We start from the raw sequence: 115,343 nt of genomic DNA, 5'->3' as shown, positions 1-115,343 counted from the left end.
GAAATGGCGCAGTTCATCAACCAGGGACGCCAGCCCTTTGTCGCCTGCTGCGCGCACCAGCCCGGCCGGATCATAGGCGCGGTAGAGGGCAACCAGATCCGCAAGGCCGTCGGAGCAGACGATGGCGGTGGCCGGGCCAGTGATCTCGACCGGCTCGATCAGCAGATGGTCGGCGGCCTCCGGCACCATGCCGAAGGTCCAGATCGGACCGCCCGGGGTATTCTGCCGGGCACGCGCCTGGCGCAGGCCCTCCATGGTCACCGGATCGCCGGTGGCGATGCCCGCTGCGCCGATGCCGCCATTGCGTTCGACATGGCGGCGGGCAGCGGCCTGTTCGTTGTCGTAGGCGCCGAGGATCGGGATCAGGACGTGCCCCTCCGTCGCGTCGTCCTCCAGCAGGTAGACTGCGCTGTCGCCGTAGCCAAGAAACTGCAGGCCCTCCGGCGTGGCGCGCAGCATGGACAGTGCGCAGAGCGGCCAGGCATGGCGCGGCTGGTCGCCGGCGACGGCCCGGAAGGCGTCACGTGCCTCGGTGATGATGCCGCGAATCACGGTGCGGACATCGCAGTCCGCTGCCATCAGGGTCTGCAGCCGCGCGGCGGCGAAATCCGCCATCCAGGCGGCGTCCGATCCAAAGCCTTCCATGAACTGCCGGTCGCCGAGCCCGGTGGCGCCGTCCAGCACGAAGGCAAAGCCGTTGCCATGGCCGAACCGGTCCTCGTTGGCGCGCCCCGCCTTGCCGGCAACCGAAATGCTGTCGAGGACGGAAAGCGAAAAAGTCATGGGGGATGATCCGGAAAAAGCGTGATGGACGAGGCGGGAACAGGAAATATGCAATAAGAAAGGTCCGAGGCGGCAACTTACCGCGCAGAACCCGGCAAGACCATGGCCGGAACGCAACAACCCGACGATCAGGACAGGTCCATCGCCGATGACCAAACCCATGCCCAGTGAAACCGGCATTTTGGCCTTTCTCGAAAAATGCGATGCCTTCTATCCTGATAATGCGGTGGAGGCGTCGATCGCCCAGCAACGCGTCTGGTATGACGCGCTCTGCGCCGAATTCTCGCCCCCGCATCCCAAGGGCCTGACCGTGCGCGACGCGGTGGTGGCGGGCCGGGTGCCGGTGCGCCACTACCATCCGGCGGAACGCCGCACCGACGTGCACCTTCTCTACATCCATGGCGGCGGTTTTGTCGTCGGCGGCCTGGAAAGCCATGATTCGATCTGCGCCGAGATCGCCCACGCCGTCGGCGCGGAACTGACCGCCGTCGACTACCGGCTGGCGCCTGAGCATGTCTGGCCGGCGCAGCACGAGGACTGCCGGGCAGTGTTCGACGCGCTGGTGGAGGAGGGCCGGCGGCTGGTGCTGATCGGCGACAGCGCCGGCGGCAATCTGGCGGCGGGGCTTGCGGTCTCGGCCAGGGATGCGGGCAAGGGGGCAGCAGTCGTCGGACAGGCGCTGATCTATCCGGGCCTCGGCGGCGACCTGACGGCGGGCTCCTATGTCGAGATGGCCGAGGCGCCCGGGCTTACCACCGCGGATGTCGCCTATTACCGCGCGGTGCTACAGGCGCCGGCGGACGACGTGACGGCCTTTCCGCTCGGCCTCCAGAGCCTTGCCGGCCTGCCGCCGACCTTCATCACTGCAGCGCATTTCGACCCGCTGCGCGACGACGGCCGCCGCTATGCCGCACGGTTGGCGGACGCGGGCGTCGAGGTCTGGTTCCGGGAGGAGCCGCAGATGGTGCATGCCTGGCTGAGGGCGAGGCACATGAGCGAGGGGGCGCGGACGGGCTTTGCCGCGCTCTGCCGCGCGGTCGCGCATCTGGCGGGGGCGTGAGGCTCAGGCGAACCGGTCGATGATGGTGATGCCCTGTTCGGCGAAACGGTCCATCTGGGTGAGTGCAGGGACGGCCTCGGCCAGCGAGATATGGCGGCCGATCAGCTTTTGCGGTTCGAGCGTGCCGGCCGCGATCATCGACAGCATGGCATCATAGCGCCAGGACTGCATGCCGTGGCTGCCATAGATCTCCAGTTCGTGGGCGATGACGCGGGCCATGGGGATCGGTGGCGTGGCATGGTCGGCGAGCAGCAGGCCGACCTGGACGTGCCGGCCGCGACGGCGCAGGTTGAGGATCGAGTGGCTGCAGGTCGACGGGTGGCCGAGCGCGTCGACGGAGACATGCGCGCCGCCGCCGGTCGCGTCCTTCACCGCGGATGGCAGGTCGTCGATCTCGGTCGAATTCAGCGTGACGCTGGCGCCGAGTTCGCGCGCGAGCGCCAGCTTGTCGCCGGTGATGTCTATGGCGACGACATTGGCACCGAGCGCCTTGCCAATCATGATCGCCGACAGGCCGACGCCGCCGCAGCCGTGCACGGCCAGCCATTCTCCGCCCTTCAGCCGGCCCTGATCGACCACGGCGCGAAAAGCGGTGGCGAACCGGCAGCCGAGGCTTGCGGCGGTGGCATCCGAGACGGTCTCGGGTAGCTTCACCAGATTGTGGTCGGCATAGTCGAGCGCGACATATTCGGTGAACGAGCCCCAATGGGTGAAGCCCGGCTGGAACTGCGCCTCGCAGACCTGGGCATTGCCCGAGCGGCATTCGAAGCAATGGCCGCAGCCGGAGACGAAGGGCACGGTGACCCGCTCGCCGACGGCAAAGCCGCGAATGCCGCGGCCGACGGCGACGATCTCGCCGGCGAATTCATGGCCCGGCACATGCGGCAGGCGGATGTCGCTGTCATGCCCCATCCAGCCATGCCAGTCCGAGCGGCAGAGGCCGGTTGCCGTGACCTTGACGACAACGCCGTCCTCGGGCGGTGCCGGATCGGGGACCTCAACGATCTCAGGCATTGCGCCGAAGCGTTCGTAAAGCATGGCCTTCATCGTCGATCCTCCCTCACTGTTCTCGCCATGGCCGAGCGCGGACCTCAGCCATGGCGTCTTCGAGACTACATGAAATCGCGCGGGATGACGGTTTCCTCGTGGCGTTCGAAGATCAGTTCGTCGCCGTCATAGGCCTCGACCTGAATGGCGATCAGCCAGTCGGTCTCGGTGCAGGACATGGACGTGGTGGCGACCGAGCGGACCTCGAAGCCGGGACGCGCCATGTCGCACGTCCAGGTGGCCGTGCCGGTCATCGACAGCGGGTCATCGGGTGCGATCGACCAGAACTCCTCGCGCACCTGGCGGGTGGAAAGGCCCGTGTCGGGATGCTCGGTGAGGCCGGTATCGTCGAGGATGTGGAAGGTCGTCAGATGGCCGGTCAGGTCGCGGATAACCTCGCGCAGCGTGTCACCCTCGGCATGGGTGACATAGGTCGGCAGCGGATTCGGATCGGTGGGCTCGTCGACGGTGATCTCGCGGTGTTCGCCGAGCAGCGGCAAAGCGAGCGCGAGGCTTGCCGTGTCGATGGTGACACCGGGATCGGTCGGCGGCGGCAGGATCATCGGCCAGTAGCTGGTCGACAGCGCCAGGCGCAGCTTGTGGCCGGCCCGCAGGCGATAGCCGCAGGCATCGAGCGTCAGCGTGACCCGGACCTTCTCGCCGTGCGGCATGGCTTTCGGCTCGGCATTGCCGTCGCGGTGGGCAAGGTTCAGCACGCCGAAGGAGACGCGGGTGCTCACCCCGTCCGGATGGACGTCGACGATGCGGGCGCAGAGATTGGCAATGTCGGCGTCGCAGGCAACCTCAAGCGTCAGTTGCGGCCGACCGAGAAGGTCGATGTCGGCGGTGAGCGGCACCGTCTCGAAGCAGAGCGAGCCGCCGTCGTCGCTGCGCTGGTCGCCCGGCAGTTCAGCGTCCGGCTTCAGGGTGAACCATTCGCCGGAGGCCGTGCCGAGATCGAGCGGCGAGCGGACATAGACGTCGTGCGGCGCGGATGCCGCCGACAGGCCCTGTACCAGCTTGCCGGTATCGTCGACACTGAGGTCGAGATGCTCGGGCGTCGTCCAGGCGTCCTTTGCCACCCAGCGGCCCGCGTCATGGTCGCGGCGCGGGGCGGGGCGGATGGCATCGAGGATATAGGCGCGGACCTGCGGGGTGGCGTCGGTGGCGTTCGCCTCGCCGCGCAGATGCCGGTTCCAGAAGGCGATGGCCTCGCCGATGAAGTCGGCGCGCGGCTTCGGCCAGGCGAAATGCGGGTATTTGTGCACCCAGGGGCCGATCAGCGCCTTGGCATGGGCACCGATGCCCTCGACGGCCTTCAGCGGCGTGTTGCGATAGCCGTCGGCCCAGCCGGCCAGTACCAGGGCCGGCACCTTGAAGGCGGAAAAGTCCTCGGCAATCGAGCCGTGCTGCCAGAAGGCGTCGCGGCGCTGGTGGGAGAGCCAGTCCTCCAGGAAGAAGGGCTCGCTTTCCAGCCGCTCCAGCCACATGTCCCTCCAGCGGTCGCCGACGATTTCAGGATCGGGTGCGCGCGACTGGTAGCCCTGCATGGTGCCGGCCCAGGAGAGCTGGGCATAGAGCTGGCAGCCGTCCTTGTAGTGGATGTCGTCATTGTAGCGGTCGGTGGTGGACGCGATCGAGATGACGGCCTTGAGCGCTGGCGGGTTCATGGCGGCGACCTGCAGGCAGTTGAAGCCGCCCCAGGAGATGCCCATCATGCCGACCGCGCCGTTCGACCAGGGCTGGGCGGCGATCCAGGCGATCAGCTCGCAGGCGTTCGCCAGCTCCAGCGCGGTATATTCGCCGTCGATAACGCCGTCGGATTCGCCCGAGCCGCGGATGTCGACGCGCACGCCGGCAATGCCGGCGGCGGCAAAATGCGGATAGGTGCTCTCGTCGCGCGGGCTGGTGCCATCGCGCTTGCGATAGGGCAGGAATTCGAACACGGCCGGCACCGGATCGGCCTCGGCATTGTCCGGCATCCAGATGCGGGCGGCCAGACGGGTGCCGTCTTTCAGCGTGATCCACTGGTTTTCGATGGTGGTGAAGAGGCGGGTGGTCATGGGCAGGCTTTCAGGTCCGGGATTTGAAAATGCGTGGATGTGGGTTCAGGACGGTAGCTGCTGATAGGGGTCAATGGCAGCCACATCGAAGATTGCAAAATGGCGAAGGTTGCGGGTGACGACTGTCAGATCGTTCAGCCTGGCGGAGGCCGCGATCGCGGCATCTTCGAAGCCGGGTTGCCAGCCGCGACCTTCCGCAAGGGCTAGAAGGCGTCCCGTCTCGATCGCTGCCGGTTGATCGAGCGCGATGAAACGATCGGCATATCGCTCAGCAAGCTCCGAGAACCATTCCGTGAGACTGTCGGCCTTGTTCGCCGATCCCAGCCTTCGTGCACGCTCGATGCCGTATTGGATTTCGGCGCTGGAGACGACGGACAAGAAGGTCCTGTCCGTTTGGGCAAGCAGCCATGTCACGATCGCTTTCGCATTCGTTTCGTGCCGTTCCGGCCGGTTCAACAAGGACAGGATGTTGGTATCGAGAAGAAACATCAGTCCAGGTCTTCACCGAAGACACGGGCCGGCTTTCGCTCCGGCAGATCACCCGCCTCAAGCGGCGAATGGGTTACCAACCAGCCGAAGCTCGGGGCGGCTTTCGACAGGCGCTGGAACGTCTCATAGGAAATCACAACGGCCTGCGGCTTGCCGTCCCGGGTGATGACCGAGCCCTCTCCGTCGAGGGCGCTGTCGATCACCGAAGACAGCCGGGCTGCGGCGTCCTTCAACTGGATTTCCTTCATCGGAGCCACCTCATGACCACATCGGTCACAAGGTGCTCCCGGAGCCTGTCTTCGTCAATGGCCGGCGCTTTCCATCTTGCGGCTTGCAAGCGCCCGTTCCAGCCAGCCGAGTTCCATCTCGGGGACGGATTTCAGCAGGAGGTCGGTGTAGTCGTCGAAGGGCGGTGCCAGCACTTTCGACTTCGGACCGAAGCGCACCAGCTTGCCGCGATGCATGACGGCGACGCTGTCGGCAATGGCGCGGACGATGGCGATGTCGTGGGTGATGAACAGATAGGAAAGCTGGCTTTCCTTCTGCAGCCGCATCAGCAGGTCGAGAATGCCTTCGGCGACCAGTGGATCGAGTGCCGAGGTCGGCTCGTCGCAGAGGATCAGTTCGGGCTTGGCGGCGAGTGCTCTTGCAATCGCCACGCGCTGCTTCTGGCCGCCGGAAAGCTCGGCCGGATAGCGGTCGATGAAGCCTTCGCCCATCTCGATCTGGTCGAGCAGTTCCTTGATCCGTGCCGTCTTTGCAGCCCCGCGCAGGCCGTCGTAGAAGGTGAGCGGCCGGCCGATGATCTGGCGCACCGTCTGGCGCGGGTTCATGGCGGTATCGGCCATCTGGTAGATCAGCTGGATGCGGCGCAGGTCGTCGCGCGAGCGGCTGCTCTGGCCCGATGACAGCGGCTTATCGTCGAACACGACGCGGCCCTCGCGCGGCGGCAGGAGGCCGGTGATGACGCGCGCCAGCGTCGACTTGCCCGAGCCGCTTTCGCCGACGACGGCAAGCGTCTGGCCCTTGGGCAGGTGCAGAGAGACGTCGTGCAGCACGGTGAGGCCGTTAGAATAGCCGGCGGTCACGTGCTCGATCTTCAACAGCGTGTCCGACTGGTCCTCGGCCTCGCTGCTGGCGGCCCGGCGGACATTGACCAAGGCCCGCGTATACTCTTCCTGCGGCGCCTCAATGATCTGCGCGACCGGACCGTATTCGACCATGTGGCCGTGGCGCAGAACCATGATGTCGTCGGAGATCTGGGCGACGACCGCCAGATCATGGGTGATGTAGAGCGCGGCCGTGCCGGTTTCCTCGATCGCATGCTTGATCGCGGCGAGCACGTCGATCTGGGTGGTCACGTCGAGCGCCGTCGTCGGCTCGTCGAAGACGATGAGTTCCGGGTTGGGGCAGAGCGCCATGGCGGTCATGGCGCGCTGCAGCTGGCCGCCGGAGACCTGATGCGGAAAGCGGTCGCCGAAGCTCTGCGGGTCGGGAAGACCCAGCACGCCGAACAGATAGACGGCGCGCTTCTTGGCTTCCTCGCGGCTCATCAGTCTGTGCTGCAGGGAGGCCTCGATCACCTGGTCCATCAGCTTGTGGGCCGGGTTGAAGGCGGCCGCCGCCGACTGGGCGACATAGCAGACCCGGGCGCCGCGGATCTTGCGGATTCCACCCTTGCCGAGCGTCAGGATGTCGGTGCCGTCGAGTTTGACCTCGCCGCCGGTGATCCTCACCCCGCCGCGGCCATAGGCCAGCGCCGAGAGGCCGATGGTCGACTTGCCGGCGCCGGATTCACCGATCAGGCCGAGCACCTTGCCCTTGGCCAGATCGAAGGAGATGCCCTCGACAATGGTGATGTCCTTCGGCGGCTCGCCCGGCGGATAGGCGGTGGCTTCGATCTTCAGATCGCGAACGCTGAGCAGTTCAGGCATCGCCGCGGCCTCCTTTCAGGCTTGAGGTGCGCCGCAGCAGCCAGTCGACCACCAGGTTGACGCAGATGGCGAGGATGGCAATGGCAGAGCCGGGCACGAGGGCCGCGGAAATGCCGAAGATGATGCCGTCCTTGTTGTCCTTGACCATGCCGCCCCAGTCGGCGGCCGGCGGCTGGATGCCGAGGCCGAGGAAGGATAGGGTGGAGAGGAAGAGGATGGAGAAGGCAAACCGCAGGCCGAATTCGGCAAGCAGCGGCGTCAGCGTATTGGGCAGGATCTCGCGGAAGATGATCCAGACCTTGCCTTCGCCGCGCAGCTTCGCCGCCTCGACGAATTCCATCACCGCCACGTCCAGCGCCACGGCGCGACCGAGGCGATAGACGCGGGTCGAGTCGAGCACCGCCATGACGGTGATCAGCACGAAGAGGTTCTGCGGCAGCACGGCGAGCACGACGAGCGCGAAGATCAGCGTCGGGATCGACATCATCAAGTCGTTGATGCGTGACAGGCCGAGATCGATGAAGCCGCGCGACACGGCCGCGGTGAAGCTCAAGAGAATGCCGATCGAGAAGGACAGAATGCTGGCTGCGAGCGCCACCGCAAGGGTGGTGCGGGCGCCGAAGATCATCCGCGAGAGAATGTCGCGGCCGAGATTGTCGAGGCCGAAGATGAACTCGCTGTCGGGCATGCGCCAGACCTCGCCGACGACCTCGGTTTCACCATGCGGGGCGATCCACGGGGCGAACAGTGCACAGAAGCAGGCAAGTACGATGCCGAAGATCCCGACCCAGGCGGTAATGGGAATGTCTCTCAATCTCATCGCGGGTGCCTCAGTCTCGGATTGGCGATGATCGCGAGGATATCGGCCACCATGTTCAGGAAGATGTAGACGGCGGCGAAGATCAGGCCGCAGGCCTGCACCACCGGCATGTCGCGGACCGTGACGGCATCGACCATGTACTGGCCCATGCCCGGATAGACGAAGACCACTTCGACGACGACGACGCCGACCACGAGATAGGCAAGGTTCAGCGCGACGACATTGATGATCGGCGCCAGCGCATTGGGGGCGGCATGCTTGATGATCGCGCGCCAGGAGGAGACGCCCTTCAGCTCCGCCGTCTCCATATAGGCGGACGACATGACCGAGAGGATAGCGGCGCGGGTCATGCGCATCATGTGGGCGAGCACGACCAGCACCAGCGTCGCCGTCGGCAGGGCGATCGCCTTCAGCCGCTCGAGGAAGCCCATGCTGTCATAGACGGTGGAGGGGAAGGTGGCGACGCCGAACTTGACGGCGAAGAACAGGATCAGCAGGTAGCCGATGAAGAATTCCGGCAGCGAGATCGCCGCCAGCGAGACGACATTGATGATCTTGTCGGGCAGTCGGTCGCGGAAGAGCACGGAGACCATGCCGAGGCCGACGGCGAGCGGCACGGCGATCAGCGCCGCAAATCCGCCGAGGAAGAGCGAATTGCCGAGGCGCTTGCCGATCTGCTCGCTGACGGAATTGCGGCTGGCCCAGGAGGTGCCGAAATCCCCCTGCACCGCATTGCCGAGCCATTCGACATAGCGGGTGGTGATCGGTCGGTCGAGGCCGAGATCCTTGCGGATATTGGCGACCGCCTGGGGCGTAGCCGACTGGCCGAGATAGGTGGTGGCGAAATCGCCGGGCAAGGCCTCGAGCCCGCCGAAGATCATCACCGAGACGGCAAACAGCAGGACGAGGCTCAGCAGAAAGCGCTGGCCGATGAGAGTGAGCATGGGGAAGCGCTGCCTGAGGTTCAGGTCTGGCAACGGCCCTGCGGTGGATGGTTCGGACATGGAAATGGCCCCGCGCTGAAATGCCGATCAAGCCGCGGGACGACAATCCCGCGGCCACGATGGTTCCGAGGTCGGAGGCGGATGGCCGCCCCTGACGCGCGATCAGGCCTCGAGCCAGACGCGGGTTGCGACATAGCCGTTCGACATGTCGTTGCCGATGTCGTGAACATAGCCCTTCACCTGCTTTGAGGCGGCGTTCACGAAGTCATTGAACATCGGCAGGATCAGGCCGCCTTCGTCGCGAACCATCATCGCCATCTGGCGATACATGTCCTTGCGCTTGGCTTCGTCCAGCTCGGAGCGGGCCTCGAGCAGGATCTTGTCGAAGTCCGGACGCAGGAAGCGGGTGTCGTTCCAGTCGGCGGTCGAAAGATATGCCGTGGAGTACATCTGGTCCTGGGTCGGACGGCCGCCCCAGTAGGAGGTCGAGAAGGGTTGGACGTTCCAGACATTCGACCAGTAGCCGTCGCCCGGCTCGCGCTTGACCTCGATGTTGATGCCGGCCTTCTTGGCGCTTTCCTGGTAGAGCACGGCCGCATCGACGGCGCCGGGGAAGGCGACTTCGGAGGTGCGCAGCAGCACCGAGCCGTCATGGCCGGACTTCTTGTAGTGGAACTTGGCCTTGTCCGGATCGTAGGCGCGCTGCTCGATGCCTTCCGGGAACAGCGCATAGGTCTCGTTGATCGGGAAGTCGTTGCCGACCTTGCCGTAGCCGCCGAGGATCTTCTCGACCATGGTTTCGCGGTCCATCGCGTATTTCAGCGCCATGCGCAGGTCGTTGTTGTCGAACGGCGCGGTGTTGCAATGCATGATGAAGACATAGTGGCCGCGACCCGAGGTGTTGAGGATCTCGACGGTCGGCGCGCGCTTCAGAAGCGACACGGTCTTCGGATCGACGCGGTTGATGAAGTGGACCTGGCCGGAGGACAGCGCCGCGATACGCGCCGTCGCATCGTTCATGCCGATGACTTCGATCGTGTCGACAAAGCCGCGGTCGTCGCGCCAGTCTTCCTTGTTCTTCTCGAAGGTCGCGCGCACACCCGGCTCGAAGCTTGTCATCTTGTAGGGGCCGGTGCCGATCGAGGCGAGCGGATCGTCGATGCCGCCGTTCGGCTGGATCACCAGGTGGTAGTCGGTGAGAAGCAGCGGCATGTCCGCATTGCCCTCGGTCAGGATGAGAACCAGGTTGTCGCCGTCCTTCTTGATTTCCTTGATCGACTTCAGCACGCCGAGCGCGCCCGACTCCGACTTCTCGTCGGTGTGGCGCTTCAGGGTGGCGACGACGTCGTCGATCGTCAGGTCCTTGCCGTCGTGGAACTTGACGCCCTTGCGGATCTTGAAAGTCCAGGTGGCGGCGTCGGCCGACGGCTCCCAGCTCTCGGCAAGCGCCGGAACGGCGGCACCCGTGTGCGGATCGCTCTCGACCAGCATGTCGCCCCAGCAGCGGCCGACAAGGAACATGAACTGCGACAGGAACTTCGCCGGATCCTTGCTGTCGGTGGCGGCGCCGCCTTCAAGGCCGAGCTTCAGGTGGCCGCCGCGCTTGGGTTCTTCGGCCGATGCGCTCTCGGCATAGAGGGTGGAGGCAGCGGCGATGGTGACGCCGGCAGCGACGGCGCGTCCCATGAATTCGCGACGGCTCATGCCGCCGGTCGAGACGCTGCCTTTGAGGTGCTTGATGAAATCGTTCATTCCAGTGGTTCCTTCTCTGGTTTTTGTTTTGCGTCCGCCGCATTCGGCGTGACGTTATCCTCCGGTGGAAACCGCGCGGGCGCCTGATGGCGCGCCGGCCGGGGCCAGTTCGGTGCTCTGGCTCAATCCTCCCCTGTTCCGGTTGTCGTATAGGCGCTGGTGCCTGCGCGACCAGCCGGGCGAAACGCCCTTGCTATTGCGGCAGGGCGGGACGCCAGGGCGGCGACGGGCAGCGCGTTGCGCCGGGCGGCGCGGTGAAACGACACGGAAACGGGCGGGGCCTGCAAGGGCTTTCCTTCCACTTTTGACCTGTCGGAATTAAGGGGTGTTTCCGTGAGGGCAGGTATCGCCGAGGCGACATTTCTATGTCTTGGCGCGACGTATACCGACCAATGTCGAAAAGGTCCAGCTTTGCCGGAGAGACTTGCCGCATGCGACCTTGCGGCAGACGCATCCGGGGCCGGCGGAGAGCGCCGCCGGCCGGATGATTTCAGGTTGTGATCGGGTATCGACACCCTCACATGCGCTACCTCTTCTGCCCGACATGCCGCCCGGCGGCCTCGGGCCTGGCCAGGGCGGAATGGGCGTCGGCGATCGCCTGCAGGCGGGCGAGCACCGCCGGATCGGCCGGTGCCGCCCGGCCGGCGGCGGCATCGACATGCAGCAGCATCTGCTCGGCGGTTGCCAGCACTTCGTCGCCGTCCGCCCTGTGGATGGCGTGGAAGACATGCAGGCGCTTGTCGTCGGTCGACAGCACCTGGCAGGTGGCATAGAGCGCTTCCCCGACCTTCGCTTCTCCCAGATGCCGGATATGGGTCTCGACCGTGTAATAGCTGTGCCCGGCCTTCACATAGGCATCGTCGACGCCGATCAGCCGCAGCAGCGCGTCGGAGGTGTCGCCGAAGACCTGGAGATAGCGGAACTCGGTCATGTGGCCGTTGTAGTCGGCCCAGGACGGGTTGACCTTGGTCTCGACCAGCCTGAGCGGGGCAGGGGCGGTCGGATCGACATCGGCCTTGCCGGCACCCGCCCAGAGCCGTGCCTCGAAATCGGCGAGCAGCTTGCCGGCGCCCCAGCCCTTGCCGCCATTGGCACCCTTCAGCACCTGCATGATGCCGACGAGGTTCTCGTCGCGGATGCGCTCCAGCTCGCGAATGCCATGCATGCCGGACTGGGCGTCCGACTGGGCGCCGATCTTTTCCACCAGCGCTTCGTCGAGATCGACGACATCGGTAAGCTTGGTCCAGGGCCATTGCAGGCAGGGGCCGAACTGACCGAGGAAATGGCGCATGCCGGCCTCGCCGCCAGCGATGCGATAGGTCTCGAACAGGCCCATCTGCGCCCAGCGCATGCCGAAGGAATAGCGGATGACATTGTCCAGCGTCTCGGTGTCGCAGATGTCGTCATGAACGAGCCACAGCGCCTCGCGCCAGAGCGCCTCCAGCAGGCGGTCGCCGACAAAGGCCTCGATCTCCTTGTTGATGACGACGCCTTCCATGCCGATTTCGGCATAGGCGGCCTTGGCCCGTTCGATCGTCTCCTTGGAGGTCTGATTGCCGCCGACCAGCTCGACCAGCGGCAGCAGGTAGACCGGGTTATAGGGATGGGCGACGAACAGACGATCGGGGTGGGCCATGTCGCGCTGCAGGTCGCTTGGCAGCAGGCCGGAGGTGGACGAGCCGATCAGCGCATCGGGTTTGGCATGGGCGTCGATCTCGTTCAGCACGCCGCGCTTCAGGTCGAGGCGCTCGGGCACGCTTTCCTGAATCCAGTCAACGTCTTGCACGGCATCTTCAACGCTTGGCGCGAAGCGTAACGTGCCGCGCGGCGGCAGCGGCGCCATGGTCAGCATGGCGTAGGCGCGCTCGGCATTGGCCAGCACTTCGCCGACGATGCGCTGCGCTTCCGGGTGCGGGTCGTACATCGCGACATCGATGCCGGCGAGCACGAAACGTGCCGCCCAGGCCCCGCCGATGACGCCGCCGCCGATGCAGGCGGCCTTTGTGATTGTGGTCATAGTCCTTCGCCTTATCCTCGTGGTCTGTGCGGGGGCACCCCCCTCTGTCCCGCCGGACATCTCCCCCTCAACGGGGAGATCGACTCGCTGCACCCTCTCGCTCCATGTTCGGGCCTCTGCGGTCAAAGGGCTGTCTGCATGAACAGAGTGATTGCACCCGGCTGGTCTCCCTTCACGGGAGGAAGTCTACTCGCTGCACCCTCTCGCTCCGTATTCACATCCCGAGCCTACCGGGACGTTCGCATGGGTCGAATGGTCGCTTCCGGCTGATCTCCCCCCTTGAGGGGGAGATGCCCGGCAGGGCAGAGGGGGGTAGATCTCTGCCGCGCCGCCAAGATTCCTATCGTTTCGTCAGCTTCAGCTTTTCCCGCACCTCGGCCGGGCCGATGATGCGGGCGCCCATGCCTTCGACGACCTGCACGGCCTTTTCGACGAGGTCGGCATTGGTGGCAAGCTTGCCCTTGCCGACATAGAGATTGTCTTCCAGACCGACGCGGACATTGCCGCCGGCAAGCACGGCGGCGGCCGGATAGGCCATGGCGTTGCGACCGATCGAAAAGGCCGAGAAGGTCCAGCTGGCCGGCACGTTGTTGACCATGGCCATGAAGGTGTTGAGGTCGTCGGGCGCGCCCCACGGGATCCCCATGCAGAGCTGGATCAGCACCGGATCCTCGATCAGGCCTTCCTCCACCAGCTGCTTGGCGAACCACAGATGGCCGGTGTCGAAGGCCTCGATTTCCGGGCGCACGCCGAGATCGGTCATCCGCTTTGCCATCGCCCGCAGCATGGCCGGTGTGTTGGTCATCACATAGTCGCCGAGCGAGAAATTCATCGTGCCGCAGTCGAGCGTGCAGATCTCCGGCAGGCATTCGGCCACATGGCTCACCCGCTCCTCGGCGCCGGCCATGTCGGTACCGGCGTCGTTCAGCGGCAGGGGCTTGTCGACGCCGCCGAAGACGATGTCGCCGCCCATGCCGGCGGTGAGGTTCAGCACCACGTCGATCTCCGCAGACCGGATGCGGTCGGTGACCTCGCGGTAGAGTTCGTTGCGACGGCTGGCGGCCCCCGTTTCCGGGTCGCGCACATGGCAATGGACGATCGCCGCCCCGGCCTTGGCCGCATCGATCGCCGACTCCGCGATCTGCTGCGGCGTCACGGGCACATGGCTCGATTTCGCGGTCGTGTCGCCGGCGCCGGTGACAGCGCAGGTGATGAAGACGTCGCGGTTCATGGCTAGTGGCACGGGCAACTCCTTGGTTCTTCGATTTCCGCCAATACCAACGCAATTGCCGTTGCCATGCTTTGCATTTTCGGATGAATTCGATACAAATCAGGATCCACTCGGGAGAGACATCATAGAGACCGCATCGCCGATCGAGGTCGATCTGCTGATCGTGCCGGACACCAATCTCATCCTTGTCGCCTCGATGATCGAGCCTCTGCGGGTCGCCAACCGGGTGAGCGGGTTCGAACTCTATCGCTGGCGGATCTTCAGCCTCGACGGCGGGCCGATCGAGACGATGAGCGGCATTGCCGTTCCGGCGCGCGGTGCCTTTCGGGCCGGTGACGAGACCGCGCCGCTGTTCGTGCTCGCCAGCCACAACTGGAAGACCTACGCCACCGCGCAGCTGAAGACGCAGCTGGTGCGGGCCGCCCGCCACCGTCGCTATCTGGCGGGGCTCGAATCCGGCGCATGGCTGCTGGCGGATGCGGCCCTGCTCGACGGTCATGCGGCGACGATCCACTGGGAGGATTTCGACGAATTCGCGCTCGCCTTCTCGCAGGTGCGGGCGCTGCGCGAACGCTTCGTCATCGACAACAGGCGGATCACCACGAGCGGCTCGCTGCCGACGCTCGACCTGGTGCTGGAACTGATCCGCCGGCAGCACGGCTATTCCCTGGCGCTGGAGGTGTCGCGGCAGTTCATCCATGAGCAGGGCGGGGTGGATGCGGCTGTGGCCGCCATGCCGTCGACCGGCAGCATCCGCACCGCCGATGCGCGCGTCGCGCATGCCATGCGGTTGATGGAGGAGCATATCGAGCAGCCACTCACCCTGCCGCGGATCGCCCGGCGCGTCGGCGTCAGCGCCCGGCATCTGACGGCGCTGTTCGCCACGGCAATCGGGGCGCCGCCGCATGTGCACTATCTGGCGCTCAGGCTGAACGCTGCCCGGCGCAAGGTGATCGAAACGCGGCAGACCTTTGCCGACATCTGTGCCGCCACCGGCTTTTCCTCTGCCTCCGCCTTCGCCCGCAGCTACCGCGCCCATTTCCGGGAAAGCCCGTCGGAAACCCGACGACGGCTGCGGTCGGCGGCAGCGGTCGATCCGGGACGGGGATGAGGGCTGTGCCTGCGAGAATGATTCAGCAGACGTGGGGAAGGGGCTGAAAGCGGATTCTTATTAGGGGGCGTGCAAGTGAGGGGCTGAGTTGGTTGGCGGTTGGTGACATTTGAGTGTCCAATACGCTTGCTTTGGGCCCGGAACACCCCCCTCTGTCCTGCCGGACATCTCCCCCTCAAGGGGGGAGATCAGCCGGGCTCAAGCGCTCGGCCAATCCCGCCCTTAAATTTTAGCAATGGCGTCACCTCAATGCCATTGCCGGCTTTGAGAACCGTGCATGCGGCGGAGGCGTATCGAAAGGCCGGCCGAAAGTTTGAGCGGTGGCCACCAGCTGATCTCCCCCCTTGAGGGGGAGATGCCCGGCAGGGCAGAGGGGGGTGTGCCACGATCCGAACACTCAAATTGTCTGACTTGTTTATGACCCGGTGGCGAGCAACGCCGGCGCGCGCACCGATCGCCCGGCGTCTCAGTCGGCCAGCACCAGAGCATGCGATTTGGCGATGCGGATCCTGACCGTTTCACCGACCATGGGCGGCTTGCGGCCGGGCTGGTTGAACATGTCGAAGGAGATCATGTGGCCGGAGACGTTGACGCGGGTGCGGATGACCGAGCCGAGGAACTGGCTGAGCGCCACCTGCCCGTCGAGGCCGACCTCGTCCGGTCCGGGCTCGCCGAGCGCAATCGCCTCGGGCCGGAGCGCTAGGTTGATCGGCTCGTTGGCGGTGCGTCCCGGCAGGGGGCGGTCCAGCGAGACCGTCTCCCGGCCGATGCGGATCGTGCCCGCGGCCGGATCGAGGACGGTCGCCTCCATGGTCGACAGCGTGCCGACGAAGGAGGCGACGAAGCGGGTGGTCGGCTGGTTGTAGATCTCGAACGGGGTGCCGATCTGGTCGGCGCGTCCGGCATTCATCACCACCACACGGTCGGAGATCGACAGCGCCTCCTCCTGGTCATGGGTGACGAAGATTGTGGTGATGCCGAGCTGCTGCTGGATCTGGCGGATTTCCTCGCGCAGCGACACGCGGATCTTGGCGTCGAGGGCAGACAGCGGCTCGTCGAGCAGCAGCACCTGCGGCTTCGGCGCCAAAGCCCGGGCCAGCGCCACGCGTTGCTGCTGGCCGCCGGAGAGCTGATAGGGATAGCGGTCGGCCAGATGCTCCAGATGGATCAGCGCCAGCATGCCCTTCACCCGCTCGGCGATCTCGGCCCGGGGCAGGCGGTCGATCTTCAGCCCGAAGGCGACATTGTCGAACACCGTCATGTTGGGAAACAGCGCATAGGCCTGGAACACCATGCCGATATTGCGCTGGTTGGGGCGCAGGCTCGACTGGTCCTGCCCGTTGATGACGATGCGCCCGCCGGTCGGCGTCTCGAAGCCCGCGACCATCCTGAGGACCGTGGTCTTGCCGCAGCCGGACGGGCCGAGAAAGGAGACGAATTCCCCCTGTTCGATCGCCATGTTGAAGTCATGCACGACCTGCACGGGCCCGAAGGATTTCTGGATATTGGTGAGGGTCAGGAAGGACATATCTTGCAAATCCTCAGGCCGGGCGCTGGGTGGTTTTCTGGAAGCGGGAGACGAGCTGGATCAGCCCGAGACAGGCCCAGGTGATGGCAAAGGCGATGACGGCGAGCGCCGCCGGCTCATAGGCGCGATTGGCACCGAGCAGCTGCATGTAGGGACCGAAGGCCGGGCGGTTCAAAAGGGCGGCCATGGTGAACTCGCCAAGCACGATGGCAAAGGTGATGAAGGCGCCCGACAGCACGGCCACCAGCACATTGGGCAGGATCACCCGAAACAGGATGCGGGTCCAGCCGGCGCCGAGGCTCTGGGCGGCTTCGGTCAGGGTCGCCACATCGATCGCGGCAAGGCCGGTGTCGACGGCGCGGTACATGTAGGGCAGGGACAGCATGGTATAGCCGAACATCAGCAGGATATTGGTGCCGAGCGCCGTTCCGGTGAGCGGCAGGATGCTCGAGGTGTTATAGAGGCGGATATAGCCGAAGACGACGACGATCGCCGGAATGACCAGCGGCAGCAGGGTGAAGAATTCGACATAGGCCCTGAGACGCGGCAGCTTCAGCCGCACCCAATAGGCGGTCGGCACCACGAGCAGCGCGCCGAACACGATGGTGAGCAGTGCCATCATCACCGAAAAGCTGAAGGTCTGCTGGAACTGCGGATCGGAGAGCACCTTGGCATAGGCGTCGAAGGAATAGACGCCGCGGCGCATCTTCAGCGAGAAATTGGTCATGCCCATCAAGGGCAGGATGAAATAGACGAGACCGATGGTCAGTGCGCCCCAGGCCCAGAACTTTCTCACTTGAGCCACCTTTCGCTGCGTGCCCGAAGCACGATGTAGACGGCATTGGCAATGCCGGTGATGACGATCATGCCGAAGGCCAGCGCATAGCCCAGATGCGGATCGCCGAGCACGTCGCCGCGGATCTGGGCAAACAAGAGAATTGGCGCGATCGACAGCGAGGAGCCGGTGAGCGCGATGGCGGTCGCGACCGCACCGAAGGCATTGGCAAACAGCAGCGCGAAGGTGCCGAGGATGGAGGGTGTGAGGATCGGCAGCGCCACCATGCGCCAGTACTGTCCGGTCGTGGCGCCGAGGATCGAGGCGGCTTCGCGCCATTCGCGCTTCAGCCCGTCGATCGCCGGCGTGATGATCAGGATCATCAGCGGGATCTGGAAGAACAGATAGGTGATCGTCAGGCCCCAGAAGGACAGAAGATTGAAGCCGAGCAGGCGCAGGTTGATGCCGAACTCGGTCTTCAGGAACATGGTGACCAGGCCGACGGGGCCGAGCGTCGCCAGGAAGGCGAAGGCGAGCGGCACGCCGGCGAAATTCGAGGCAACGCCGGAAAAGGTCATCAGCGGCCCGCGGATCCATTTCGGCAGGCCGCCGAGGATCACGGCGGTCGCCACGCCAAAGCCGATCAGGCAGCCGAGCAGGGAGGAGGCGACGCTGATCTTGATCGATATCCAGTAGGCGTTGAGGATCGAGGGGGTAAAGAGATTGGCGATGTTGTCGAGGGTGAAGGCGCCGTCCGGACGCTGGAAGGCGCCGATGACGATCTTCATCGTCGGCAGGATCAGGAACAGCAGGATGAACAGGACGAAGGGCAGGATGCCGAGCCAGTGGAGCGGCAATCGTGTGCGCAAGGGCGCCCGGTAGAGGCGCGCGCCGTCGTCGGCCTTCGTCATGTGGTTCCCCGGCCGCTTGATGTCTGCGGCTTTGTCGATTGGCGATCTGAGCATGAAGACCGCCCCGGCGGCAATGGCCGGGGCGGTCTGGCCTGGTCAACTGTTACTGGACGTTGGCGCCGACGACCTGGTCCCAGCCGCCGGTGACGGCAGCCTTGTTGGCGTCGACTTCCTCGAGCGTCGGGAAGTAGGCCTTTTCATAGGAGGCTGCCGGCGGCAGCTTGTCGAGCAGCTCCTGCGGGATCTTGCCGGCCTTGGACATGGCGTTGAAGCGGGCCGGGTGGCAATAGCCGGCAAGCCATGCGGTCTGGCCTTCGTCGGAATAGAGATATTCCATCCACAGCTTGGCGGCGTTCGGGTGCGGCGCATAGGCCGAGATGCCCTGAACATAGACGCCGGCCAGAACGCCGGAGGCGGGGACCACGACCTCGACCGGCGGGTTGCCGGCCAGCGTGTCCTTCCATGACAACGCATTGTAGTCCCAGGCAACGACGATCGGGGTCGAGCCCTGGGCCAGTGTCCCCGACTTGCCGATCACCGGCACGAAGTTGCCGGCCTTGTTGAGGTCGCCGAAATATTTGAGCCCGGCTTCACCGGCATCCTTGCCGGCCTTGGCGCCACCGGCCATGCCGGCGGCGAGCACGCCGAGGATCGCCTGGTTGGACGCGCGCGGATCACCGGCAAGCGCCACCTGGCCGGCATATTCCGGCTTCAGCAGATCCGACCAGTCGGCCGGCGTGTTGTCGACGAGATCCTTGTTCACGATCAGCGACATGACGCCGTAATAGTCGCCGTACCATGCCCCGTCGGCATCCTTGACGCTGTCCGGAATTTCGTCCCAGGTCGAGACCTTGTAGGGCATCAGCAGGCCTTCGGCCTTCATCTGCGGACCGAAGGCGAGACCGACGTCGACGACGTCAGGCGCCTGCGGGCCCTTGTTGTCCTTGTTGGCCTTGACGGCTTCGACCTCGTCGGCCGAGCCGGCATCGGGGTTCAGCTCGTTGACCTTGATCTCCGGATATTTCGCCTTGAAGCCGTCGATCACCTTGCCGTAGCCGCACCAGTCGTGCGGCAGGGCGATGGTGGTCAGCGCGCCTTCCTTCTTGGCCGCGTCGACCAGCTCGGCTGCCGGTTCCGCGGCGGCGATGGAGGTCGATGCAATGAGTGCTGCTGTGGATGCCGACAGCAGGCGGGTAAATGTATGGTACACGATCCTTCTCCTCAGTTTTCAAGGTCGCCTTGGCGAGCGACTGATAGTCGTCTTCGATGAACGTGATGTGACGGTCTCATAGGGCGCGCAGCCTGCGCATTCCCTTGCTTTATCTCCCTGTATTTTCTGACCTTATCCCCTCCCTGCCGATAGGCTTATGGCGACCGCAGGCGGCGGAACAGCCGCGCCTGTTCGAACAGTCCCTCCAGCGTTGCCATGCGCTCGCGCGTCTCGTCCCAGGCTGCACTCTGCACCGCCTCGATCAGCGTTTCCACGACGAACAGCGCCACCACCGACGAATCCCAGGCCGACGGCGCCTCGATATGCAGCTTGAAGCAGTGACGCGCATGCTTGGCGACCGGCGAGGTCCAGGTATCGGTAAACAGCACGATCTCGATGCCATTGGCGCCGGCGACGCGGGCGAGCGTCTCCATGTCCGCCTCGTAGCGGCGGATGTCGAAGATGATCAGTACGTCGCCGGCCGCCATGTTCAGCACATGCTGCGGCCAGGAGCCGGAATTCGACGACATCAGCGTCGTCTTCGGACGGATGACCTGCATGTGGGTGAAGAAATATTCGGCAATCGCTCCGGTGATGCGGCCGCCGACGAAATAGACCGCGCGCTTCTTGTCGCAGAGCAGGCGCACGACGCCGTCGAAGGTGCCGGTGTCGATCTCCGACAGGCTCTGGCGCATATTGTTCATCACCGCGTCGGCGAAACGGTTGATGATATGCGTGCCGGGCGCATTGAGCGCCCAGCGGTCGTGCTTGGCGATCGGGTTGGATAGGCTCGCCTCCAGTTCCTGGTGCAGCCGGCCCTGGAATTCGCCATAGCCCTTGAAGCCCAGCTTCTGCACCATGCGCGCGACCGTCGGCGTCGAGACGCCGGCGTTTTCCGCAACCGTGGTGATGCTGCCGAGACCGGAAACCGGGTAATTGTCGAGCAGGCTTTCGGCCAATTGTCGCTCGGCGCGCGTCAGTTCGTCGAAGCGCGCATGTATGACATCCGAAACGGTTCTGACTGACGTATTCACCCTGATGCGGCCCGATGTTTCCCCTTGAGCGGTATTGCCGCTTTCGGTGCTGACTATTGCGCGCCGCGCGGCAGGCCGTCAATTCAAAACGTGAAGAGATTTTTTCAGTTCGGCGATTGACATGCCCGGCTCATTGAAGAATTCTTTTCGGCAATTCCCGCCCACCGCAATCTCGAGGATCCCGCCTGCATGCTGCTTCGCTCGGACATATTGACGTCAGCTGACGGCGCGCCTGTCGCGGTCGAGCGCGTCGATGCGTCCGGTCCGGTGCTGATCGTCTGCGAGCATGCGTCGCGCCGCCTGCCTGACAAGGCCGGCACGCTCGGCCTGTCCTCGGAAGCGCTCGAAAGCCATATCGCCTGGGATCCCGGCGCGCTTGCGGTTGCCCGGCACATGTCCGGGCGTCTCGACGCCAGCCTGATCCACCAGCGTTTCTCGCGGTTGATCTACGACTGCAACCGGCCGCCCGACAGCGCTTCCGCCATGCCCGAGATGAGCGAGATCTACGACATCCCCGGCAATCGTGACCTCAGCGTTGCCGAGCGCTATGCCCGGACATCCGCTCTCTATGTGCCGTTCCATGACCGGATCGCCGCCGAGATCGAGGCCCGGGCCGGGCGCGGCCAGGCAACGGTGCTGGTGACCGTCCACAGTTTCACCCCGGTCTATATGGGCAAGTCGCGGGCGGTCGAGATCGGTATCCTGCACGACGATGACAGCCGGCTGGCCGATGCCATGCTGACCGCAGGCGAGGGGAATTCGGACTATCGTCTCGGCCGCAACGATCCTTACGGTCCCCGCGACGGCGTCACCCATACGCTGCGGCTGCACGCCCTGCCACGCGGACTGATGAACGTGATGATCGAGGTGCGCAACGACCTGATCGCGAACGAGGCCGACCAGCAAAAGGCGGCGAGCTATCTGAGCGCGCTGTTGCAGTCGGCCCTGTCGGAGGCCGCGCCTTAAGGACAGCAGAGACACCACCAACGCCACCAGTTTGCATACGACAAAAAGAAAGTGGGAACGCATGCGGGCAGGAATGAACAATGAGAGGGCCGGGCCGCCGGTCGCGGTGCCGGACGCCGGGAGGCGGACGGATGCCTGAGGCGGTGAAGCGTTACATCTGGTTTGTCGACGGGTTCAACCGTCGGCTCGGCCGCATCGTCATGTATGGCATCTTCGTGTTGATGGGCATCCTGCTCTATTCGTCGCTGTCGAAGGCCTTCCTGCTGCCGGCCAACTGGACGCTGGAAATGGCCCAGTTCGTCATGGCCGGCTACTATATCCTGGGCGGCGCCTATTCGCTGCAGCTCGACAGCCATGTGCGGATGGATCTGGTCTATGGCCAGTTCTCGCCGCGCACCAAGGCAATCTTCGACGTCTTCACCATCTTCATGCTGTTCGTTTATCTGTTCTTCCTGCTCTATGGCGGCGTCTCCAGCACCACCTATGCGCTGGAATTCAACGAGACCAGCTATTCCTCCTGGTCGCCCTATATGGCGCCGATCAAGATCATCATGGTGGTCGGCATCCTGCTCACCTTCCTGCAGGCGACCTCGATCTTCCTCAAGGATCTGGCCGTCGCCATCGGGAGGCCGATCGCATGAGCTACGAGATGATCGCCCTGCTCATGTTCTCCTCGATGATGCTGTCGATGCTGACGGGACAGCGGGTGTTTGCCGCGATCGGCTTCGTCGCCGTCGTGGCCGCTGCCGTGCTCTGGGGCAATGGCGGCTTCGAGCTCGGCTTTTCCGCCGGCATGAAGCTGATGAAGTGGTATCCGTTGCTGACCCTGCCGCTGTTCATCTTCATGGGCTACATGCTGTCGGAATCGGGTATCGCGGAAGACCTCTACAAGGCCTTCCATGTCTGGTTCGGCGGCCTGCCCGGCGGTCTTGCCGTCGGCACGATCGGTCTGATGGTGGTCATCTCCGCGATGAACGGGCTCTCGGTCGCCGGCATGGCGATCGGGGCGACCATCGCGCTGCCGGAACTGCTCAGGCGCGGCTATGACAAGATCATGGTGTCGGGTGTCATACAGGCCGGCTCGTCGCTCGGCATCCTGGTGCCGCCGAGCGTGGTGCTGGTGCTTTACGGCATGATCGCCCGCCAGCCGGTCGGCAAGCTGTGGATGGCTGGCGTTTTTCCGGGCCTGCTGCTGGCGGCGATGTTCATCATCTACATCCTGATCCGCTGCAAGCTGAACCCGGAGCTCGGCCGCGCTTTGCCGCCGGAAGAGCGCGCCATGCCGCTGATCGACAAGCTGAAGCTGCTGCGCGCCGGCATCCTGCCCTTCGTCATCTTCTTCCTGATGATGGGCCTGTTCGTCATGGGCATCACCAGCCTGGTGGAAAGCTCGGCCGTCGGTGCACTGTCGGCCATGGTGGCGGCTGCCATCAAGGGCAGGCTCAACTGGGCGGTCTGGAACAAGGTGCTCGAACAGACGCTCGGCATTTCCTGCATGTTCATGTGGATCATCCTGGCGGCGCTCTGCTTCGGGGCCGTGTTCGACGGTCTCGGTGCTGTCCGGGCGATCGAGCACCTGCTGGTCGGCGAACTGGGACTAGGCCCCTGGGAGATCCTGATCCTGATGCAGATCTCCTATCTGATCATGGGCACCTTCCTCGACGACACGGCCATGTTGGTGATCGTCGCGCCGCTCTACATTCCTCTGGTCGGCAAGCTCGGTTTTGATCTCGTCTGGTACGGCGTGCTCTACACGATCACCTGCCAGGTGGCCTACATGACGCCGCCCTTCGGCTACAATCTGTTCCTGATGCGGGCCATGGCGCCGCCGGAGATTCGGCTGATCGACATCTACAAATCCGTCGTGCCCTTCGTCGCGATCATGATTCTCGGGCTGGCGATCGTCACCGCCTTCCCGTCGATCGCGACCTGGCTGCCGAACCATGTCTATGTGCGGGGGTGAGGGGGCAAACTTCAGACGTCCGACACGACGACAGTCAACAAGAGGCCGGCCAACGGCCCCATTCGCCAACCTTCCGCCGACCGATCGACGGGGGCAACCGAGTAAGAACAGATTGAAGAGGGAAACAGACAATGACCAACAGACGTAATTTTCTGAGGAAAGCCGGCCTTGCCGCCGCCGCCACACCGGTGGCCCTGGCAGCGCCCTATGTGAAGGCGCAGGACAAGAAGATCACCTGGCGCCTGCAGACCTATGCCGGTGCGGCGCTCGCCGAAGAGGTCGTGCGCCCCTGCGTCGACGCCTTCAACAAGGCGGCCAACGGCCAGATGGAGATCCAGCTCTACACCGCCGACCAGCTGGTGCCGACCGGCGAACTGTTCCGCGCCATGCAGGCCGGCACCATCGATGCCGTCCAGTCGGACGACGATTCGATGAACTCGCCCGTCGACATCAAGGTGTTCGGCGGCTACTTCCCGTTCGCCTCGCGCTACAGCCTCGACGTGCCGACGCTGTTCTACAAATACGGTCTCGCCGATATCTGGGACGAGGCCTATTCCGAGGTCGGCGTGAAGTGGCTCTCGGCGGGCGCCTGGGATCCGTGCAACTTCTCCACCAACAAGCCGATCAAGTCGCTGGCCGACCTGAAGGGCCTCCGGGTCTTCACCTTCCCGACCGCCGGCAAGTTCCTCGAGCAGTTCGGCGTCATCCCGGTGACGATCCCCTACGAGGATACGCCGGTCGCCATGCAGACGGGCGAAATCGATGCTGTCGCCTGGTCGGGCATCACCGAAGTGCATACGGTGGGCTGGGAAAGCGTGGTGAAATACTTCCTCACCAACAACATCTCCGGCGGCTGGTGCGGCTCGTTCTTCGCCAATGCCGATCGCTGGAAGGAAGTGCCCGAACACCTGCAGGCGCTGTGGAAGGTCTGCATGGACAGCTCCCACTATCACCGCCTGCACTGGTATTGGGGCGGCGAGGCGGCCCTGCGCGCCGGCGAAAGCCCGCTGGAGCTCACCACCATTCCGGATGCCGAATGGAAGACCGTCGAAGACAAGGCGCACGAGTTCTGGGACGAGATTGCAGGCCAGACCGAGCGCACCGCCAAGGTCGTCAAGATCCTCAAGGACTACCAGACCGTGATGGAAAAGGCAGGACCGCCCTACCGCTACGGCTGAGCCGTGGGGCTTGCCCGATATCGACACCGTCCGGGGCTCGCAGGGCCCCGGATATCCGTTTGAACACGAGAGGCTTTTTGCCGGGGTTTGCCCGGAGAATTCAGGATTGGACCGATGACTGCGCCCTATAGCTTTGACGCACTGAAACAGGATGTCGCCGAAGGCCATATCGACACCGTGCTCGCCGTGATGGTCGATATGCAGGGACGGCTGATGGGCAAGCGGTTCCAGGCCGAGTTCTTCGTTGAAAGCGCCTATGAGGAAACCCATAGCTGCAACTATCTGCTGGCGACCGACATGGAGATGGAAACCATCTCCGGCTACAAGGCGACGAGCTGGGAAAAGGGCTATGGCGACTACACGATGAAGCCCGATCTTTCGACGCTGAGGAAAACGCCCTGGCTGGACGGCACCGCACTGGTGCTCTGCGACGTGCTCGACCATCACACCCATGCCGAAGTGCCGCATTCGCCGCGCGCCATCCTGAAAAAGCAGGTGGCGAGGCTTGAAGCCATGGGGATGAAGGCCTTCATGGCCTCGGAACTGGAATTCTTCCTGTTCGACCAGACCTTCGAACAGGCGCAGGCTGCGGGTTACCGCGACCTGAAGCTCGCCAGCGCCTATAACGAGGACTACCACATCTTCCAGACGACCAAGGAAGAGGATGTGATGCGCGCGATCCGCAAGGGTCTGCAGGGCGCCGGCATTCCGGTGGAGAACTCCAAGGGCGAGGCCTCCGCCGGCCAGGCGGAGATCAATGTCCGCTACGGCGAGGCGCTCGTCATGGCCGACCGGCACGTGATCATCAAGAATGCCTGCAAGGAGATCGCCTGGTCGAAAGGCAAGTCGATCACATTCCTCGCCAAATGGCATTATGACGCGGCGGGTTCTTCCTCGCACATCCACCAGTCGCTCTGGTCGCTCGACGGCAAGCCGCTGTTCTTCGACAAGGACAGCGAGTCCGGGATCTCGGATCTGATGCGCAACTACATGGCGGGGCTCCTCGCCCATGCCGGCGACATCACCTATTTCCTGGCACCCTATATCAATTCCTACAAGCGCTTCGTTGCCGGCACGTTCGCGCCGACCAAGGCGATCTGGTCGAAGGACAACCGCACGGCCGGCTACCGCCTCTGCGGCGAGGGCACCAAGGCGATCCGCGTCGAGTGCCGCGTCGGCGGCTCCGATCTCAACCCCTATCTCGCCATGGCGGCGCTGCTTGCGGCCGGCATCGACGGGATCGAGAAGAAGATGACGCTCGAACCGGAATTCTCCGGCGATGCCTATGCCGCCCAGGATGCCCGCGAGATCCCACGCACGCTGCGCGATGCGACCACAGCGCTGAAGGGCTCCGACATGCTGCGCGCGGCCTTCGGCGACGACGTGATTGACCATTATGTCCGGGCAGCCGAATGGGAACAGGAGGAATATGATCGCCGGGTGACGGATTGGGAGGTCGCACGCGGATTCGAGAGGGCTTGAGGTTATCGCAATGCGTGCTGCCTTCATTGTCGAAACCGCAACGAAATGCTAGTTTAGCGTGTGTTTCGCTCTGGAGATCGTGGGATGGCAATCGACAGCGAATGGTTCTATCGCATGCTGGAGGAAAAGGGGACATCGGCCCGGGCGCTTGCGGACTTTCTCAACCTCGACCCGAGTTCCGTCTCGCGCATGCTGAAGGGCGAGCGCAAGATGAGCGCGGAGGAGCAGGACGGCATAGCCGCATTTCTAGGCCTGTCGCTGGACACGGTGGCGATGCACCGGCGTGGGGAGTGGGGCGGGTTTGGCGAGCAGGGGCAGGAGGCACTCGATATGGGAGGAGCGCCCGAACAGGAGGATGTGGTGGCAAAGCGAGAAAGTTTTCTTGAACGCATTCGCCATCGCATGGCGGGTACCGTCACCGTTGCGCCTGGGGTGGATCTGACGGCCCCCGCAGATCCGGAATGGGGACGGGTCTATGATGACGAACACCCGATATCTTTTTGACACCTGCCTGATCTTGTATCTGGCGAGGTCGGAACGGTTAGGCGTGGCGGCGGAGACCGCATTGGAGGAGAGTAGCGACAGGAGTGACGTCCTATATCTGAGTGCCTTTTCGGCTTGGGAGATTGGATTGCTGGTGGCAAAGGGTCGGCTGACCCTGACGCAGCCGCCGCTGTCGTGGTTCGAACGGTTTGCGATGGAGCATGAAGTGTCGGTGCTGGATGTTTCGGTGGATCTGCTGGTGGGATCTTCTTTCCTGCCGCAACCGCTGCATGGTGATCCCGCCGACCGCATCCTCATCGCCACCGCGCGCGAACATGATTTGACGATCATCACCCGCGACCGCGCCATTCTGGACTATGGCGCGGCGGGTCATGTGAAAGTACTGGCCTGCTGAGGCCGAAGGAGAAGACTGATGACGATGTTGCAATGTATCTCGCCTGTGGACGGTTCGGTCTATGCCGAGCGCGAGGCGATGAGCCTTTCGGCGGCGATCGAAGCCGTGGCGCGTGCGCGCAAGGCGCAGAAGGCCTGGGCCCGCCGGCCGCTCGAAGATCGAGTCCAGCTGGTGCTGAAGGGCGTGGCGCGGCTGAACGAGATGGTCGATGACGTGGTGCCGGAACTCGCCCATATGATGGGCCGCCCGGTGCGCTACGGTGGCGAGTTCAAGGGCTTCAACGAGCGCTCCAACTATGTCGCCGACATTGCAGCCGACGCGCTGAAGCCGCTGGTGATCGAGGAGAGCGCCGCCTTCGAGCGCCGTATTGAGCGCGAACCGCATGGCGTGGTCTTCGTCATCGCGCCGTGGAACTATCCCTATATGACCGCGATCAACACGATCGCGCCGGCGCTGATGGCCGGCAATACGGTGGTGATCAAGCATGCCACCCAGACGCTGCTGGTCGGTGAGCGCATGGTGCGCGCCTTCGTCGAAGCCGGCGTGCCCGACGACGTCTTCGTCAATCTCTTCCTCGATCACCCGACGACCAATGCCCTGATTGCCGCCGGCAATTTCAACTTCATCAACTTCACCGGTTCCGTCGAAGGCGGCCGCTCGATCGAGCGGGCGGCAGCCAGCACCTTTGCCGGCCTCGGCCTGGAGCTCGGCGGCAAGGACCCCGGCTATGTGATGGAGGATGCAGACCTGGATGCCGCCGTCGACACGTTGATGGATGGCGCCACCTTCAATTCGGGGCAGTGCTGCTGCGGCATCGAACGCATCTATGTGCATGAGAGCCTCTACGATCAGTTCGTCGAGAAGTCCGTTGCCTGGGTGTCGAACTACAAGCTTGGCGATCCGCTCGACCCGGAGACGACGCTGGGGCCGATGGCGCATCGCCGTTTTGCCGCCCATGTGCGCCACCAGATCGATGACGCGGTGTCCAAGGGGGCCAAGGCGCTGGTCGATCCCAAGCTTTTCCCTCAGGATGACGGTCATGCCTATCTGATGCCGCAGATCCTGGTGAATGTGGATCATTCCATGTCCTTCATGCGCGAGGAGACCTTCGGCCCGGCCGTCGGCATCATGAAGGTGAAGACCGACGACGAAGCCCTGACGCTGATGAACGACAGCCCCTATGGCCTCACCGTCTCGCTGTGGACCAAGGACGCGGAGCGGGCAGGGCGGCTCGGCCGCGAGATCGACACCGGCACCGTGTTCATGAACCGGGCCGACTATCTTGATCCGGCACTCTGCTGGACCGGCTGCAAGGATACCGGGCGCGGCGGATCGCTGTCCGTCCTCGGTTTCCAGAACCTCACACGACCGAAATCCTACCATCTGAAGAAAGTCACCCAATGAATATCGTCGCCAACTGGAGCTACCCCACCAATGTCCGGATCGGCCGTGGCCGCATTTCCGAGCTGGCGGATGCCTGCAAGTCGCTCGGCATGCAGAAGCCGCTGCTGGTGACCGATCGTGGCCTTGCGACGATGGCGATCACGGCGGCCGCACTCGAGGTACTGGAAGAGGGCGGGCTGGGCTCGGCGCTGTTTGCCGACGTCGATCCGAACCCCAACGAGATCAATCTCGAAGCAGGCGTGAAAGCCTACAAGGCCGGCGGCCATGACGGCGTCGTCGCCTTCGGCGGCGGCTCGGGGCTGGATCTCGGCAAGGCGATTGCCTTCATGGTCGGCCAGACGCGGCCGATCTGGGACTTCGAGGACATCGGCGACTGGTGGACCCGGGCGGATGCTTCGAAGATCGCGCCGATCGTCGCCGTACCGACCACGGCCGGCACCGGTTCGGAAGTCGGCCGCGCCTCGGTGATCACCAATTCGGTAACCCATGTGAAGAAGATCATCTTTCATCCGAAGATCCTGCCGGGTGTCGTCATCTGCGATCCGGAGCTGACCTTCGGCATGCCGAAATCGATCACCGCCGGCACCGGCATGGACGCCTTTGCCCATTGCCTGGAGGCCTATTGCTCGCCGTTCTATCATCCGATGAGCCAGGGCATCGCGCTGGAGGGCATGCGGCTGGTCAAGGAGTTCCTGCCGCGGGCCTATCATGACCAGGTGGACGCGGAAGCGCGCACCAACATGATGTCGGCTGCCGCCATGGGCGCGGTCGCCTTCCAGAAGGGGCTCGGCGCCATCCATGCCCTGTCGCATCCGATCGGTGCCGTCTATAACACCCATCATGGCACGACGAATGCCGTGGTGATGCCGATGGTGCTGGCGTTCAACCGGCCGGCGATCGAGAAGAAGATCGACAAGCTGGCCGCCTATCTGGACATCGCCGGCGGCTTCGACGGTTTCTGCGACTACGTGACGGCGCTGCGCGCCGAACTCAATATTCCGGCCACCCTCACGGCACTCGGCGTGGGCAACGACCGGATCGACGAACTGGCGGCCATGGCGATCGAGGATCCGAGTGCAGGCGGGAATCCGGTGCCGCTGACGCTGGAAAACACCAGGGCGCTGTTCGAAAGCTGCTATTAATCTATCAAATATCGCTAATATTAAATATTCTTCCGGAGCGATCCGGAAGAATTTTTCATTATTTGCAAGGGCTTGGAAAAATCACTGAAAACTAAACCACAACTCTCATGGGGAGTGTTTTAGCGCTTTGTTAACCATAAAGTTTAATCCTTGAGACATGAGCAGCCATGAGGGGCTCGACGAGAGCGATGACCAGGCTCAGGCACTTTGATCTTGAGGAAATAGCATGCCAGTGATTTCGTTTGCCAATGCCAAGGGTGGCGCCGGGAAAACCACCGCAGCCCTGCTTCTTGCCACCGAACTCGCACATCAGGGTTACCGGGTCGCGATTCTCGATGCGGACCCGCAGCGCTGGATTACCCAGTGGTTCGAGCTTTCCGGGGTGCAGCGCAATCTCGAAGTGATTTCGGAGGTCTCGCTGGCTTCGCTGCAAGGACATCTGCGCGAGCTGAAATCGACCACCGACTACATCATCGTCGATCTGGCAGGCGCCCGTGACGCGCTGGTAACGGCGGCGATCGGCCTGTCCGATCACGTGATGATCCCCGTCCAGGGCTGTGCGATGGATGCCAAGGGTGCGGCCCAGATCCTCGACCTGATCAAGCTGATGGAAAGCACCGGCCGGATGGTCATTCCGCATTCGGTGGCGCTGACGCGGGTCACATCGATGGTCACCACCCGTGCGCTGTTGGCCGTCAAGGGACTGCTGGCCGCCCGCGGCGTCAATGTCATCAATACACCGATCGTCGAGCGTTCCGCCTACCGCGATCTCTTCGACCATGGGGGCACGCTCTATTCCATGGATCCCACCCGGACCAGCAATATCGACAAGGCGCAGGAAAATGCCCGCAGCTTTGCCGACGAGGTCCTTCAGCTTCTGCCGGTGCGCGTCATGCGCAGTCAGGAACCCCGCCGATTCCTGCGTCTCGTACGCAGCGCCGCTTGAGCCTCGTATAAAGGTAGTGCGTATCAGGCCATGAGAAAGCCGCCCCGCCAGGGCGGCTTTCTTCATGTCTCGCCCGGGGTGCGGTCCTTTATCGGCTTTCAGGAGGCGTATTGCCGCCAGGCGGTCAGACTGCGGATGCCAAAAGCCCGGTCCGGGGGCTGGGGCAGAACGTGCAGAGCCTCCAGCGAATGGCCATCGGGGTCCTTGAAATAAAGCATCATCGCCGGCACCCATCCGATCACGACGGGCTCTTCGACGGCCTCGCCGTGAAAGCCGAGGGGTGAGATGCCGGCGTCGCGCAGCCGGCTGCAGCCGTCCAGCAGCCATTCCTCGCTGGCGTGGAAGGCAAAATGCAGCCGCATGCCGAGAGGTGCAGTACCGGTTTCCCACAGGCCGAGCATGCCGCTCTGCTTGCCGCCCACCCAGAAGAAGGCGACACGACGCTCGTCGTTCGTATAGGCGCGCTCCAGGCCCAGCCGGTTTTCATAGAAGTCGATTGCCCGTTCCAGGCGGGCGACGGGAAGGTGGGTTTCATAGAGGCCGGTGACGCCATCCTTGCCGAATGCAGACATGCCATGCTCCTGATCATCCTGTTGAACGATCCGGAAAGGCTACGGCCTCAACCATGGTTCAGGTCAAGGCCGTCGGTTGGCATGGCAAGCGGCAGGGGCAGGCTGTCCGGCTTATTCCGTGAACTCGACCGTGACGCCCGGCTTGACCATCTTGGCCAGTTCGGTCGCATCCCAGTTGGTCAGGCGCACGCAGCCATGGCTCTGGGTGCGGCCGATCAGCGACGGCTCCGGTGTCCCGTGAATGCCGTAGGTCGGCTTCGACAGCGCCATCCAGACGGTGCCGACAGGCCCGTTCGGGCCCGGCGGAATGGCCAGAACCTTGTCATTGCCGCCCTGCTTGAAGTTGACCTTCGGGTTGTAGGTGTAGCCCGGATTGAAGGCCACGCGGTCGACCGTCACGGTGCCGGACGGCGAGGGGGTGTCGGAAGAGCCGATACTGGCCGGATAGGCCGCGACGAGATTGCCGCTCTCGTCATAGGCACGAACCTGCTTGAGGCCCTTGTCGGCGATGATCTTGGCAACCTGGCCGGATTTGGCCGGACCGGGATCGACCACCTTGATATTGGTGCCGGGCACGGTGAAGTCGACGCCCGGATTGAGCTCCTTCAGATAGCCTTCGTCCATATGGAATTTTTCGGCCAGCATTTCGGTCTGCGAGGTGTAGGCGAGGGAGGGGAGCTGGGCCTTTTCGGCGTAGTCTTCCGGGATCGAGGCCACATAAGGGCCGGCCGCATCGCCGGCGCTGATGGTGTAGGTGGTAAACGCCATGCCGCCGGACAGCCGCAGCCGCTGGATGATGTCGTCGGAATTGTTCGGGTCCAGCGTCTCGCCGCTGATCTTCTCCCAGGAGACGATCGCCTTGTTGACGTTCTGGCCCATCTTGCCATCGATCACGCCGGGGGAGACGCCTTCACGGTCGAGAAACACCTGGAGGGCGGTGATCTCGTTGCGCGACAGCTTGCCGACCGGAATTTCCGGCTGGGCCGTCTTGGTCATCGGCTGCATTTCCTGCCCCTGATCCGAATACTGCGAATCGGGTTCCGGCAGCATTGACGGTTCGTCGAGCGGCTGCCGGTCGATCTGCGGATCGGCAGGCACCGTGCCGGTGACGACGCCGTCGCCGAAATCGGCATTGGTCGAGGCATAGCCGCTGTCCTGGCCATAGCCCGGATCGACACCGGGCGGCACGCGCTGCGGCTGGTCCATGGAATAGTCGTTTTGCGGCTGGGCCCGCGGGAAATAGCTGCGGGCCGGAACTTCGGTCGCCACGACATTGCCGTACTGATCGATGAGGACGTTGCGGCCCTCCGTGTCGACGCGCACCGTGACGCTGCCGCGTTCGGGCACATAGTCGAGAATCTCACCCTGCGGCGTCACCAGCAGAGTACGCTGCTGTTGCTGCGGCTGGGCTTGACGCCGGAAGATCATCTGTGCCGATGCGTCTGTGAGGGGTGCGATCGTCGCGCCGATCGCAACAGCGACCATCGGGTACGAGAGCCATCCAAGTGTCACATTCTTCTTCATATTATCCAAATCCAAGCCCGGCTGATTGCCCGTTTGACAGTTAACGCCAAAAGATGAATTGATGCTGAACCGTTTGTTAACGGGCTCCCGTTGATGCGGGATAACTGTGGCATTGCAATGCCTTCACGACAGTAAAAACGTGGGGGCGGCAAAAAAGTTCGCACGGGGCGAATATCATGGAATTCAAGGCTGCCCGGGGACCGCGTCTGTCCCTCGATCCCACCTCTGTGCTCGACATCCGCGCCTGCGTGGTTGAAGGCACGGATCTGGCGCCGGGCCGGGCGATCCCGGACGATGGCGATCCCCGTATCGACCACTCGCTGGAAGGTTTTCTGTTTACCTGCGGACCCGATCATATCCGCCATCCCGAACGGATGGAGGCGAGAAGCGAGCGCCGCTATCCGCTGCATGGCTCGTTTTCCGGTCATGCTGCCGATCTGCTGGACGAATCGCTCGAAGACAGCGCCGACTGCCGCGGTCGCATCGCGGTGGCCCTGGCCAATGGCGGGACGGCGGTGATGAACCGTCACTGGCATATTGACGCGGAGACCGGCGTCGTTCACCTGAAGGACTGCGTCACCAATACGTCCGGCGAGCCGTTTCCCGGCATGTTGATGTACCACATCAATATCGGCTCGAAGCATTTCGACGACAACACCAGACTGGCCGGCGCGATGATCGAGGGCGGCGAGATCGGCTGGCGATTCGGCGATCCGGCCGGGGGGCTGTTCTGCGTCGAGGCAGGCCATGGCGGCTGGGCGGAAGTGCGTCTCGGGCCGCTGGCCAGGGCCGGCGGGAAGACCCTTGTCGTCCGTTTCCGCACCGACACGCTGCCTTATCTGCAGGTCTGGCACAATCAGAACGACCCGGCGGCCGTGCTCGGGCTGGAGCCGGTATCGCACCGCATGGCAAGTCGCGACGAGCTTGCAAAGCGCGGCGAGCTGACGATGCTGATGCCCGGCGAAACCTGGGATTATGCGCTGCAGATCGCGTTTGTCTGACGACCGGTTCGCTCTCGTCGTCCGGTGCTTGGCAATTGACGGGCCGGCGCGCGCGGCTTAGACAAAGCGGACTTTCACGCGGAGGAAAATTTGGCCATGGATATCAGGCAGGTCAGCGAAGAATACGCCGTTTCCGGTCAGATCACTGTCGCCGATCTCGACGAGATCAAGGCGAAGGGTTTCAAGTCCGTGGTCTGCCATCGCCCCGATTTCGAAGAGCCGGGACAGCCGACCTTCGACTCGATCAAGGCGCGTGCCGAGGAACTCGGGCTGCAGATCACCCATATCCCTGTCGGACCGATGGGGATTACCGAAGAGACCGTTCGCGGCATGATGGATGCGCTCGACGATCTGGATCGCCCGATGCTCGGCTATTGCCGGTCTGGCGCCCGCTCGACGGCTGCCTACCAGCACACGCTGCACCTGCGCGGCTGATATCTGCCCGGCGGGCGTCCTGCTCGCCCATTGTTTTCACTAGCATAGGAGTTTTGCATGACCATCAAGCGTCTCGAAGTGGGTGCCCGCATGAGCGGCATCGTGATCCACGGCGACACCGTCTATCTCTCGGGCCAGGTCGGCGAGGGCGAGACCGTTACCGACCAGTGCAAATATGCCCTGGCCGAAGTCGACCGTCTTCTGGCTGCAGCCGGCACCGACAAGACCAAGATCCTGCAGACACTGATCTATCTGTCGGACATGTCGGACTTCGCCGAAATGAATGCTGCCTGGGAAGCCTGGATCGATCCGGCCAACACTCCGGCGCGCGCGACCAGCGAAGCCAAGCTTGCCGCACCGAAATACAAGGTCGAATTCACGGTTACCGCAGCCGTCTGAGGCTTTCGGCCACCTGATATTCGCACGGCGGCTGCTTTTGGAAGCGGCCGCCGTTTTTTGTTTATAAGTAACTCTTAATGTTTTGACGATATTCCCGACACTGGCGCCATGCCCAAAAGGCGCAGCAGTTGGGTCGGAAGCGGCTGCGTTTTCTGGCCATGATGGCTCTTTCCGAGGGTTGGAATATGCTGGCGTCCACACTCTTTGGTAAAAGGGCTCGTATCGAGGCCGCCGTCCTGTTTTCCCTGTGTTTCGGCGTCTGGGCTGTTCTCGCCTATTTCGACCTGTTCGAACTGGTGATGAAATTCGTCGTCGCCCATGACAATTACCAGCTCGACGAGGTGGTGCTGGCGCTGGTCTTTGTCGGTCTCGGCAGCCTGATGTTCTCGGTCCTGCGGTCGGTAGAACTGTACGGCGTCATCCAGGCGCGTCTGACGGCCGAGCAGGATCTCGACTGGCTTGCGCTGCATGATCCGCTGACGCGGCTCGGCAATCGCCATCAACTGGAAAAGGTTGTCGAAGCGGCCAACCGGGCGCCGCGAAAAGAGCCCTGTATCGTTCATTCCATCGATCTTGACGGTTTCAAGAGGGTCAACGACATGCTGGGCCACGATGTCGGCGACCTCGCGCTGTTCGAGGCGGCGCGACGGCTGGCGCAAGCCTATGCCGGTCTTCCGGTCTATCGGGCCGGCGGCGACGAATTCATCATCCTGCAGTTCTCCGGCGACGAGGGCGCAGGACAGGCCATGGCGCAGGCGGCGCTCGACGGCCTTCGCCAGCCCCTGACGCTGATGGACAGCCCTGTGGAACTCGGCGCCAGTATCGGCATTGCCGCCACCGGCGACGAGAGGCAAGACCTGCGGATCGCGATGCAGCATGCCGACGCGGCGATGTATGTTGCCAAACGCGGCGGACGCAACCAGCTGGTCCGCTTCGAGGATTCGATGAATTATGCGCTTCGGCGGCGCATCTCGATGGAGCACGGGTTGCGCCAGGCGCTGCGGGACGGCAGCATCACGCCTTTCTATCAGCCGCTGATCGACCTGAAATCCGGCGACGTCAACGGTTTCGAGGCTCTGGCGCGTTGGTGGTGGAAAGGCGAGGAGGTGCCGCCGGCGGAATTCGTCACGCTGGCCGAGGAAACCGGTCTGATCGTCGAACTCGGCGAGCAACTGCTGCACAAGGCCTGCGCCCAGGCCGCCACATGGCCGGCCTATATCACCCTGGCCTTCAATATCTCGCCCGTTCAGTTTCGCGATCCGGCCCTTGGGCTGCGCATCCTGCAGGTTCTCGGCGAGACCGGCCTGCCGGCAGAGCGGCTGGAGATCGAGATCACCGAGACAGCGCTGATGATCGACCCGCAACAGGCCGAGGACATGCTGGCCGCCCTTCAGTCCGCCGGGATCCGCGTCGCGCTCGATGATTTCGGCACCGGATTTTCCAGTCTGTCGCAGCTTTCGCGCTTCCGCTTCGACAAGATCAAGATCGACCGCAGCTTTGTCGTCAATTTCGAGAGCGACGAGAAGCAGGCGAAGATCATGCGGGCCCTGCTCGGGCTCGGCCATGGTCTCGGTCTTTCCACGACGGCCGAGGGCATCGAGAGCGAAAGCCAGCTGAAGGCCCTGACGCAGCTCGGTTGCGATGTCGGCCAGGGCTATCTGTTTGGTCGTGCCCTTCCGGCAAGTGCCGTCGATTCGGTTTTCTTCGACGGCCGCAGCCACCAGGGGCCGACACGGGCCCGGCAGTAGGTCGGCCGGTGCCGGCGTGAGCCGGCCCCTTCGCGCATCAAATCATGCACTTCCCAAACTGAGTCCGTTGACAGTTCTATCGTCTTGAGACGAAAGTCTTGTTAGCGACTGCTTGCGGAGATTTCGCTCAGCGTGCGCGCCGGCGTGATCGCTTCCGGGTCGAGCTTGATGTCGAGGATCGAAGGCTTGCCGGAGGCGCGGGCCCGCTCGAAGGCGGCAGCGAAATCAGCCGTCGTTTCGACCGTTTCCCCGTGGCCGCCATAGGCGCGGGCGAGATCGGCGAAATCCGGATTGGTCAGATCCGTCGCGCTGACGCGTCCCGGGTATTCCCGCTCCTGATGCATGCGGATCGTGCCGTATATGCCGTTATTGACCAGCAGCACGATGATCGGCAGCCCATAGCGAACGGCGGTCGCAAATTCCTGGCCGTGCATCATGAAGCAGCCGTCGCCGGCAAAGCAGACCACCTCGCGTTCCGGGTGAAGCGCCTTGGCGGCAACTGCCGCCGGCAGGCCATAGCCCATCGAACCGGATGTCGGTGCGGCCTGCGTGCCATATCGGCGGAAGCGGTGGAAGCGATGCACCCAGGTCGCGTAATTGCCGGCGCCATTGGTGAAGATGGTGTCGTCGGCGGTGTTGTCCTCGATCCAGGCCATGATCGGGCCCATCTGCACGGCGCCGGGGCCGGTCTTCGGCGGAGTCGACCAGGCGCGGTAGGACTGGTGCATCGCCTCTGTCCGCTGCGCGCGTTCCGCATCGGGACGGAGATCAAGCTCACCCAGCGCCTCGACGAAACTTTCGGGGCTGGCGCAGATCGCCAGATCCGGCCGGTAGACGCGGCCAAGTTCGGACGGATCCGGATAGACGTGGATCAGTGTCTGCTGCGGGTAGGGGATATCCATCAGCCTATAGCCGGAGGAGGGCATTTCCGACATCCGTCCGCCGACCAGCAGGATCAGGTCGGCCTGCTTGATCTCCTGTGCCAGCGCCGGATTGATGCCGATCCCGACATCGCCGGCATAGGATGGGTGCAGGTGGTCGAAGAGCATCTGGCGGCGGAAGGAGCAGCCGACGGGCAGGTGATGCCTGCCGGCGAAGTCGCCCATGGCGGCCACGGTTTCCGGCGTCCAGCGGGTGCCGCCGAGGATGAGCATCGGACGCTTGGCATCGCCGAGCAGTTCGGCAAGTTCGGCCATCTGGCGGCGGCCGGGATGTGCCTCGACGACCGTGTAGGGCTGCGCCTCGACGGCCTCGACCTCGCGTACCAGCATGTCTTCGGGCAGCGACAGCACGACCGGCCCGGGCCGGCCGGAGGTGGCGATGGCAAAGGCGCGGGTGACGAATTCGGGGATGCGGGCGGCATCGTCGATCTCGCCGACCCATTTGGCGAATTCGGTAAAGGCGCGGCGATATTCGACCTCCTGAAAGGCTTCGCGCTCGCGGGCATCGCTCTGCACCTGACCGATGAACAGGATCATCGGGATGGCATCCTGACGGGCGATATGCAGGCCGGCCGAGGCATTGGTGGCGCCGGGGCCGCGGGTCACCATGCAGATGCCGGGCTCACCGGTCAGGCGGCCCCAGCAGTCGGCCATCATCGCGGCTCCGCCTTCCTGGCGGCAGACCACGGTCTCGATGCCGCTGTCATAGAGCGCGTCGAGAACGGCGAGATAGCTTTCCCCCGGAACGCAGGAGATGCGCGAAACGCCATTGGCCTTGAGGGCATCGACGATCAGTTGGCCGCCTGTCTTTTTCATGTCGAAGCCTTTCGCTTGATGTCGGCAAGTTCGCTCAGGATTTCATCGCGGTGTTCGCCGATCCGCGGGCTCGGTCGCTGGTAGGCAAGCGGTGTCTTCGACAGCATGATGGGGCTGCGGACACCGGGGATCTCGGTGCCCGCCTTGTCCCTCAGCGTGATCTTCAGGCCACGCGCCTCGATCTGTGGGTCCTCGAACATTTCGTCTATCGAATTGATCGGACCGACGGGGACCGCATGGGTTTCGCAGGCAGCTATCAGGTCAGCCTTTGTCCATTTGGCGGTTTCGGCGGTGACCAGGGCGCGCACGGCATCGCGATTGGCGACACGCGCCTTGTTGGTCGAAAACAGTTCGTCCCTTGCGGCCGCTTCCAGCCCGAGGATCGTGCAGAGACGGGCGAACTGCCCGTCATTGCCGACCGCCAGAATGAGGTAGCCGTCGGCGGCCGGCACGACCTCGTAGGGGCTGATATTGGGATGTGCATTGCCAAGCCTGCCGGGGGCCTTGCCGGAGATCAGGTAGTTCATGTTCTGGTTGGCCAGCACCGAGGCCATGACGTCGAGCAGCGCCATGTCGACATGCTGGCCCTCTCCGGTCTTCATCGCATGGATGAGCGCTGCCTGAATGGCGGTGACGGCATAGACGCCGGTAAAGATGTCGGCGATCGCGACGCCCGCCTTCATCGGCTCGCCATCCGGCGTGCCGGTGACCGACATGAAGCCTGACATGCCCTGGACGATGTAGTCGTAACCGGCGCGGTCGGCATAGGGACCGTCCTGGCCGAAGCCGGTAATCGAGCAATAGATCAGTTTCGGATTGATGGCTTTCAGGCTGTCGTAGTCGAGGCCGTATTTCGCCAGGCCGCCGCGCTTGAAATTCTCGATCACCACATCGGCGCTGGCGATCAGGTCGCGCACGGTCTGGCGGCCGTCTTCGGTGCGGAAGTCGATGTCGATCGAGCGCTTGTTGCGGTTGGCCGAATGGTAATAGGCAGCCGACAGATGCGCGCCGTCTGCGCCCTCGACGAAGGGCGGGCCCCAGGCGCGGGTCTCGTCGCCGCCATCGGGGTTTTCCACCTTGATCACGTCGGCGCCGAGATCGGCCAGCATCTGTCCCGCCCAGGGGCCCGCCAGCACGCGGGCCAGTTCGATGACGCGGACGCCTTGCAGAGGGGGAGGGCTGGTCGTCGTCTCGGTCATCAGGGTCTCCGCAAGAACTGGCATCTCGTGGCTCCCCTGCCGGAACGCGGCATGAACATGACGCAAAGGCAAAGGCACCGCGTCTGCTATAGCCGCCCCGGCGACAGGGCGCACGTGAAGAAATCTCATGCGGTCATTCCGCAGTGGACGCAGCAGGCTTTGCAGGGCTCAACCGGATGGCTGCAGCCGGCGCTTGACGGCCGCCTCGCACCAGTCGGCGAATTCTCCCATCGCCGCCTCCCGGCCGACCTCCTGCAGCGTTTCATGGCGCATGTCGGGATAGATCTGACAGGTCACGCGGCTGAAGCCGCTGGACGACAGCCGGCGCGCAAGCCATTCGACGTCGCGCCCGCCATGGGTTGCCGGGTCCTGCCGCCCGCCGACCAGATTGATCGGCAGCGCTTTCGACAGGGCCGAGATCGCGCTGTTGCGGAATGGACGTTCGGTCAGTTCGAACACGTCGTCCCACATCGACACGCTCACATCGAAGCCGCAGAGCGGGTCGTCGGCAAAGCGGCGGCCGACCTCGGGGTCCGAACTCAGCCAGTCATGATCGCCCTTGTGCCCGGGGATCTGGTTGTTCCAGGCGTGGAAGGTCGCCCTGGGCAGGATCGCGCTCGGCACGTCCGAACCCTTCAGCATGCGCTCCACGGCCAGCACGGCACGGGCGAAACGCCCGGGCAGCCCGGTGTTGAACCGCGAGTTCCAGATGGCCACCGCGGCAAAGCCGTCGGGTTTTGCGATGGCGGTGTTGAGGGCAATGACGCCGCCCAGCGAATGGCCGAACAGGATGACCGGCAGGTTCGGGTGATCGGTCACCGCCAGTTCGCGCATCGCCAGCACGTCGTCGATCACCTTGTCCGGGCCGTTCTTCAGGGCAAACCGCCCGAGCGGGCGGTCCGGCGAGCTGGTCCGCCCGTGGCCGCGATGATCATGGGCATAGACGTGATAGCCGAGCGAGGCCATGCCCCGGGCAAAGTCCTCGTAGCGCCCGGAATGCTCGGTCAGGCCGTGACAGATGATGATGATTGCCTTTGGCGGCGCGGTCGTCGCTGCATGATGATAGGCCAGCAGAACCCCGGTCGGGCTCGACAGACGTCTGGTCTCTGAAAACACGTGCCTCTCCCCAGTCCCCAGCCGATTATTCAACCGGCCAAGGATTTGTCCAGCGAATTATGAATTTGGTAATATGCAATCCAGAATAGTGACGCTTCGTCACGGGTTGCATCGCAGGGTGCTCCGGCCAGGATCCTGTTCGTTAAGATCTATTTTCCAGATACGTTCGAGTGTTGTCTTGAGTTTCCTCCCGATCCGTTTTTCGACCAGGGCCATTCCCTATCTGGTTTTCGTCCTGGCCGCCCTCGGGCTCGCCCTGGTGGAAAGCCTGGGAGGCGGGGTCGATCTGCATGACATCGATGACATGATGCGCGCGGTCGAGGTCCAGCGGCTTTTCGAAGGGCAGGGCTTTTACGATCTCAGCCTTCCGATGATCGCCATGCCGGGGCCCTACATTGCCCCATGGTCGCGACTTGTCGACATCCCCTATGTCGTTCTGGGCGCCCTGTTCGCCGGCGTTGCCGGTGCGGATGCCGGCTTGCGGCTCGCTTTCCTGGTCTGGCCGCCGTTGATGCTGTGTGGTTTTGCCGCGACATTGCTCTGCGCCATGCGCCAACTGGCGCCGCCGGACAAGCCGCTTCGAACCGGCGAGGCAACGCTCGCGCTGCTGCTGCTGGTCGCTGGGGTCAACGAATTCGCGCCGGGCCGCATCGATCACCACAACGTTCAGATGCTGCTTGTCATGACGATTCTCTGCGGCATCAGCGTCTGGTCCCGGCGCGGTGCCTGTCTCGCCGGGGTCGCCAGCGTGCTGTCGGTTGCCGTCGGCCTCGAAATGCTGCCGCTCGTCGCCCTTGTCATGCTCGCGGTCGCCATGGCCTTCGTTTTCGACGGCGACAAGGCACGCGGTTTCGCGCGCGGCTATGCGGTGACAGTGCTGGTCATGGCGCCGCTGTCAGCCCTGCTGTTGCTGGGCCCTGATGGCGCGAGCCGGACAAGTTGCGATGCCTATTCTGCGCCTTACGTGTCCGGATTTATCGGCTATGGCCTTGGCCTGGCGATCGTTTCGCTGGTGCCGGCCTCGTCATCGCGGTGGATGCGCCTTGCCCTTCTCGGGCTTGCAGGGGCTGGCGTCTGCGGCGGCCTGGCTTTTTCCTTCCAGACATGCCTGGCGGGTCCCTATGTCGCCGTCGATGGCCTGACCCGTTCCTTGTGGCTCGACCAGATCCGTCAGGAGCATTCCGCCTTTTCCCTGCTGTCTGGCGGCGACTGGAGCTTCGTGGGGGCCTATTTCGCACCGTCAGTCCTGTTGCTGTTGCTGATCCCGGCGCTGCAGCGGCGCATACGCCTGGCCGACACACGGACGATCCTGCTGTATGCGGTCGCCGTCGGGCTGGTCGTGCTGGGTTGCCTGCAGCTGCGATTCGGCCGTTTCATGGGGCTCGGTGTTGCCGTCCTGTTTCCGCTGCTGTTGCGGCAATGGAGGGATGACCGGCAGGTGATGGTCTCGTGGCTGGCGGCGTCCACCGGTGCCTGGGTCGCAGCGGTCGCCGCGATCGTGCTTGTCTTTCCGTCCGGCCCTCCGCTGCTGTCCGTCTTCGAGGGGAGATGCAAGAATGCCGACCTCTCCGTTCTGCACGCACTGCCTCCGGGCAGGTTTCTGACGCCGCCGCGGGTCGGCATGGCGATGCTGCCGGAGTTGAGCCCCGGCCAGAGCATTTCCTCGGTGCCGTTCCACAGGGCAGCACCCGGCATCCACCGTGCCCTGGTCGCGCTTTTGGCCGATGATCCCGAAAGCCGCGCGGCAGCATTTCGGCCGTTCGACTATGTCGCGCTCTGTCCGCAGACACTCCCGGACGCCTATCAGCACACGGTCTTCTCGGCGCTGCTGGCCGGAAAGGGCTGGCCGGGCGTGTTCAGGATCGACAACCCGACCCCGTCGAATTTCCGGGTCTACCGGATCGATCACACCCACCTTCGCTGATTCACCCGATTGCAGTGGCCAAACCGCTTGCCGGTTGCCCCGGCGCGGCCTTTCGCCTACATAGCGGGGCAAATCCCCAACGCATTTGCGGAGTATTCACTCGATGGCACGTCAGTTCATCTATCACATGTCTGGGCTGAACAAGTCCTATGGCGCCAAGAAGATCCTTGAGAACGTCAACCTGTCCTTCTATCCGGATGCCAAGATCGGCATCCTCGGCCCGAACGGCGCCGGTAAGTCGACGGTGCTGCGCATCATTGCCGGCCTCGACAAGGAATATACCGGTGAAGCCTGGCTCGCCGAGGGCGCCTCTGTCGGCTATCTCCAGCAGGAGCCGCAGCTGGACGAGAGCAAGAATGCCTTCGAGAACGTCATGGACGGGGTCGCGGCCAAGACCGCGATCGTCGAGCGCTACAACGAACTGATGATGAACTATTCCGACGAGACCGCCGACGAAGGCGCGCGTCTGCAGGACATCATCGACAGCCAGAACCTCTGGGACCTCGAGCAGCAGGTCGAAATGGCAATGGAGGCTCTCCGCTGCCCGCCCAAGGATTCCGACGTGTCGCTGCTTTCGGGCGGTGAGCGCCGGCGCATCGCCCTTTGCCGCCTGCTGTTGTCGCAGCCGGACCTGCTGCTGCTCGACGAGCCCACCAACCACCTCGACGCCGAGACCATCGCATGGCTGGAAAAGCACCTGCGCGATTATCCCGGCGCCGTGATGATGATCACCCATGACCGCTACTTCCTCGACAATGTCACCGGCTGGATCCTTGAACTCGATCGCGGCCGCGGCATTCCCTACGAGGGCAATTATTCGGCCTATCTGCAGGCCAAGGCCAAGCGCATGCAGCAGGAGGCCCGCGAAGAGGCCGGGCGCCAGAAGTCGCTGTCGCGCGAGCAGGAGTGGATTGCCTCCAGCCCGAAGGCGCGTCAGGCCAAGTCGAAGGCCCGTATCAAGGCTTATGAACAGCTGGTCGATGCGGCCGAGGGCATCCGTCCCGGCGATGCGCAGATCATCATCCCGGTCTCCGAGCGTCTCGGCCAGGTGGTCATCGAACTGGAAGGCATCAGCAAGGGCTTTGAGGGCCGCACGCTGATCAACGACCTGTCGATCAAGCTGCCACCGGGCGGTATTGTCGGCATCATCGGTCCGAACGGCGCCGGCAAGTCGACGCTGTTCAAGATGATCACCGGCCAGGAAAAGCCCGACACCGGCTCGATCCGCATCGGCGACACGGTGCAGCTCAGCTATGTCGACCAGAGCCGCGATGCGCTTGCCGGTGAAAAGACCGTCTGGGAAGAGATTTCCGGCGGCGCGGAAGTGGTCAAGCTCGGCAAGTTCGAGATGAACAGCCGTGCCTATTGCGGTGCCTTCAACTTCAAGGGCGGCGACCAGCAGCAGAAGGTCGCCAATCTCTCCGGCGGTCAGCGCAACCGCGTGCATCTGGCCAAGATGCTGAAGGCGGGCGGCAATGTGCTGCTGCTCGACGAACCGACCAACGACCTCGACACCGAAACGCTGGGTGCGCTGGAAACGGCGCTGGAAAACTTTGCCGGCTGCGCGATCATCATCAGCCATGACCGCATGTTCCTCGACCGTTTGGCGACCCATATCCTGGCCTTTGAAGGCGACGGCCATGTCGAATGGTTCGAGGGCAATTTCGAGGACTATGAAGAGGACAAGGTCCGCCGCCTCGGTGCCGATGCGCTCAATCCCGGCAGCCAGTCCTACAAACGCTTGACGCGGTAATCCTTCCGGCCTCACGTCGATCACGAAACCCAGACCCGCCCTCCGGCGGGTCTTTTCGTATGGGGCGGGCGATCGCTCTGTCCGAGCTCAATACAGCGGTCAATCATAGGGACCATGCAACCCAGCAGAATGCGGCCATGATCGAAGAGATGAATGCCGCCGCCGCCGGTCTGGCGCAGGCGGCCCATAGCCTGACCGATCTGCGGCGAGGGTTCAAGACAGGCGAGGACAAGGCCCGGACCGCCCCTCGGACCGTAGCGGCAGCCGCGGCATAGGGAGGCCGGTGCTGCGCAGCGCTTCGGCCGGTCCGGCTGCGAGACGCCAGGGCAATCTGGCGCTCAAGGGGCAGGCCTGGGAAGCGTTCTGACACTCCGTTCGGGTCTTCCCATCAATAAAGCCGCTCCGTCCCCGGGGCGGCTTTTGGGGCTAAGCCGCGCGCCCGTCAGGGAATTAGCGCTTGATGTGGCCATCGAACTGATATAAAGACATGTTTATATCTTGATTGCATGGGTTGTGAGGGTTTTCGTGTTTGCTGCAGACGAACTGGTCGAAATGCTGAAGGCAGCGGGAGAGCCGACGCGGATCCGGCTGCTCGTGCTGCTGGCCGCCAGCGATCTGACGGTGACCGACCTCACCGAGATCCTCGGCCAGTCCCAGCCGCGCATCTCCCGCCATCTGAAGCTTCTGGCCGAGGCCGGGCTGATCGATCGCTACCAGGAAGGCGCCTGGGCCTATTTCCGTCTCAAGCAGGATGGCACTGCCGCCGGCCTTGCACAATCGCTGTTCGATCTGATCGACATGAAGGATCCGGTGCTGATGCGCGACGGCGAGCGTCTGGCGACCGTCAAGAAGGCTCGTGCCCAGAAGGCGCAGAGCTATTTCAGCCGCCATGCCGGCGAATGGGACGCCTTGCGCAAGCTGCATGTTGCCGACGAGGCTGTGGAAGAGGCGCTCCTGACGCTGATCGGCAAGCAGTCCTTTGAGGCGCTGCTCGATCTCGGTACCGGCACCGGCCGGCTGCTGCAGCTGCTGGAACCGCGCTATGACCGCGCCATCGGCATCGATGCCAGCCGCGACATGCTGGCCGTGGCCCGTGCCAATCTCGACCGCACGGCGGTGGTCAAGGCCAGTGTCCGCCAGGGGGATATTCTCAACCTGCCGCTCGACGACGGTGCCTTCGACCTGGTGACGATCCACCAGGTGCTGCATTTCCTCGACCAGCCGGATCTTGCGCTCGCCGAGGCCGCCCGCATGCTGACCGCCGACGGTCGGCTTGTGGTGATCGATCTGGCCCCGCATCAGCTGGAATATCTGCGCGAGGAACACGCGCATCTCCGGCTCGGCTTTTCCCATGCCGCCATGGCCGACTGGATGGAACGCGCGGGCCTGGAGGTCGATGAGGTCGTCGATCTCAGGCCGGACGGCGGCGTCGGTCCGGGCCTTACCGTAACGATCTGGCTTGCGCATCGCAGCGTCGTTTCCGACGCCGCGGTCGATGCGGCCTGAGACAGCAATCTAGGAGCAGACCATGGACAATCTCACGAGCAAGGCGAAGGCGTCCCGCTTCTCGTTCGAGTTTTTCCCGCCGCGTTCGCCCGATGCCGAGAGCCAGCTCTGGTCCGCGATCGCGGACCTCGCCCGCTGGCGGCCGGATTTCGTGTCGGTGACCTACGGCGCGGGCGGCACGACGCAGGAACCGACGCTTGCCACCGTCAGCCGGCTGATCGGCGAGACGCCGCTTGCCACGGCGTCGCATTTGACCTGCGTCGGCAAGACGCGCGAGGAGGTGGCCGAGACCGTCCAGACCTTCCGCAAGGCCGGCGTGAAGCATTTCGTTGCCCTTCGCGGTGATCCGCCCGATGGCGTCGGCAAGACCTATCGCCCGCATCCGGGCGGCTTTGCCAATGCGGCCGAACTCTGTGCGGGCCTGCGCGAGATGGGGGATTTCGAGATTTCCGTCTCGGCCTATCCGGAAAAGCATCCGGAAAGCACCGACGTGAACGCCGATATCGATATGCTCAAGCGCAAGGTCGACAACGGTGCGCATCGGGCGCTGACCCAGTTCTTCTTCGATAACGCCGTCTATCTGCGCTATCTCGAACGGGTGCGGGCCGCCGGGATTACCATCCCGATCGTGCCGGGCATCATGCCGATCCAGAACCTCACCCAGCTGAAGCGCTTTGCCGCAAGCTGCGGTGCGAGCGTGCCGTCCTTTCTCGACCGGCGCTTCGAGGCGATCGAGGACAGCGCCGAGGCGCGTCAGGCGCTATCGGCCGAGATCGCCGCCGAACAGATCGGCGAGCTGCAGGGCCATGGCATCGACGAGTTCCACATCTACACGATGAACAAGGCAGGCCTGGTCGGCAAGGTGCTGGAAGCGGTGGGGGCGACCCCCGCCCGGCTGGAAAGCGCCGGCGCTGCGGCCTGAAAGCCCCTAGACGCTCTGCGGCCCCCCGGGCCCTCCAATGGACAAAGGAAAGGCGCGAGCGGTAATCCGCATCGCGCCTTTCTGAATGTCAGGGGCATTGATAGTAGGGCTAACGGGCGATTGTGCCATCCACTCCGTTCATCATCTTCCGATCAGATGAAAAGCATCGTTGCAATGAACAAAAACGCTGCACCGATGATCAGGGCGTTCAGAGAATTTGTCAGTCCCATGTGTGCCTCCTTGCGTTGACCGTTAGACTGTATGTCGTTTTGGTGTCAGTTGGAAAGCGGATTCTATATTGCGCTGCGGCGAGGATGGCGAATAAATCCTTCGTCGGTACGGTCAAGATGATGATAATATTTCAAAAAATTATTTTTAGAAGTTGCTAACGAGTAGGGCGGGCGGCAGGCCGCATTGCCCTAGGTATTAATGGGGTTTTGTAACACGCGTGCGCGGTGACAGATAACCGAGGGCCCGCCCGTCGAGGACGACGAGACCGAATCCGATCACCAGCATACCTGCAAGCTCGGCCGGGGAGATCCGTTCGGCCAGGAAAACCGTGCCCAGAAGCAGCGCGCTCGGCGGCACCAGAAGCGTGACCAGCGAGGTGTTGGTGGCGCCCGCCAGTCCGATGATGCGGAAGAACAGGATATAGCCGAACGCGGTTGCAAGCCAGGCAAGCGCCAGAATCGCGGCGACGGCACCGACCGGCGGCATGGCGAGCGTCCAGGGCTGGTCCACGATCAGCGACACGGGCAGCATCATCAGGCAGGACGCGGTCAGCTGTCCGGTGGCGGTGACGGGCGGGGCGAGGTCGCGGAACCGACGGCCGTAGATCGAGGCAAAGCCGTAGGAGATCGCCGCCCCGACCGGCAGCAGCAGGGCCCAGAGCGGGATCTGCGACCGGTCGAAAGCGCTCGGCCCGATCAGGATGACGGTACCGAGAAGCCCGAGCAGGCAACCGGCGATTTTGCGGGTCGACAGCTTTTCGTCGGCGGTCAGCCGGTTGGCGAGCAGCACCGTCCAGACCGGCGTGGTGGCATTGAGCACCGAGGCGAGGCCGGCGCCGATCTCGGTCTGGCCCAGAAAGATCAGGCTGTGCGGCAGGGCATTGTTGATCAGGCCGAGCAGGGCGAATTCCGGCCAGCGGCGTTTCAGCGCCGGGTAGAGTCCGAACCGGCCGCGCAGATAAAGATGGAGGGCCAGAGCTGCGAGCGAAAGCCTGAGGAAGACGAGGGTGAAAGGCGGCACATAGGCGACGGCCACCCGGGCAAAGAAGAAGGAACCGCCCCAGATCAGGCCGAGCAGGATCAGCAGCAGCCAGACCCGGGTGGTCAGGGCATAGGGGCTTGGTGCTTGAGTAGCTGTGACGGTCATGGTGTGATCTCCGCGCGGCTTCGGACGACCCGATCCGGTTGCAGTGCCGACGCTACTTCCCTCCCTAAGGGTTCACCACCCGAAACATGTCAGCATTGATCCTTTTCACCCCATAAAAAAAGCCGCGCAGGCGAGGCGCGGCTTTCTGGATTGCGTGTGACGCGGGGTCAGAGCGCGTTGTAGAGGGCCGGGGTCGGCCAGCCGTCGGCCGGCATGCCGAGGCGCGTCTGTTCCTTCTGCACCGCGTCGCGCGTGCCGCCGCCCAGAATGCCGTCGATGTCGCCGACATCATAGCCCTTGGCGGCCAGCTTCTGCTGCAGCGACTTCATCTGCGTGTCGCTCAGGCCCGCATCGGGATTGCCCTTGTCATAGGCCGGAGCGCCCGACAGGCGGGTGGCGAAATAGGCCGCCGACGTCGTGTAGATAAACGACTTGTTCCATTCCAGATAGACGCCGAAATTCGGATAGGCGATGAAGGCCGGGCCCTTGCGGCCCTGCGGCAGCAGCAGCTCGCCTTCCAGATCGGCGAACTGGGTATTGCCGTCGCGCGGCTTGACGCCGAGCTTGAACCAGTCGCCCGCCGTCATGCCCGCGTCGAAGCCGGTCTTTTCCCAGGGCAGATCGGCCGGAACCTTGACTTCCTGCAGCCAGGGCTGGCCGCCCTTGAAGCCGAGGCTCTGGATGAAGTTGGCGGCCGTCATGATGACATCGGGCGCGCTCGACTTCAGGTCGACATGCCCATCGCCGTCGCCGTCCACGCCGTGGGCGACGATGTCCTTGGGCAGCATCTGCACCTGGCCGATTTCGCCGGCCCATGCGCCGGTGGTCGTTGCGGGGTCCTCGTCGCCGCGGCCGACCATGGTGATCAGCGCCATCAGCTGCGGGCGGAAGAGTTCCGGGCGGCGGCAGTCATGCGCCAGGCTGACAAGCGCGTTGCGGGTGTTGAAATCGCCCTGCACGGCGCCGAAATCGGTCTCCAGCGCCCAGAAGGCGGTGATCACCCCGGGGGCCACGCCATATTCCTGCTCGGCACGGTCGAAGACGCTCTTGTATTGCTGCATCTTCTTCTGGCCGATCGACAGGCGCGAGCCGGAGACGACGCGGCTCGAAAATTCCAGGAAGGTCTGCTTGAAGACGCCCTGGCCGCGGTCCATGCGCAGAACCTTCTGGTCGATCTGCGCGCCGGCCAGCGCCTTGTCGGCAGCCGCCGGCGATGCGCCATTGGCCACCGCCTCCTGCTTCACGCCGGCAAGGAAGGTCGAAAGATCGCCGCCGCAAGGTGCCTGTTGGGCAAGCGCCGGCGCGGCCAGCAGGGTGGTAAACGACAGGGCGATTGCCAGGCGGTTGACGAGCGGCATTCAATCTTCCTCTATGATCGGAGTGGCATGTCTTCGTGTTGACGAAGGTTCGCCGTCTCCTTGCAGAAGATCAAGGCCAAAGCGTGAAGAAAAGCGAACGCATCAGCCGTCGTTGGCAGCACTCACCCACTGTTTCCAATTGGCTTCATTGCCGGCAAAGACGTTGATATCCGTTTCGCCCTTGATCCCGGGGATCACGCCGGTCGAGGTATACTGCCAGAAGGCCCAGCGGCGATCGGCATAGATTTCCTGCGGATGCTTGGCGACCGAACGAACCCAGAAGTGATAGTCGTTGAAGGCGCCGACCAGGTTGTCGCGGTGGAAGTCGACGGAGGTGTAGATGATCGGACGCTTGCCGTAATAGGCCTCGATGCGATCCATGAACCGCTTCATCTCGGACTGGACGGTGGCGGCATCGGGATGCCGCTTGCAGGTCTTCGAAGCATGATTCCATTCGACGTCGAGCACCGGCGGCAACGCGATGGCCGCCTTCGGCACGTTGCGGATGAACCAGTCGGCCTGCTGGTCGGGCGTCGAGCAGAAATAGTAGAAATGATAGGGCGCATAAGGAATGCCGGATGCGCGGGCTTCACGCCAGTATTCCGAGAAGCGCGGGTCGATCACGTCCTTGCCTTCGGTCGCCTTGATGAAGGCGAAGGAGACGCCGGACGAGCGCACCTTGCGCCAGTCGATGTCGCCGTTCCATTTGGAAATGTCGATGCCGTGCACCTTGTGGCGATGCGGCGTGTAATTGCCGAAATCCTGGGGGTCATTGTCCTTGAAACGACCCGAAATGGAGGATGTCTCGATCAGGTCGTAGCTTGTCGACGTACAGCCGCTCAAAAGGATGGCAATCGGGATAATGGCCGAGAGGAGCCAGCGCATGGGTATTCCGTTTCGTTCGATCCAAGAAACACCTGATGCGGTGCACATACACAAAACAAAGGTGCAGGCGCCATTTCACGACATCATCGTAAAAATTCGGTTAGGATCAACCGCTCATAAACTATTTTCGAATGATGACGTGCCAAGCATAACCCCGACCGACTGGTGCGAAGCTTAATTTAGCATTGCGTGAATAGGCCGCAATGTCCAGCACCTGCCGAAGATCGGCGCGCGGTGTCACGTGGAAGCGGGCCAGCCATCGCCCGAGCAGGCGGCCGAACCAGCCGGGCAGTCGCTCCTGCTGACCGAAATCGACCACATGCAGCGAGCCGCCGGGCGCAAGCGCATCGAGGCTGGCGTCCACGGCGCCCTGCCAGTCGGGAATCATCGACAAGGCATAGGAGATCAGGATGCGGTCGAAGCCGGTCTCGCCGAACATCTGCGCCTTGAAGGTCGTCGCATCGGCGGCCAGCAGGCGGGGCTGCGGATCGAGATGGGCGAACTTCGCCCGGGCGCTTGCCAGCATCTCGCTCGAAATGTCGAGCCCGTAGAGCCGCGCCTTCGGATAGCGGCGATGGATCAGTTCCAGATTGCGTCCCGTCCCGCAGGCGATTTCCAGCACGCGCGTATTGCCCCGGGCGTCGAGCGCGCGGATCGCCGTGTCGCGGCCAAGCAGGTAATATTTGCGGGTGACATCGTAGATGTGGCGCTGGTAGCGATACATCCGGTCCATCCGGGCGGCGTGCCCGCCCTCGACAGGCGAGGGGACCAGGTTGTCGCCGAGCGAGGTCACGGCGTCTTCTCGTAGATGTGGAAGCCGCCATAGATCGCCGAACGATCCCGGGCGTTCAGCCGCTCGGACTGTTCGGCCTGGTAGGTCCATTGCGACAACAGCGTGTCGCGCAGGCGGCCGGGCAGGATCGAGGCCTTCGCCGCCGTGCGGAAGATCACCCGGGCGCCGGGGGCGGCCGTGCGGGTAATCTCGCTCCACAGGCCGTTCAGCTGTGCCTCGTTCATCCAGTCCTGCGCATCGAGCAGCACATAGCGATCGACGCTTGCCGCCGGCTTGTTCGCCAGCAGTTCGGTGACCGTGGCGTGATGGACGGTGACCCGGTCGGCATTGCGGCGGATCGTGTCGTAATGGCACGGCTGCAGATAGGGCGGCAGGGTGCCTTCGTCCTCGCGCGGATAGCGGCGGGCAAAGGCCTGCCAGGCAAAGTAATTGTCCTTCAGCGGAAAATGGCAGGCCAGCTTTTCCAGCCGCTGGCGCAGCACGGTCGCCAGGCTGCCGTCTTCGGCCACGCTGGCCAGTTCGTCATATTGCTGCGGCGGAATGCCGAGACCGAACAGCGAACTCTTGCGGCTGGTGATGAAGCGGACGATCTTGCGGTCGAACAGCGGCGCGATCTGCTCGTCGAAGAACTGCCGCTGTTCGCGCACCGATCTCGTCTTGGCGAATTCCTCCAGCCGCACGCCATTCAGCCGCGCCATCAGGTGGCCGGCACCGATAAAGCGCCCGAGCAGGCCGGTGCGGTAGATATTGGCGTTGAACACGGCGATGCGCCGGCGTCCGGACAGCCGGCGGCGGTCCCAGTAGCGGCGGGTCTCCGCGTCCAGATGCGGGCGGATATAACGGCTGTAATTGCGCACATTGCCGCGCCGCGCTTCGCCGCCCAGAAGGCCGAGCAGCGTCTTGTGGTCCGGCAAGGTGCGGAAGGCCGCAAGCTTCAGCCGGTTCAGCGCGATGTGGTTGGGATTGAGATCGACGACGTCGATCGCTTCGGGATTGCGCGAGAGATAGGCCAGCATGTTGCAGCCGCCCGAACCGATGGTGACGAGCCGGTGCCCTTCGCTGAGTTCCATGGCTTCCATGTCGACCTGGGGGTCCTCCCAGATCTGCGGGTAGACCAGACCGGAAAACAGCATGCCGAACAGACGTTCGGACAGGCCGTCGGCCGATAGCGCCTTGTGCTGCAGAAGTGCGACCTTCAGCTTCGCATTCCTGCGAAGGCCGGACGGCTGGAGAACCTCACCCATGGCTGACCCCTGTCTTGGCTGTTTGACGCCATTTAGCGATGGCTTGCAAAAGTTTCATGACAGCGGCCGCGACAATCACGCTTTCCCGTCATCGGTCTTCCCGGATAGGTGGTGTCGGCATTTCAGCGGGCGCGAATGAAGATTATGCTTTGCGCCGAGGCAAATTCCTGATTGCATGACACAAAACCGGGGAGGTGGGCATGCGGCTGGCGTTGAAGGTCATAGCGGGAGTGACCCTTGCCTGGTGGGCGGTGGTCGGGGCGATCCTGTTATGGCTGGGCCTCAGTCCACCCGAACTCCTGCGCGTCGGGACCGGATATACCGCCAAGCTGGTGTGCTCGAACGTCTTCATCGCCGGTCGCAATGCCGGCGATGTCTTGGCCTTCGACGTGCAGGCGCCGGGCAATGCCTTGCTGCGGCTGGTCGGCGTTTCTGTCGATACCGCCAGCCGCAGCGTGACGGCGCGGATGGCCGGTTTCATCGCGCCGCAGACCGCCATCGCCCGCAATGGCCTCGGTTGCGCCGTCGTGCCCAAGGGGCAGGAGCGCGCGGCACGAGCGCTGTCGCTGGCCGAAACCGAGCCTTTGCCGCCGCTGCCCGATGCGCCGTGGCCGCAGGGCGATGCGGAGGCGCAGACGATAGCGCCGCTTGCCGGCATTCTCTCCAATCCGGATCTTCTGGGCCCCGGCATGCGCGCCGTGATCGTCATCCGGGACGGCCGGATCATCGGTGAGGCCTATGGCGCCGGCTTCAGCCGTCCATTGCCGCTGATCGGCTGGTCGATGGCCAAGACCGTCAACGCCGCCTTGATCGGCAGGCTGGTGGAGCAGGGGCGGATCGGGCTGGACGACCGGGATTTGCTGCCGGCCTGGACGAACGACAGCCGCCGCGACATCAGCCTCTCCTCGCTGCTGGCAATGGAAAGCGGCCTCGCATTCAACGAGGAGTATGGCAACGTCTCCGATGCGACCCGGATGCTGTTTCTCGAGCCCGACATGGCCGATTTCGCAGCGACCCGGCCGAAGATTGCCGAACCCGGGCAAAGCTTTTCCTACTCGTCCGGCACCGGCGTCCTCTTGTCGCGGATCTGGATGAACCGGGTGGGTGACGCGCAAGCGGCCCTGGATTTTCCAAGGCAGGCTCTGTTCGGCCCGCTATCCATGCGCTCGGCCGTGCTGGAGGCCGATGCGGCCGGCACCTTCGTCGGCAGTTCCTATCTCTATGCGACCGCCAGGGACTGGGCGCGCTTCGGCCTGCTGCTTGCCGATGACGGTGTCTGGAACGGCACGCGGCTACTGCCAGAGGGGTTCGTCGAAGCGATGGCGACGCCGACGGAGGCGTCGAAAGGCGCCTATACCCGGCTGCAGGCCTGGAAGGAGGGGCCCGGAGGGGTGCCGAATGCCGCCTCGGGCGTGCCGGACGACACGTTCTGGCTGATCGGCCATGACGGGCAGTCCATGGCGGTGATCCGCTCGCAGTCGCTGGTGGTGTTGCGCATGGGGCTGACGCCCTCGAGCCTCGGCTACCGGCCGGAGCCGCTGGTCAAGGCTGTGGCGCGCGCCGTCAACCGCGGCGGCTGACGCGGAGACTTATCGAAAGACGCTCAGCATGCCCCGACGCTTGGCATCGTAATAATAGCCGCGGGCATAATAGCGCACGGCATCGTCGGCATCCTTGTCGGCGACAAGCCAGGCGCCGCGCAGATATTTGATCGCATATTTGAGGTTGTTTTCAGCGTCGAACAGGCCCGAGGCCGGACCGGAATAGCCCATCGACTTGGCCGTCGCATACTTGATCTGCATCAGCCCGTAATGACCGTGGTTGAAGGCTGCCGGATTGTAGCGGCTTTCGCGGTGGACCACGCGGTGCACCAGCGATTCGGGGACCTGGTAGGCGACCGAATATTTCTTGATCAGGCCATTGATCACCGTCGGTCCCGAGGTGGTCGGCAGGTCGGCGGCCGGCGCGGACGTATCGTAATCGCTGTTGAGTGCGGCAAGCGATCCCGAGGCGCGGGTGTCTGCATAGGCAAGGGCGGTGCCCGGACGGGGGCTGGGGATGACCGATGGTGCGATGGCCGGCTGCGGTGGAACGGCGACCTCGTCGTCTTCCATCGCCAGGCTCGCATTGGCCACATCGGGCAGGGCGTCCGGATTGGGATTTGTCGGCATGGCCGGTGCCTGCAGCGCCGCCGTCTGGCGGGCGACCATCACGGCTTCGGCCTGATCGGCGGTCGGGGTTGCATCGGGGCTCGACAGAACGGCGACCTTGAAGGTCGGAAGCGGCACCAGGGTGGTCGTTCCCGGAACGGTCGGGGCAGGGCCTTCGGCGCCGCCATCGTCAGCCGGCTGCAGTGCCAGGGCGGCAGCGCGCATGTCGTCCGACGATTGGCCGGCCGTCGGGCGTGCCTTCAATTCCTGGCGTGCCGCTTCTTCCATGCCGCTGGTGCAACCCGACAGGCCGGCCATCGCCGCCCCCAGTCCGCACACACCGACGATGAAGGCCACGCGGTTCGCCATGCCTAGTCCCACCATGCCAAATCCCACAAATCCCATTGTCCCCTCTGGCGCAAAACCATGCGCCCAACCGGCAAATCGTGCCCGCATGCATATCAACGCCGAAAGTCCTGGACTTCGAAATCCGCGGGGATCGAAGAGGACTGTCGCTGTCTCAGGCGAATCTCGCGGAGTCGCGATAATCCGACAATCGCATTTTCACGCATGAAAGGCCAAATTGCGGCACGCGCGCGGCAGGCGCCACACTTGTCGGCTGACCGGTGGTGAAAGCAGCCTGCCTGTGACGTCCAAAGCGCACTCCGGTCCCGCACGCTTCGAGCGGCCTGTTCCGGCGCAAGGTCAGGCTCCCGAAACGCGCTTCGCTCACGAGAGGCGCCTTTCAGGCCGCGATCTTGCGATATCCGGCGGTCACGGCGCCGGCCGCGATCAGCAGTGTGCCGCCGGTGCGATTGACGGCCCGGCGCACGGCCTTGCGGCGGATATAGCTGCGCGCCTTGTCGGCGATCAGCGCATAGCCGATGGCGTTGAGGCCGGCGAGCACGAGGAAGGTCGCCTCCATCACCACCACCTGCGGCAGCAGCGCGGCATTCGGATCGATGAACTGCGGCACGAAGGCGACGAAGAAGACGATGCTCTTCGGATTGAGCGCGGTCACGGCAAAGGCGTGAAACAGGATGCGCAGCGGGCTTTCTTCGGGCAGATTGTCGTTGTCGGCGATCGGATCGTCACCAACCGGGGCGCGCCACAGCCGGATGCCGAGATAGACGAGATAGGCGCCGCCGATCAGGCGCAGGATGCCGTAGAGATCGGCAGAGGCCGCCAGCAGCGCGCCGAGCCCGAGGATCGAGGCGGTCATCGCCAGGAAATCGCCGAACACCACGCCGGTCGCCGTCGCCACTGCCGTTCGTCGGCCATGGCCGAGCGCGTAGGACACGACGAGCAGGATCGTCGGTCCCGGTATGACGAGCAGCACCATCGATGCCACTGCGAACGCGATCCAGACTTCGAGCGCCATTGTTGCAAATCCTCTCCTCTATGAGGAAAGCCACTGTTTCACCCGCGCGTCAATGCGCCGGCTGGAATTTTTGTCCCATATGGTCGAGGACCGCGCGGAACCAGGGGGTATTCGGGTCGAACGGCTTGCCGCCCTTGATCCGCGGGAACTCGATGGCGCGCAGGCGTCCGCCCTGCTCCTCGTCATGGCCGGTGACCCCGGACACGCCGTTAAGGCCGCTTTCGACGGCCAGATCGACCATGCTCTGGATCAGCCGGAGGTCCTGATAGTTGGCCGGCGCGGAGCGGGCATAATAGCCCGATTTCTGCACCATGGACCGCTCGGCATCGAGAAGCTTGGCAAAATGCTTCTGGAACCAGGCGCCGACATTGATGGTGTCGAGCTTGACGTGTCCGAAGGCATCGCGAGCGACCTCTTCGCCGGCGGCCTGGCGGTCGGCAACGATCTCGTCCATGCAGGCGCCTTCCGAGACGAACAGCGTGACGAAGCCGGTGCGGTCCATGATCTCGCGCAGCCGGTCGGCCTCGGCGTGCAGGTCGAAATGGGTCTCCGGCAGATAGAGGCCGTCGATATTCTTCAGCTCCTCGTTCATCATGAAGCCGTCGATATATTCGTTGTCCTTGGTGCGCTGGACATAGGCGCGCGCCGTTGCCGCGGTCAGCCAGCCGCAATGCCGGCCCATGACCTCGTGGATGACGAGCGTGCGCGGCGAGGCGCTCTGCTCGTTGGAGACATTGTCGAAGAAGCGTGCACCGACCTCCGCTGCCGTCCATGCCCCGAGCGACTGCCGGATCGGCACGACGTCGTTGTCGACCGTCTTCGGCAGGCCGACCACCGTCAGGTCGTAGCCGTTATTGCTGAGATAGGCGGCGAGGTCGGCGGCCGTCGTGTTGGTGTCGTCGCCGCCGATCGTGTGGAGAATGGTGATGCCGTCGGCTGCCAGCCGCTCGGCCGCCACCTGCAGCGGCGTCTGGCCCTCGCTGATCAGCCCGCGCTTCAGGCAATCCTCGACATTGGTGAGCTTCACCCGGCTGTTGCCGATCGGCGATCCGCCGTAGCGGTGGAGCACATGCGCCTTTTCGCGCATCTCGGCGGTGATCTCGATTTTGTAGTCCATCAGCAGGCCGCGATAGCCCGACTTGTAGGCAACGATCTCGGCCTCGGGGGCAATGTCGGTATAGCGTTCGATCAGGCCGCCGACGGCCGAGGAGAGGCAGGGCGCAAGGCCGCCGGCGGTCAGCATTGCGATTTTCTGTTTCGGCATGTGGGGCTCCTCGGGCAGAAAAAGGGCAGGATCGATGGCGTTGTCCGACCGCATGGATGCGACAGATACGCCGACTGTGTAAAGGGAATTTGTCAGGAAATACGGGCATTTCGAGGCGATAACGCGAAGCTCCGCCGACGGGTTCGAATTCAATCGGTTGAATGACGCAAGGCGTTCGACCGCCGGTCTCGCGCAGCTTGCCGCTGCCGCCCGGCGGGGTCGCGGGCGTCACCGATTCTTGCCGGCCGGCCGAGGCGGCCGGTCGCACGAGACGCGGCAATTTTGTCCCGCGAGGAGCCCCCGGCAATCCACCGGCGGCTTAACCGCGTAGATACCACCATCAAGCTTTTGCAAGCCTTGCTGAATAAAACTTAATGTCATCAGGCCGTTCTCAGCTTGCTTTTCGCCCGATTATTTGGTCAATCTCGCTCATGTTTTTCGATTTCGCCTGTGAACAGATCGCTTCGCTTTGGGACCGCTTGCTCGGTGCGGTCACCGATGCTGCCGGTAATGTTCTGTCGGGCATCGTCGAATCGGTGCGCACCGTGTTCGAGGGCGACCCCGAGACGCGCCGCCGGGTGTCCTTCTCGGTGGCGATCATCGCGCTCTCGGCCAAGATGGCCAAGGCGGACGGAATCGTCACCACCGCAGAGGTCGACGCCTTCAGGTCGATCTTCGATTTTCCGCCGGAAGAGGCGCGCAACGTCGCCCGTCTCTACAATCTGGCACGCCAGGACGTGGCGGGCTACGAGGCCTATGCCGAGCGGCTGGCCGGGCTTTGCCGCACCTGCGATTTCGATTGCCCGGTGCTCGAAGACATCGTCGACGGTCTGTTTCATATCGCCAAGGCGGACGGACTGGTGCATGAGCAGGAACTCGATTTCCTGACCCGCATCGCCGAGATCTTCGGCATCGAAGAACAGCGCTTCGAGGAAATCACCGCCCGGCATCTGCATGTCGACGGCGATCCCTACCGCGTTCTCGGGGTTTCCCCGAGCGACGACTTCTCGTCGATCCGCCGCCGATACCGGGCGCTGGCCGCCGAGCATCACCCCGACCGGCTGCATGCCCGTGGCGTGCCGAGCGAATTCCACGCGGTGGCCAACCAGCGCATGGCGACGTTCAACGCGGCCTATGAAGCGATCGAGAAAGAACGCCGCGCCGCATGACTGCGTTTACGCCGGATTTTCCGGGCGCTCGCGTCGTCGCCTCGCCCAATCACGGCGAACGGGCAGGGGGCATCAGGCCCGACATCATTCTTCTCCACTATACCGGCATGGACAGCGGCGAGGCGGCGCTCTCGTGGCTCTGCAATCCCGAAAGCCAGGTTTCCAGCCATTATGTCGTCCACGAGGATGGGCGCATTGACCAGCTCGTGCCCGAGGACAGGCGCGCCTGGCATGCCGGCAAAAGCAGCTGGGCCGGTGAAACCGACATCAATTCGCGCTCGATCGGCATAGAGATCGTCAATGGCGGCCATCCCGCCGGCCTGCCGGAATACCCGGCCCGACAGATCGAAGCGGTCGTCGAATTGTGTCTCGACTGTGACAAGCGCCTGCAGATCCGGCCCGAACGGGTACTCGGCCACTCCGATATCGCCCCTGTCCGCAAGGTCGATCCGGGTGAAAAATTCCCCTGGAGGACACTGCATGCGGCGGGGGTCGGGCACTATGTCGAGCCCGCTCCGATCGCCGGCGGGCGGTTCTTTCAGCGCGGCGACAACGGTCAGCCGGTCGAGGCCATCCAGTCGATGCTGGCGATGTATGGTTACAACGTTGAAATCACCGGAGACTTCTGCGAAAAAACCGAGGGTGTCGTGGCGGCTTTCCAGCGCCATTTCCGACCCGCGCAGGTTGACGGCATTGCCGATGCCTCCACCATAGAGACATTGCACAGACTGCTCTCGGCGCTGCCGAAATTCGGCTGACGGGGCGCTGATCCGGACCGTCCGGCAACCCCTTCCAATGCGCCGCCAAGTCAAAAAGTTCCGGCTTGCCACAAGTTTTTCTTATTAAACATGTCTAACGCCGTTGCTGAACGGCGGAACGGGAAGCTTCATTGCTTCCGACGCTCAACTTAAAAACAGGGACTATTGACGACAGCTATCCCGAGAACGGGATACTTGGCTGCGGGGCCATTATGCTGTTGCTGTATTGCGTAAGTCCCCTCGAGGTGCGGAGACTAAAACCTATATGATCAGAAATATTTTCGCTGCTGCGGCAAGCATCGCTACCGCCATGTCTTTTTGCGGGCCGGTCCATGCCAAGGATGTCGATGACGGAGATGTGGCGACGAGACTGGCAGTGCAGCGCAGTGCGGCCGATGCGGCGTTGGCGGACGCCGAGGACATCAATCCTTTCGGCCTCCTGATCAAGAAATATGCCAACAAGTACGACGTGCCTGTAAACCTGGCTCAGGCCGTGGTGCAGATCGAAAGCAATTTCAATCCGAAGGCCAGGGGCAGCGCCGGGGAGATCGGCCTGATGCAGATCAAGCCCGCGACCGCCCGGATGATGGGTTTTCACGGCTCTGCCAAGGCGCTCTACGATCCGGAGACCAATATCCGCTGGGGGATGAAGTATCTGGCGGCTGCTCATGATCTCGGCGGCGGTGAAACCTGCCAGACGATCCTGAAATACAATGCCGGCCACGGCGCCAAGCGGATGAATCCGATCTCCAAGCGCTATTGCGGCAAGGTCATGGCGCTGCTCGACTCGTAACGCGGTCAGCAGGTTTCGTGATGGAGCGCCGCGCCTTGTCACAAGGCGAAGATGGCGCTCCATCACACGGGCGATGATGCATGTCGGTTCCGCCTGGATGGGCTCATTCAGGCCTGGCATGCATCGGAGGCGGCGCGGTTCTGACAAGGGGCCACGTCGCCTCCGCCTTCTCGGGCGCTTGGCGTTGCCGCCTCAGCCCTGTTTCGGCAGGGCATAGGCGATCACCTGGTCGCCGACCTTGGTCTCCATGAAGTGATGGCCGCCGGGCACCAGCACGACATATTGCCGACCATCGACTTCATAGGTCATCGGCGTCGTCTGGCCGCCGGCGGGCAGATCCGTTTCCCAGACGACCTTGCCGGTCTTGATGTCATAGGCGCGGAACTTGTCGTCGGTGGTGGCGGCGACGAAGATCAGGCCGCCGGCGGTGACCAGCGGACCGCCATTGTTCGGCGTGCCGATGGTGATCGGCAGCATCGAGGGAATGCCGAACGGACCATTGTTGTTGGCCGCGCCGAAGGGCTTGTCCCACAACGTTTTGCCGGTCTTCAGGTCGATCGCGCGGATCCAGCCATAGGGCGGCGCCACGCAGGGCATGCCGGTCACCGGGTTGCGCCAGCCGGCATTGACGTTGATGGCATAGGGCGAACCGGCCTGCGGATCGCCGGCACCCTCGACATTCGAGCGGTTGCCGCCTTCGTTGATCGGGCGGTAACCCAGCGCGTCGGCCTTCTTGCGCGGCACCAGCTGGTTGTAGTTGGGCACGTCGTTGTAGTTGGCGACGAGGATGCCGTTCTTCGGATCGATCGCGACGCTGCCCCAGTCCGAGCCGCCATTGTAGCCGGGATATTCGATATAGGGCTTGTCGACGGTCGGCGCCGTGTACTTGCCGTCATATTCGGCCCGGCGGAACTGGATCCGGCAGATCAGCTGGTCGAGCGGCGAGGCGCCCCAGGCGTCGGTCGCCTTGAGGTCCGGCTTGGTGACGTTGGCATAGCCGGAGAAAGGCTGTTCCTTCGACAGGGCCTTGGCTTCGACGCCGTCGGAGGGAACCTTGCGGTTCTCGACCGGAAACAGCGATTCGCCCGTCTTGCGGTTCAGCACATAGATCTGCCCCTGCTTGCTCGGCAGCACCAGCGCCGGCACCGTCTTGCCGTCCTTCGGAAAGTCGACCAGCGAAACCTGGCTGCCGAGATCATAGTCCCACAGATCGTAATGCGCTGTCTGGAAATGCCAGACCGGCTTGCCGATGGTGACGTCGATGGCGACCAGCGAGGAGCTGTACTCGTTCTCGAAGTCCTTGCGGTTGCCGCCGTAATAGTCGACCGAGGAATTGCCGAGCGGCAGATAGACATAGCCGAGTTCCTCGTCGCCAGTGGCGACTGTCCACATGTTGGGCGTGCCGCGGGTATAGGTCTCTCCCTCGGGCGGGGCGCCCTGGCGATCCGGATGGCCCATGTCCCAGGCCCAGGCGAGCTTGCCGGTCAGGACATCGTAGCCGCGGATCACCCCGGAGGGCGCATCCTCCGCCTGGCCGTCCTTGACCTGCGCGCCGACGACGGCAATGCCGCGCACGATCACCGGCGGCGCGGTGATCGCATACCAGCCGGGCGTGCTCTGACCGATACCGTTGTTGAGATCGACCTCACCCTTTTCCCCGAAGCCCGGGCAGGTCTGCCCGTCCTTTGCATCGACAGCGATCAGCCTGGCATCGAGCGTGCCCTCGACCAGCCGCGTCTTGCACGGCGCGTCGTCGGTGGCGTTCGGATCGACATAATAGGCAACGCCACGGCATGTAGCGCCATAGGGGATGGCGTCCGGCGAGACCTTCGGATCGTAGCGCCATTCTTCCTTGCCGGTCTTCGCGTCATAGGAAATCAGGATATTCATCGGCGAGCAGACGAACAGATGGCCGCCGACTTCGAGCGGGGTGTTTTCCGGCGAATATTCGCCCTTGGTCTTCTCGGTTGGCATGTCGCCCGTATGGGCAAGCCAGACCTGGGTCAGGTCCTTGACGTTGCCGGCGGTGATCTGGTCGAGCGGGGAGTAGCGCTGGGCGCTGTCGCCGCCGCCATAGGCCGGCCAGTCCTGACCGGCCTTCAGTTCCTGCAAGGGCTTGGTCGAGACATTGGCACCTGTCGCGGCAATGGTCTTCATGGCGGGATTGGACGTGGCCATTGCGGCACCGGTGGCATCCGTTGCCGGCTGGTCGGGCATGGTCTGCGGGGCGATTGCCGGATTGGCGGCCGGATCGGCAGGCTGTCCGGCATCAGGGGCGGGCGTGGCGTCCTGCGCGCTGGCCGAATCGTGAAAGCCGGCCGCGGGCGACAGGACGGCGAGGCTTGCCAGAAGGGCAACGGCGGTTGCCGGCACATGGGCTCCGATGCGCCGGCGAAAGGCCGGCAGCGACAGCAGCAGGACAATCAGCAGCACGGTCGGCGCCACCAGCCGTGGCACCAGCGGCCAGGGATCGAGCCCGACCTCCCAGAAGGCCCATAACAGCGTGTAGATCCAGGTGGCGGCATAGACCCAGACGCCGAGGATGTTCCGCATGACGATCAGCCCGCCCGACACGATCAGGCCAATGCCGGCAATGGTATAGTAGAAGGTGCCGCCGAGGGTGATCAGCCATACCCCGCCAAAGGCAAGCGCCAGACCGATAAGGATGAAGACGATGCCGAGAAGGCCAAGCCACCATCGCCCCGGACCGCCCGGATTGCGCCTTCGGACAGGCTTATTGACGGATGGCGATGCGGTATAGGGTGTGGCCATGGTATCCTCCTGTAGCTCGAAGCGGGGTCACCTTTCGGTCGAACGCAAAGTCGCCATGGTTGTTCGCCGCCGCTGCCATTAAATCTCCGTAATGTTTGCGCTCGTCCTTGGCGGCGGGTGGGAAAAGCAGGCTGGCGCATGGCCGTTTTCGTGCCTATGGTCTGCGCCTGCGCAGGCGCGGGCGTTGAGCCGGAAGGAACGGGAATGTCGGTCGATTTCAAGTCTATAGTCGTCGGTCGTGGCATGATGGGGTCGGCTGCCGCCAAGTATCTGGCGCGCGCCGGCGAGGGTGTCGCGCTGATCGGTCCGCTGGAGCCGCGCGATCCGAAAAGCCATGCCGGCGTCTTTGCCAGCCACTACGACGAGGCACGCATCACCCGCACCATCGACCCCGATCCGGTCTGGGCCGAACTGGCCAATCGGTCGATCGCGCGCTACGGCGACATCGCCCGCGAAAGCGGCGCGTCCTTCTACCACGAGCGCGGCTGCCTGATGGTCGGCCCGGCCCGCGGTGGCAGCGATCCCTATGTCGCCAATATCTGCAATGCGGCCGAACAGCTGGGCGTCGGCGCGGAGGTCATGCAGCCCGAGGCGCTCCGGAGACAGTTTCCCTATCTTCACTTCACCGAGCGCTGCGAAGGCGTCTATGAGCGCAGCGATGCCGGGCATGTCAATCCGCGCCGGCTGGTCGAGGCGCAGGCAAAACTCGCCTACAGGGCGGGCGCTCGCCTGATTGCCGAAACGGTGACAGAGGTGCGGCAGCAGGACGGTCATGCGACCGTCACGACCGATTCGGGCAACAGCTATACGGCCGAACAGGTGCTGGTCGCGGCCGGCGGGTTTTCGATCGGGCAGGGCCTCTTGCCCCGGCCGCTGCCGATGACCGTCTATGGGCGGACCATCGCCTTCTTCGAGATCAAGGGCAAGCTGCTGGAGCGGCTGTCGACCATGCCGTCGCTGATCCATCAGCCTGAAAATCCGAGGGACCACGTCTATCTGCTGCCGCCGGTCACCTATCCGGACGCGCGCGTCTATCTGAAGATCGGCGGAGATCCCGATGATCTGGTGCTGGGCACCGAGCCGGAGGTCCGTGCCTGGTTTCGGACCGGGGGACGCGAGAGCGTGCGCGACCATCTGCGCCGCATTGCCGTCGATCTCATCCCGGATCTGGCGGCGGTGGAGCCGAGCATGGGAGCCTGCGCCGTGTCATTTACCCCGAGCGGCTATCCGGCCATCGAATTCGCCAGCTCCCGCATCGCGGTGCTGACCGGCGGCTGTGGTGCGGCGGCCAAGAGTTCCGACGAGATCGGGCGGCTCGGCGCCGAGCTTCTGCTTGGCAGAAACCTCGCCGATCAGGGGTATGGAATCGCGTTTTCCGCCGGTTTTTGCTGATTCGGCAGCCGCTTGTCCCGCAAGGCCGAGATTTGGGTGGCGTTCGGCAATCGTGTCGGCTAAGCAGCCCCTGCCAGTCGGCCGGGCAGCCGCGCTTTACCAATGTCGAAAGACGGTAAGGTGAGGAAAGTCCGGGCTCCACGGAAACACGGTGCCGGATAACGTCCGGCGAGGGCGACCTCAGGGAAAGTGCCACAGAAAGTAAACCGCCCGTTCTCGAACGGGTAAGGGTGAAAGGGTGGGGTAAGAGCCCACCGCGTGCCTGGCGACAGGGACGGCATGGTAAACCCCACCGGGAGCAAAACCGAATAGGGATGACGCGGGGCAGCTTGCTGCCTACAGCCTGTTTCCGGGCCAGTCATCCGGGTGGGTTGCGACGAGGCAGCGTGTAAACGCTGTCCCAGATGAATGGCTGCCACGTTCCGGGAAACCGGAGCCATACAGAACCCGGCTTACAGGCCGACTGGCAATTTCTTTTCCCCTTTTTTCGTCAAAAAATGGGCGGCCCCAAGCCGTTGATATCCCGGTCATATTAGGGGGCATTTACGCGTTGGCGCGGAGGCCGCCCGATCTGAATTTCCTAACCTTTTGTTAAGCTTAACGGCTTACAAAGGGAGGGAGTCCCAGCGGCTGTGCGAGGGGCAGTTCCCATTGACGCCCATGTTGTCCCATGTTATCCCATAATCACACCAAGCAGGGGTCCATGAAGTCCGAAAAAGGCGGCGCTTGCGATGGTCTGTCGAAGAGTTATTTCAGCCGGTTTTCTATTGGCGTTCCAAGTGTTGCGGTTGAGGCGTTTTCATACTCCGTGAGGCGGTCTATTCGCCTCCAGCCGGAAGGGGCGGATTCGGGTTTCCATGGACCGCTTCCTGTCAAATGCGACGAACAAGATCGACGCGAAGGGTCGGGTATCCGTTCCAGCGCCGTTTCGGGCTGTGCTCGCGAAGAAGGGTATCCAGGAGCTCTACTGTCTCCAGGATTTCTCCTTTCCGGCGGTGAGTGCAGGCGGTCCCGAATTGCTTGCGCAATACGAGAGGCAGCTGGCGACACTCGATCCCTTGTCGCCGGAGGCGGACGAATTGTCTCTTCTCATCCATGGGGGCGGAATTCCCTTGCGGCTGGATGGGGAGGGGCGGTTGATGGTCGTGGATTTCATCCGCGATTTTACGAGTATCTCGTCCGAAGTGACATTCGTCGGACGGGGCGAGTTTTTTCAGCTCTGGGAACCGGAAGCGTTTCGTTCGGCCCAGGCTGCTGCAAGAGAGGGACGCAGGCTGCGAGGACTGTCCCCTCGATAGAAAGGGGAAGCGGAGTGATGACGAATCCTGGCGGAGGGTCGACTGATGCCGGAGGCGGACCGGTTCGTCACACTCCGGTTCTTCTTTCAGAAGTACTGGATGCATTGAAGCCTAAGCCCGAAGACGTCATCCTGGATGGCACCTTCGGCGCCGGTGGGTACACGACGGCGATCCTGGCGGAAGGGTCGCGCGTCGTGGCCCTCGACCGGGACCCGACGGCCATTTCAGGCGGTGCGGCGCTGGTCGACCGCTATGGCGCGCGTCTTCAGCTGCACCATACCCGTTTTTCCGAACTCGACCGGTTCGCGCCGGATGGCGGCCTCGACGGCGTCGTGCTCGACATCGGCGTCTCCTCGATGCAGATCGACGAGGCCGATCGCGGCTTTTCCTTCCAGAAGAACGGCCCGCTCGACATGCGCATGTCCTCGGACGGGGTTTCGGCGGCCGATGTCGTCAACCGCGCAAAGGTCAGCGATCTCGCCCGCATTTTCGGCTTTCTCGGCGAGGAGAAGCAGGCCGGCCGGATCGCCCGTGCGATCGAGAAGCGCCGGCTCGACACGCCCTTCGTCACCACCCGTGACCTGGCCGGCATGATCGAGATCGTCACGCCGCGCAAGGCGACCGACCGTATCCATCCGGCAACCCGCGTCTTCCAGGCGCTGCGTGTCTTCGTCAACGACGAACTCGGCGAACTGGCGCGGGCGCTGTTTGCCGCCGAACGCGCGCTGAAGCCCGGCGGCCGGCTGGTCGTCGTCACCTTCCATTCGCTGGAGGACCGCATCGTCAAGAAATTCTTCACCGAGCGTTCCGGCAAGTCGGGTGGTTCGCGGCATCTGCCGATGGCAAGCGTGGCGCCTGCCGCCTTCACGCCGATCGGCAAGGGCATGGTCGGCGCCAGCGAGGCCGAGGCCGAGATCAATCCGCGCGCCCGGTCCGCCAAGCTGCGCGCCGGCATTCGCACCGAAAGCCCGGCCGGCCCGGCCGACATGGCGATCTTCAACCTGCCGGCCCTTGCCAGCCTCGAACGGATGGGCGGCTGATCATGCTGAAGACCCTCGATTTCCTGATGATCGGCGCCATGCTCGCGGCCGCCACCGTCACCTACCAGATCAAGCACCACGCGGAAGACCGCGAGGAAGAGGTCCAGCATCTGGAAGCCAAGATCAAGCTGGAGCGCGACACCCTCGACCTGCTGAAGGCCGACTGGGCGCTGCTGACCCAGCCCAACCGTCTGGAAAAGCTGGTGCAGCTTTATGGCGACGAGCTGAAACTGCAGCCGACGGACCCGACCCAGCTTGCCCGCCCGCATGAACTGCCGATGATCCGGCCAGAGCCCACCCCGCCCGAGGTCGCCCAGGATGGACTGGCCGCCCCGGACACTATCGCAACCGGATCGGTGAGGCCCTGATGAGTTTTCTGTCGCGATTGATGCTTCTCAAGAGCCAGGCGCATTTCTCGAGCAATGGCCAGAAGGGTGACATCGCCAGCAATGGCGCATCGTTCAAGGGCTCGCGCAAGCGCAAGGGGGAACTTGCCCGCAAGCGTGTCGGCCTGATCATTTTCGGCAGCCTGCTGGTCTATGGCGTGATCGGCGGCCGTCTGGTGCAGTATGGCTACACCCAGTCCGATACCACCTCCTCGATTCCGCCGACCGACCGGCTGATGGCCTCGCGGCCCGACATCCTCGACCGCAATGGCGACGTGCTGGCGACCGACATCCGCACGGTCTCGCTGTTTGCCGAGCCGAACAAGGTGGTCGATCCCGACGAAGCGGTCGAAAAGCTGCACAGCGTCCTGTCCGATCTCGATATCAAGTCGACCTATCGCAAGCTTGCCAATCCGCAGTCCCGCTTCCAGTGGCTGAAGCGCCAGCTGACTCCGAAGCAGCAGAGCGAGATCCTGGCGCTCGGCATTCCCGGCATCGGCTTCCGGCCGGAAAAGCGCCGCTTCTATCCGGGCGGCCCGACCGCCTCGCATATCGTCGGCTATGTCAATATCGACAACCACGGCATGGCCGGCATGGAAAAATATGTCGACCAGCAGGGGCTCGCGGCCCTGGCGGCTGCCGGCATGACCAGCAATGCGCCGCTGGAGCCGGTGAAGCTGTCGATCGACCTGCGCGTCCAGAACATCGTCCACGACGTCGTGCAGAACGCGATGGTCAACTACAAGGCAAAGGGCACCGGAGCCGTCGTGCTCGACATCAAGACCGGCGAGGTGCTCGCCATGGCCTCCTATCCGGATTTCGATCCGAACGATCCGGCCAGCGGCTCGGAAGACGGCTGGCTGAACCGCATGGCGAACGGCACGTTCGAAATGGGGTCGACCTTCAAGTCCTTCACCATCGCCATGGGGCTCGATTCGGGCCGGGTGAAGCTGACCGACAGTTTCGACGCGACCCGCGCGATCCGTCTCGGCGGCTTTACCATCCAGGACTTCCATGGCCGCCATGCCTGGCTGACCGTGCCGGAAATCTTCAAATATTCGTCGAATATCGGCACGGCCAAGATCGCCGACACCCAGACCATTCCCGAACACAAGGCCTTCCTGACCAAGCTCGGCCTGCTGACCAAGATGGACACCGAGCTGCCGGAAATCAAAATGCCGAGCCAGCCGCGCGAATGGAAGAAGATCAACCAGATCACCATTTCCTTCGGTCATGGCGTGGCGACCACGCCGCTGCAGACGGCTGTGGCCGGTGCGGCGCTGGTCAATGGCGGCTATCTGATCGAGCCGACCTTCCTGCCGCGCACGCAAGAGCAGGCAAACGCGGTCGCCGAGCGGGTGATTTCGGAAAAGACCAGCAAGGAGATGCGCTACCTTTTCGACTATAACGGCAAGGAAGGCTCCGGCCGCAATGCCCGCGTGCCCGGCTTCGATGTCGGCGGCAAGACCGGAACGGCCGACAAGGTGGTCAATGGCCGCTACGACAGCAAGCTCAACTTCAATGCGTTCCTGGCGGCCTTTCCGATCAGCGATCCGCAATATGTCGTGCTGACCTTCTGTGACGAACCGCATGATGGCGAAAACGGTGGAACGATCGCCTCCTATACGGCAGCACCCATGGTACGCGACATTATTCGCAGAAGCGCCGCAATTCTCGGTGTAGAACCCGATTTCGGGGACTTGGGCTCCAACCTGCTTGTGTCCTATTAATCGGCATCGTCACGTCTCCCGGCACCGACTCGGCTTCGAGCGGTGCCGGGTTCAAAATTGAAAAGCGCCCGCAATGAAACTGATCGATCTCCTTGAGGATTTTGCCTCCGACGCCGCCGGCCTTGCCGCTGCGGGCGATGTCGAGATCACCGGACTGTCCGCCGACAGCCGCAGGATCGCCCCCGGCATGCTGTTCGTCGCGCTGGCCGGCACCAAGGCGAACGGCACGGCCTTTGCCGCCGATGCCGTTGCCAAGGGCGCGGCCGCGATCGTCGCTGCCGAGCCGATCGAGGCATCCGTACCCGTCATCGTCGTCTATAATCCGCGCCGCGCCCTGGCGCTGGCGGCTGCCCGCCTCTACGGCATGCAGCCGGAAACCATGGTGGCGGTCACCGGCACCGCCGGCAAGACATCGGTCGCCTCGTTCACCCGCCAGATCTGGGCAGCGGCCGGACTTGCCGCAGCGCAGATCGGCACGACCGGCGTGATCGCGCCGGGCCGCGAGACCTATGGTTCGCTGACCACCCCCGATCCCGTCGCCCTGCAGGCGCTGCTCGCCGAGCTTGCGGTCGAGGGTGTCACCCATGCGGCGATGGAGGCCTCCAGCCACGGGCTGGACCAGAGCCGGCTGGACGGTGTGGCGCTGAAGGCTGCCGCCTTTACCAATCTCGGTCGCGACCATATGGACTACCATCCGACGGTCGAGGACTACATGGCCGCCAAGATGCGGCTGTTCGATACGCTGCTGCCCAAGGGGTCGCCGGCGATCATCTATGCCGACGACGCCTGGTCGCAAAAGGCGATCGATGCGGCGAGCACTGCCGGTCACAAGGTTCTGACGGTCGGCCGCAAGGGCGATTTCCTGACCGTCAAGCGGGTCGAGCATTTCCGCCACAAGCAGGTGGTCGAGATCCATGCCGATGGCCGCATCTTCGAAATCGACATTCCGCTTGCCGGTGACTTCCAGGTGGCCAATGCGCTGGTCGCGGCCGGCCTTGCGATCGCGACCGGTGTCGACACCGCCGTCGCCCTGAAGGCGCTCGAGCATTTGAAGGGGGCTGTCGGTCGTCTCGAGCTGGTCGGGCAGGCCGGCAATGGTGCGCTCGCCTATGTCGACTATGCCCACAAGCCGGACGCGCTGGAGAATGTGCTGACCTCGGTGCGCCCGTTCACCACGGGCCAGCTGGTTGTCGTGTTCGGCTGCGGTGGCGACCGCGACCGCGGCAAACGGCCGATCATGGGCGAGATCGCCTGCCGGCTGGCAGACGTGGTGATCGTCACCGACGACAATCCGCGCTCGGAAGAGCCGGCGGCGATTCGCGGCGAGATCATGGCGGCCGCTACCTGCGCGACCGAGATCGGCGACCGGGCCAAGGCCATCCGTCATGCTATTTCCCTTTTGAAATCAGGCGATACGCTGGTCGTGGCCGGCAAGGGGCATGAGGAAGGGCAGACCATCGGTGACAAGACGCTGCCTTTTTCGGATCATGCGGAGGTTCGCAAAGCACTTGAGGAGCTGCAGCCTTGAACCTTCTATGGAGATCGTCGGAAATGGCCGCCGCCCTTGCCGGGCGGCCGGTGGGCAATCTGCCCGAAGGCGTCACCGGTATCTCGATCGACAGCCGGTCGGTCGCAGCCGGTGAGGCGTTTTTCGCCATCAAGGGCGACCGTTTCGACGGTCATGACTTCGCCAGCCTCGCGGTTGCCAACGGCGCGGCGCTGATCATCGTCAGCGAAGCAAAGCTGCCCGCCCTCGGTCGCCTGACCGTGCCGATGATCGTGGTCGACGACGTATTGCAGGCGCTGGAACGGCTGGCGGTCGCCTCGCGGAAACGCTGCCAGGCGGAGATCGTTGCGGTGACCGGGTCCGTCGGCAAGACGACGACCAAGGAAATGCTGCGGCATGCGCTCGACCCCTGCGGCAAGGTGCATGCAGCCGTGGCCTCGTTTAACAATCACTGGGGCGTGCCCCTGACGCTGGCGCGCATGCCGGCCGATACCGATTTCGGTATCTTCGAGATCGGCATGAATCATCCGGGCGAGATCCGCCCGCTGGTCAAGCTGGTGCGTCCGCATGTGGCGATCATCACCACGATCGCCGCCGCCCATCTTGGAAATTTCCGGAATATCGAGGAAATCGCCGCCGCCAAGGCCGAGATCTTCGAGGGCATCGAGCCGCATGGCCATGCGATCCTCAACCGCGACAACAACCAGTATGCCTTCCTCGTCAAGGCGGCGCAGGATGCCGGCGTCGAAAACATCCACAGTTTCGGCCAGAACCCCAAGGCGGAGTATCGCCTTGCCGAATATGACGGTTCGGGGGAGGGCTCGACGCTCTGGGCCTCGCTCGGCGGCGAGACGCACGAAGTCGCGATCGGCGCGCCGGGACGCCATCTGGCCGAAAACGCCATGGCGGTGCTGGGCGCTGCCAAGCTGCTCGGTGTCGACATGGCCGCCGCCGTCCAGTCGTTCGCAAGCCTGTCGCCGGTCAAGGGACGCGGCGCGCGTCATGCGCTCAAGGTCGAGGGTGGCCGTTTCACGCTGATCGATGAAAGCTACAACGCCAATCCCGCCTCGATGCGTGCCGCCATCGCCGTGCTCGCAGCCGCCAGGACCGGGACCGGCGGGCGCAGGATAGCCGTCCTCGGCGACATGCTCGAAATGGGTGAATTTTCAGACGGCGTTCATGCCGAGTTGGCCGCACCGCTGGCGACGGCTGGCGTTGACCAAGTCTGGCTTTCGGGCGAGGCCATGACCCACCTGCGCGATGCGCTGCCAGACACCGTCACGGTCGAGTACCGTCCCACCACCGAGGAACTGGCAGAGTTTGCCGTCCAGGCGGTGCGTCCCGGCGACGTGCTGATGATCAAGTCGTCGCTCGGGCTTGGTTTCGGCAAGATCGTCAAGGCTTTGCTTGACAACTATCCGGCATTCTCAGACACGGAACGCCTCAACTAATGGGCTTTTGGAAAGGGCTTCCATGCTGATCTGGCTGGTCGAACTGTCGGACCATATTCAATTCTTCAACCTGTTCCGGTACATCACGTTCCGAACCGGTGCCTCGTTGCTGACCTCGGCGATGATCGTCTTTCTCTTTGGTCCGCGCATGATCGCATCCCTGCGCATTCGCCAGGGCAAGGGCCAGCCGATCCGCGCCGATGGGCCGCAGACCCATTTCAAGAAGGCGGGAACGCCGACGATGGGCGGGTTGATGATTCTCGCGGGTATCGTCGGATCGTCGCTGTTGTGGGCCGATCTTTCCAACGTCTATGTGGTCGCGACCCTGATGGTGACCCTGGGCTTCGGGGCGATCGGTTTCTATGACGATTATCTGAAGGTGACGAAGCAGTCCGACAAGGGCTTTTCCGGCAAGGCCCGCCTCGGCATCGAATTCCTGATTGCCGGCATCGCCGTCTATTTCATGATGCGTTCGGCCACCGCTTCGGCAGCGCCGGGTTCCTTTCTCGGCACCTCGATCGCCTTTCCCTTTGCCAAGGACTTTCTCGTCAATATCGGCATCTTCTTCGTGCTGTTCGGCGGTTTCGTCATTGTCGGGGCCGGCAATGCGGTCAACCTGACCGACGGTCTCGATGGTCTGGCCATCGTGCCGGTGATGATTGCGGCTGCCTCCTTCGGGGTGATCGCCTATCTCGCGGGCAACGCCGTCTTCGCCAATTACCTGCAGATCAATTTCGTGCCCGGCACCGGCGAGCTTGCCGTGCTGCTCGGCGCGGTGATCGGGGCAGGGCTCGGCTTCCTGTGGTTCAACGCGCCGCCCGCCGCCATCTTCATGGGCGACACCGGATCGCTGTCGCTCGGCGGCCTGATCGGCACGGTTGCGGTTGCCACCAAGCACGAGATCGTCATGGTGATCATCGGCGGGCTGTTCGTCGCCGAGACGCTTTCGGTGATCATCCAGGTCGGTTATTTCAAGATGACCGGCAAGCGGGTGTTCCTGATGGCGCCGATCCACCATCATTTCGAAAAGCTCGGCTGGACCGAAAGCCAGGTGGTGATCCGCTTCTGGATCATTGCCGTCGGCCTTGCCATGCTCGGCCTGTCCACCCTGAAGCTGCGGTGAGGCGTCGATGATCCCGGTCAGCACGCTCAAAGGCAAGGCCGTCGCGCTGTTCGGCCTCGGCGGTTCGGGACTGGCGACCGCCCGGGCGCTGGTGGCCGGCGGCGCCGATGTAACGGCCTGGGACGACAATCCCGACAGCGTCGCGCGCGCTGGCGCCGAGGGCATCGCGACCGGCGACCTGCGGGCACTCGACTGGGACCGGCTCGCCTGCCTGGTGCTGTCGCCGGGCGTGCCGCTCACCCATCCGAAGCCGCACTGGACGGTGGACCTGGCGCGGGCGGCCGGCGTCGAGATCATCGGCGACGTCGAACTGTTCGTGCGCGAGCGCCGGGCACAGCAGCCCGATTGCCCGCTGATTGCGATTACCGGCACCAATGGCAAGTCGACCACCACGGCGCTGATTGCCCATATCCTGCAAAGCGCCGGCCGCGACACCCAGCTCGGTGGCAATATCGGCCGGGCCGTGCTGACGCTTGATCCGCCGGCACCCGGTCGCCATTACGTCATCGAGTGCTCGTCCTACCAGATCGATCTGGCCCCGACGCTCGATCCGACCGCCGGCATCCTGCTCAACCTGACGCCGGATCACCTCGATCGCCACGGCACGATGCAGCATTATGCCGAGATCAAGGAACGCCTGGTCGCCGGCAGCCGCACCGCCATCATCGGCGTCGACGACAGCCATTGCACGATGATCGCCGAGCGGATCGAGAAGGCCGGGGGAACCGTCGAGCGCATCTCCAAGCGCCGGCCGGTCGACACCGGCTTTTATAACGACAGCCAGAAGATCTTCCGGGCACAGGATGGAAAGGCGGCTCTGATGGCCGATCTCGACGGCATCCAGACGCTGCGCGGCAGCCACAATGCGCAGAATGCGGCCGCGGCGATTGCCGCCTGCCTCGCCGTTGGCCTTACGGTCGAGGAGGTGCGCGCCGGCCTGCGCTCCTTCGGCGGGCTGAAGCATCGCATGCAGCCGGTCGCACGCCGCGACCATGTCGTGTTCGTCAACGATTCCAAGGCCACCAATGCCGAGGCTGCGGCACCGGCGCTGTCGAGCTACGGGCGGATCTACTGGATCGCCGGCGGTCTGCCCAAGGAAGGCGGCATCGCCGCTCTTGCGCCGCTGTTTCCGCACATCGCCAAGGCCTATCTGATCGGCGAGGCGGCGTCGGCCTTTGCGGCGACCCTTGGCAGTGCCGTGCCCTACGAGATCTCCGAAACGCTCGACCGTGCCGTCGCCCATGCGGCGGCCGACGCGGCAGCGGACGACAGCGAGGTCGCGGTGATGCTATCCCCGGCTTGCGCAAGCTTCGATCAATACAAGAATTTCGAGGTACGTGGTGATTCGTTCGTCTCGACGGTCGCAGCACTGCCTGACGTGACGATGCTCGTCGAGATGCCCCAAGGAGGTCAATGACATGGTCAGCCGTGCGGAGCGAGGTCCGCTTGCCGAATGGTTCTGGACGATCGATCGCCTGTTTCTGGTCCTTTTCCTGGCCCTGATCGGCATCGGTCTGATGCTGTCCTTTGCCGCATCGCCGGCCGTGGCGCACCGGATCGGGCTCGACAATTTCCATTTCGTCCGGCGCCAGATCGCCTTCATGCTGCCGGCCGTCGCCGTCATGCTGGGGCTGTCCTTCCTGTCGCCGCGCCAGGTGCGCCGCGCCGCCATCATCATGCTGGTCGCAGCCCTGGCGATGATGCTGCTGGCGCTGTTCTTCGGCGCCGAGGTGAAGGGGGCCCGCCGCTGGGTGTCGATCGCCGGCCTGTCGATCCAGCCGTCCGAATTCATGAAGCCCGCCTTCGTCGTCGTCTGCGCCTGGCTGTTTGCAGAACAGCAGCGCCATCAGGAGATCCCGGGCAATCTGTTCGCCATGATCCTGTATGGCATGGTCGTCGCGCTTCTGATTGCGCAGCCGGACCTTGGCCAGACGATCCTGACCTCGGTGGTCTGGGGCAGCATGTTCTTCATGGCCGGCGTGCCGTGGATCTGGATCACCGTGCTCGGCGGCCTCGGCGTCGGCGGCTTTGCGGTCGCCTATATCACGCTGCCGCATGTGGCAGGCCGCGTCGACCGGTTCTGGACCGGGGAGGGCGATACCTTCCAGGTCGACACCGCGCGTGAAGCGATCATCCGCGGTGACTGGTTCGGCCGGGGGCCGGGCGAGGGTGTCGTCAAGCGCATCATCCCGGACGCCCATACCGACTTCATCTTCTCGGTCGCCGCCGAAGAGTTCGGCATCCTGTTCTGCATGGCGCTGGTCGCGATCTTCGGCACCATCGTCGTGCGCGGACTGACCCATGCCTATCGCGAGCACGACGACTTCAACCGCTTTGCCATTGCCGGCCTGGCGCTGCAGATCGGCGCCCAGTCGATGATCAATGTCGGCGTGAACCTGCAGCTGCTGCCGGCCAAGGGCATGACGCTGCCGTTGATCTCCTATGGCGGCTCGTCGGAGATCGCCATCTGCTGCACCGCCGGCTTCCTGCTGGCGCTCACCCGCCGCCGGCCCGAATCGCGGGCGCAGGAGCGCGGCAGCTATCGCACGCTCTATCAGCCTGCGGAGTAGGGTGGCATGACCAAGGGACTTATCTTCCTGTCCGCCGGGGGCACCGGCGGCCATCTGTTTCCGGCCGAGGCGCTGTCCCACACGCTGCATGCGCGCGGCTACAGCGTGCATCTGGTGACCGACAGCCGGGCCGAACGCTATGCCGGCGGCTTTCCGGCCGAGGCGATCCACGCCATTCCCTCGTCCACCATCGGGTCTAAGAACCCGGTCGCCGTGGCAAAGGCGCTGATCACGCTGTTTCGCGGCTATCTGGCCGCCCGCAGCCTGGTGAAACGGCTGAAGCCGGTCGCGGTCGTCGGCTTCGGCGGCTACCCGACGCTGCCGCCGCTTCTGGCCGCTGCGCACGCTTCGGTCCCGACGCTGATCCACGAACAGAATGCCGTGATGGGCAGGGCCAACCGGCTTCTCGCAAACCGTGTCCGGGCGATCGCCGGTGGGTTTCTCGCGGAGAGCGGCGAGCATGCCGCAAAGATCGTGACGACCGGCAACCCGGTCCGCCCGGCGGTGATCGAGGCCGCCGACACCGTCTACCGCGCCTCGTCCGGCGACCAGTCGTTTCGCCTCGTCGTCTTCGGCGGCAGTCAGGGCGCGCAGTTCTTCTCCCATGCCGTGCCGGAGGCGATCGGACGCCTGGACGAGAGCCTGCGCCGCCGGCTCGTTGTCACCCAGCAGGCCCGTCCGGAAGATGCCGAAGCCGTCATGGCACGCTATGCGGAGCTCGGCATCGCCGCCGAGATTGCGCCTTTCTTCACCGACATGGCGGCCCGCATCGCCGATGCGCATCTGGTCATCTGCCGATCCGGCGCGTCCACGGTCTCCGAACTCTCGGTGATCGGTCGTCCGGCCATGCTGGTGCCCTATCCCTTTGCGCTGGACCATGACCAGGCAGCCAATGCGGCAGCGCTTGCGGCCAATGGCGGAGCGATCGTCTCGCGCCAGGCGGATCTGTCGGCCGACCGCCTCGTCGAATTCCTCGCCCGCGCGATGACCGATCCCGAATGGCTGGCCGGCATGGCGACGGCTGCCCGCGCCGTCGGCCGTCCGAATGCTGCCGGCTTGCTTGCCGACCTGGTTGAGGTTATTGCCGCTGGCAAATCTGTGACAGACTACAAGGAACAGCGATCATGAAGATGCCGACAAGCATCGGCCTCGTCCACTTCATCGGTATTGGTGGCATTGGCATGAGTGGCATCGCCGAGGTGCTGCACAATCTCGGGCACAGGGTGCAGGGCTCCGATCAGGCCGAGAGCGCCAATGTCCAGCGGCTGCGCGAAAAGGGCATCGAGGTCCATGTCGGGCACAAGCCGGAAAATCTGGGCGACGCCGATGTCGTCGTCGTCTCCACCGCGATCAAGAAGAACAACCCGGAACTGATTGCCGCGCGCGAAAAGCTGCTGCCGATCGTCCGCCGGGCCGAGATGCTGGCCGAGCTGATGCGCTTCCGCAACGCGATCGCCGTCGGCGGCACCCATGGCAAGACGACGACCACCTCGATGGTCGCCTCCCTGCTCGATGCCGGCGGGCTCGACCCGACCGTCATCAATGGCGGCATCATCAACGCCTATGGGACCAATGCCCGGATGGGCGAGGGCGAGTGGATGGTGGTCGAGGCCGACGAATCGGACGGCACCTTCCTGAAGCTCCCCGCCGATGTGGCCATCGTCACCAATATCGATCCCGAGCATCTCGACCATTACGGCAGCTTCGATGCGGTCAAGCTGGCCTTTGCCCAGTTCGTCGAGAACGTCCCGTTCTACGGCTTCGGCGTCATGTGCCTCGATCATCCCGAGGTCCAGGCGCTGGTCGGCCGGATCGAGGATCGCAAGGTCATCACCTATGGCGAGAACCCGCAGGCCGATGTCCGCTTCTCCAATATCCGCCAGGACGGGGTGAAATCCGTGTTCGACGTGGAGATCCGTCGGCGGCGCACCGGCCGCGTCTTCACTTTCAAGGATCTGATGCTGCCGATGCCCGGCCGGCACAACATTTCCAATGCCTGCGCGGCGATCGCGGTCGCCAACCGGTTCGGCATCGAGGAAGAGGCGATCCGCAAGGGGCTGGCAAGCTTCGGCGGGGTCAAGCGCCGCTTTACGCTCACCGGCAGCTGGAACGGCGTGCAGGTGTTCGACGACTACGGCCACCATCCGGTCGAGATCAAGGCGGTGCTGCGTGCTGCCCGCGAGGCCTGCAACGGGCGAATCATCGCCATCCATCAGCCGCATCGCTATTCGCGACTGGAAAGCCTGATGGCGGATTTTGCCGGCTGCTTCAACGATGCCGACAGCGTGATGATCGCCCCGGTCTATGCGGCCGGCGAAGATCCGATCGAGGGCATCAGTTCCGAAGCCCTGGTATCGCGGATCAAGTCCGGCGGACACCGGGACGCGCGTTACTTGTCTTCGCCTGATATGCTCGCTCCGATTGTTTCGACGCTTGCAAAGCCCGGCGATTTTGTGGTCTTGCTTGGAGCGGGAAATATCACCCAGTGGGCGGCAGCGCTGCCCGGGGAACTGGAAGCTCTGAACGGGAAAGCGTGAATGAAACAGGTCGACGGACAGAAACTGCTGGCATCACTGGGCTCTGGTGTGGACGCTTTGAAGGGGCGCCTGACACCGGACGCACCGATGGACCGCGTCACCTGGTTCCAGGCCGGCGGCCTGGCCGAGCTGATGTTCCAGCCGCATGATGTCGAAGATCTCCAGACCTTTCTGAAGCTTTTGCCGAAGGAGGTGCCGGTCACCGTGGTCGGCGTCGGCTCCAATCTGCTGGTGCGCGATGGCGGCATTGCCGGTGTCGTCATCCGCCTCTCGGCAAAGGGTTTCGGACAGGTCGAGCTTGCCGGCGAAAACCGCATCCGCGCCGGCGCCATCTGCCCGGACAAATATGTGTCCGCCATGGCGATGGATAACGGCATCGGCGGCTTTCACTTCTACTACGGCATTCCCGGCACGATCGGCGGCGCCGTCCGGATGAATGCAGGCGCCAATGGCGGCGACACGGCCGAGCGGCTGGTCTGCGTCGAGGCGGTCGATCGCGACGGCAATCCGGTGCAACTGTCGAAGGCGGAAATGGGCTACTCCTACCGCCATTCCGCAGCCCCCGCCGGACTGATCTTCACCCATGCGGTGTTCGAGGGCTTTCCGGAAGACAAGGCCAAGATCCGTGCCGACATGGATGCCGTGCGGCATCACCGCGAGACCGTCCAGCCGGTCAAGGAAAAGACCGGCGGTTCGACCTTCAAGAATCCGCCCGGCCATTCCGCCTGGGAGCTGATCGACAATGCCGGCGGTCGCGGCCTGATGATCGGCGGTGCGCAGATGTCGTCGCTGCATTGCAATTTCATGATCAACACGGGCCATGCGACCGGTTATGATCTGGAATATCTGGGCGAGAATATCCGCCAGCAGGTGTTCGAACATTCGGGCGTGAAGCTCGAATGGGAAATCAAGCGACTGGGCGCGTTCATGCCCGGCCGCGAAGTGGTGCCTTTCCTCGGCGCGGCCGAGGACTGAGCCACCGGTCCCGGTCGCCTGCGGGCGGCTCGGACGCCGGGACTTTACCCGGCACGGCGGATATGACGTCCGACCGTCTGTAGACCTGTAATGAACCAGCGCCGGTAACATCTTGAAGGGGCACGTCTTGGTGCCGCCTCTAGACCCGTATCCGGTCGCCCTGCGCAGCAGTCGCAAACCGTCTCGATTCGGCCCTATAACGGGCCCGATTCGACCGGCGAAACTGCAGCGCTGCGTGAAGTCGTCTCGATTTAGCGATGTTTTTCAATTGCTTGGCGGACGGTTAACGAAAGTAAACGGTTCATTAACCTTAATGTTGTTTTACTAACCTTATGCGAAGAGGCGCCCAAGCCGCCCTTCGTCAAACGCAATAGCATTCGGCATTCCGGAGCAGTCATGGGTAGCAAGCACGTCGCGGTTCTGATGGGGGGATTTTCCTCCGAGCGGCCTGTCAGCTTGGCATCTGGCAAGCCTTGCGCCGACGCGCTGGAGGCCGAGGGCTACCGCGTCACGCGGGTCGATGTCGATCGCAATGTCGCGTCGGTGCTCGCCGATCTGCGCCCGGACGTTGCCTTCAACGCCCTGCATGGCCCTTTCGGCGAAGATGGCCGTATTCAGGGCATTCTGGAATATCTGCAGATCCCCTACACCCATTCCGGCGTGCTGGCTTCGGCCCTTGCCATGGACAAGGGGCAGGCGAAGATCGTTGCCGCCAGCGCCGGCATTCCGGTCGCGCCGGCGCGAATCATGATGCGTAGCGAATTCACCAACGATCACCCGATCGCGCCGCCTTACGTGGTCAAGCCGGTCGCTGAAGGGTCCAGCTTCGGCATCATCATCGTGCCGGAAGACCGCGAATATCCGCCGCAGATCCTCGGATCCTCCGAATGGCGCTACGGCGAGCGGCTGATGGTCGAGCGCTATGTGGCCGGCCGGGAGCTGACCTGCGGCGTGATGGACGGCAAGGCGCTCGGCGTGACCGAGATCGTGCCGCAGGGCCACGACTTCTACGACTATGATGCAAAATATGCCGAAGGCGGCTCGAAGCATGTTTTGCCGGCGGAAATTTCACCGAAAATTTACCAAAAAATACAAGACTTGTCGGTCAGGGCGCATGAGGTGATCGGCTGCCGTGGCGTCAGTCGCTCAGACTTCCGCCTGGACGATCGCCTGTCCGAGGACGGTGAACTGATCTGGCTCGAAATCAACACGCAGCCCGGCATGACCCCGACTTCGCTGCTGCCCGAAATGGCCATCGAAGCTGGCCATTCCTTTGGTTCTTTCGTCAGCTGGATGGTGGAGGACGCGTCGTGCATGCGTTGATGGGCAAGGTTCGTAACGGCCATTCGGGCCGCCGGGATGAGGTCAAGGGTGATGCGCGCATCGTCCTGCCGCGTCCGCTGCGCCGGCTTGTCCGCCAGGGCGTCGGTCTGGCGACCGGTCGCGTGACGCTGCCGGCCGGGCTCGGTCGCGTGTCGTTTGCCGCCTATTGCGCCTTCGTCGTCGGCGTCGGCGTCATCCAGGGTGGCCACGGCCAGGCCGTTGCCCAGGCAATGACGGCTGCTGCCGGTTTTGCCATCGAGGACGTCAAGGTGTCGGGCAACGACTACACCTCCGAAATCGACATCCTGCAGACGCTCGGCCTCGACGGCACGACCTCGCTTCTGGCGCTCAACATCGACGCGGCCCGCAAGGCACTCAGCGCCATGCCCTGGGTCGAGGCGGCAGAGGTTCGCAAGGTCTATCCGCGCACCATCGAGGTCATGCTGAACGAGCGCAAGGCGTACGGGATCTGGCAGCATGGTTCGGATCTGTCGCTGATCGAGAAGGATGGCAGCGTCATTTCGCCGCTGCGCGACAACCGCTTTGCAGCCTTGCCGCTGTTCGTCGGCCGCGATGCTGAAACGGCCGCCGGTTCGATCGACAAGGATTTCTCCCACTGGCCGGCCATCGCATCGCCGATCAAGGCCTATGTGCGCATCGCCAGCCGTCGCTGGGACGTGCATCTGGCCAATGGCGTCATCGTCAAGCTGCCGGAAGACGACATTGATGCGGCGATGGACCGTCTGGCGGCGCTGGAAGCCTCGCAGCAGCTTCTGGAGCGCGACATTGCCGTCGTCGATCTGAGGCTTGCCGACCGGGTCACCATCCGCCTGACGCCGGAAGCCGAGGAACGCCGTGGCAAGGCGGTTGCCGAACGTTTGAAGATACTGAAGAAGTCGGGGCAGAACGTATTATGAGTTTCTTTCGCTCCCAGGGCGGCACGCCGCCAAGCTCCAGGCCGCTTTCCTCCAAGCGCACGCATATCGTTTCGGTGCTCGACATCGGCTCGACCAAGGTCGTCTGCATGATCGGCCGCCTGACGCCGCGCCCTGAAAGCGACGTGCTGCCGGGGCGCACCCATTCGGTCGAGATCATCGGCATCGGCCATCAGCGGTCGCGCGGCGTCAAGTCCGGCGTGATTGCCGATCTCGACGCCATCGAGAGCGTGATTCGTCTGGCCGTGGATGCCGCCGAGCGCATGGCAGGTCTCACCATCGAGAGCCTGATCGTCAACGTCTCGGCCGGTCGCATCGGTTCGGACGTCTATACCGCCACCATCGACCTCGGTGGCCAGGAAGTCGAAGGCACGGACCTCAAGAAGGTTCTGGTCGCGGCCAACCTGCAGTCGCAGAACAGCGAACGGGCCGTGCTGCATTCCCTGCCGACCGGCTACGCGCTGGACGGCGAGCGCGGCATTCGCGACCCGCTCGGCATGTATGGCGACGTTCTCGGCGTCGACATGCACATGGTCAGCGTCGAGCGCGGTGCGCTGCGCAATCTCGAACTCTGCATCAACCGCGCCCACCTGTCGGTCGAGCGCGTCGTGGCAACACCCTATGCCAGCGGCCTTGCCGCTCTCGTCGACGACGAGGTCGAACTCGGCTGCGCCGCCATCGACATGGGCGGCGGCACGACGACGATCTCGGTCTTTGCCGAAGGGCGCCTGATCCATACCGATGCCGTCAATCTGGGCGGTCATCACGTGACCACCGACCTGGCACGCGGTCTTTCGACCCGCATCGAGGATGCGGAACGGCTGAAGGTCGTGCACGGCTCGGCGATCGTCAGCCGTGGCGACGAACGCGATATCATCCCGGTCCTTCCGATCGGCGAGGACGACCGCGACCAGCCGAGCCAGGTGCCGCGGGCCCTGGTGTCGCGCATCATCGGTGCGCGCATCGACGAAACGCTGGAACTGATCCGCGACCGTATCCACACCTCGGGTTTCAGCCCGGTTGTCGGCAAGCGCGTGGTTCTGACCGGTGGTGCAAGCCAGCTCACAGGGCTTCCCGATGCGGCACGCCGCATCCTGGCCCGCAATGTCCGGATCGGCCGGCCGATGGGGGTTTCCGGTCTTCCGGTCGCCGCCAAGGGCCCCGCCTTTTCGACGGCAGTCGGGCTGATGATCTACCCGCAGGTGGCGGATCTGGAAACCCATGCAGGGCAGGGCGGCCTCTTCTCGCCCTTTTCGGCGGGCAATGGTCGTCTGGCCCGGATGGGGCAGTGGCTGAAGGAAAGTTTTTGAATTTCGGTCCCGGGTCTCCCGAACGGAGCCCGGGGTGGAAAATGGAAGCAAACAGATCGGTCGTGGCGACGGTCTGGAACAGAAGGAACAGGTAAATGACCATACAATTGCAAAAGCCTGACATCACCGAGCTGAAACCTCGGATCACCGTATTCGGTGTCGGCGGCGGCGGCGGCAATGCCGTGAACAACATGATCACCGCGGGCCTCGAAGGCGTCGACTTCGTCGTTGCCAACACCGATGCCCAGGCGCTGACCATCACCAAGGCGACCCGCGTCATCCAGCTCGGCGTCAACGTCACCGAAGGCCTCGGCGCCGGGTCGCAGCCGGAAGTCGGCCGTGCGGCCGCCGAAGAGTGCATCGACGAGATCATCGATCACCTGAACGGCACCCATATGTGCTTCGTCACCGCCGGCATGGGCGGTGGCACCGGCACCGGTGCGGCCCCCGTCGTTGCCCAGGCTGCCCGCAACAAGGGCATCCTGACGGTCGGCGTGGTCACCAAGCCGTTCCATTTCGAAGGCGGGCGCCGCATGCGTCTGGCCGAACAGGGCATTGAGGAACTGCAGAAGTCGGTCGACACCCTGATCGTCATTCCGAACCAGAACCTGTTCCGGATCGCCAATGACAAGACCACCTTTGCCGACGCCTTCGCGATGGCCGACCAGGTGCTCTATTCGGGCGTTGCCTGCATCACCGACCTGATGGTCAAGGAAGGCCTGATCAACCTCGACTTCGCCGACGTTCGTTCGGTGATGCGCGAGATGGGCCGCGCCATGATGGGGACCGGCGAGGCATCCGGCGAAGGCCGTGCACTGCAGGCGGCGGAAGCGGCTATTGCCAACCCGCTGCTCGACGAAACCTCGATGAAGGGCGCGCAGGGCCTGTTGATCTCGATCACCGGCGGTCGCGACCTGACCCTGTTCGAAGTCGACGAAGCGGCAACCCGCATCCGCGAGGAAGTCGATCCGGACGCCAACATCATCCTCGGCGCCACCTTCGACGAATCGCTGGAAGGCATCATCCGCGTGTCGGTCGTGGCAACAGGTATCGATCGTGCCGACGGCGCGATGCCGAGCGCCTACGAGCAGATCACCAAGACGACTACCCGTCCCTTGGCGGCCGCGGCTTCGGCCCCGGCCGCAGTGCAGCCTGCGCCGATGCAGGCACCAAAGCCGGTCGACACTGTCGCCGAAACGATCCGCTCGGCAGAAGCTGACATGGAACGCGAACTGGACTTCGCCATCGCGCGGCAGTCCGAAGACAAGCCGGCCGCACCGGTCGCAGAAAACTTCCGTCCCGCCAGCAAGCTGTTTGCTGCGCCGGCCGCCGAAGCGCCTGCTCCGATGCGCGCCCCCGAGCCTGCACCGGCTCCGGCAGCGGTCGCCCCGCGTCCGGTTGCCGCGCCTGCCCAGGCCCCCGTCGCCATGACCGCACCGGCTCCGGCCGCAGCGGTGCTGCGTGCGGAAGCCCCGGCACCGGCTCGTATCGAAACTCCGGTTCGTCAGGAGCCTGCCGGTTCCGCGACGCTCGAGCCGGTCCGCATGCCCAAGGTCGAGGACTTCCCCCCGGTCGTCCGCGCCGAAATGGATCGCCGCGCCCAGCAGACAGCCGCACCGGTTGTCGACGAGCGCGGTCCGATGGGTCTCCTGAAGCGCATCACCAATTCTCTCGGACGCCACGCCGAGGAAGGTGATGTTCAGTCCGACATGACGTCCGCTCCGCCGGCGACCTCGCAGCAGCGCCGTTCGCTGTCGCCTGAAGCCAGCCTTTATGCACCGCGCCGCGGTCAGCTGGACGATCATGGCCGGGCCGTACCCTCGTCGCATTCTGCACAGGACGACGATCAGCTCGAAATCCCCGCATTCTTGCGGCGGCAGTCGAACTGAGAGGCAGGAGCCAATCGGTAACGGAAGGCCCGGGCACATGCTCCGGGCCTTTCGCATTTCAGCTTAAGCTGCTGAAAATACATCCGACTTCAGAAAGGCCGTTTCGTTACAATTCGAAAGAAACAGTGATTTGGATTGTGGCGGAGGGAACCGTATCTATCACGGGAACATGCGACTCTCTCGCCCTTGAGCAGGCGGGTCCAAGGATTACCAAGCGCAGCGGGCGACAAAGAGCGATTGCCGCGCTTATCGGAAGGTGAAAATTTTATGGCCATCGGCTTGCTGGGTTTCCAGTCCACCATTGAAAACCCTGTCACGATCACGGGTACCGGCGTTCATTCGGGTCAAGAAGTATCCATCACCTTCCTGCCCGCGGAGGCCGGCACCGGCATCGTGTTCCAGCGCGCCCATGCCGACGGCACCTTTACCGAACTGCGCGCCGTCTCGGCGATGGTCGGCAATACCGACCTCTCGACCGTACTTGGCACGGCGCCGGCCCGTTCGGTCGCGACGATCGAGCATGTGATGGCCGCGATCTACGCCCTCGGCGTCGACAATCTCCTGGTCGAAGTCGACGGTGCCGAAATGCCGATCATGGACGGCAGCTCTGAACCCTTCATCGATGCCATCGAACAGGCGGGCATCCGCAATCTCGGCGTCAAGCGTCGCTATATTCGCGTGGTCAAGCCGGTCCGCTTCGAAAACGGCGCGTCCTGGTCCGAATTCCATCCGCATGACGGCACGCGCTTCGAGGTCGAGATCGATTTCGACACGCCGCTGATCGGCCGCCAGAAGTGGGAGGGCGAACTGACGCCCGAGACCTTCAAGGCCGAGCTTTCGCGCGCCCGCACCTTCGGCTTCATGCGCGATGTGGAGCGGCTGTGGGCCGCCGGCTTCGCGCTCGGCTCGTCGCTGGAAAATTCCGTCGTCATCTCCGACGACCACACGGTCGTCAACATCGAGGGCCTGCGCTACGACAAGGACGAGTTCGTCCGTCACAAGACGCTCGATGCCGTCGGCGACCTGGCGCTGGCCGGCGCGCAGTTCATCGGCTGCTACCGTTCCTATCGCGGCGGCCACAAGATGAATGCCCAGGCGCTGAAAGCCCTTCTGTCGGATCCGACCGCCTATGAAGTGGTCGAGGCGCCCACCCGGACCAAGCAGTTGCGGGCCCGCGAATTCGTCGCCATCTCGGCGCCGGAATTCGCGCCCTGGGCCATGGAAGGCTGAGCGGGCAGGGGCGACGCCTTCGTTTTCCGTCACAATGTGCCAGGGCCGCTGTTTCCGCTGGGTAATCCGCAAGGCGACGCGGCCTTTGCCATAAAAATGCGTTAAATCGCCATCATTGCGTTGCCCTCATGCTGGATTTATGGCTAGAACCGCCAGTGAAAGCGACGACTACAGGCGGCGCTGCAAGCGTACCGTCGAACAGTAATTAGGGTCGAGAATGGTGAAGAACGCAGCGCGGATTACCGGTGTATGCCTCCTGATGATGGCACCCGCGGCCATTCTGGCCGGGTGCCAGTCCGATCCGGATATCGACATCACGAAGCTTGCCGCGGAAACCGATCCGCCCGAGACGCTCTACAATCAGGGCCTCGCCAACATCAAGGCGGGCCACATGACCGAGGCGGCGCGCAAGTTCGACGCCGTTGATGCCGAGCATCCCTTCTCCGACTGGTCGCGCAAGTCGCTGGTGATGAGCACCTTCGTCAAGTATCGCAGCGGTCGCAACGGCGATGCCGTCAACACCGGCATGCGCTACATGAAGCTCTATCCGCGTTCGGAAGATTCGGCTTACGTCCAGTATCTCATCGGCCTTGCCTACTGGAAGCAGATCGTCGACGTGACGCAGGACCAGAGCTATTCGCAAAAGACCATCGACGCGATGCAGAACGTCGTCGATAACTATCCCGACTCGCAATATGTCGACGATGCCCAGGCGAAGATCCGCTTTGCCCGCGATCAGCTCGCCGGCAAGGAAATGCAGGTCGGCCGCTACTATCTGGAACGCAAGGAATATCTCGCCGCCATCTCGCGCTTCCGCAAGGTCGTCGAGGACTATTCCAACACCAATCAGATCGAGGAAGCCTTGGCGCGTCTCGTCGAGGCCTATTATGCCATGGGCGTTGTCCAGGAAGCCCAGACGGCGGCTGCCGTTCTCGGCCACAACTATCCTGACAGCAAGTGGTATGCCGATTCCTACAAGCTCTTGAAGTCGGGCGGCGTCGAGCCGCGTGAGAATGCGGGATCGTGGATTTCGCGCGCCGGCAAGAAGCTTGTTCTCGGCTCGTCCTGATCCCCGCAACGCGATCTGGAGCCTGAAGCCCCATGCTGGTCCAACTGTCGATCCGTGACATCGTCTTGATCGAGCGGCTGGACCTGACCTTCGAGGCGGGTCTTTCGGTGCTGACCGGCGAGACGGGCGCGGGCAAATCCATCCTGCTCGACAGTCTGTCGCTGGCCCTTGGCGGGCGTGGCGACGGCGGTCTGGTGCGCCACGGGGTCGATCGGGGACAGGTGACGGCGGTCTTCGACGTCGCCGGCGATCATGCCGCCCGCAAGCTTTTGCGCGACAACGGCATCGACGACGACGGCGACCTGATCTTTCGCCGCAACCAGTCGGCCGACGGCCGCACCAAGGCCTTCGTCAACGACCAGCCGGTCAGCGTGCAGCTGATGCGCACCGCCGGCCAGACGCTGGTCGAAATCCACGGCCAGCATGACGACCGCGCACTGATCGACACCCATGCCCACCGTCTGCTGCTCGATGCCTTTGGCGGCCTGCAGGAAGAGGCGGCCGAGGTCGGCGAACGCTATCGCCGCTGGCGCGAGGCCGACCGCCAGGCCCGCGCCCACCGTGCCCGAGTCGAGGCGGCCGCCCGCGAGGCCGATTTCCTGCGTGCAGCCGTCGAGGAACTCGAGGCGCTGAGCCCGCAGGACGGCGAGGAGGAGGAACTCGCCGAGCGCCGCGCCGGGATGCAGAAATCCGAGCGAATTGCCGGCGACATCTCCGAAGCCTCGGAATTCCTCAACGGCAATGCCTCGCCCGTGCCGTTGATCGCCTCGATGGTGCGCCGGCTGGAGCGCAAGAGCCACGAGGCACCGGGCCTGCTCGAGGAAACCGTCGAATTGCTGGATGCGGCGCTGGACAGTCTGTCCAATGCGCAGATGGAGGTCGAGGCGGCGTTGCGCCGCACCGAATTCGACCCGCGCGAGCTGGAGCGCACCGAGGAGCGGCTGTTCGCCCTGCGCGCCGCGGGCCGCAAATATAATGTCATGGTCACCGACCTGCCGGCGCTGGCCGAAAAGATGGTGGGCGATCTGGCCGAGCTCGACGCCGGCGAGGATCGCCTGGCCGTGCTCGACAAGGCGGTGATCGAGACCAGGGCGGAATTCGCCAGTGGCGCCGCCAGCCTGTCTGAAAAGCGGCACAACACCGCCGATGCGCTGGCCGCCGCCGTCATGGCCGAACTGCCGGCGCTGAAGCTCGAGCGGGCCCGTTTCATGGTCGAGCTTGCGACCGATGCGGAGAACCCCACCGCCGAGGGGATCGATACGGTCGAATTCCATGTCCAGACCAATCCGGGCACCCGTCCGGGGTCGATCATGAAGGTCGCGTCCGGCGGCGAACTGTCGCGTTTCCTGCTGGCGCTGAAGGTGGCGCTCGCCGATCGCGGCTCGGCGCCGACACTTGTCTTCGACGAGATCGACACCGGTGTCGGCGGCGCGGTTGCCGATGCCATCGGCCAGCGGCTGCAGCGCCTGTCGCAGAAGGTCCAGGTGCTCTCCGTCACCCATGCGCCGCAGGTGGCCGCGCGCGCCGCAACCCATCTGCTGATCTCGAAAGGGCCTTCCGACGAGGCGTCGGACAAGATCGCCACCCGGGTCGCCCGCATGGAGCCGGAACACCGCACGGAAGAGATCGCCCGCATGCTCGCCGGCGCCTCGATCACCGAAGAGGCACGCGCCGCCGCCGCCAAGCTGTTGGCCGGCGACCGCTGAGCGTTATTGTAAATTGCAATATTAGTACTATTATCGCTTTTTGGTTGTAAATATTGCAGCCTTGCGATACCGTATTGTCCAGTAAGTTTTTAAGTCGAGCTTCGTTCTCGAAGCTTGTTTGCCCGATTTCATTCTCTGATTGTTGTGCGGTCGTCTTGTCGGACGGCCGTTGCGCTAAGCTGTTGCTATACGGAGATATGCCAAGTCCAATATGGCGCTCAAAGGATCCGAACTGCGGACAATGATCGACAGGGCAAAGGCGGAGCCGATGTCTTTCGCCTATTGTGGCGGCAAGGATCCGGGAGCCAGTGCCCTGCTTCTGTCCCGCAAGAAATCCGGAAAGTCGATGAGCATGGCGGCAAAGGAGGCGAGCGGCGGTGGCAAGGTCGCCTATGGCAGCCTTCAGCTTGCCGGGAACGTTTTGAACCTGACCTGCGAGAGGGGCTTCAGTGGCGCTGCTAGGTCGATGATGCAGTTCCTGAAGGCTGAGAAGATACCGCTATCGGTCAAGGTGATCGGAGCCGAAGCCGAAACGGAGCAGCAGGACGATGCTGCCGGCGGTTCTGCCGCCCCGGAACAGGCGCGCCGCGCACTCGTGCAGCAGCAAAAGGCCGCGCTTCTCGGCCTGCAGAACCTGACGCGCGCGCTGAAGGCTCTCGATGAACCCGAGGCCAGGGCACAGGTCCCGGAAATCACCGCCTTCATTTCCAGCGTGGCGAAGAAGATCAGCGTCATGCCGGGCTCGCCGCGCGAGGTCGCGGTCTTGCTGAACTATATCGAGAAGGACGACGACATCCGCATCCTGGAGGCCGACAACGGTCTCGGGATCCAGATTGGCATCCGCAAAAGTCTTGGACCACCCCTGAAGGCGTTGGCAAAGTCCCTTTGAATATTTCATGAGCGATCGTTGATGGAGATGCGCCATGTGGGAGCTATTCTGGAATTCGCCTTTCGCGAGGTTGTTTCGCCGCCGCGCAGCTCAGCAGCCCGTGCCGGCTCAGCAGCCCGTGCCCGCCCAGCAGCCCGCTGTGGCGGCGCCGGTGATCCCGCAGCCCGCGGTCGTGCCGCCGCCACCTGCGGCAATGCTGGATTGGGGAAGGGACAGTCTCGATGGTCGCGGCACCGGTAGATCAGACGGAAGCGGTGACGATGAAAGTGACAGTGAGGATGATCTGGACCTACCGTTTGGACCGGCACCGCCACCGCCGCCGCGGATTCCCAATCCTCAGTTTCAGCCGCCACCGCCACCCGCCGTGGGACCGGCGCCTGCCGGCCCTGCCGTAGCGCCTGGCCCGCCGCCTGCAGCACCGGCACCGGTCGTGGCAGCCGGGGCAGGCGCTCCCGTGCCGCCGCCTCTTCCGCCACGACCACAGGGCTGGGTTCCGGGCGGGGCCCAGTTGAGGCGAAGGCCTGGTGAGCGTGACACGTGATGCATCCGTTGATGCCCCCTTGAGTAGCACGCGTTTTTCAGACCGCCAGCGACCATTGCTTGATGTCGCCGATGGCGAACGGCGTTTCCGAATGATGCTGACATGGGAAAGCGCTCCAATTGCTAGGTTTGCGAATGCTGGCCGCGGTTCCGCCGGAATATTCGCACGCGACCTGATCTCGACATATTGCATCGGGCGTCGGACGCGCTAGCTTGCCCGGCATGTTCCAAACGATTGCGTCCTACTGGCCCCATATCCTCGCCGTCCTGTCCTTCGTCCTCGGGGGGATCGCCGTCATCCACGCGGCGATGACCAAGGAGGATGTGCGCGCCGCAATCGGCTGGGTCGGCGTCATCATGCTGTCGCCGCTGATCGGCGCGGCGATCTATCTGGTGGCCGGCGTCAACCGCATGCGCCGTCGCCAGATCATCAGCCGGCGCCGGCGCCGGGGCGTCGATTTTCGCGAGCTTCTGACCCATCTGTCCGAAGGGGAAAGCTATATCGAGCGATTCGGCAGCCGCATGGCCTCGCTGAAACGGCTTGGCGATACCGTGACGCGCACCCCGCTGCTGCCCGGCAACCGGGTCGAGCTTCTGTCGACCGGCGACGAGACCTATGCCGCCTTTATCGCGGCGATCGACGCGGCCGAGCGGTCGATCCTGCTGGAAACCTATATCTTCGACAATGACGAGATCGGCCGCCGGATAGCCGGCCGGCTGATCGCGGCGGTGCGCCGCGGCGTCGAGGTGCGGGTACTGATCGATGCGGTGGGCGCCCGCTATACCGTGCCGAGCATCCGCGGGCTCTTGGAGGATGGCGGCGTGCCTGTCGCGGTGTTCAACGGTTCGGTGATCGTCGGCCTCAGGCTGCCCTATGCGAATCTGCGCACCCACCGCAAGATCCTGGTGGTCGACCGGCGCGTCGCCTTTGCCGGCGGCATGAATATCCGCGATGCCTTTACCGGTCCGGATGCGGCGCACGACACCCATTTCCGCGTCACCGGCCCGGTGGTGTCCGATCTCTTTGCGGTGGCGGCCGGCGACTGGAATTTCGAGACCGGCGAGGTGCTGAAGGGCGCCCACTGGACCGGCCAGCCGCAACCGGTCGACCATGGCGACGGAGCGCTGGTGCGCCCGGTGATTTCGGGGCCGGACGCATCGCTGGAGACCAATCACAGCCTGATGATGGGCGCCTTTTCCGTCGCCGAGCTATCGATCCGCATCATGTCGCCCTATTTCCTGCCCGACGCGGCCTTCCTGGCGGCACTTGCGACGGCGGCAAGGCGCGGGGTCGAGGTCGATATCGTCGTGCCCTCGAAGAACAATCTGGCGATCGTCGCCCATGCGATGATGGGCCAGTTCGGCGCGGTGCTGCGCGACGGCTGCCGGGTGTTCCAGGCGACCGGGCCGTTCGACCATTCCAAGCTGATGGTCGTCGACGGTTGCTGGTCCTTTGTCGGCTCCTCCAATCTCGATTCGCGCTCGCTGCGGCTGAATTTCGAGATCGATCTGGAAATCCACGACGAGCGCTTCGCCGAGGGCATAGAACGCCGGGTGCTCGCCGCCCGTGACGCGGCGCATGAGCTGACGCGCGACGAGATCGTCGGGCGCCCCTTCCTGCTGCGGCTGCTGGACCGTATTCTTTGGCTCGGCTCGCCCTATCTATGAGTTGGAGGAGCCCGCGGGGCATGGAGGATGGCGCAGACTTATGACGGTGACGAGACGACATACCCTGACGAGGAACGTTCTGACCTCGATCCGCAACCAGCGTTCGCGCCCGCTCGACAGTCCTGACCACCGCGGCGGCGGCGACAGCCTGCTGGTCGCCTCCTACAATGTGCACAAATGCGTCGGCAGCGATGGCCGCTTCGATCCGGCGCGAATCATGGATGTGATCTGCGAAATCGCTCCCGACGTGATCGCGCTGCAGGAAGCCGACGAGCGGTTCGGCGAGCGGGCCGGTCTGCTCGACCTGCATCGGCTGAAGGAGGAGACGGGACTGATGCCGGTGCCGATCGAGACGCAGCCGAAATCGCATGGCTATCACGGCAATCTGCTGCTGTTTCGTCAAGGGGCGGTGCATGACGTGCACCAGCTGAAACTGCCGGGGCTGGAGCCGCGCGGCGCGGTGATCGCCGAAATCGAGATGGAGCGCGGCGGTGCGTTGCGGGTGATCGCCTCGCATTTCGGCCTGATGCGCTGGGCCCGGCGCCAGCAGGCCGACCGAATCCTCGATCTGCTGGGAAGCCGCGACGACCGGCCGACGATCATGATGGGCGATTTCAACGAATGGCGGCTCGGCAACGGTTCGGCGCTGAGGAAGCTGGAAAAGCTGTTCGGGCCGCTGCCGGCACCGGTGCCGAGCTTTCCGGCCCGCATGCCGATGCTGTCGCTCGACCGCATCATCGCCAATCGCAGCGGCCTGATCGACGGCATCCTCGTCCACGACACGCCGCTGGCGCGGCTTGCCTCCGACCACCTGCCGATCACTGCCAGGGTTGAGCTGGGGACGCCTGCTATAGAGGGATGAATATCGAACCCGGCCGGCTTCCCATCCTGGGGAATTGCGCTAAGACCGGGAGTGCATGCAGACAGTGCGCGAACGGTGATCGCGCTTGCGTTAGTCCGGAGAGACCCTGAGATGGCGAAGACCGTCACCCCCGTCGAAGACCTCAGCGAAGAGGAAGCGAAAGTCGAGCTTGAACGGCTGGCAGACGAGATCGCCCATCACGATCAGGCCTATCACGGCCAGGACACGCCGGAGATCTCCGACGCCGACTATGATGCGCTGAAGCGCCGCAACGATGCAATCGAGGCACGCTTTCCGGCGCTCGTGCGCACCGACAGCCCGTCGCAGCGCGTCGGCACGGCACCGGCCGGCATCTTCACCCAGGTCACCCATGCCCGGCCGATGCTGTCGCTCGACAACGTGTTCTCGGACGAGGACGTGCGCGATTTCCTGAGCTCCGTCTACCGCTTCCTCGGCCAGCTGCCGGATGGTTCGATTGCCTTTACCGCCGAGCCGAAGATCGACGGCCTGTCGATGTCGCTGCGCTACGAGAACCGCAAGCTGGTGACCGCTGCCACCCGCGGCGACGGCACCACGGGCGAAAACGTCACCGCCAATATCCGCACCATTTCCGAAATCCCCGAGACGCTGCCCGACAGTGCGCCCGACGTGGTCGAGGTGCGCGGCGAGGTCTACATGGCGAAGTCCGACTTCCTGGCGCTGAACGCGCAGATGGAGGCCGAGGGCAAGCAGACCTATGTCAATCCGCGCAATACCGCGGCAGGCTCGCTGCGCCAGCTCGACGCCAAGGTGACGGCGAAACGCAAGCTGAAATTCTTCGCCTATGCCTGGGGCGAAATCTCGCAAATGCCGGCCGATACCCAGATGGGCATGGTCGACACCTTCGGCAAATGGGGCTTTCCGATCAATCCGCTGATGAAGCGGCTCTCCTCGATCGAGGAGATCATGGCCCATTACCACGAGATCGGCCTGAAGCGGCCCGATCTCGACTACGATATCGACGGCGTCGTCTACAAGGTCGACCGGCTCGACCTGCAGCAGCGGCTCGGCTTCCGCTCCCGCTCGCCGCGCTGGGCGACGGCGCACAAGTTCCCGGCCGAGCAGGCCTTCACCACGGTGGAGAATATCGACATCCAGGTCGGCCGTACCGGCGCGCTGACGCCGGTGGCACGACTGACCCCGATCACCGTCGGTGGCGTGGTCGTCACCAATGCCACCCTGCACAATGCCGACTATATCGAGGGCATCGGCAACAGTGGCGAGCGGATCCGCGAGGAGGGCCACGACATCCGCATCGGCGACACGGTGATCGTCCAGCGGGCCGGCGACGTGATCCCGCAGGTGCTCGACGTCGTGATGGAAAAGCGCCCCGACGATGCCAAGTCCTATGCCTTCCCGACGAAGTGCCCGGTCTGCGGCAGCCATGCGGTGCGGGAAAAGAACGAGAAGACCGGCAAGCTCGATTCGGTCACCCGCTGCACCGGCGGCTTCATCTGCAAGGCGCAGGCGAAGGAACACCTGAAGCATTTCGTCTCGCGCAACGCCTATGACATCGAGGGGCTGGGCACCAGGCAGATCGACTTCTTCTTCGACAGCGAGGATCCGGCGATCCAGATCCGCACGGCGCCCGACATCTTCACCCTGAAGGCGCGGCAGGAAAAGGCGACGCTGACCAAGCTCGAGAATATCGAGGGCTTCGGCCGCACCAGCGTGCGCAAGCTGTTCGACGCCATCGACGCGCGCCGCACGATCGCGCTCCACCGCTTCATCTACGCGCTCGGCATCCGCCATGTCGGCGAGACCACGGCCAAGCTTCTCGCGCGCTCCTACGGCTCCTACACGGCGCTGGAGGAGGGCATGAAGGAAGCCGGGCCGCTGCATGGCGAGGCCTGGAACGAACTCAACGCCATCGACGGCATCGGCGAGGTGGTGGCGACCGCGATCGTCGAGTTCTTCAAGGAAGAGCGCAATGTCAAGGTGATCGGCGAGCTGCTCGAATATGTGACGCCCGAGGATGCCGAGGCACCGCAGACGGCCGACAGCCCGGTCGCCGGCAAGACCGTCGTCTTCACCGGCAGCCTGGAAAAATTCACCCGCGACGAAGCCAAGGCGACGGCCGAAAGCCTTGGCGCCAAGGTCTCGGGTTCGGTGTCGAAGAAGACCGATATCCTGGTCGCCGGTCCCGGCGCCGGCTCCAAGCTCACCAAGGCCCAGGAACTCGGCGTCCAGACCATGGACGAGGACGAGTGGCTGGCGCTGATCGGCGGGTAAGAGGCACACACTGGCGGGAGAGTGGCATGGCCCAGAACATCTATGACACCCCCGATTTCTTCGCCGGCTACAGCCAGTTGCCGCGGCAGGTGGACGGTCTTGAGGCTGCGCCGGAGTGGGAGACGGCGCGGGCCATGTTGCCGAGCGTTGCCGGCAAGCGGGTGGTCGATCTGGGCTGCGGTTTCGGCTGGGTATCGCGCTGGATGCGGGACCAGGGCGCCTCGTCCGTGCTCGGGCTCGATCTCTCCCAAAACATGATCGCGCGTGCGCGGGCCGAAACCGCAGACAGCGGCATCGAGTACCGGATTGTGGACATGGACCTGCTCGAATTGCCGCCGGCCGGTTTCGAACTCGGCTACAGCTCGCTGGCGTTCCATTACGTCCAGGATTTCGACCGGTTGATCCGCATGCTGCACCGGGCGATCGTGCCGGGCGGCCATCTGGTCTTCATCATCGAGCATCCGATCTTCATGGCGGCGGCCCATCCGCACTGGATCGCGGACGAAGACGGGCGCAAGACCTGGCCGGTCAACGGCTATGCCGTCGAGGGTGAACGGCGTACCGACTGGTTTGCAAAGGGCGTGCTGAAATACCACCGCACCATGGCCACGACACTCAACACCCTGATCGCTTCAGGTTTCGCCATCACCCGTGTCGAGGAATTCGCGCCGTCGCCTGTGCAGATCCGTGAAGATCCCGCTCTTGCAGAGGAGCTCGAGCGGCCGATGATGTTGCTGGTTTCGGCCCAACGCAGCGCCTGAGGGGCGGGGGGCCCTTCATGGCTCGGTATAGCCTGCCACCCTTATCTTCAGCGCAGCTTTGGCCGGGTCGCTGGAAAACATCAGGCCACCGGTCGTTTCCGATTGTCCCGGCACATAGTCGAGCGTCACCTGATCGGTCTCGGCCGTCTCGCCTGTCTTCAATGTGCCCTCGACCACCACGCCGGCGGCCGTGGTATTGGCCTTGTTATGGACGGCGAATTCCACCCGCCAGCCGTCGCCGATCTTTGTCGTCCTCACTCCGTCCACCATGAAATACGGAGCCTCCGCGCTGGCGGTGACCGCCTGCCAGCCGATCCAGCCGATCAGGGCCGCGACCAGCAGCCCGGACACCGCGCCGGTGATCCATTCGACCAGATGCGCCTCGTGATCTTCGGTGTGAATGCCGTTGCGGGTGGTGGTCATCGTGTCGTCCTCACAGGATCAGTCTGGCGGCGGCGGCACCGAGCGCACCAGGCAGGCCGAGCACGACCACCGTCATCGCCGTCGTCACCGGGGCGACGCCGCCCAGCCGCCCGAAGGTCCAGAGCGTATAGACGCTGATCAGCAGCGACACGACGTAGCCGGGCAGGGTGAAACGGACAAAGGCATGCCATTGCGGCGTTTCGGGTTTCAGTTCATGGCCGCCCTGGAAGGCCAGCGCGTAGACGAAGGCGTGCATCATGGAGAGCGAGATGACGATCATCGCCAGCGCATGCCAATAGGTCATCTTGTAGGAGACGAGGATGACCTCCTCGGTCGGCGCGACATTGAACGAGATGAACAGGGCCCCGACCGCCATCATGAAGAGTTCGATCACATAGGGCGTCTGGCGCTCCGGCGCGTCGTCGCCCTCTTCGTCGTCATCGTCCTTGTTGTCATCGTCGGACGTGCCGCCAAGCTGGCTGCGACCGAGCATGGCGCCGATCGAGGCGGAAACCGCCTGTATCGCGATCTTGCCGATGATCTCGTCGGCCGACATGCCGGGCTTGATCAGGCCGAACAGCGCCAGGAAAAGAATGCTGGTGAAAATGCCGATACCGTAGGCGACGGTCGCATCGCGGGCCGCCTGTCCCCAGGTACGGGTCTTTTCAAAGCCGAGCCGATGGGCCAGCACGACAAGCAGGGGAATGGTCAGCAGCATCAGCAGCAGCAGCTTGCCGCGCCCAATGTAAAATCCCAGATACCACATTTCCGAGGTCATCAGCATCGGAACGGCAAACAGCAGCGCACCGGCAATGCCGCGTGCGATGCCGATCAGGAAATCCCTGTCCTCGCTGGAGCCGGCGTCTGCCGATCGAGCCCTTCTGGTGGTCACGCGCTACCCTCCGCCTGACCGTGAAAATGCGAAGCTTGCACAAATGGTTCCGCCGGCGACGCGGATCACGCGGCACCGGCGGAACAGATTGTTTAGAGCGCCGAAGCGGTCAGCGCGGGCGGCCGGCGGGCTTGCCCTTCTTCGGACCGGGCTTGGCACCGTCCTTCTTGAACGAACGCGGCTTGTCGCCGTCGGCCTTGCGGGTGAAGGGCTTGTCGCCGGGCTTGCCGCCGCGACCTTCGGTGCGGGCGGCCGGATGCTTGCCCGGGCCGGCACCGTCTTCGAAACGGCGCTTCATCGGCTTGGCCGGCGCATCGCCCCAGACTTCGTTATCGGCAGCGCGCAGATCGTCGCTCGGCTTCGCCTTGGCCGGCTTGCGGTCCTCGAAGCGGTCGCCGTCCTTCTTGAAGGCGCGCGGCTTGTCGCCATCCTTGGCGAATTTGCGCGGTGCGCGCTCCTCGCGCTTGTCGCCCCAGTCGTCCCGGCGCTTCGGCGCCTTCGGGCTTGTGGAAAAGTCCGGCACGCCGTCCAGTTCCTTGACCAGGATGCCGCGCTCCAGCGTCTTGTTGGGGCCGAGAGCCGAGACGAAGCGATCGACGCTCTCCTCGGAGATCTCGACGAAACTTTCTTCCGGCTGCAGCTTGATCGCGCCGATATCGTTCTTCGAGATCTTGCCGTGGCGGCACAGCATCGGGATCAGCCAGCGCGGTTCGGCGCTCTGCCGGCGGCCGACCGAGACCGAGAACCAGCGGCTGGGGCCGAACTGGTCGCGCGGGCGCGGCTCGGCGCGTTCGCCGGAAAACGGCTCGCGTTCACCACGCTCGCGCGGCTTGCGCTCGGCCTGGACGTTGAGCTGGGCAATGTCTTCGGGGGCGGAGCGGTTGACGGTATAAAGGCGGGCGAAGGCGGCGGCCAGCTGTTCGGCGCTGTAGCGCTCGGTCAGCGCTGCCACGGTCTCGCGTTCGTCTTCCGTGATCGCATCGGCCAGCACGGTCTCGGCCAGCATCCGCTCCTGGTCTCGGGCCAGCACCTGGTCGGCCGAAGGCGGGTTGTCCCAGTTCGGCTGCACCTTGGCGCCGCCGAGCAGGCGTTCGGCCTTGCGGCGCTGGTTGACCGGCACGATCAGTGCCGAAATCCCCTTGTTGCCGGCGCGGCCGGTACGGCCCGAACGGTGCAGCAGGGTTTCGGAATTGGTCGGCAGGTCCGCATGGATGACGAGTTCTAGACCCGGCAGGTCGATGCCGCGGGCGGCGACGTCGGTGGCGATGCAGACGCGGGCGCGGCCATCGCGCATGGCCTGCAGCGCGTGGGTGCGTTCGTTCTGCGACAGCTCGCCCGACAGCGCCACGACCGAGAAGCCGCGGTTCGACAGCCGGGAGGTCAGGTGGTTGACGTTGGCGCGGGTCGAGCAGAACACGATGGCATTGCGCGCTTCATAATAGCGCAGCACGTTGACGATCGCATTTTCCTTGTCGGAGGGGACCGAGACCAGCGCGCGGTATTCGATGTCGACATGCTGGCGCTGTTCGGCGGCCGTCTGGATGCGCATCGCATCGCGCTGGAAATTGCGGGCGAGGTCGGCGATGGCGCGCGGCACGGTGGCCGAGAACATCAGCGTGCGGCGCTCGTCGGGCGAGGCCTTGAGGATGAATTCAAGGTCCTCGCGGAAGCCGAGGTCGAGCATCTCGTCGGCCTCGTCCAGCACGACGGCGCGGATTTCGGAGAGGTCGAGCGCGCGCCGCGTGATGTGGTCGCGCAGACGGCCGGGCGTGCCGACGATGATATGGGCGCCGCGTTCCAGGGCCCGCCGCTCGGTGCGCGGATCCATGCCGCCGACGCAGGAGGCGATCTCGGCGCCGGCTTCGGCATAAAGCCAGTCCAGCTCGCGCTTGACCTGCAGCGCCAGTTCGCGGGTCGGGGCGATGCAGAGTGCCAGCGGCGCGCCGGCGCGGCCGAAGCGATCCTTGCCTTCCAGCAGGTTTGCGGCGAGCGCAATGCCGAAGGCCACCGTCTTGCCCGAGCCGGTTTGGGCCGAGACCAGGGCGTCACGGGTGGTGAGCTCGGGATCGAGCATGGCTTCCTGCACGGGGGTGAGGGACTCATAGCCGCGCTTGGCCAAAGCTGCGGCAATCGGCGGCGCGAGGCCGTCTTTTTCGATCATGAAGCGTATCTTTCGAAAAACGGTGTCAGTGCCTCGCTCTATTGGCAGAGCGGGCGCGCGCGAAGAATTCACTCGGTTCGCGCGGGATTTGCGGCGTTCCTAGCCCCGAATCCCGCAAATGTACAGGGCTGCCGCCAAAAAAGAGGGGCGGGGTTAACGGGAGGCGTGCGTCTTCGGCGGGTTTGCACCGGACCGGCGGTGCTGGGCACACCATCCCTGTCGCCTCCGGAACCGCCGCAGAGACGCAGGCGTTGCCTCAGAGGGATGCGTGGGCGGCATGGAGGATGGCGATGTTCGACGGCTTCAAACTGGAAATGCTCGACCTGTCGGAGGCGCGCCTGCGCGTGCGCCACGGCGGCGTGGGCCCGCCTCTGCTTTTGCTGCACGGGCACCCGCGCACCCATACGACCTGGTACAGGGTCGCACCTCTCCTCGCACGCCGCTTTACGGTGGTCTGCCCTGACCTTCGCGGGTTCGGCCTGTCCAGCAAGCCTGCCGACCCGCACGATTACGAAGCCTCTTCCAAACGCGCCAAGGCACGCGATTGCGTCGAACTGATGCAGCGGCTCGGCTTCGACCGGTTCGCGCTCGCCGGCCATGATCGGGGCAGTTACACGGCCTTCCGCACCGCGATGGATCATCCTGATCGGGTCGAGAGGCTCGTCATCCTCGACGGCGTGCCGATCCTCGAAGCCATCGAGCGCTGCGACGCGGCCTTCGCATCGGCATGGTGGCACTGGTTTTTCTTTGCCCAGCGCGACAAGCCGGAGCGGGCGATCATGGCCGACCCCGACGCCTGGTATGGCGGGACACCGGAGGCGCTCGGCGCGGAAAACTACGCGGATTTTCATCAGGCGATCCACGACCGGCAGACGGTGCAGGGCATGCTCGGCGATTACCGCGCGGGCCTTGCCGTCGACCATCTGCACGACCGGGCGGATCGCGCGGCGGGACGCCGATTGCAGTGTCCACTGCATCTGGTCTGGTCCCTGCGCGACGATCTGTCGTCGCTCTATGGCGACGTGCCTGCCGTCTGGCGCCCATGGGCGGCGGGGCCTGTGACCGGAACCGGCCTCGACAGCGGCCACCATATGGCGGAGGAGGCACCGGAAGCGCTCGCAGCCGAACTGCAACGCTTCCTGCTTGGCGACGCGCGGAGCATCCCTTAAGTCCGCGCATCGTGCTGTCTGTGCGAACATGGCCTGCCTTATGGGGCAGAGCCGGTGCGGCGGATCCGCTTCATGGCCGCAGCCTTGCCATGACGAGCGCGTCGACATGGGCCCCGGCGCGGAAGGCGAACATGCGCAGGCGCCCTTCCTCTTCGAAGCCGAAGCGCCGATAGAGTGCCAGCGCCGGTTCATTGTCCGGGTAGACGGTCAGCTGCACCCGTTTCAGGTCCAGCCAGTCGTCTGCGATCGCCAGCGCCTCGGCCAGCATCGCCCTGCCGATGCCTTGGCCGACATGGCCGTCATGCACCCCCATGCCGAGCTCGCCCGAATGCCGGCGACGACCGGCCATCGGCGTAAGCCCGATATCGCCGACAATCCTGTCCTCCAGCACCGCAACGAGGGTCACGGCATCTGCCGGCGTCTGTTCGATGCGTTTGCGCACGTTATCGACCGTCTCGTGCGGAAGACGCAATGTGCCGAAGCGGTAGCCGGGCAGGCTGTGCAGCGCGGCGACGCCCGCGGCATCGTCCGGCGTGCGCGCGCGGATCGTGATCTGCGGGGTCGACCTGTGCCGGGGTGACGCTGGGCGCGTTGCGGCCACTGGGCGCGGGCGGTCGTTTTGGTCGGGGGCATGCTGCTCTCCATTGACGGGCCGGAGAGCGGGGCCATCACCGAGCCTGCGCGTCTCCGGGCAGGGTGGGTGGACAAAAGATCGGTTGCGCTAGGGCAACATCCGCCGGCCACCGTCCCTTGGGACATGGGGAATGCCGGTCAGAAGATGGAGCACTGTGCTGGCGATCATGGGCGCAATGTTCTACGCAGGGCACCTGAAGTCAAGCATGCAGGACGAGTCGGCGGCAGGTGCCGACACGAGGACGCAAGGGAGACCGGATGAAAGCCATTGCCATCGATTTCGAGACTGCGACCGAAGCGCGCGCATCCGCCTGCTCGGTAGGCATTGCCTTCATCGAGGACGGCGAGGTGGTGCGCGTCGAGGAGCGGCTGATCCGGCCGCCGGAGATGCGGTTTTCGCCGTTCAACATCGCAATCCACGGCATTCGTCCCGAGCACGTGATCGACGCGCCGGAATTTCCCGACGTGATGGCCGAATTCGAGTCGGATTTCGCCGGCGCGCTGATGCTGGCGCATAATGCGGCCTTCGATTTTTCCGTCCTGCGCCAGAGTTTCGCGCTCTACGGGCTGGAGACACCGGAAGTCTCCTATCTGTGCACGGTCAAGCTGGCGCAACGCCATTGGCCGGATCTCGGCTCGCATCGGCTGAATGTGCTGGCAGCCCATCTGGGGCTGCGCTTCCAGCACCACAATGCCGCCGAGGATGCGCGGATCTGCGGACTGGCGGCGATCGCCATGGCGCGGGAGGTGGCGCTGCCGTCGATCGAGGATCTGGCCGAGATGCACAACATCACCCCGGGACGGCTCTATCGCGGCGGTTACGACGCCTGCGCCTTCGCCCGCAAGCCGCAGCCGGCGCGCCGCTTGCAAGCAAGGTCCGCCACCTTATCTTAAAAGGCAGAGCCGTTTTCTTTCAGGAGTGAGATTGTCATGGGTTTTCGTCTGATGATGCTGGCCGCAGCGCTTGCGGCATCGATTGCCGCGCCGGCCTGCGCCGAGGTGGTCGGCAAGGTCGGCGTCGACTGGGTCGGCAATGATATCGTCGTCGAGGCGATCAGCGATCCGGACGTCAAGGGCGTCACCTGCCATGTGACCTATTTCGATCGCTCGGTCATCGACCGGCTGTCCAAGGGCAACTGGTTCGAGGATCCCTCCAACAATTCGATCGCCTGCCGCCAGACGGGTCCGATCACCGTTGGCGATATCGAGCTCGGAAAGGGTGGCGAGGAGGTATTTCGCGCCGGGCGTTCGCTGATCTTCAAGAAGCTGGTGGTCAACCGGATCTATGACCGGGAAAACGACACCCTCGTCTATCTGATCCACACGCGCGAGGTCACCAATGGCTCGGCCAAGATGGCGATTTCCACCGTGCCGCTGTTCAACCAGCAGGTGACATGGAGCAAGGGCAAGCCGGAAAAGTGACCTTGCGCGTCCTGGTTGATTTCAACGTCCTAATTAATCCCAAAATTGGCTAGCAAAATCCGGTGCTTTGCTCTTCCACCTTGGGAAGGTTTGAGGCAGATTGCTACCTGGCATGCTGCTGTCGCGGCTGATACCCCGGTCCGACGCTGTTCATGTCTTGCCCGCCGGTATCCCGGACATGCAAACGACCGCCCCCGAAGGGGCGGCCGTTTGTTTGGGGTGCGGGCAAACCCGCGGGGACTGTTACTTGACGTAGACGACCTTGCCGCCATCGGCAGCGGTCTCGACGGCCACCACATTTTCCATCTGCACGCTTTCCGACTGCAGTTCAGCCGACAGGGCCGGATCCTGCGTCACCATGGCCTGAGCCTGCTGCATCTGGGCCGGATCGTTGGCGATCAGCGACAGGCGCTGGAAATCCTGCTTGTCGCTATCCTTGTCGAGCGAATCGATGCGGATGACGGTGACATTGTCGTCCATGGCGGTCTGGGCCATGGCAACGCCACTCAGGCTGGACGTGGCAAGCATGCCGGCGAGAGCGATCTTTGCGATATAGGACATTGAATTCTTCCTTCCTTCCCGGGTCTCATTTACTCCCCTAAAACGAGCTTCGGGAGCGAAGGTTCCCGTCGCTTCATGGAATTTTAACGGTTTCTAATTCTTCGTCGCGGCCGCGCTCGGGGGATGCCGGTTGCAGCCCGTGATGCTTGCGGGTTGCGGGGCTTTTGACGCCGCAATTGCGCTCAGCGCTCGGCGCAGAGATCCAGCCGATAGCGCTGCGCCCAGGCAAGGCTCGTCTGGTCGGCGATCTTGGCCACGGCCGGTTTGAGGGCCTTGCGGTCGGGTGGCGGAACGCCGAGCGCCCGGCACAGACCGATCACCGTGCCGGCCGGATCAGCCGCCAGGCCTTCATATGTCACGCTGAACGGGGTTATGCCCTCTGCGCCGAACCATCCCCGCCAGGCCGCATCGTCCGCTTCCAGGGCCAGTCGACGCGCGTGCAGCCTGGCGAAATCATAGACAGGCGCGCCGGGCGCGCCGAGCCGCTCATAATCCGATCCGTCGGCGGCGCGGTGCCACAGGCCGGTCTGCTCCGCCTTGGTCAGCGAAATGGCCTGCGCCAGCGTGTCGGCCCGCGACAGGTGGACGAAGAGCAACCGGCCGAAGGCGGCAGCCAGCCGGGCAAGGTCGCTTGTCTGCCCCGGATAGAGCCGATCGAGCGTGATCTCCAGTGCCGCGAGATTTTCGCGCATCAGTCGCAGTCCGAACATGCCGGTGCCGGCAGTACCATGGGCAATGGCCGCCTGCAGATAGGCCGCGTTGAGGGGCAACCCCGCCGCCGCTTCGGGCAGTGGAAGCCCCCATCGGGCCGACCAGTTGGCCAGGCTTTGCGGACGGAAAAAGGAGTTCGGACGCCCGGCCTTGCCGGTGGAAGCCAGCATGTCGCAGAGCAGGGTGCTGCCGGTACGCGGCGTGCCGCAGAGAATATAGCCGTCGAACATCGGTCCCGGATCGGTGGCGTTGGAAATCGCCGCACCATAGACCGGCACGGCTGGGGGCCATACGAAAAAAGACCGGCTCGCTGGGCGAGGCGGTCTTTTTCGCGGCGTGCCGGTCCTCAGACCGGGGCCAGGATATCTGCATTCTTAGCGAATGTAGACGATCTTCGAACCGTCGGCAGCCGTATCGACGTCGACGATGTTTTCCATCTGGACATTGTTGTCCTTCAGTTCGGTGGCCAGAGCGGCGTCGGCAGCAACTTCAGCCTGGGCAGCCTGGGTCTGCGTCTCGTCGGTGGCTTCGAGCTTCAGGCGGGCATAGTCCTGCTTGCTGGTGTCGGTGTTGAGCGAATCGATGCGGATGACCGACACATTGTCGCTCTTGTACATCGGTGCCATCTGCGCCGAAGCGGCGGTACCGAGAGCGGAAGCAGCAAGCATGCCGGCGAAAGCGATCTTCAGGGTCTTGTTCATGATGTAACTCCTTGTTCTGACTTCGTTGGAAGTACTGAGAGAACGAAGAGTGAGAGCAATGGTTCCTGGAAAAACGCGTGTAAAATCAACGAAAATGTGTGCCGCCGCCGGCCGGCCCGCCTCTTGAAAGCACGCCACAGCCCCCTATACGTGCGAGCGCGCATGCATTGATATTTCCTGCAAGGAGTGCCCGCATGAACGGCCCTGCTGTGGCAGAGCCGTCGATCCATGCTGCGGTGTCAGGCAACCTGCGCCAGTTCGTCGGCAATCACCGTGTCGAGGTTCAGGAAGCAGACCATGTTCTTTTCCAGCGCCACGATGCCGCGGCAGAAATTGCGCTGGTATTCCGGAATGATTTCCGGTGCCGGCTGCAGGTCTTCCGAGCGGATGGTCATCATGTCGGAGACCTGTTCGACCAGCAGGCCGACCAGCTTTCCGGCGATGTCGGTGACGATGATGGCGGCGCGTTCCGACGGTTCGGTCATGCGCATGCCGAGGCGGCAGGCCATGTCGATGACCGGGATGACCGCACCACGCAGGTTGATCAGACCAAGCACATAGGGGGGCGTATGCGGCATCGGGGTCACCGGGGCCCAGCCGCGGATTTCGCGGATCGCCATGATGTCGATGCAGAACTCCTGGTCGCCCAGGTGGAACGAGACGATTTCCAGGTATGCTCCAGTCTGTTTGATCGAGTTGCTCATCAAAATTCTTCCCATTGCTCGGCGGCTGCGGCCTGGCTTGCACCGGCAGCCTTGGTTTTGCGGTGGTTGCTGGAGCTGTATACACCCGAGACACTTTCCTGAAGGTTACGAGCGGGTGACGGATGTGATGCGTGGCCAGATCCTGCCACGCCAAGGGGTCTGCTGGCTGCCGGCGCGGATGCTTTCGCAGCCAGTGCCTGTACCGGTCTGGCCCGCGCGGGCGCCTGCGCCGGTGCATCGCCGGCCTTGAACTGGCCGACAAGGTGCATCAGGCTTTCCGCATCCTGGGCCAGCGTATGGCTCGCGGCATTGGTTTCCTCGACCATCGCGGCATTCTGCTGGGTCATCTGGTCCATCTGGTTGACGGCGACATTGACTTCATGCAGGCCGGTCGACTGGTCGCGCGCCGCAACCACGATCGATTTGACGTGGTCGTTGATGCGCAGCACGTCGTCGCCGATTCGGCGTAGCGCCTCGCCGGCATTGCCGACCAGATCGACGCCGGTGGTGACTTCGACATTGGACTTGCCGACCAGCGACTTGACGTCGCTTGCCGCTTCCGCCGCCCGGCCGGCCAGCGCGCGCACTTCCTGGGCGACGACCGCGAAGCCCTTGCCCGATTCGCCGGCCCGAGCCGCCTCGACGCCGGCATTCAGCGCCAGCAGATTGGTCTGGAAGGCGATTTCCTCGATGACCGTGATGATCTTGCCGATCTCGCCGGTGGCCCCCTGGATACGGCCCATGGCGGCCACGGCATTGTCGACGATCTCGCTCGATGCTTCGGCATATTGCTTGGCGCCGTCGACCATCTTGCTGGCCTGCTCGGCGCGCTCGGCCGAACTGCGTACGGTGACGGTGATCTGGTTGAGCGCTGCCGACGTCTGTTCCAGGGCGGCGGCCTGCTGTTCGGTGCGGCGGGCGAGATCGTCGGCGGCCGACCGCATCTGCTGGCCGTTCGCCTGGATCGAATTGGTGTTGCCGGCAATTTCCTGCACCACGGTTCTGAGCCGCGCCGTCGACTGGTTGAAGTCGGTGCGCAGCCGGTCGAGATCACCCTTGAAGGGCTCGTCGATGGTGGCGCAGAGGTCGCCTTCGGCCAGGCGGTTGAGGCTGACGGCCAGACGATCGACGACATCCTTGATCGCGGCGGCATCGGCCTTGGCCGTCGCTTCGCGGGTCTGCCGGTCCTGGTCGTTGCGATTGCGGTCAGCGGTTGCCTGGGTCTCGATTTCGGTCTTGTCGATGGCGGCCTGGCGGAAATGATCGACCGCGCGGGCCATGCTGCCGATTTCGTCGCGGCGTTCGGTACCCGCGACCGTCTCCGTGAAGCGACCTTCCATGACGTTCTGCATGGCGGCGCGGACGTTGCGGATACCGTTGACGATGGCGTTGGAATGAATGAACTGGAGAAGCAGCAGAACGGCAAGGGCAAGGCCGCCGGCGCGGAGCTGCAGATTGAGGGACTGGCTCGACCGGTAGGTCGCATCCGCCACCCGCTCCTGCAGCCGTTGACGGGCCAGCGCGCTGATCTGCTCGAGCACCGTCTTGACCCGCGCACCGGCGCCGTCGATCACGTCGTCGATGACGGCATATTGCTCGTCGTCCGCGCCTTGTTCCACCAGGCGTGTCAGGTCGACGGAGATCGAGGCCTCAAGGCCCTTCACGTCCTCGTCGAAGGTCTGCAGCAGATCGGACTGGCCGAGATCGTCGACAAAGGGGGCGATCTGCACCCGTCCGGCCTTCAGCTCCGCAATGGCGTCGCTGATGATCTGGGCGCGTTCCGGCTGGATCTGGCGCTCGGCACGGTCGATGATCGTGTCCATGGCTGCCAGCACCAGTTCGCCGTTTGCCAGGCGCATCGCATTGGTGGTGGCAACGGCCTGTTCGCCGCTCAGCGCATGCTTCAGGGCCGTGTCCAGGGCAGCGTTTTCGTGCCAGCCGACCGCCAGCATGGCGGTAATGCCAACGACCGCTGCGCCGCCGATGGTCATCAGTCGATGCTTGACCGAAAGTCCCTGTGCCAAATGTTGTGTGCTCATACGTCCCTCAAAAGTGCCTGCCGCAGCGAACCCGGTTCCACCAGTGCCTGTGCCGGACAGGCAGCGTCCGGGGACCTCATATCCATGCGATGCAATCGGCACCGCCTCGGCCGAGCGATAGTCGCCAATATAAGTTAAGTAAAATCTAATGAAGCGACTGCTGCGAACGATTGAGGCATAGCGTCGAAGCGGCAAGCAGTGCATGCGACACGCGCTTGCGGTGGCGACCGGCTGCGGGCGGAGATCGGCCGTATACGCCCCTGCGTGTGCCGGCATTGGCAAAGATCGGCCAAACCGCAAGCCGTGGCCTGATCGCTCAGACACCGCGACCAATCGGCACATTGGCCGCATTTGACCGGCAGTTGATTTGCGCCATCGTCGCGTTCGCGCTAGAGCAATTCCGGCGGAAGCGGGTACCGGCTTCGCGGCCGGAATTGCGTAGAAACAACAGGATAGGGCATCGCCGGCGATCTTTGTACGCCGCCGGTGCTCTCGTTAGAGCAAAGAGCGGGCCGAAGTGCTGCTCGGGCCAAAGGGTAGGGCGGGGGATCGCATGAAGACATTTCGCATCATTCTCTGGGTCGTCGTGGTGATCGTCGCCGGCGTTCTCGGCTGGCTGACGATGGCGATCACCGAGACCAAGCATCAGGTGGCCGACGGTCCCTATGGCGTACCCTTCCAGCTCGTCGACCAGAACGGCCAGGCGATCACCGAACAGGCGTTTCGCGGCAAGCCGACGGCGCTGTTCTTCGGCTTTACCCATTGCCCGGAGGTCTGCCCGACGACGCTGTTCGAGCTGGACGGCTGGCTGAAGCAAGTCGACCCCGACCACGACAAGCTGCAGGCCTATTTCGTCAGCGTCGATCCCGAGCGTGACACGCCGCAGCTGCTTGGCCAGTACATTTCCAATGTCACCGACCGTGTCGTCGGCATTTCCGGACCGCCGGACAAGGTGGCGGATGTCATCAAGGGCTTCCGCATCTACGCCAAGAAGGTGCCGCTCGACCCGGACCAGCCCGATGGCGACTACACCATGGACCACACGGCCTCGGTTTTCCTGCTCGACGCCAAGGGGCGCTTCAAGGGTACGATCTCCTATGGTGAAAATCCCGATGTGGCGATCAAGAAGCTGACCAACCTCGCCAAGGGCTAGGGGCGGGACAGGCAGGGCGCGCTGCGGTGGCGCCGGCGGTTGCCTTGGCGCCGCGGGCATAGTACCGGGACGCATTCAATTCCATCCGCCCCTTGAGTGAGGAACAGGCCCGTGAGCGAGATCCGTCTCTATGTCACCACCGATGAGGATCGGGCGAACCGCATGCTCGACATGTTGACCCCCGTCTTCGAGGACGAGGACAACGCCATCGGCACGACGGAAGTCGACGAGCATCGCGGCATCTGGCAGATTTCGGTCTATCTGATGGCCGACGAAGAAGACGATATCCGCCAGCGGATGGACGAAACGCTGCGCGGCGCATTCGACGGTTTCGAGATCGAGCGCGAAGTGCTGCCGGACATCGACTGGATCGCCAAGTCGCTCGAAGGCTTGCAGCCGGTCAGGGCAGGGCGCTTCCTCGTGCATGGCGCCCATGACCGCGACAAGGTCAGGGCCAATGACCTTGCAATCGAGATCGAGGCCGGACAGGCCTTCGGCACCGGCCATCACGGCACCACTGCCGGATGTCTGGAACTGATCGACAGGGTGATCCGCTCGCAGACCATCACCAATGCGCTCGATCTCGGCACCGGCAGCGGCGTGCTGGCGATCGCCATGCGCAAGCTGGCGCCGATCCCGGTGCTCGCCACCGACATCGATCCGATCGCAACGCGGGTGGCGCAGGACAATGCCCGCGGCAACGGCGTCCTCGCCGGCCTCGACTTCGTCACCGCGCCGGGCTTTCACTCGAACGTCTTTCGCGTGCGCGGCCCCTTCGATCTGATCGTTGCCAATATTCTCGCCCGGCCGCTGATGAAGATGGCGCCGCAGCTCGTGACCAATCTGGCCCCCGGCGGCTCGGTGATCCTGTCCGGCATCCTGGCGTCGCAGCGCTGGAAAGTGCTCGCCGCCTATAACGGCGCCGGCCTGCGCCACGTCCACACCATCTGGCGCAATGGCTGGGTGACCATCCATCTGATGTAGGTTGCGTGCCGGGATGCGTACAGTTTGCTGGCAACCCCTTCGGTTGACGCTTCGGGGCATCCTGAAATTATATGCACTGCAGCACTGCATTTGATGAATATCAGCGATGCTGAAATCAAGTGCCGGATCGGGCGCAAAAGAAAAGGCGGTGTCCGGAGACGCCGCCTTTCTTTTCTTGCTTTGGCAAGACACCCGCGAGCGATTGGGAGAAGAGCTCAAGCGGGCCTATCGTATTCTAAGCTTCGACCGGAGAGGGAGGAGGAGATCCGGCCGGGCTCAATCAGAATACGTAGCTTTTCGCGCCCTTGCGGCGCAGTTCTTCGCGGCTGGTGCCCATCGAGGACAAAGTCGCGTCATCGAGGTTCAGCAGGGCGCCGTTGACATAACGGCTGACCTGACGCTCGCGGGCGTCGACGAGACGACGATAGGCGTTGTGCAGGAACGAGGTAGCCATGGAAAAAATCCTTTCTTTGGGAACCGTTGCTCGGCTCCGTTCGATGGGTTCAATATAAGTATTCTGACGCTTTGAGGCAGGGGGTCTAGGACACATGTGTCATGCGCATAACGCATACCTCAGGGGCATTTTCATCGGATTTATGCAGATTGCGAAAAAAATAGGCAGGGGGCGGAGTGGTTTTGATGCAGTGCGATGAAAACGCCGTCGATGCGGTTTGCCCTTTCGGTGGCGGCGCGGCGATTGCTATAAGGGCGGCACTGCCAGACGGAGTTCAAATTTGATGTTTCAGTCCTTTGAGGTCACCTCCACCCCCGAATTCGGCAAGGCAAGGCTTGCCGCGCTGCGCGACCGCTTTGCCGGCCACGGGATCGATGCCTTCCTCGTGCCGCGCGCCGATGAATACCAGGGCGAATATGTTCCGGCCTGCTCGGAGCGGCTGGCCTGGCTCACCGGCTTTACTGGTTCGGCCGGCATGGCGCTGGTCTTGCCCGAACAGGCGATCGTCTTCGTCGACGGGCGCTATACGACGCAGGTGGCGGCGCAGGTCGACCGCGACGTCTTTACCCCCGGCGATCTCGTCGGCGAGCCGCCGCACACATGGCTTTCGACCAGGGCGCCGAAGGGGCTGCGGCTCGGGATCGATCCCTGGCTGCATTCGCCGGCCGAGGTTCGCCGGCTGGAAAAGGCACTGAAGGCGAGGGATGGTCATGTGGTGCTGCTGACCGACAATCCGCTCGATGCCATCTGGGAGGACCGTCCGGCACCGCCCAGGGGCGCGGTGACGATCCAGTCCGAGGCGCTGGCAGGCGTGCTGTCGAGCGACAAGATTGCCCGTATCGCCGCCGATCTCAGCGAAAACGGCCAGGCGGCGGTGCTGATCACCGATCCCTCATCGGTGGCCTGGATCTTCAATATCCGCGGCGACGACGTGCCCCACACGCCGCATCCGCTGGCGCGCGCCATCGTCTTTGCCGACGGCAAGGCCGAGATCTTCCTCGACGATGCCAAGACCAATCGCGAGGTCAGGGCCTATCTGGCGCAAATGGCCGAGCAGCGTGATCCCGAGCAGTTCGGCGAGCGGGTGACGAGCCTTGCCCGCGGCGGGGCGGTGATCGTGCTCGATCCGAGCCTCACGCCGCACGCGATCTATGCCCTGATCGAGCGTCGGGGCGGCACGATCGTCGAGGCCGACGATCCGGCCAAGCTGCCGCGGGCGATCAAGAACACGGTGGAGCTTCGAGGGTCGGCCGAGGCGCATCTGCAGGACGGCGCGGCCATGGTCGAATATCTCTACTGGCTGTCCGAGCAGCCGGCGGGCTCGGTGACCGAGATCGGCGCGACGACGGCGCTGGAGGCGGCACGCACAAGGGTCGGCGAGCGGATGCAGAACCCGCTGAGGGACATTTCCTTCGACACGATCGCCGGTGCCGGTGCCGACGGCGCGATCATCCACTACCGGGTCACGCAGGAGACCGACCGGCCGCTGAAGGCCGGCGAACTGTTCCTGCTGGATTCGGGCGGGCAATATGTCAACGGCACCACCGACATCACCCGCACGGTGGCGATCGGCGACGTGCCGGACGAGCAGAAGCGCTTCTTCACGCTGGTGCTGAAGGGGATGATCGGCATCACCCTTGCCCGCTTCCCGAAGGGAACGCGCGGCTGCGATCTCGATCCGCTGGCGCGCATCGCACTGTGGAAGGCCGGCGGCGACTATGGCCACGGCACCGGCCATGGCGTCGGCTCCTATCTCTCGGTGCATGAGGGACCGCAGCGGATCGCGCGGCTGGCCACCCAGGCGCTGTTGCCGGGGATGATCCTCTCCAACGAGCCCGGCTATTACCGGCCCGGCGCCTTCGGCATCCGCATCGAGAACCTGATCCATGTCACCGATCTCGCCCCGATCGAGGGCGGCGATACCGAGATGATGGGCTTCGAGACGCTGACCTTTGTGCCGATCGACCGGTCGCTGATCCTAACCGATCTGCTGACCCGCGAAGAACTGCGCTGGCTCGACGACTACCATCAGGCAACGCGCGAAAAGCTGATGCCGCTTTTGACCGAGGACGGTCCGCGGCAGTGGCTGGAGCAGGCAACGCAAGCCTTCAGCCGGGACTGATCCTGGCGCGGATCGAAAAACTGTGTGCGGCGCTCAGACGGCAAAGGTCCTGAGCGCCAGCACAACCGCCCAGCCAGCGACCAGCGCCGGGATGGCGGCAAAGCGCAGGCCGACCAGAAGGGCGGCCAGCATCGCAACACGGGTGTCCCAGCCGCCATTGGCAAAGGCGGGGACGACCAGTGTCGTCAGCACGGCGGCGGGTACCGCGTCCAGTGCGGCCTCGAGCCGCGGCGGCACCGTCTTCATCCGGCTGATGACCGCGTGGCCGCCGATCCGGGTCAGATAGGTGGCAAGGCCTGCTAGCAGGATGACGATCACCATGTGGGAAGAGCTGAACAGGCTCATGCCTCGACCTCCACATCCATTTTCGGTCCGCCGGCAGCGGCGTCGGCGTCGGTGTCAGCGACCGGTCGCTTTGCCGGCGGCAGGATGGCGGCGAGCGCCACGCCGCAGAGCGCGCCGATGCTGACATGCCAGGGGGAGCCGACAAGGCGTTCGGCCAGCACCGCCGCCGTGGCGCTGACCACCACGATCGGCCAGAAATGCGACCGGTGGCGGAAGCCGAGCGTCAGGCCGAGGAAGTAGACCGGTAGCAGCACGTCGATGCCCAGCGCCTTCGGATCGCCGATCAGGCTGCCGAAGCTGGCACCGATCGCGGTGCAGGCAACCCAGCTTGCATAGATCACGCCGCCAAAGGCGAGATACCAGCTCGGCGTCACCCGGTGTCCGCTTTCGCTGCGGGCAAGGCTTGCGGCAAATTGCGGATCGGTGAGCAGGAAGAAGCCGAGCGCCTGCTGCAGGCGACCGAAGCCCTCGAACAGCGGGCCGACGGCGGCCGAATAGAGGATGTGGCGGAAGTTGACCGCGAACACCGAGAGCACGACGAGCCAGGCCGGCACCGCATGCCCGAAAAGGTCGATGCCGACCAGCTGGCTGGCGCCGGCAAAGATCGTCGCGCTCATCAGCGTCGCATCGCCGGGCGTCAGGCCGTGGGAGACGGCGACGGCGCCGAACAGGATGGCAAAGGGGACGGTCGAGAGCATTACGGGCATGGCTTGCCTGGCGCCCTTGAGGGCGTCGGTGCGGGCGGTCATCTCGGAGCTCCAGGTTCGGTGGGCCGCTCGCCAATGCGGCGGCCAAGGCACGGGACGGGTTGCGACAATTTCAAATCCCGGGCGTCCGGTCAATTTCATTGCGGTGACAGGTCCATCATTTGCGTTGATGCTGAAAAACGCGGCGGTTGATCCGGCTTTGACGAGCGCCTAGCATAGAGCACGTTCGGTCAACACGCGTTGATCCGACGTGCTCCAGTTTGCTGTTTTTGCGCATGTCCGGACGGAAAACCGCGACTGCAGTTTTCCTGGAAATACTCTAGCATCCTGACGATTGAGGGGATTGAACGAATGTGCGAGGGGGCATGACGCTGGATTATTCGTCCGACGAGCTTTCGGCCCTGGTCGACAAGGTCAGGACGCATTTCTCGACGGAATTCGAACTGGAGATCGGCCGCTTCGAGGCCGAGGAATTTCTCGAGTTCATCACCGGGCTTGTCGGCCCGCATTTCTACAATCGGGGTCTCTACGACGCGCAGTCGGCGCTGATGGCCAAGATCGACGACATCAACGACGCGATCTACCAGCTGGAGCAGCGGGACGACGCCGGCTGAGGCGCCATCGCATCCGGCTGCTGCCGGCCAGGCGCGCATCAGGCAAGGCGCGTGGCGCTTTCGACAATCTCGACGCCCGCCGCCCGCATCTCGGCAAGCGCCTGCTCGACACCGGCCGGATCTATGCCGCGGCAGCCGTCGGCGATCAGCGCGACCTTGATACCCGGCAGCATGTCGACGGCGTCGAGGGCGGAAAATCTGACGCAGTAGTCGGTCGCAAGCCCCATGACGTCGAGGGCCTCGACCCGTTTCTCGCGCAGATAGCGGTCGAGCCCGGTCAGGGCCGCGCGGTCATTGTCGCGAAAGGCCGAGTAGCTGTCGACGCTCGGATCGAGGCCCTTGCGCTGGACATGGTCGATGGCCGCGGTGTCGAGGCCGGGGTGAAACGCCGCATCGGGCGTGTCCTGCACGCAGTGATCCGGCCACATCATCTGCGGCTTGCCCGACAGTTCGCCCATCTCGAACGGCGCCTTGCCCTGATGCTGCGAGGCAAAGCTGCCGTGATCGGCCGGATGCCAGTCCTGCGAGGCGATGATCAGATCGTAATAGCCGCTGCCGATCAGCGCATTGGCAACCGGCACGACCGCGTCGCCGTCCGGCACGGCCAGATTGCCGCCGGGGCAGAAACCGTTCTGGATATCGATCAGCAGCAGGGCCTTGGTCATTGTTCGGCATGTCCTCGTGGTTTCGGGCTTTTGCGCAGGATGACGGCGACGGGTCTGGAGATCAAGCGGCACGGCGATTGCCGTCGACCTTGCCCCGCAGCAAAACCCCGGCCGGGCCAGAGACCCTCCGGTGGATGCTGCCAGTTCTGTTGTCTCCCTTGCGCGAGACGGACGGGGCGCCTTCGGCTGCCGCGTTAAGTAATTAAATAAGACACCCGCAGGCGCCCCGTTCGGTGTTCTTGTGCCGGTGCTGTGCGATCCCTCTGCGCGGATCCGGTGCCTTTTCCAGGGACGGTGCTCATCGGGGCGCTACCCCCTTGGGACGTGTCAGGTCCGGCACCGCGAAAGCCGGGAAACCCCGACAGTCACCGGTCATGTCATGTGTGCCCCACAGGCACGCCCCGCCTGCAGTCAGGCGAGAGGGAGATCCGTCAACACGCGGCCCCTGGCATCGCGGTCCACGTCATCGACCACGCCCCCAGGGCACCGGCCCCACCTCGCCGGCGACGTTCACCGGTGTATCCGAGGGCGGGACGGGTTGAGTGTGGCACGGGGCGATGGGGCGGGGGAAATGGGGGCAAGTTTTTTGTGGGGGCCGGGTTGGTGGGGCGCGGTTGATGCGAGGCTTGGGGGACAGGTTTTGGCGGCGTGCGGGGAGGAGGAAAGTGTGGCGCGGGGCGGGGACGCGAAAGATAAACCTCCGGCTAACGCCCGGTTTTCGCGCGATATCCGGCATCGAACACCGTCGCCTGCGCTGACAGCGACCCAGCGCGCGTGGCTCTTTTCCCGCTTGCCGTGAGACGATCCGGGCAGCGAGATGAGAGCGAGGAAAAATCGCTGCCACCGAGATTTTTCGGTTTTGATTTTCCCCGTCGTCGTGGCGTGTGGCATGGCCTCGCGGCTGGCGCGACGTGACCCTCCCCCGTGTGGGAAGGGTCGGAGCGCAGCGACGGGGAGGGGTTTTGGGTTCGGCGGGCGTAGCGCGACGAGATGTCGGGAGAATGTCGCAGCAAAGACCCCTCCCCAACCCTTCCCACAAGGGGGAGGGAGCGCGTCGGTGGGTGGGGTGGGGGTGGGGCGTCATTCTCCGATGGATCGCACTCCGGGGTAAATCCGGGGATCACTCCAGGATGAGGCGCGTGGCGGATGGGTGGCGGGCGGCGGGAAATTCGTTGTGGGGCGGGGAGCCGGGCTGGTAGAGGGGGACCGATGAAGAGGGCGCGGTGGGGCGATCTCCGGGAAACAGGACGCGCGTGTGAACCTCGATCTTGCAGCCTATGGCGGCCTGTTTGCCGCAGCGCTGATTGCCGCCACCATCCTGCCGGCGCAGTCTGAGGCGCTGCTGGTCGGGTTGATCCTGGCCGGAAGCTATTCGACGCCGGCGCTGGTTGCGGTCGCCAGTCTCGGCAATGTGCTGGGCTCGGTGATCAACTGGGCGCTGGGCCGCGGGGTCGAGCGGTTCAAACATGCGCGCTGGTTTCCGGTCGATGTGGCCAAGATGGCGGCGGCCGAGCGCTGGTATCGGCGCTACGGGCTCTGGTCGCTGCTGGCGAGCTGGGTGCCGGTCATCGGCGATCCGCTGACGGTCATTGCCGGCGTACTGAAGGTGCGGTTTCTGCCCTTCCTCGTGCTGGTGACGATCGCCAAGACCGGCCGCTATATCGTGCTGGCGCTGGTGGTGACCGTCTGGGCGTAAGGCCGGCGGCGAGTGGGCGGCGGCCATAAGACGACGGCACCCGTGGGCCTGGGGCTCGGCCAGGCTCTCTCTGCGGTTTGTTGCTGCGGACGAACATTTGCCTTGTCGCCGGGGTCTTGCAGGGGCCACCCTTCACTGCCGAACTGCCGAACTGCCGAACTGCCGAACTGCCGAACTGCCGAACTGCCGAACTGCCGAACTGCCGAACTGCCGAACTGCCGAACTGCCGAACTGCCG

At 64.1% G+C, this 115,343-nt stretch carries 101 protein-coding genes and 1 other RNA gene (1 of these 102 running past the window's edge); 59 read left to right on the top strand and 43 right to left on the bottom strand.

The features are described from left to right. Positions 1-783 carry the 5' portion of a protein phosphatase 2C domain-containing protein gene (locus J2Z17_RS19080; RefSeq protein ID WP_209947239.1) on the bottom strand. Its footprint begins 93 nt before the window's first position, so 783 of the gene's 876 nt are visible here — the first part of the coding sequence; its start codon is at positions 781-783; its stop codon lies off the left edge, out of view. 160 nt (positions 784-943) lie between these two features. Here J2Z17_RS19080 and J2Z17_RS19075 point away from each other — a divergent pair, with 160 nt between their 5' ends. Beyond that, on the top strand, positions 944-1,843 hold the full coding sequence (locus J2Z17_RS19075; RefSeq protein ID WP_209947238.1) for an alpha/beta hydrolase: 900 nt from the start codon (positions 944-946) through the stop codon (positions 1,841-1,843). 3 nt (positions 1,844-1,846) lie between these two features. Here the strand turns inward: J2Z17_RS19075 and J2Z17_RS19070 are convergent, their stop codons facing one another. The 10 genes from J2Z17_RS19070 to bcoG all read right to left on the bottom strand — a co-directional run bounded on the left by J2Z17_RS19070 (position 1,847) and on the right by bcoG (position 14,152). Beyond that, on the bottom strand, positions 1,847-2,890 hold the full coding sequence (locus tag J2Z17_RS19070) for a zinc-dependent alcohol dehydrogenase family protein (RefSeq protein WP_209947237.1): 1,044 nt from the start codon (positions 2,888-2,890) through the stop codon (positions 1,847-1,849). 65 nt (positions 2,891-2,955) lie between these two features. After that, positions 2,956-4,953 carry a CocE/NonD family hydrolase gene (locus J2Z17_RS19065; RefSeq protein WP_209947236.1) on the bottom strand — a complete coding sequence of 666 codons (1,998 nt, stop codon included), beginning with the start codon at positions 4,951-4,953 and terminating at the stop codon, positions 2,956-2,958. Between the two features lie 45 nt (positions 4,954-4,998). After that, a complete protein-coding gene (locus J2Z17_RS19060) occupies positions 4,999-5,442 on the bottom strand; it encodes a PIN domain-containing protein (RefSeq protein ID WP_209947235.1) in 444 nt (147 codons plus the stop codon). Further along, positions 5,442-5,690, bottom strand: coding sequence for a type II toxin-antitoxin system Phd/YefM family antitoxin (locus J2Z17_RS19055; RefSeq protein ID WP_209947234.1), 249 nt, complete (start codon positions 5,688-5,690; stop codon positions 5,442-5,444). The genes J2Z17_RS19060 and J2Z17_RS19055 overlap by 1 nt, the downstream gene beginning before the upstream one ends. Before the next feature lie 54 nt (positions 5,691-5,744). Further along, complete coding sequence (locus J2Z17_RS19050) at positions 5,745-7,376, bottom strand: ABC transporter ATP-binding protein (RefSeq protein WP_209947233.1); 1,632 nt, start codon at positions 7,374-7,376, stop codon at positions 5,745-5,747. Continuing rightward, on the bottom strand, positions 7,369-8,196 hold the full coding sequence (locus J2Z17_RS19045) for an ABC transporter permease (RefSeq protein WP_209947232.1): 828 nt from the start codon (positions 8,194-8,196) through the stop codon (positions 7,369-7,371). The genes J2Z17_RS19050 and J2Z17_RS19045 overlap by 8 nt, the downstream gene beginning before the upstream one ends. Beyond that, on the bottom strand, positions 8,193-9,200 hold the full coding sequence (locus J2Z17_RS19040; RefSeq protein ID WP_209947231.1) for an ABC transporter permease: 1,008 nt from the start codon (positions 9,198-9,200) through the stop codon (positions 8,193-8,195). Before J2Z17_RS19040 ends, J2Z17_RS19045 begins: the two co-directional genes overlap by 4 nt. A 102-nt stretch (positions 9,201-9,302) precedes the next feature. Further along, positions 9,303-10,892, bottom strand: coding sequence for an ABC transporter substrate-binding protein (locus J2Z17_RS19035; protein WP_209947230.1), 1,590 nt, complete (start codon positions 10,890-10,892; stop codon positions 9,303-9,305). A gap of 526 nt (positions 10,893-11,418) precedes the next feature. After that, on the bottom strand, positions 11,419-12,909 hold the full coding sequence (locus J2Z17_RS19030) for a carnitine 3-dehydrogenase (RefSeq protein ID WP_209947229.1): 1,491 nt from the start codon (positions 12,907-12,909) through the stop codon (positions 11,419-11,421). A gap of 340 nt (positions 12,910-13,249) precedes the next feature. Beyond that, complete coding sequence (bcoG, locus tag J2Z17_RS19025) at positions 13,250-14,152, bottom strand: 3-dehydrocarnitine:acetyl-CoA trimethylamine transferase BcoG (RefSeq protein WP_209947228.1); 903 nt, start codon at positions 14,150-14,152, stop codon at positions 13,250-13,252. Between the two features lie 49 nt (positions 14,153-14,201). Between bcoG and J2Z17_RS19020 the strand changes: the two genes are divergently transcribed. Further along, positions 14,202-15,251: a GlxA family transcriptional regulator gene (locus J2Z17_RS19020; RefSeq protein WP_377300180.1), complete on the top strand. Its 1,050-nt coding sequence runs from the start codon at positions 14,202-14,204 to the stop codon at positions 15,249-15,251. A gap of 466 nt (positions 15,252-15,717) precedes the next feature. Here the strand turns inward: J2Z17_RS19020 and J2Z17_RS19015 are convergent, their stop codons facing one another. The 5 genes from J2Z17_RS19015 to J2Z17_RS18995 form a co-directional block, all read right to left on the bottom strand. Then, the gene (locus tag J2Z17_RS19015) at positions 15,718-16,779 is read right to left on the bottom strand and encodes an ABC transporter ATP-binding protein (RefSeq protein ID WP_209947226.1); all 1,062 of its coding nucleotides are present in this window, start codon (positions 16,777-16,779) and stop codon (positions 15,718-15,720) included. A 13-nt stretch (positions 16,780-16,792) separates the two neighbouring features. Next, positions 16,793-17,575 carry an ABC transporter permease gene (locus J2Z17_RS19010; protein WP_209947225.1) on the bottom strand — a complete coding sequence of 261 codons (783 nt, stop codon included), beginning with the start codon at positions 17,573-17,575 and terminating at the stop codon, positions 16,793-16,795. After that, the gene (locus J2Z17_RS19005; RefSeq protein ID WP_209947224.1) at positions 17,572-18,465 is read right to left on the bottom strand and encodes an ABC transporter permease; all 894 of its coding nucleotides are present in this window, start codon (positions 18,463-18,465) and stop codon (positions 17,572-17,574) included. Before J2Z17_RS19005 ends, J2Z17_RS19010 begins: the two co-directional genes overlap by 4 nt. Before the next feature lie 103 nt (positions 18,466-18,568). Further along, entirely contained in the window at positions 18,569-19,675 is a 1,107-nt protein-coding gene (locus tag J2Z17_RS19000) for an ABC transporter substrate-binding protein (protein WP_209947223.1), read from the bottom strand. A gap of 155 nt (positions 19,676-19,830) precedes the next feature. After that, positions 19,831-20,709 (bottom strand): MurR/RpiR family transcriptional regulator, encoded by an 879-nt coding sequence (locus J2Z17_RS18995; RefSeq protein WP_209947222.1) that lies wholly within the window; start codon positions 20,707-20,709, stop codon positions 19,831-19,833. Between the two features lie 189 nt (positions 20,710-20,898). Here J2Z17_RS18995 and J2Z17_RS18990 point away from each other — a divergent pair, with 189 nt between their 5' ends. The 10 genes from J2Z17_RS18990 (at position 20,899) to J2Z17_RS18945 (ending at position 30,688) form a co-directional block, all read left to right on the top strand. Beyond that, positions 20,899-21,675 carry an N-formylglutamate amidohydrolase gene (locus J2Z17_RS18990; RefSeq protein WP_209947221.1) on the top strand — a complete coding sequence of 259 codons (777 nt, stop codon included), beginning with the start codon at positions 20,899-20,901 and terminating at the stop codon, positions 21,673-21,675. Between the two features lie 131 nt (positions 21,676-21,806). Further along, on the top strand, positions 21,807-22,316 hold the full coding sequence (locus tag J2Z17_RS18985) for a TRAP transporter small permease subunit (protein ID WP_209947220.1): 510 nt from the start codon (positions 21,807-21,809) through the stop codon (positions 22,314-22,316). Then, positions 22,313-23,638, top strand: a complete 1,326-nt coding sequence (locus tag J2Z17_RS18980; RefSeq protein ID WP_209947219.1) for a TRAP transporter large permease — start codon at positions 22,313-22,315, stop codon at positions 23,636-23,638. The genes J2Z17_RS18985 and J2Z17_RS18980 overlap by 4 nt, the downstream gene beginning before the upstream one ends. Before the next feature lie 131 nt (positions 23,639-23,769). After that, a complete protein-coding gene (locus tag J2Z17_RS18975; protein ID WP_209947218.1) occupies positions 23,770-24,816 on the top strand; it encodes a TRAP transporter substrate-binding protein in 1,047 nt (348 codons plus the stop codon). Between the two features lie 114 nt (positions 24,817-24,930). Next, entirely contained in the window at positions 24,931-26,298 is a 1,368-nt protein-coding gene (locus J2Z17_RS18970) for a glutamine synthetase family protein (protein WP_209947217.1), read from the top strand. A gap of 84 nt (positions 26,299-26,382) precedes the next feature. Beyond that, a complete protein-coding gene (locus J2Z17_RS18965; protein ID WP_209947216.1) occupies positions 26,383-26,802 on the top strand; it encodes a helix-turn-helix domain-containing protein in 420 nt (139 codons plus the stop codon). After that, a complete protein-coding gene (locus J2Z17_RS18960) occupies positions 26,774-27,196 on the top strand; it encodes a type II toxin-antitoxin system VapC family toxin (protein WP_245224212.1) in 423 nt (140 codons plus the stop codon). The genes J2Z17_RS18965 and J2Z17_RS18960 overlap by 29 nt, the downstream gene beginning before the upstream one ends. Positions 27,197-27,214: 18 nt before the next feature. Further along, complete coding sequence (locus J2Z17_RS18955; RefSeq protein ID WP_209947215.1) at positions 27,215-28,600, top strand: aldehyde dehydrogenase family protein; 1,386 nt, start codon at positions 27,215-27,217, stop codon at positions 28,598-28,600. Continuing rightward, complete coding sequence (locus tag J2Z17_RS18950) at positions 28,597-29,742, top strand: iron-containing alcohol dehydrogenase (RefSeq protein ID WP_209947214.1); 1,146 nt, start codon at positions 28,597-28,599, stop codon at positions 29,740-29,742. Before J2Z17_RS18955 ends, J2Z17_RS18950 begins: the two co-directional genes overlap by 4 nt. A gap of 226 nt (positions 29,743-29,968) precedes the next feature. Beyond that, the gene (locus tag J2Z17_RS18945; protein ID WP_209947213.1) at positions 29,969-30,688 is read left to right on the top strand and encodes a ParA family protein; all 720 of its coding nucleotides are present in this window, start codon (positions 29,969-29,971) and stop codon (positions 30,686-30,688) included. Between the two features lie 98 nt (positions 30,689-30,786). Here the strand turns inward: J2Z17_RS18945 and J2Z17_RS18940 are convergent, their stop codons facing one another. Together J2Z17_RS18940 and J2Z17_RS18935 are read right to left on the bottom strand one after the other, a co-directional pair. After that, positions 30,787-31,260, bottom strand: coding sequence for a VOC family protein (locus J2Z17_RS18940; protein ID WP_209947212.1), 474 nt, complete (start codon positions 31,258-31,260; stop codon positions 30,787-30,789). A 111-nt stretch (positions 31,261-31,371) separates the two neighbouring features. After that, positions 31,372-32,784 (bottom strand): L,D-transpeptidase, encoded by a 1,413-nt coding sequence (locus J2Z17_RS18935; protein ID WP_377300181.1) that lies wholly within the window; start codon positions 32,782-32,784, stop codon positions 31,372-31,374. A gap of 173 nt (positions 32,785-32,957) precedes the next feature. Here J2Z17_RS18935 and J2Z17_RS18930 point away from each other — a divergent pair, with 173 nt between their 5' ends. From J2Z17_RS18930 to J2Z17_RS18915, 4 genes are all read left to right on the top strand, one after another. Continuing rightward, positions 32,958-33,785 carry a DUF4432 family protein gene (locus J2Z17_RS18930; protein WP_209947391.1) on the top strand — a complete coding sequence of 276 codons (828 nt, stop codon included), beginning with the start codon at positions 32,958-32,960 and terminating at the stop codon, positions 33,783-33,785. A gap of 96 nt (positions 33,786-33,881) precedes the next feature. Further along, a complete protein-coding gene (locus tag J2Z17_RS18925) occupies positions 33,882-34,220 on the top strand; it encodes a protein tyrosine phosphatase family protein (RefSeq protein ID WP_209947211.1) in 339 nt (112 codons plus the stop codon). 57 nt (positions 34,221-34,277) lie between these two features. Further along, entirely contained in the window at positions 34,278-34,619 is a 342-nt protein-coding gene (locus J2Z17_RS18920) for a RidA family protein (RefSeq protein WP_209947210.1), read from the top strand. 185 nt (positions 34,620-34,804) lie between these two features. Then, positions 34,805-36,367, top strand: a complete 1,563-nt coding sequence (locus J2Z17_RS18915; RefSeq protein WP_209947209.1) for a putative bifunctional diguanylate cyclase/phosphodiesterase — start codon at positions 34,805-34,807, stop codon at positions 36,365-36,367. 101 nt (positions 36,368-36,468) lie between these two features. Here the strand turns inward: J2Z17_RS18915 and J2Z17_RS18910 are convergent, their stop codons facing one another. From J2Z17_RS18910 to J2Z17_RS18900, 3 genes are all read right to left on the bottom strand, one after another. Continuing rightward, positions 36,469-38,124 carry a thiamine pyrophosphate-binding protein gene (locus J2Z17_RS18910; protein WP_209947208.1) on the bottom strand — a complete coding sequence of 552 codons (1,656 nt, stop codon included), beginning with the start codon at positions 38,122-38,124 and terminating at the stop codon, positions 36,469-36,471. Then, positions 38,121-39,323 carry a succinate--glutarate CoA-transferase gene (gene caiB, locus J2Z17_RS18905; RefSeq protein ID WP_209947389.1) on the bottom strand — a complete coding sequence of 401 codons (1,203 nt, stop codon included), beginning with the start codon at positions 39,321-39,323 and terminating at the stop codon, positions 38,121-38,123. Before caiB ends, J2Z17_RS18910 begins: the two co-directional genes overlap by 4 nt. A gap of 168 nt (positions 39,324-39,491) precedes the next feature. After that, entirely contained in the window at positions 39,492-40,439 is a 948-nt protein-coding gene (locus tag J2Z17_RS18900; protein WP_209947207.1) for an alpha/beta fold hydrolase, read from the bottom strand. 178 nt (positions 40,440-40,617) lie between these two features. Between J2Z17_RS18900 and J2Z17_RS18895 the strand changes: the two genes are divergently transcribed. The 5 genes from J2Z17_RS18895 to metF all read left to right on the top strand — a co-directional run bounded on the left by J2Z17_RS18895 (position 40,618) and on the right by metF (position 46,544). Further along, positions 40,618-42,363 carry a hypothetical protein gene (locus J2Z17_RS18895; protein ID WP_209947206.1) on the top strand — a complete coding sequence of 582 codons (1,746 nt, stop codon included), beginning with the start codon at positions 40,618-40,620 and terminating at the stop codon, positions 42,361-42,363. A gap of 103 nt (positions 42,364-42,466) precedes the next feature. Beyond that, positions 42,467-44,116: an energy-dependent translational throttle protein EttA gene (gene ettA, locus J2Z17_RS18890; RefSeq protein WP_209947205.1), complete on the top strand. Its 1,650-nt coding sequence runs from the start codon at positions 42,467-42,469 to the stop codon at positions 44,114-44,116. A gap of 137 nt (positions 44,117-44,253) precedes the next feature. Next, positions 44,254-44,391, top strand: a complete 138-nt coding sequence (locus tag J2Z17_RS18885) for a hypothetical protein (RefSeq protein WP_209947204.1) — start codon at positions 44,254-44,256, stop codon at positions 44,389-44,391. Between the two features lie 277 nt (positions 44,392-44,668). Continuing rightward, on the top strand, positions 44,669-45,622 hold the full coding sequence (locus J2Z17_RS18880; protein WP_209947387.1) for an ArsR/SmtB family transcription factor: 954 nt from the start codon (positions 44,669-44,671) through the stop codon (positions 45,620-45,622). Positions 45,623-45,644: 22 nt separating this feature from the next. Further along, on the top strand, positions 45,645-46,544 hold the full coding sequence (metF, locus tag J2Z17_RS18875; RefSeq protein ID WP_209947203.1) for a methylenetetrahydrofolate reductase [NAD(P)H]: 900 nt from the start codon (positions 45,645-45,647) through the stop codon (positions 46,542-46,544). A gap of 426 nt (positions 46,545-46,970) precedes the next feature. Here metF and J2Z17_RS18870 read toward each other — a convergent pair whose 3' ends face one another. The 5 genes from J2Z17_RS18870 to J2Z17_RS18850 form a co-directional block, all read right to left on the bottom strand. Continuing rightward, positions 46,971-47,921, bottom strand: a complete 951-nt coding sequence (locus J2Z17_RS18870; RefSeq protein ID WP_209947202.1) for a DMT family transporter — start codon at positions 47,919-47,921, stop codon at positions 46,971-46,973. A 167-nt stretch (positions 47,922-48,088) separates the two neighbouring features. Continuing rightward, positions 48,089-49,279 (bottom strand): lytic murein transglycosylase, encoded by a 1,191-nt coding sequence (locus J2Z17_RS18865; RefSeq protein WP_209947201.1) that lies wholly within the window; start codon positions 49,277-49,279, stop codon positions 48,089-48,091. Between the two features lie 102 nt (positions 49,280-49,381). Continuing rightward, positions 49,382-50,164: a glycoside hydrolase family 25 protein gene (locus J2Z17_RS18860; protein WP_209947200.1), complete on the bottom strand. Its 783-nt coding sequence runs from the start codon at positions 50,162-50,164 to the stop codon at positions 49,382-49,384. A 121-nt stretch (positions 50,165-50,285) separates the two neighbouring features. After that, complete coding sequence (locus J2Z17_RS18855) at positions 50,286-50,897, bottom strand: class I SAM-dependent methyltransferase (RefSeq protein WP_245224222.1); 612 nt, start codon at positions 50,895-50,897, stop codon at positions 50,286-50,288. Positions 50,898-50,953: 56 nt separating this feature from the next. After that, the gene (locus J2Z17_RS18850) at positions 50,954-52,201 is read right to left on the bottom strand and encodes a BtaA family protein (protein WP_209947198.1); all 1,248 of its coding nucleotides are present in this window, start codon (positions 52,199-52,201) and stop codon (positions 50,954-50,956) included. Between the two features lie 200 nt (positions 52,202-52,401). On the opposite strand from J2Z17_RS18850, the gene J2Z17_RS18845 reads away from it, so the two are divergent. Further along, a complete protein-coding gene (locus J2Z17_RS18845; protein WP_209947197.1) occupies positions 52,402-53,781 on the top strand; it encodes a serine hydrolase domain-containing protein in 1,380 nt (459 codons plus the stop codon). 9 nt (positions 53,782-53,790) lie between these two features. Here the strand turns inward: J2Z17_RS18845 and J2Z17_RS18840 are convergent, their stop codons facing one another. From J2Z17_RS18840 to J2Z17_RS18830, 3 genes are all read right to left on the bottom strand, one after another. After that, positions 53,791-54,720, bottom strand: a complete 930-nt coding sequence (locus J2Z17_RS18840; RefSeq protein ID WP_209947196.1) for a lytic transglycosylase domain-containing protein — start codon at positions 54,718-54,720, stop codon at positions 53,791-53,793. A gap of 376 nt (positions 54,721-55,096) precedes the next feature. Continuing rightward, positions 55,097-55,732 (bottom strand): LysE family translocator, encoded by a 636-nt coding sequence (locus tag J2Z17_RS18835; protein ID WP_209947195.1) that lies wholly within the window; start codon positions 55,730-55,732, stop codon positions 55,097-55,099. A 49-nt stretch (positions 55,733-55,781) separates the two neighbouring features. After that, on the bottom strand, positions 55,782-56,996 hold the full coding sequence (locus J2Z17_RS18830; RefSeq protein ID WP_209947194.1) for a pyrophosphate--fructose-6-phosphate 1-phosphotransferase: 1,215 nt from the start codon (positions 56,994-56,996) through the stop codon (positions 55,782-55,784). 431 nt (positions 56,997-57,427) lie between these two features. On the opposite strand from J2Z17_RS18830, the gene J2Z17_RS18825 reads away from it, so the two are divergent. From J2Z17_RS18825 to J2Z17_RS18815, 3 genes are all read left to right on the top strand, one after another. Continuing rightward, positions 57,428-58,165: a J domain-containing protein gene (locus tag J2Z17_RS18825; RefSeq protein ID WP_209947193.1), complete on the top strand. Its 738-nt coding sequence runs from the start codon at positions 57,428-57,430 to the stop codon at positions 58,163-58,165. Further along, positions 58,162-58,923, top strand: coding sequence for an N-acetylmuramoyl-L-alanine amidase (locus J2Z17_RS18820; protein ID WP_209947192.1), 762 nt, complete (start codon positions 58,162-58,164; stop codon positions 58,921-58,923). Before J2Z17_RS18825 ends, J2Z17_RS18820 begins: the two co-directional genes overlap by 4 nt. 265 nt (positions 58,924-59,188) lie before the next feature. Further along, the gene (locus J2Z17_RS18815) at positions 59,189-59,716 is read left to right on the top strand and encodes a lytic transglycosylase domain-containing protein (RefSeq protein WP_209947191.1); all 528 of its coding nucleotides are present in this window, start codon (positions 59,189-59,191) and stop codon (positions 59,714-59,716) included. 192 nt (positions 59,717-59,908) lie between these two features. Here J2Z17_RS18815 and J2Z17_RS18810 read toward each other — a convergent pair whose 3' ends face one another. Further along, a complete protein-coding gene (locus J2Z17_RS18810) occupies positions 59,909-62,488 on the bottom strand; it encodes a membrane-bound PQQ-dependent dehydrogenase, glucose/quinate/shikimate family (protein WP_209947190.1) in 2,580 nt (859 codons plus the stop codon). A gap of 204 nt (positions 62,489-62,692) precedes the next feature. Between J2Z17_RS18810 and J2Z17_RS18805 the strand changes: the two genes are divergently transcribed. From J2Z17_RS18805 to J2Z17_RS18680, 26 genes are all read left to right on the top strand, one after another. After that, positions 62,693-63,880 (top strand): NAD(P)/FAD-dependent oxidoreductase, encoded by a 1,188-nt coding sequence (locus tag J2Z17_RS18805; RefSeq protein WP_209947189.1) that lies wholly within the window; start codon positions 62,693-62,695, stop codon positions 63,878-63,880. A gap of 73 nt (positions 63,881-63,953) precedes the next feature. Continuing rightward, positions 63,954-64,351: RNase P RNA component class A (gene rnpB / locus J2Z17_RS18800), an RNA gene on the top strand. A gap of 386 nt (positions 64,352-64,737) precedes the next feature. After that, positions 64,738-65,178, top strand: coding sequence for a division/cell wall cluster transcriptional repressor MraZ (mraZ, locus tag J2Z17_RS18795; protein ID WP_209947188.1), 441 nt, complete (start codon positions 64,738-64,740; stop codon positions 65,176-65,178). Between the two features lie 14 nt (positions 65,179-65,192). Further along, positions 65,193-66,218, top strand: a complete 1,026-nt coding sequence (gene rsmH, locus J2Z17_RS18790; protein WP_209947187.1) for a 16S rRNA (cytosine(1402)-N(4))-methyltransferase RsmH — start codon at positions 65,193-65,195, stop codon at positions 66,216-66,218. Between the two features lie 2 nt (positions 66,219-66,220). After that, a complete protein-coding gene (ftsL, locus tag J2Z17_RS18785) occupies positions 66,221-66,586 on the top strand; it encodes a cell division protein FtsL (RefSeq protein WP_209947186.1) in 366 nt (121 codons plus the stop codon). Continuing rightward, entirely contained in the window at positions 66,586-68,334 is a 1,749-nt protein-coding gene (locus J2Z17_RS18780) for a peptidoglycan D,D-transpeptidase FtsI family protein (protein ID WP_209947185.1), read from the top strand. The genes ftsL and J2Z17_RS18780 overlap by 1 nt, the downstream gene beginning before the upstream one ends. A 73-nt stretch (positions 68,335-68,407) precedes the next feature. Further along, positions 68,408-69,862, top strand: coding sequence for a UDP-N-acetylmuramoyl-L-alanyl-D-glutamate--2,6-diaminopimelate ligase (locus J2Z17_RS18775; RefSeq protein ID WP_209947184.1), 1,455 nt, complete (start codon positions 68,408-68,410; stop codon positions 69,860-69,862). After that, complete coding sequence (locus tag J2Z17_RS18770) at positions 69,859-71,292, top strand: UDP-N-acetylmuramoylalanyl-D-glutamyl-2,6-diaminopimelate--D-alanyl-D-alanine ligase (protein WP_209947183.1); 1,434 nt, start codon at positions 69,859-69,861, stop codon at positions 71,290-71,292. The genes J2Z17_RS18775 and J2Z17_RS18770 overlap by 4 nt, the downstream gene beginning before the upstream one ends. 22 nt (positions 71,293-71,314) lie before the next feature. Beyond that, positions 71,315-72,415, top strand: coding sequence for a phospho-N-acetylmuramoyl-pentapeptide-transferase (gene mraY / locus J2Z17_RS18765; protein ID WP_209947182.1), 1,101 nt, complete (start codon positions 71,315-71,317; stop codon positions 72,413-72,415). A 7-nt stretch (positions 72,416-72,422) separates the two neighbouring features. Beyond that, the gene (gene murD / locus J2Z17_RS18760) at positions 72,423-73,832 is read left to right on the top strand and encodes a UDP-N-acetylmuramoyl-L-alanine--D-glutamate ligase (RefSeq protein WP_209947181.1); all 1,410 of its coding nucleotides are present in this window, start codon (positions 72,423-72,425) and stop codon (positions 73,830-73,832) included. 1 nt (position 73,833) lies between these two features. Beyond that, on the top strand, positions 73,834-74,985 hold the full coding sequence (gene ftsW / locus J2Z17_RS18755; protein WP_209947180.1) for a putative lipid II flippase FtsW: 1,152 nt from the start codon (positions 73,834-73,836) through the stop codon (positions 74,983-74,985). 6 nt (positions 74,986-74,991) lie between these two features. Beyond that, positions 74,992-76,113 (top strand): undecaprenyldiphospho-muramoylpentapeptide beta-N-acetylglucosaminyltransferase, encoded by a 1,122-nt coding sequence (gene murG, locus J2Z17_RS18750; RefSeq protein WP_209947179.1) that lies wholly within the window; start codon positions 74,992-74,994, stop codon positions 76,111-76,113. Further along, positions 76,110-77,522, top strand: a complete 1,413-nt coding sequence (gene murC / locus J2Z17_RS18745) for a UDP-N-acetylmuramate--L-alanine ligase (RefSeq protein ID WP_209947178.1) — start codon at positions 76,110-76,112, stop codon at positions 77,520-77,522. The genes murG and murC overlap by 4 nt, the downstream gene beginning before the upstream one ends. Next, positions 77,523-78,497, top strand: a complete 975-nt coding sequence (gene murB / locus J2Z17_RS18740; RefSeq protein ID WP_209947177.1) for a UDP-N-acetylmuramate dehydrogenase — start codon at positions 77,523-77,525, stop codon at positions 78,495-78,497. Between the two features lie 396 nt (positions 78,498-78,893). Next, complete coding sequence (locus tag J2Z17_RS18735; protein ID WP_209947176.1) at positions 78,894-79,820, top strand: D-alanine--D-alanine ligase; 927 nt, start codon at positions 78,894-78,896, stop codon at positions 79,818-79,820. After that, entirely contained in the window at positions 79,820-80,737 is a 918-nt protein-coding gene (locus tag J2Z17_RS18730) for a cell division protein FtsQ/DivIB (RefSeq protein ID WP_209947385.1), read from the top strand. The genes J2Z17_RS18735 and J2Z17_RS18730 overlap by 1 nt, the downstream gene beginning before the upstream one ends. Then, positions 80,734-82,065: a cell division protein FtsA gene (gene ftsA, locus J2Z17_RS18725; protein ID WP_209947175.1), complete on the top strand. Its 1,332-nt coding sequence runs from the start codon at positions 80,734-80,736 to the stop codon at positions 82,063-82,065. Before J2Z17_RS18730 ends, ftsA begins: the two co-directional genes overlap by 4 nt. Positions 82,066-82,160: 95 nt before the next feature. Beyond that, positions 82,161-83,954 carry a cell division protein FtsZ gene (gene ftsZ / locus J2Z17_RS18720; RefSeq protein WP_209947174.1) on the top strand — a complete coding sequence of 598 codons (1,794 nt, stop codon included), beginning with the start codon at positions 82,161-82,163 and terminating at the stop codon, positions 83,952-83,954. A gap of 267 nt (positions 83,955-84,221) precedes the next feature. Next, positions 84,222-85,184, top strand: coding sequence for a UDP-3-O-acyl-N-acetylglucosamine deacetylase (gene lpxC / locus J2Z17_RS18715; RefSeq protein WP_209947173.1), 963 nt, complete (start codon positions 84,222-84,224; stop codon positions 85,182-85,184). A 259-nt stretch (positions 85,185-85,443) separates the two neighbouring features. Then, the gene (locus J2Z17_RS18710; RefSeq protein WP_377300185.1) at positions 85,444-86,253 is read left to right on the top strand and encodes an outer membrane protein assembly factor BamD; all 810 of its coding nucleotides are present in this window, start codon (positions 85,444-85,446) and stop codon (positions 86,251-86,253) included. Positions 86,254-86,285: 32 nt separating this feature from the next. Continuing rightward, a complete protein-coding gene (recN, locus tag J2Z17_RS18705) occupies positions 86,286-87,959 on the top strand; it encodes a DNA repair protein RecN (protein WP_209947171.1) in 1,674 nt (557 codons plus the stop codon). A gap of 241 nt (positions 87,960-88,200) precedes the next feature. Then, positions 88,201-88,848 carry a hypothetical protein gene (locus tag J2Z17_RS18700; RefSeq protein ID WP_209947170.1) on the top strand — a complete coding sequence of 216 codons (648 nt, stop codon included), beginning with the start codon at positions 88,201-88,203 and terminating at the stop codon, positions 88,846-88,848. Between the two features lie 762 nt (positions 88,849-89,610). Then, on the top strand, positions 89,611-91,056 hold the full coding sequence (locus J2Z17_RS18695; protein WP_209947169.1) for a phospholipase D-like domain-containing protein: 1,446 nt from the start codon (positions 89,611-89,613) through the stop codon (positions 91,054-91,056). Between the two features lie 40 nt (positions 91,057-91,096). Further along, complete coding sequence (locus J2Z17_RS18690) at positions 91,097-91,918, top strand: endonuclease/exonuclease/phosphatase family protein (RefSeq protein WP_209947168.1); 822 nt, start codon at positions 91,097-91,099, stop codon at positions 91,916-91,918. 111 nt (positions 91,919-92,029) lie between these two features. After that, the gene (gene ligA / locus J2Z17_RS18685; protein ID WP_209947167.1) at positions 92,030-94,189 is read left to right on the top strand and encodes an NAD-dependent DNA ligase LigA; all 2,160 of its coding nucleotides are present in this window, start codon (positions 92,030-92,032) and stop codon (positions 94,187-94,189) included. 26 nt (positions 94,190-94,215) lie between these two features. Continuing rightward, positions 94,216-94,950: a class I SAM-dependent methyltransferase gene (locus J2Z17_RS18680; RefSeq protein ID WP_209947166.1), complete on the top strand. Its 735-nt coding sequence runs from the start codon at positions 94,216-94,218 to the stop codon at positions 94,948-94,950. A 15-nt stretch (positions 94,951-94,965) separates the two neighbouring features. Here the strand turns inward: J2Z17_RS18680 and J2Z17_RS18675 are convergent, their stop codons facing one another. The 3 genes from J2Z17_RS18675 to J2Z17_RS18665 form a co-directional block, all read right to left on the bottom strand. Continuing rightward, on the bottom strand, positions 94,966-95,373 hold the full coding sequence (locus J2Z17_RS18675) for a TIGR02588 family protein (RefSeq protein ID WP_209947165.1): 408 nt from the start codon (positions 95,371-95,373) through the stop codon (positions 94,966-94,968). Between the two features lie 10 nt (positions 95,374-95,383). Then, positions 95,384-96,265, bottom strand: coding sequence for a TIGR02587 family membrane protein (locus J2Z17_RS18670; RefSeq protein ID WP_209947164.1), 882 nt, complete (start codon positions 96,263-96,265; stop codon positions 95,384-95,386). A gap of 109 nt (positions 96,266-96,374) precedes the next feature. Further along, entirely contained in the window at positions 96,375-98,426 is a 2,052-nt protein-coding gene (locus tag J2Z17_RS18665; protein ID WP_209947163.1) for a DEAD/DEAH box helicase, read from the bottom strand. A gap of 290 nt (positions 98,427-98,716) precedes the next feature. On the opposite strand from J2Z17_RS18665, the gene J2Z17_RS18660 reads away from it, so the two are divergent. Beyond that, complete coding sequence (locus J2Z17_RS18660) at positions 98,717-99,595, top strand: alpha/beta fold hydrolase (RefSeq protein ID WP_209947383.1); 879 nt, start codon at positions 98,717-98,719, stop codon at positions 99,593-99,595. A 70-nt stretch (positions 99,596-99,665) separates the two neighbouring features. Here J2Z17_RS18660 and J2Z17_RS18655 read toward each other — a convergent pair whose 3' ends face one another. After that, positions 99,666-100,196 carry a GNAT family N-acetyltransferase gene (locus tag J2Z17_RS18655; protein ID WP_342454433.1) on the bottom strand — a complete coding sequence of 177 codons (531 nt, stop codon included), beginning with the start codon at positions 100,194-100,196 and terminating at the stop codon, positions 99,666-99,668. A 290-nt stretch (positions 100,197-100,486) separates the two neighbouring features. Between J2Z17_RS18655 and J2Z17_RS18650 the strand changes: the two genes are divergently transcribed. Together J2Z17_RS18650 and J2Z17_RS18645 are read left to right on the top strand one after the other, a co-directional pair. Next, positions 100,487-101,122: a 3'-5' exonuclease gene (locus J2Z17_RS18650; RefSeq protein ID WP_209947162.1), complete on the top strand. Its 636-nt coding sequence runs from the start codon at positions 100,487-100,489 to the stop codon at positions 101,120-101,122. A 36-nt stretch (positions 101,123-101,158) separates the two neighbouring features. Next, positions 101,159-101,650 (top strand): CreA family protein, encoded by a 492-nt coding sequence (locus J2Z17_RS18645; RefSeq protein ID WP_209947161.1) that lies wholly within the window; start codon positions 101,159-101,161, stop codon positions 101,648-101,650. Positions 101,651-101,893: 243 nt separating this feature from the next. Here J2Z17_RS18645 and J2Z17_RS18640 read toward each other — a convergent pair whose 3' ends face one another. From J2Z17_RS18640 to J2Z17_RS18620, 5 genes are all read right to left on the bottom strand, one after another. Next, positions 101,894-102,211, bottom strand: a complete 318-nt coding sequence (locus J2Z17_RS18640) for a hypothetical protein (RefSeq protein WP_209947160.1) — start codon at positions 102,209-102,211, stop codon at positions 101,894-101,896. 182 nt (positions 102,212-102,393) lie between these two features. Next, positions 102,394-103,200, bottom strand: coding sequence for a Stf0 family sulfotransferase (locus tag J2Z17_RS18635; protein ID WP_342454432.1), 807 nt, complete (start codon positions 103,198-103,200; stop codon positions 102,394-102,396). A gap of 96 nt (positions 103,201-103,296) precedes the next feature. Continuing rightward, positions 103,297-103,623 (bottom strand): hypothetical protein, encoded by a 327-nt coding sequence (locus J2Z17_RS18630; protein ID WP_209947159.1) that lies wholly within the window; start codon positions 103,621-103,623, stop codon positions 103,297-103,299. Between the two features lie 239 nt (positions 103,624-103,862). After that, positions 103,863-104,327, bottom strand: coding sequence for a chemotaxis protein CheW (locus tag J2Z17_RS18625; RefSeq protein ID WP_209947158.1), 465 nt, complete (start codon positions 104,325-104,327; stop codon positions 103,863-103,865). Then, positions 104,327-106,366 carry a methyl-accepting chemotaxis protein gene (locus tag J2Z17_RS18620; RefSeq protein WP_209947157.1) on the bottom strand — a complete coding sequence of 680 codons (2,040 nt, stop codon included), beginning with the start codon at positions 106,364-106,366 and terminating at the stop codon, positions 104,327-104,329. The genes J2Z17_RS18625 and J2Z17_RS18620 overlap by 1 nt, the downstream gene beginning before the upstream one ends. Positions 106,367-106,919: 553 nt before the next feature. Here J2Z17_RS18620 and J2Z17_RS18615 point away from each other — a divergent pair. Beyond that, a complete protein-coding gene (locus J2Z17_RS18615; protein WP_209947156.1) occupies positions 106,920-107,519 on the top strand; it encodes an SCO family protein in 600 nt (199 codons plus the stop codon). Between the two features lie 111 nt (positions 107,520-107,630). Beyond that, positions 107,631-108,503, top strand: coding sequence for a 50S ribosomal protein L11 methyltransferase (locus J2Z17_RS18610; RefSeq protein WP_209947155.1), 873 nt, complete (start codon positions 107,631-107,633; stop codon positions 108,501-108,503). Between the two features lie 280 nt (positions 108,504-108,783). Here the strand turns inward: J2Z17_RS18610 and J2Z17_RS18605 are convergent, their stop codons facing one another. Continuing rightward, on the bottom strand, positions 108,784-108,957 hold the full coding sequence (locus tag J2Z17_RS18605; protein WP_209947154.1) for a hypothetical protein: 174 nt from the start codon (positions 108,955-108,957) through the stop codon (positions 108,784-108,786). A gap of 283 nt (positions 108,958-109,240) precedes the next feature. Here J2Z17_RS18605 and J2Z17_RS18600 point away from each other — a divergent pair, with 283 nt between their 5' ends. Next, positions 109,241-111,079, top strand: coding sequence for an aminopeptidase P family protein (locus J2Z17_RS18600; RefSeq protein WP_209947153.1), 1,839 nt, complete (start codon positions 109,241-109,243; stop codon positions 111,077-111,079). A gap of 33 nt (positions 111,080-111,112) precedes the next feature. Here the strand turns inward: J2Z17_RS18600 and J2Z17_RS18595 are convergent, their stop codons facing one another. Further along, on the bottom strand, positions 111,113-111,424 hold the full coding sequence (locus tag J2Z17_RS18595; RefSeq protein ID WP_209947152.1) for an AzlD family protein: 312 nt from the start codon (positions 111,422-111,424) through the stop codon (positions 111,113-111,115). After that, entirely contained in the window at positions 111,421-112,173 is a 753-nt protein-coding gene (locus J2Z17_RS18590; RefSeq protein ID WP_209947151.1) for an AzlC family ABC transporter permease, read from the bottom strand. The genes J2Z17_RS18595 and J2Z17_RS18590 overlap by 4 nt, the downstream gene beginning before the upstream one ends. Before the next feature lie 323 nt (positions 112,174-112,496). Here J2Z17_RS18590 and J2Z17_RS18585 point away from each other — a divergent pair, with 323 nt between their 5' ends. Next, positions 112,497-112,745 carry a DUF2164 domain-containing protein gene (locus tag J2Z17_RS18585; RefSeq protein WP_209947150.1) on the top strand — a complete coding sequence of 83 codons (249 nt, stop codon included), beginning with the start codon at positions 112,497-112,499 and terminating at the stop codon, positions 112,743-112,745. Between the two features lie 38 nt (positions 112,746-112,783). On the opposite strand, the gene pncA is transcribed toward J2Z17_RS18585, so the two are convergent. Beyond that, entirely contained in the window at positions 112,784-113,410 is a 627-nt protein-coding gene (gene pncA / locus J2Z17_RS18580) for a bifunctional nicotinamidase/pyrazinamidase (protein WP_209947149.1), read from the bottom strand. A 1,255-nt stretch (positions 113,411-114,665) separates the two neighbouring features. On the opposite strand from pncA, the gene J2Z17_RS18575 reads away from it, so the two are divergent. Continuing rightward, a complete protein-coding gene (locus J2Z17_RS18575; protein WP_209947148.1) occupies positions 114,666-115,106 on the top strand; it encodes a YqaA family protein in 441 nt (146 codons plus the stop codon). The last annotated feature ends 237 nt before the right edge of the window (positions 115,107-115,343 follow it).

The sequence above is a fragment of the Heterorhizobium halophytocola genome (assembly GCF_017873095.1).
Lineage (GTDB): Bacteria > Pseudomonadota > Alphaproteobacteria > Rhizobiales > Rhizobiaceae > Allorhizobium > Allorhizobium halophytocola.
Note: the sequence above shows the minus strand (reverse complement) of the source record. Positions and strands in the feature narration are given on the sequence as shown.

Coding starts and splice junctions, on each gene's coding strand:
- J2Z17_RS19075 (WP_209947238.1), top strand. CDS start 944: ATGCCCAGTGAAACCGGCATTTTGGCCTTTCTCGAAAAATGCGATGCC.
- J2Z17_RS19070 (WP_209947237.1), bottom strand. CDS start 2,890: ATGAAGGCCATGCTTTACGAACGCTTCGGCGCAATGCCTGAGATCGTT.
- J2Z17_RS19065 (WP_209947236.1), bottom strand. CDS start 4,953: ATGACCACCCGCCTCTTCACCACCATCGAAAACCAGTGGATCACGCTG.
- J2Z17_RS19060 (WP_209947235.1), bottom strand. CDS start 5,442: ATGTTTCTTCTCGATACCAACATCCTGTCCTTGTTGAACCGGCCGGAA.
- J2Z17_RS19055 (WP_209947234.1), bottom strand. CDS start 5,690: ATGAAGGAAATCCAGTTGAAGGACGCCGCAGCCCGGCTGTCTTCGGTG.
- J2Z17_RS19050 (WP_209947233.1), bottom strand. CDS start 7,376: ATGCCTGAACTGCTCAGCGTTCGCGATCTGAAGATCGAAGCCACCGCC.
- J2Z17_RS19045 (WP_209947232.1), bottom strand. CDS start 8,196: ATGAGATTGAGAGACATTCCCATTACCGCCTGGGTCGGGATCTTCGGC.
- J2Z17_RS19040 (WP_209947231.1), bottom strand. CDS start 9,200: ATGTCCGAACCATCCACCGCAGGGCCGTTGCCAGACCTGAACCTCAGG.
- J2Z17_RS19035 (WP_209947230.1), bottom strand. CDS start 10,892: ATGAACGATTTCATCAAGCACCTCAAAGGCAGCGTCTCGACCGGCGGC.
- J2Z17_RS19030 (WP_209947229.1), bottom strand. CDS start 12,909: ATGACCACAATCACAAAGGCCGCCTGCATCGGCGGCGGCGTCATCGGC.
- J2Z17_RS19015 (WP_209947226.1), bottom strand. CDS start 16,779: ATGTCCTTCCTGACCCTCACCAATATCCAGAAATCCTTCGGGCCCGTG.
- J2Z17_RS19005 (WP_209947224.1), bottom strand. CDS start 18,465: ATGACGAAGGCCGACGACGGCGCGCGCCTCTACCGGGCGCCCTTGCGC.
- J2Z17_RS18990 (WP_209947221.1), top strand. CDS start 20,899: ATGCTGCTTCGCTCGGACATATTGACGTCAGCTGACGGCGCGCCTGTC.
- J2Z17_RS18985 (WP_209947220.1), top strand. CDS start 21,807: ATGCCTGAGGCGGTGAAGCGTTACATCTGGTTTGTCGACGGGTTCAAC.
- J2Z17_RS18980 (WP_209947219.1), top strand. CDS start 22,313: ATGAGCTACGAGATGATCGCCCTGCTCATGTTCTCCTCGATGATGCTG.
- J2Z17_RS18975 (WP_209947218.1), top strand. CDS start 23,770: ATGACCAACAGACGTAATTTTCTGAGGAAAGCCGGCCTTGCCGCCGCC.
- J2Z17_RS18970 (WP_209947217.1), top strand. CDS start 24,931: ATGACTGCGCCCTATAGCTTTGACGCACTGAAACAGGATGTCGCCGAA.
- J2Z17_RS18965 (WP_209947216.1), top strand. CDS start 26,383: ATGGCAATCGACAGCGAATGGTTCTATCGCATGCTGGAGGAAAAGGGG.
- J2Z17_RS18960 (WP_245224212.1), top strand. CDS start 26,774: ATGATGACGAACACCCGATATCTTTTTGACACCTGCCTGATCTTGTAT.
- J2Z17_RS18955 (WP_209947215.1), top strand. CDS start 27,215: ATGACGATGTTGCAATGTATCTCGCCTGTGGACGGTTCGGTCTATGCC.
- J2Z17_RS18950 (WP_209947214.1), top strand. CDS start 28,597: ATGAATATCGTCGCCAACTGGAGCTACCCCACCAATGTCCGGATCGGC.
- J2Z17_RS18945 (WP_209947213.1), top strand. CDS start 29,969: ATGCCAGTGATTTCGTTTGCCAATGCCAAGGGTGGCGCCGGGAAAACC.
- J2Z17_RS18940 (WP_209947212.1), bottom strand. CDS start 31,260: ATGTCTGCATTCGGCAAGGATGGCGTCACCGGCCTCTATGAAACCCAC.
- J2Z17_RS18935 (WP_377300181.1), bottom strand. CDS start 32,784: ATGAAGAAGAATGTGACACTTGGATGGCTCTCGTACCCGATGGTCGCT.
- J2Z17_RS18925 (WP_209947211.1), top strand. CDS start 33,882: ATGGATATCAGGCAGGTCAGCGAAGAATACGCCGTTTCCGGTCAGATC.
- J2Z17_RS18920 (WP_209947210.1), top strand. CDS start 34,278: ATGACCATCAAGCGTCTCGAAGTGGGTGCCCGCATGAGCGGCATCGTG.
- J2Z17_RS18915 (WP_209947209.1), top strand. CDS start 34,805: ATGCTGGCGTCCACACTCTTTGGTAAAAGGGCTCGTATCGAGGCCGCC.
- J2Z17_RS18910 (WP_209947208.1), bottom strand. CDS start 38,124: ATGAAAAAGACAGGCGGCCAACTGATCGTCGATGCCCTCAAGGCCAAT.
- caiB (WP_209947389.1), bottom strand. CDS start 39,323: ATGACCGAGACGACGACCAGCCCTCCCCCTCTGCAAGGCGTCCGCGTC.
- ettA (WP_209947205.1), top strand. CDS start 42,467: ATGGCACGTCAGTTCATCTATCACATGTCTGGGCTGAACAAGTCCTAT.
- J2Z17_RS18885 (WP_209947204.1), top strand. CDS start 44,254: ATGATCGAAGAGATGAATGCCGCCGCCGCCGGTCTGGCGCAGGCGGCC.
- J2Z17_RS18880 (WP_209947387.1), top strand. CDS start 44,669: ATGCTGAAGGCAGCGGGAGAGCCGACGCGGATCCGGCTGCTCGTGCTG.
- metF (WP_209947203.1), top strand. CDS start 45,645: ATGGACAATCTCACGAGCAAGGCGAAGGCGTCCCGCTTCTCGTTCGAG.
- J2Z17_RS18870 (WP_209947202.1), bottom strand. CDS start 47,921: ATGACCGTCACAGCTACTCAAGCACCAAGCCCCTATGCCCTGACCACC.
- J2Z17_RS18865 (WP_209947201.1), bottom strand. CDS start 49,279: ATGCCGCTCGTCAACCGCCTGGCAATCGCCCTGTCGTTTACCACCCTG.
- J2Z17_RS18860 (WP_209947200.1), bottom strand. CDS start 50,164: ATGCGCTGGCTCCTCTCGGCCATTATCCCGATTGCCATCCTTTTGAGC.
- J2Z17_RS18855 (WP_245224222.1), bottom strand. CDS start 50,897: ATGGACCGGATGTATCGCTACCAGCGCCACATCTACGATGTCACCCGC.
- J2Z17_RS18850 (WP_209947198.1), bottom strand. CDS start 52,201: ATGGGTGAGGTTCTCCAGCCGTCCGGCCTTCGCAGGAATGCGAAGCTG.
- J2Z17_RS18845 (WP_209947197.1), top strand. CDS start 52,402: ATGCGGCTGGCGTTGAAGGTCATAGCGGGAGTGACCCTTGCCTGGTGG.
- J2Z17_RS18840 (WP_209947196.1), bottom strand. CDS start 54,720: ATGGCGAACCGCGTGGCCTTCATCGTCGGTGTGTGCGGACTGGGGGCG.
- J2Z17_RS18835 (WP_209947195.1), bottom strand. CDS start 55,732: ATGGCGCTCGAAGTCTGGATCGCGTTCGCAGTGGCATCGATGGTGCTG.
- J2Z17_RS18830 (WP_209947194.1), bottom strand. CDS start 56,996: ATGCCGAAACAGAAAATCGCAATGCTGACCGCCGGCGGCCTTGCGCCC.
- J2Z17_RS18825 (WP_209947193.1), top strand. CDS start 57,428: ATGTTTTTCGATTTCGCCTGTGAACAGATCGCTTCGCTTTGGGACCGC.
- J2Z17_RS18820 (WP_209947192.1), top strand. CDS start 58,162: ATGACTGCGTTTACGCCGGATTTTCCGGGCGCTCGCGTCGTCGCCTCG.
- J2Z17_RS18815 (WP_209947191.1), top strand. CDS start 59,189: ATGATCAGAAATATTTTCGCTGCTGCGGCAAGCATCGCTACCGCCATG.
- J2Z17_RS18810 (WP_209947190.1), bottom strand. CDS start 62,488: ATGGCCACACCCTATACCGCATCGCCATCCGTCAATAAGCCTGTCCGA.
- J2Z17_RS18805 (WP_209947189.1), top strand. CDS start 62,693: ATGTCGGTCGATTTCAAGTCTATAGTCGTCGGTCGTGGCATGATGGGG.
- mraZ (WP_209947188.1), top strand. CDS start 64,738: ATGGACCGCTTCCTGTCAAATGCGACGAACAAGATCGACGCGAAGGGT.
- ftsL (WP_209947186.1), top strand. CDS start 66,221: ATGCTGAAGACCCTCGATTTCCTGATGATCGGCGCCATGCTCGCGGCC.
- J2Z17_RS18780 (WP_209947185.1), top strand. CDS start 66,586: ATGAGTTTTCTGTCGCGATTGATGCTTCTCAAGAGCCAGGCGCATTTC.
- J2Z17_RS18775 (WP_209947184.1), top strand. CDS start 68,408: ATGAAACTGATCGATCTCCTTGAGGATTTTGCCTCCGACGCCGCCGGC.
- mraY (WP_209947182.1), top strand. CDS start 71,315: ATGCTGATCTGGCTGGTCGAACTGTCGGACCATATTCAATTCTTCAAC.
- murD (WP_209947181.1), top strand. CDS start 72,423: ATGATCCCGGTCAGCACGCTCAAAGGCAAGGCCGTCGCGCTGTTCGGC.
- ftsW (WP_209947180.1), top strand. CDS start 73,834: ATGGTCAGCCGTGCGGAGCGAGGTCCGCTTGCCGAATGGTTCTGGACG.
- murG (WP_209947179.1), top strand. CDS start 74,992: ATGACCAAGGGACTTATCTTCCTGTCCGCCGGGGGCACCGGCGGCCAT.
- murC (WP_209947178.1), top strand. CDS start 76,110: ATGAAGATGCCGACAAGCATCGGCCTCGTCCACTTCATCGGTATTGGT.
- murB (WP_209947177.1), top strand. CDS start 77,523: ATGAAACAGGTCGACGGACAGAAACTGCTGGCATCACTGGGCTCTGGT.
- J2Z17_RS18735 (WP_209947176.1), top strand. CDS start 78,894: ATGGGTAGCAAGCACGTCGCGGTTCTGATGGGGGGATTTTCCTCCGAG.
- J2Z17_RS18730 (WP_209947385.1), top strand. CDS start 79,820: ATGGGCAAGGTTCGTAACGGCCATTCGGGCCGCCGGGATGAGGTCAAG.
- ftsA (WP_209947175.1), top strand. CDS start 80,734: ATGAGTTTCTTTCGCTCCCAGGGCGGCACGCCGCCAAGCTCCAGGCCG.
- ftsZ (WP_209947174.1), top strand. CDS start 82,161: ATGACCATACAATTGCAAAAGCCTGACATCACCGAGCTGAAACCTCGG.
- lpxC (WP_209947173.1), top strand. CDS start 84,222: ATGGCCATCGGCTTGCTGGGTTTCCAGTCCACCATTGAAAACCCTGTC.
- J2Z17_RS18710 (WP_377300185.1), top strand. CDS start 85,444: ATGATGGCACCCGCGGCCATTCTGGCCGGGTGCCAGTCCGATCCGGAT.
- recN (WP_209947171.1), top strand. CDS start 86,286: ATGCTGGTCCAACTGTCGATCCGTGACATCGTCTTGATCGAGCGGCTG.
- J2Z17_RS18700 (WP_209947170.1), top strand. CDS start 88,201: ATGATCGACAGGGCAAAGGCGGAGCCGATGTCTTTCGCCTATTGTGGC.
- J2Z17_RS18695 (WP_209947169.1), top strand. CDS start 89,611: ATGTTCCAAACGATTGCGTCCTACTGGCCCCATATCCTCGCCGTCCTG.
- J2Z17_RS18690 (WP_209947168.1), top strand. CDS start 91,097: ATGACGGTGACGAGACGACATACCCTGACGAGGAACGTTCTGACCTCG.
- ligA (WP_209947167.1), top strand. CDS start 92,030: ATGGCGAAGACCGTCACCCCCGTCGAAGACCTCAGCGAAGAGGAAGCG.
- J2Z17_RS18680 (WP_209947166.1), top strand. CDS start 94,216: ATGGCCCAGAACATCTATGACACCCCCGATTTCTTCGCCGGCTACAGC.
- J2Z17_RS18675 (WP_209947165.1), bottom strand. CDS start 95,373: ATGACCACCACCCGCAACGGCATTCACACCGAAGATCACGAGGCGCAT.
- J2Z17_RS18665 (WP_209947163.1), bottom strand. CDS start 98,426: ATGATCGAAAAAGACGGCCTCGCGCCGCCGATTGCCGCAGCTTTGGCC.
- J2Z17_RS18660 (WP_209947383.1), top strand. CDS start 98,717: ATGTTCGACGGCTTCAAACTGGAAATGCTCGACCTGTCGGAGGCGCGC.
- J2Z17_RS18650 (WP_209947162.1), top strand. CDS start 100,487: ATGAAAGCCATTGCCATCGATTTCGAGACTGCGACCGAAGCGCGCGCA.
- J2Z17_RS18645 (WP_209947161.1), top strand. CDS start 101,159: ATGGGTTTTCGTCTGATGATGCTGGCCGCAGCGCTTGCGGCATCGATT.
- J2Z17_RS18640 (WP_209947160.1), bottom strand. CDS start 102,211: ATGTCCTATATCGCAAAGATCGCTCTCGCCGGCATGCTTGCCACGTCC.
- J2Z17_RS18630 (WP_209947159.1), bottom strand. CDS start 103,623: ATGAACAAGACCCTGAAGATCGCTTTCGCCGGCATGCTTGCTGCTTCC.
- J2Z17_RS18625 (WP_209947158.1), bottom strand. CDS start 104,327: ATGAGCAACTCGATCAAACAGACTGGAGCATACCTGGAAATCGTCTCG.
- J2Z17_RS18620 (WP_209947157.1), bottom strand. CDS start 106,366: ATGAGCACACAACATTTGGCACAGGGACTTTCGGTCAAGCATCGACTG.
- J2Z17_RS18615 (WP_209947156.1), top strand. CDS start 106,920: ATGAAGACATTTCGCATCATTCTCTGGGTCGTCGTGGTGATCGTCGCC.
- J2Z17_RS18605 (WP_209947154.1), bottom strand. CDS start 108,957: ATGGCTACCTCGTTCCTGCACAACGCCTATCGTCGTCTCGTCGACGCC.
- J2Z17_RS18600 (WP_209947153.1), top strand. CDS start 109,241: ATGTTTCAGTCCTTTGAGGTCACCTCCACCCCCGAATTCGGCAAGGCA.
- J2Z17_RS18595 (WP_209947152.1), bottom strand. CDS start 111,424: ATGAGCCTGTTCAGCTCTTCCCACATGGTGATCGTCATCCTGCTAGCA.
- J2Z17_RS18590 (WP_209947151.1), bottom strand. CDS start 112,173: ATGACCGCCCGCACCGACGCCCTCAAGGGCGCCAGGCAAGCCATGCCC.
- J2Z17_RS18585 (WP_209947150.1), top strand. CDS start 112,497: ATGACGCTGGATTATTCGTCCGACGAGCTTTCGGCCCTGGTCGACAAG.
- pncA (WP_209947149.1), bottom strand. CDS start 113,410: ATGACCAAGGCCCTGCTGCTGATCGATATCCAGAACGGTTTCTGCCCC.